The following is a 95,878-nucleotide window of genomic DNA, read 5'->3' as shown; positions in this document are numbered from 1 at the left end:
AAGCGAGTCCGAAGAGGGCGGTTGAGTAGCGTGTTCAAGACCCGAAGCGGAGTGATCTAGCCATGGGCAGGGTGAAGCGGAGGTAAGACTTCGTGGAGGCCCGAACCCACCAGGGTTGAAAACCTGGGGGATGACCTGTGGTTAGGGGTGAAAGGCCAATCAAACTCCGTGATAGCTGGTTCTCCCCGAAATGCATTTAGGTGCAGCGTCGTGTGTTTCTTGCCGGAGGTAGAGCACTGGATAGGCGATGGGCCCTACCGGGTTACTGACCTTAGCCAAACTCCGAATGCCGGTAAGTGAGAGCGCGGCAGTGAGACTGTGGGGGATAAGCTCCATGGTCGAGAGGGAAACAGCCCAGAGCATCGACTAAGGCCCCTAAGCGTGTGCTAAGTGGGAAAGGATGTGGAGTCGCAGAGACAACCAGGAGGTTGGCTTAGAAGCAGCCATCCTTGAAAGAGTGCGTAATAGCTCACTGGTCAAGTGATTCCGCGCCGACAATGTAGCGGGGCTCAAGCACACCGCCGAAGTCGTGTCACTCCAGTATGTACCTCTAACGAGGGCTGGGGTGGGTAGGGGAGCGTCGTGTGCCGGGTGAAGCAGCCGTGGAAGCGAGTTGTGGACGGTATGCGAGTGAGAATGCAGGCATGAGTAGCGATACGTACGTGAGAAACGTGCGCGCCGATTGACTAAGGGTTCCTGGGTCAAGCTGATCTGCCCAGGGTAAGTCGGGACCTAAGGCGAGGCCGACAGGCGTAGTCGATGGATAACCGGTTGATATTCCGGTACCCGCTGTGAAGCGACCCACATCGAATCCAGTGATGCTAAGCCCGTGAAGCCGCCGGTGGATTCTTCGGATGAAGTCGGAGTGGTGGAGCCGGTGGCCCGAGCTGGTAGTAGGTGAGTGATGGGGTGACGCAGGAAGGTAGTCCATCCCGGGCGGTGGTTGTCCCGGGGTAAGGGTGTAGGACGTCAGGTAGGTAAATCCGCCTGGCTTGTGTCTGAGACCTGATGCCGAGCCGATTGTGGTGAAGTGGATGATCCTATGCTGTCGAGAAAAGCCTCTAGCGATGTTTCATGGCGGCCCGTACCCTAAACCGACTCAGGTGGTCTGGTAGAGAATACCGAGGCGTTCGGGTGAACTATGGTTAAGGAACTCGGCAAAATGCCCCCGTAACTTCGGGAGAAGGGGGGCCACGTCTGGTGATGGGACTTGCTCCTTGAGCTGGGGGTGGCCGCAGAGACCAGCGAGAAGCGACTGTTTACTAAAAACACAGGTCCGTGCGAAGCCGTAAGGCGATGTATACGGACTGACGCCTGCCCGGTGCTGGAACGTTAAGGGGACCGGTTAGTCATTCTTCGGGATGGCGAAGCTGAGAACTTAAGCGCCAGTAAACGGCGGTGGTAACTATAACCATCCTAAGGTAGCGAAATTCCTTGTCGGGTAAGTTCCGACCTGCACGAATGGCGTAACGACTTCTTGACTGTCTCAACCATAGGCCCGGTGAAATTGCACTACGAGTAAAGATGCTCGTTTCGCGCAGCAGGACGGAAAGACCCCGGGACCTTTACTATAGCTTGATATTGGTGTTCGGTTCGGCTTGTGTAGGATAGGTGGGAGACTGTGATGCTCAAGCGCCAGCTTGGGTGGAGTCGTTGTTGAAATACCACTCTGGTCGTGCTGGATGTCTAACCTGGGTCCGTGATCCGGATCAGGGACAGTGTCTGGTGGGTAGTTTAACTGGGGCGGTTGCCTCCTAAAGAGTAACGGAGGCGCCCAAAGGTTCCCTCAGCCTGGTTGGTCATCAGGTGGTGAGTGTAAGTGCACAAGGGAGCTTGACTGTGAGACTGACGGGTCGAGCAGGGACGAAAGTCGGGACTAGTGATCCGGCGGTGGCTTGTGGAAGCGCCGTCGCTCAACGGATAAAAGGTACCCCGGGGATAACAGGCTGATCTTCCCCAAGAGTCCATATCGACGGGATGGTTTGGCACCTCGATGTCGGCTCGTCGCATCCTGGGGCTGGAGTCGGTCCCAAGGGTTGGGCTGTTCGCCCATTAAAGCGGTACGCGAGCTGGGTTTAGAACGTCGTGAGACAGTTCGGTCCCTATCCGCTGCGCGCGTAGGAGTCTTGAGAAGGGCTGTCCCTAGTACGAGAGGACCGGGACGGACGGACCTCTGGTGTGCCAGTTGTTCTGCCAAGGGCATGGCTGGTTGGCTACGTTCGGGAGGGATAACCGCTGAAAGCATCTAAGCGGGAAGCCTGCTTCGAGATGAGGACTCCCACCCCCGTTGAGGGGTTAAGGCTCCCGGTAGACGACCGGGTTGATAGGCCGGATCTGGAAGCCCAGTAATGGGTGGAGGTGACCGGTACTAATAGGCCGAGGGCTTGTCCATAGAGGCTCGCGTCCACTGTGTGGGTTCTGAGACCACAACCAGGTCGAGAACCCGTAATTCCTTGCCCGCCTTTGGTGGCGTGTGGGGGGTTGCGGTTGTTCTCCCGGTGTTTGTGTGTTTCATAGTGTTTCGGTGGTCATAGCGTGAGGGAAACGCCCGGTTACTTTCCGAACCCGGAAGCTAAGCCTTATTGCGCCGATGGTACTGCGAGGGGGACCTCGTGGGAGAGTAGGACGCCGCCGAACAATCATTGAGAGCCGTGGGTCCCGATGTCAGATCGGGGTCCACGGCTTTTTCGCGTTCCGTCACCCGGAGTTCACGTCCACGCACCACCATGACGGGCATGGGGAACGAACTGAGAGACGCCGGCGTCGCCGCCGGGGACGAGGTGATCCTCCCGGGGTTCGGCGGGGACGAGGCTGCCGAGCAGGTACGCCGCCTGGGCGCGGTACCCGTCGTCGTCGACATCGATCCGCACACCTACTGCATCGATCCGGCGAGCGTCGCAGGCGCGTTGACCTCACGCACCTGCGCTGTCGCGGCCGTCGACCTGTTCGGCCACCCGGCGCCCACGGACCGGCTGGAGTCGGTCGTCGCCGGCCACCGTGCCCGGCTCGTCCCCGTCGGCCGCGACGCGGCCGAGTGCGCCGGGCCCACACCGCTCGAACTCGCCGCACGCCGCCGGAACGCGTCCCATCTGAACGCACGCCTCCGCGGCGTCGTCACCCCCGTCACGGCTCGTGGCGCCCAGCACGCCTACTCTGCGTACGTCGTGCGCGTACAGGGGAACGGACGGCCGGACCGCGACGCCTACCTGCACGCCCTGCGGGCCAAGGGGGTGGAGTGCCACGTACCGGTGAAGGCGCCGGTGCACCGGACGCCGGGATTCTCTCCGGGCGTACGTCTGCCCGTTGCCGAGGAGGCAGCCCATACGTGTCTCGCCCTGCCCCTGCACGCGTCCCTGACGAAGCGTGAGCTCCACCGCATCGTCGCGGCCTGCAACGCGCTGGGCGGATTGCTGCTGGAGCCCGCCTGCTGACTCCGGCCGACCTGCGCGGGCCTCCTCCCGGTGCGGAGCACTCCGCGCCGTCAGGTATGATCGACGACGTCGACGCGCCCCAATAGCTCAGTCGGCAGAGCGTCTCCATGGTAAGGAGAAGGTCAACGGTTCGATTCCGTTTTGGGGCTCCACGACGAAGGGCCTTCACCGCGCGCGGTGAAGGCCCTTCGTCGTACCGGGAGCACCGGCGGTGCTCCCGCCCGTCAGCCGGGAGCGCGCATGGTCAGGATCGCCATGTCGTCCGAGAGCGGCACGCTGGCGAAGTGCTCGACGGTGCGCATGATGCGCGCCGCCACTGCGCCGGCCGTGAGCCCCGTGCACGTGGAGAGCGCGGCGGCGAGGCCGTCGTCACCGAGCATGCGGGTGCCCTCCCGACGCTCCGTCACCCCGTCGGTGACGCACAGCATCACGTCTCCCGGCTCCAGCACGACGTGCTGCTCGTACAGTTCCAGGTCTTCCATGACGCCGAGCAGCGGCTGCGGTTCGGCCGCCGGTTCGACCGTGCCGTCCGGCCGCAGGCGGAGCGGCAGCGGATGACCCGCGCACACCACCTCGAGCCGGGCGCCGCCGTCGGGCTGCGGCCACAACTCGCCGTACAACAGGGTGAGGAAGCGGCTGCGGGCGCCCTCGTCGAGGATCGCGGCGTTGAGACGTTCCAGCACGGCGGGGCCGGCGAAGCCCTCGCGGGCGAGGAGACGCAGCGCGTGCCGCGCGAGGCCGGTGACGGCGGCGGCCTCCGGGCCGGTGCCGCAGACGTCGCCGATGGCGAAGCCGTATCCGCCGTCGCGGATCTCGAACAGGTCGTAGAAGTCGCCGCCGACTTCGTTGCCCTCGCCCGCGGCGCGGTAGATGACCTCGACCTCCATGCCGGGGACATCGGGGAGCCCCGGGGGAAGCAGGCTGCGCTGCAGGGACTGGCTGATCGCGGTCCGCTCCGAGTAGAGGCGCGCGTTGTCCAGCGCGAGTGCGGCGCGGCGGGACAGATCCTCCGCCAGCTCAATGATCTCCTGGCGGAACCGCTCGTCGGTCGGCTTGCCGAGGACGAGCATGCCGATGACCCGGTTGCGGGCGACCAGTGGCATCACCACGGTCTCGCCGCCCACGGCAGCGGCGGTGGCGAGTCCGGACCCCGGGGCGGGGTTGTCGTCCTCGCCGAGCGTCGCGCTGCGCAGCGAGGTGCGCAGCGCGGAGCCGTGCGCGGTGTCGGTCGGGGCGGTCCACAGCCGGGCGCCGGGCGCGGGCACCGGGTCCGGGGGATCGACCTTGCCGAGGAGGGCCTTGAGGCTGTCGATGCGCTCCTCGTCCTCGTGCAGCACGTAGGCGAGTGCGGGTTCCGAGCCCGGTTCGGCCACCGTGTAGACGGCGCACCAGGACGCCAGGGTGGGCACGGTCATCTGTGCCATCAGGGCGAGCGTCTGGTTGCGGTCCAGCGTGCCGGCCAGCAGGTCGGACGCCTCCACGAGGAAAGACAGCGAACCCCGGCGCAGCCGTTCCAGTTCCGTCAGCCGGGCGCGTTCCACGGCGAGGGCGATGCGGTCGGCGGCGAACTGGAGACGCAGTGCCTCCTCGTTGGTGTACCGGCCTGGCGATTCGGTGGCGACCCCCAGTGAGCCGGTGAGACGGCCCTCGACCTTGAGCGGGACGATGACCACCGACCGCATGCCGGTGCCCTCCAGCAGCGGCACGGCGCCGGGGACGACCGCCAGGTCCTCATGCACGGAGGGCATCCGGGCCGAGCCGTAGCGGCCGCTGCCTGCCTCGACGGGGACGCGGGCGAACCGCTGCCGCGCGGAGGTCAGGCCGGTCGAGGCGCGCACCTCGAGTTCGGTCTCGTCGTCGGTGGCCAGCAGGAGGTAGGCGGCGTCGCCGTCGAGCATGTCGCGTGCGCGCTCCACGGTGCGCTGGAGCAGGCCGTCCAGATCGTCCGGGGCGGGTGAGCCGATGAACACCTCGAACGGGTCCGCGGTCTGGCCTTCCCGCCCGTTCTGGGGGTCGCCGTCCCCGCCGTGTCCGCGCGGCGGCGACTGGAGCACGGCCCGTTCGTGGTCCCGCACGAGCAGACACACGGTTGACGGTTCGCCGTCGCTGTCGCGCACGCGCAGGTGCGACGCGTAGACGGCGACCGTCCGGCCGTCGGTGTCCCGCATGCCGTACGACCCCTCCCAGCGGGAGAGCTGGAGGGCCTCGGCGATGCCGGTGCCCGTGCCGGGGGTGTGCGGCCAGGCGGCCAGGTCGGTGAGCGGTTTGCCCACGACCTGTTCGGCGGTGTAGCCGAAGAGTTCCGTCGCGTCCTCGTTCCAGGAGCCGACGGCTCCGCCGCGGTCGACCTGGATGACCGCGACGTGCACGCGGTGTGCGGCGACCGGCAGGGCGGCGTCGGGGAGGGCGGGGCCGGCGGCGCGGGTGCCGACGGGACGCTCCGGCAGGTCCAGGCGGAACCAGACGCGCTTGTCGGCCGCCGCGTAGTCGACGCCCCAGCGGGAGGCGAGCGCGGCGCACAGCAGCAGGCCGCGCCCGCCCTCGCGGTCGGGGTTGCCGTGCGGCTGGCCGGCGTCGTGCAGCGGCAGCTCCCGCTCGGGGTAGTGGTCGACGACCTCGACGCGCACGGTGTCCTCCTCGCGGAGGCAGATCACCTCGGCGGAGGTGCCGGCGTGGATGACGGCGTTGGTGACCAGTTCGCTGGTGAGGACGACCGCGTCGTCCACGATCTCTCCGAGGCCCCAGCCCTGGAGGGTGTCCCGTACGAAGCCGCGGGCCACCGCGACGGATCGGCCGACGGGCTCGAAGGTGGCCGCGGCTCGTGCGGTGATCACTGCTCTCCCTGAAGGTTTCTGTTCGCTGCCCGTGTCCGCGGGTGTGCGCTGCGCACCGATCGCCGCCGTCCGCCCCTGCTCGGCGCTCTGCTCTGGCATTCCCCGAGGCCCCTCCGTTGCCTTCCACTCACTCCACCGCCCCGGCCCGGTGTTGCGGGGCGTTGGACAGCCGGATGCCAGGTTACTTACGTTCGCAGGGTGCGCGGGTGCCGGTCGGGGGTGTTTCCCCCCTACTCGGCGCCCGGGCCCGGTGGTGTGCCATGCTGCCGAACTGTTATCGCCTCGTTCCGGCAGGGTGAAACACTGGGAAGGTTCGGAGCACCAGCCCGTTTCGGCGGTCGACCCTCGGGAGGGACACGGTGGAGTCTGGCGCAGCGGCGCGTGGCACCGGCACGCGCGCGAAAGGCGGACGCACCCGGAAGAGCGGGACGCTCGAGGTGGACGCCGCGGCTGTCAACAGACTGTTGACCGCGTTGACCGCCATGCGGGACGGGAACTTCCGCAAGCGTCTCACCGTGACCGGGGACGGTCCGATGGCGGAGATCGCCGCCGTCTTCAACGAAGTGGCGGACCGCAACCTGCACCTCACCAGCGAGCTGGCACGTGTCCGCCGGGTGGTGGGCCGCGAGGGCAAGCTCACCGAGCGGCTGGAGAGCGGCGCCTTCGAGGGCGCCTGGGGCTCGGCCGTCGACGCGTCGAACGCCCTGGTCGACGATCTGGTGCGTCCGGTGTCCGAGGTGGGCCGGGTGCTGACGGCGGTGGCGGAGGGCGACCTGGAGCAGCGGATGGACCTGCGGGTCCAGGGCTCCGACGGGCCGGCGCAGCCGCTGCGCGGCGAGTTTCTCAGGGTCGGCAAGACGGTGAACGGGCTGGTCGATCAGCTCTCGGCGTTCACCGACGAGGTCACCCGGGTGGCCAGCGAGGTGGGCACCGAGGGCAAGCTGGGCGGCCAGGCGAAGGTACGCGGCATGTCGGGGTCCTGGAAGGACCTCACGGACTCCGTCAACACGATGGCGTCCCGGCTCACCGCGCAGGTGCGGGACATCGCGCTGGTGACGACGGCGGTGGCGAAGGGCGACCTCTCGCGGAAGGTCACGGTGCACGTGGCCGGCGAGATGCTCGAGCTGAAGAACACCGTCAACACGATGGTGGACCAGCTGTCCTCGTTCCAGTCCGAGGTGACCCGGGTGGCCCGCGAAGTGGGCACCGAAGGTGAGCTGGGCGGCCAGGCGCGCGTCCAGGGCGTCGCGGGCGTGTGGAAGGACCTCACCGACTCGGTGAACCTGATGGCGGGCAACCTGACCTCCCAGGTCCGCGAGATCGCGCAGGTGACGACGGCGGTGGCGAACGGCGACCTGTCGCAGAAGATCACCGTGAACGCCCGGGGCGAGGTCGCGCAGCTCGCCGAGACGATCAACGCCATGACCGAGACGCTGCGGACGTTCGCGGACGAGGTCACGCGCGCGGCGAGCGAGGTCGGCACGGAGGGCGTGCTCGGCGGTCAGGCGCAGGTGCCGGGCGCGGCGGGGATCTGGAAGGACCTCACCGACTCGGTGAACAGCGCCTTCCGCAACCTGACCGCCCAGGTGCGGGACATCGCGCAGGTGACGACGGCGGTGGCGAACGGCGACCTGTCGCAGAAGGTCACCGTGGACGTCTCCGGTGAGATGCAGGAGCTGAAGAACACCGTCAACACGATGGTCGACCAGCTTCGCTCGTTCGGTGACGAGGTGACTCGTGTCGCCCGGGAGATCGGCGTCGAGGGCGAGCTGGGCGGTCAGGCGCGTGTGCCGGGCGCCGCGGGCACCTGGAAGGACCTCACCGACTCGGTGAACACCGCCTTCCGCAACCTCACCGGTCAGGTGCGGAACATCGCGCAGGTGACGACGGCGGTGGCGAACGGCGACCTGTCGCAGAAGGTCACCGTGGACGTCTCCGGCGAGATGCTTCAGCTGAAGAACACCGTCAACACGATGGTGGACCAGCTGTCCTCGTTCGCGGAGCAGGTGACCCGGATGGCCCGCGACGTGGGCACAGAGGGCCGGCTGGGTGGCCAGGCCCGGGTGGACGGAGTCTCCGGCACCTGGAAGGACCTGACGGACTCGGTCAACTTCATGGCGGGAAACCTGACCTCGCAGGTGCGCCAGATCGCGCAGGTGACCACAGCGGTCGCGCGGGGTGACCTGTCGCAGAAGATCGAGGTCGACGCCCGCGGTGAGATCCTGGAGCTGAAGAACACCATCAACACGATGGTCGACCAGCTGTCCGCGTTCGCCGACCAGGTGACGCGGGTGGCGCGTGAGGTGGGCACCGAGGGCCGGCTCGGCGGCCAGGCGCAGGTGCCGGGCGTCGCCGGGGTGTGGCGCGACCTGACGGACTCCGTGAACGGCATGGCGTCCAACCTCACCGGTCAGGTGCGGAACATCTCGCAGGTCGCCACGGCCGTGGCGCGGGGTGACCTGTCGCAGAAGATCGACGTCGACGCCCGCGGTGAGATCCTGGAGCTGAAGACGACCATCAACACGATGGTCGACCAGCTCTCCTCCTTCGCGGAGCAGGTGACGCGGGTGGCGCGTGAGGTGGGCACCGAGGGCATCCTCGGCGGCCAGGCGGAGGTCAAGGGCGTCTCCGGTACCTGGAAGGACCTCACCCAGTCGGTGAACTTCATGGCGAACAACCTGACCTCCCAGGTCCGGAACATCGCCGAGGTCACCACTGCCGTCGCGCAGGGCGACCTGTCGAAGAAGATCACCGTCGACGCCAAGGGCGAGATCCTCGCCCTGGTGACGACCGTGAACACGATGGTGGACCAGCTGTCGTCGTTCGCGGAGCAGGTGACGCGGGTGGCACGTGAGGTGGGCACCGAGGGCATCCTCGGCGGCCAGGCCCGCGTGCGGGACGTCTCCGGTATCTGGAAGGACCTCACCGACAACGTCAACCTGATGGCGAACAACCTGACCGGCCAGGTGCGGAACATCTCGCAGGTCGCCACGGCGGTCGCCAACGGCGACCTGACCAAGAAGGTCACCGTCGAGGCCAGTGGCGAGGTCGCGCAGCTCGCCGACACCGTGAACACGATGGTGACGACGCTGTCGTCGTTCGCCGACCAGGTGACGCGGGTGGCCCGCGAGGTGGGCACGGACGGTGTCCTGGGCGGCCAGGCCCGGGTGGCCGGTGTGGCCGGCACCTGGAAGGACCTCACCGAGTCGGTGAACTCGATGGCGTCCAACCTGACCGGTCAGGTGCGCAACATCGCCATGGTCACCACCGCCATCGCCAAGGGCGACCTCACCAAGAAGATCGACATCGAGGCGAACGGCGAGATTCTGGAGCTGAAGACGACCATCAACACGATGGTCGACCAGCTGTCGCTCTTCGCGGAGCAGGTGACGCGGGTGGCCCGCGAGGTGGGTACCGAGGGGCAGCTCGGCGGCCAGGCGCGCGTGCGGGACGTGGCCGGCACCTGGCAGGACCTCACCGAGTCGGTGAACGAGATGGCGGGGAACCTGACCCGCCAGGTGCGCGCGATCGCCGAGGTCGCCACTGCGGTGACCCGCGGCGACCACAACGTGCGTATCGACGTGGATGCCGCCGGGGAGATCCTGGAGCTGCAGGGCTACATCAACACCATGATCACCAACCTGCGCGAGACCACCCTGGCCAACACCGACCAGGACTGGCTCAAGGGCAACCTGGCCCGGATCTCCGCGCTGATGCAGGGCCGTCGCGACCTGAAGGACGTCGCCGGTCTGATCATGTCCGAGCTGACCCCGGTGGTCTCCGCGCAGCACGGCGCGTTCTTCGTCGCGGTGCCCGGCAGCGACCCGGAGGACGCCCGGATCGGCGCCGACCGCATCGGTGCCGGCGACATCGGCGCCTCGGAAGGCGGCCAGGCCTCCTACGAGCTGCGGATGCTGGGCAGCTACGGCTATTCCATGGGTGGCATGCCCACCACCTTCGGGCCGGGCGAGTCGCTCATCGGCACCGCCGCCGAGGAGAAGCGCACCATCCTGGTGGAGAACGCGCCGCCCGGCTACCTGAAGATCTCCTCCGGGCTCGGCGAGGCGCCGCCCGCGCACGTGATCGTGCTGCCGGTCATCTTCGAGGGCCTGGTGCTCGGCGTCGTGGAGCTGGCCGCGTTCCAACCGTTCACTCAGATCCAGAAGGACTTCCTCAGCCAGATCGCCGAGGTCATCGCGACCAGCGTCAACACCATCAGCGTCAACACCAAGACCGAGGTGCTGCTGCGCCAGTCGCAGGAGCTGACGGAGCAGCTCAAGGAGCGCTCGGGCGAGCTGGAGAGCCGGCAGAAGGCGCTGGAGGAGTCCAACAGCCAGCTCGAGGAGAAGGCGGCGCAGCTCGCGCAGACCAACAGCGACATCGAGATCAAGAACCGGGAGATCGAGGAGGCCCGGCAGGTCCTCGAGGAGCGTGCCGAACAGCTGTCGGTCTCCATGCGCTACAAGTCCGAGTTCCTGGCGAACATGTCGCACGAGTTGCGCACTCCGCTGAACTCGCTGCTGATCCTCGCCAAGCTGCTCGCCGACAACGCGGAGGGCAACCTCTCCCCTAAGCAGGTCGAGTTCGCCGAGACCATCCACGGGGCCGGCTCCGACCTTCTGCAGCTCATCAACGACATCCTGGACCTGTCGAAGGTCGAGGCGGGCAAGATGGACGTCAGCCCGACGCGCATCGCGCTCGTCCAGCTCGTCGACTACGTCGAGGCCACCTTCCGGCCGCTGACCGCGGAGAAGGGGCTCGACTTCTCCGTCCGGGTGTCCCCCGAACTACCCGCGACGCTGCACACCGACGAGCAGCGGCTGCTCCAGGTGCTGCGTAACCTGCTGTCGAACGCGGTGAAGTTCACCGACGCGGGTGCCGTGGAGCTGGTGATCCGCTCCGCGCGGGATGACGTGCCGAATGCCATCCGGGAACAGATGCTGGAGCACGGCGCGCTGCGCGACGCGGACGCCGAGCTGATCGCGTTCTCCGTGACGGACACCGGCATTGGTATCGCGGCCGGCAAGATGCGCGTCATCTTCGAGGCGTTCAAGCAGGCGGACGGCACCACCAGCCGCAAGTACGGCGGCACCGGCCTGGGCCTGTCGATCAGCCGGGAGATCGCCCGCCTCCTCGGCGGCGAGATCTACGCCGCCAGTGAGCCCGGCCGCGGCTCCACGTTCACCCTGTACCTGCCGCTGCACCCGCTGGAGCTGCCCCCGCAGGGGTACGCGCAGATCGACGCGGCCCTCGCGCTCACCGCGGCGCCGGAGCCGGTGTCCGTGGAACCTGCCGGGACCTCACCGACGCAGCGCACCGCCGAGGGGGCCGAGGGTTCCAACGCCGCTGAGGACCCCGCCCGACGCGAGGCCGCCGAAGCACCGGTCGAGGGACCGGGATCCACGGAGGGCGCGCCGGCCCGGTCGGCGGAGGACGCGGCCGCCGTCGAGGCGGAGCGGGCCGCGGCATCCCTGGTCCGGCGACGGCGTGAGGCGGCGGCCGCGAAGGCCTCGCCGCGGGCGCTGCCGGCCGGAGAGGAGCCCGAGGCGGCAGAGGCGGCGGGTGGCCCCGGCTCGGACGAGCAGGGCACCGCGCCTGCGGAGGACGGCGCCGGGACCGCGGACGGCTGGCGGCACAACGGCCAGGACCTGGTCGCCGCCGGACCGAAAGCGGACTTCCACGGCGAGAAGGTGCTCATCGTGGACGACGACATCCGCAACGTCTTTGCCCTCACCAGCGTCCTGGAGCAGAACGGTCTCCAGGTGCTGTACGCGGAGAACGGCCGCGAGGGCATCGAGGTACTCGAACAGCACGACGACGTCACCGTGGTGCTGATGGACATCATGATGCCGGAGATGGACGGTTACGCGACGACGGCGGCGATCCGGCGGATGCCGCAGTTCGCCGGGCTGCCCATCATCGCGCTCACCGCGAAGGCGATGAAGGGCGACCGGGAGAAGAGCATCGAGTCCGGAGCGTCGGACTACGTCACCAAGCCCGTGGACACCGACCACCTCCTTCAGGTCATGGCGCAGTGGATGAACGCGCGTTGATGTGACACGGTGCGGGGTGGCGGGCCCGGTGCGGGACCCGTCCCGCACCGGGCGGCGTCGCTCTCGTTCCGGGCGGGGCCGTTGTGAAGTGGTCGGCCATGTGTGGGAACGTGTAAAGCTGGGGAACCTTCCGGTCCCCCCGCGCGTTCTTGCTGACGTGCACAGTGACATCACGGTGACAGGGTGTGGTGGCCGCCCGGCTGCGGCTACCATGACCGGCACAAGGACGGGCGGCAGAACGGAGCCGCTCCGTGGGGCGGAGACCGGTGGGCTGCCGGGACGAGGAGGACGGGCCATGGTGCAGAAGGCCAAGATCCTCCTGGTCGATGACCGGCCGGAGAATCTGCTGGCGCTGGAGGCCATCCTCTCGGCGCTCGATCAGACGCTCGTGCGGGCATCGTCAGGGGAGGAAGCGCTCAAGGCGCTGTTGACGGACGACTTCGCGGTCATCCTGCTGGACGTGCAGATGCCCGGCATGGACGGCTTCGAGACCGCCGCGCACATCAAGCGCCGGGAGCGCACCCGGGACATCCCCATCATCTTCCTCACCGCCATCAACCACGGCCCCCACCACACCTTCCGCGGCTACGCGGCAGGTGCGGTGGACTACATCTCCAAGCCCTTCGATCCGTGGGTGCTGCGCGCCAAGGTCTCCGTGTTCGTCGAGCTGTACATGAAGAACGTGCAGCTCCGCGAGCAGGCCTCGCTGCTACGCCTCCAGCTCGACAACGGCGGCGGCCGCGCGTCGGCCAACGGCGCCGGCGCGGCGGAGGAGGGCGGCCGGACCGGTCTGCTGACCGAACTCTCCGCCCGGCTGGCGTCCGTGGAGGAGCAGGCCGAGGCCCTGTCCAAGCAGCTCGACGACTCGGCGGACGCCGCCGCCGTCGCGACCGCCGCCCACCTGGAACGCAAACTCACCGGCCTGCGCAGGGCACTTGACGCTCTGGAACCGGGCTCCGGGGGTTCCAGCACCCAGCTCCCCTCGCAGAACTGACCGCCCCGCCGCCGTGCGGACCCGCGGGGCTCCCGTACGGCTGAGGCGTCGTCACGGAGCCCGAGTGCCCGCCCGGTCGGCGTCCCGCCGCCCTCCCGGGCGTCCGTGCCCCGGACCGGCAACTTCTGTAACCTCACCACCATGGCCTCACGTACGCCCGGCAAGGCTGCCGCCGGAAAGGCGCCCGCGAAGAAGCCCGCGGCCAAGAAGGCCCCGGCAGCGGGGAAGAAGGCCGCACCCCGGAAGGCTCCGGCGAAGAAGGCGTCCGCCGGACGCCCCGCGGCGAAGCCCGCTCCGTCACCCACCAGCGGCGTCTACCGCCTCGTGCGCGCCTGCTGGCTGGGCGTCGCCCACACCGTCGGCGCGCTGCTGCGCGGTATAGGGAGAGGCGCTCGAGGCCTGGACCCGGCGCACCGCAAGGACGGCCTGGCGCTGCTGCTGCTCGGTGTGTCACTGGTGGTCGCCGCAGGCACGTGGTCGAACCTGCAGGGGCCCGTCGGTGAACTGGTGGAGATGCTGGTGACCGGCGCCTTCGGCCGCCTGGACCTGCTGGTGCCGCTGCTGGTCGGCGGCATGGCCGTACGGCTGATCCGGCACCCGGAGAAGCCGGAGGCCAACGGGCGGATCGTCATCGGCCTCTCGGCGCTGGTCGCCGGCGTCCTCGGTCTGGTGCACGCCGCGTGCGGTGCGCCGGCCCGGGACGACGGCTCCGAGGCGCTCCGCGACGCCGGCGGTCTCATCGGCTGGGGTTCCTTCACTCCGCTCGGGTTCACCGTGGGCGAGGTGCTGGCAGTGCCGCTGCTGGTGTTGCTCACGGTGTTCGGTCTGCTGGTGGTCACGGCCACTCCGGTCAACGCGATCCCGCAGCGGCTGCGTGCGCTGGGCGTCCGGCTGGGGGTCGTCACTCCGCGACCGGAGGACGGCGAGCGGGACGCGGCGGAAGAGGGCCACGGTTCCGTGTCCGGCCGCCGCGCAGGCCCGGCGCAGGGTCTGCGCAAGGACCTGCCGCCCGAACTGGCGGAGCAGGAGGCGCTGGAGAGGCGCCGCCGCCGCAGGCGTCCTGCGGCGGCGCGGGACGCCGACGGTGCCGGACGGGATACGCTGTCCGGCGCGGACGAGGACGCTGGCTCGTCGGCCGCGTGGGACGTCGCCGCCGCTGCCGCCGCCTCACTGGACGGGGCCGTGCTGCACGGCGTGCAGCCCTCGCCGCTGGTCGCCGACCTCAGCCACGAGGTGTCCGACCGGCGACGCAGACAGCAGGAGTCCCTCGCCGACGACGCGGGCTCCGGCGACGGACGCTCCGAGGCGCGGGGCGCCGTCGTTCCCGGCGCGCGGGGCACTCGGCGCGAGGACTCCGGACGGACCTCCGTGCCGGACCTCACCAAGGACCCCGAGCCGCCGCGTACGGAGGAGGGGCAGACCACCCGCGCCGAGCAGCTCCAGCTCTCGGGCGACATCAGCTACGCGCTGCCCTCCCTCGATCTGTTCGAACGCGGCGGCCCCGGTCGCACCCGCAGCGCCGCGAACGACCACGTGGTGGACTCCCTGACCACCGTCTTCACCGAGTTCAAGGTCGACGCCTCGGTCACCGGCTTCACCCGCGGACCGACCGTCACCCGCTACGAGATCGAGCTGGGCCCGGCGGTCAAGGTCGAGAAGATCACCGCCCTGACCAAGAACATCGCCTACGCCGTCGCCAGCCCGGACGTGCGGATCATCTCGCCCATCCCCGGCAAGTCGGCGGTCGGCATCGAGATCCCGAACAGCGACCGGGAGATGGTCAACCTCGGCGACGTGCTGCGCTCGGCGCAGGCGAGCGGCGAGGAGGCGCCGCTGCTCGTCGCGCTCGGTAAGGACGTCGAGGGCGGCTACGTGACCCACGACCTGGCGACCATGCCGCACGTGCTGGTGGCCGGCGCCACCGGCTCCGGCAAGTCGTCCTGCATCAACTGCCTGATCTCCTCGGTGCTGGCCCGCGCCACTCCGGAGGAGGTCCGGATGGTGCTGATCGACCCCAAGCGGGTCGAGCTGACTGCCTACGAGGGCATCCCGCACCTGATCACGCCGATCATCACGAACCCCAAGAAGGCCGCCGAGGCGCTGCAGTGGGTCGTGCGGGAGATGGACCTGCGCTACGACGACCTCGCCGCCTTCGGCTACCGCCACATCGACGACTTCAACGCGGCCGTGCGCAGCGGGAAGGCCCGGACGCCGGAGGGCAGCGAACGGGAGCTGGCGCCGTACCCCTACCTGATGGTCATCGTGGACGAGCTTGCCGACCTGATGATGGTGGCGCCGCGCGACGTGGAGGACGCGATCGTGCGGATCACCCAGCTGGCGCGTGCGGCCGGCATCCACCTGGTACTGGCCACCCAGCGGCCGTCGGTCGATGTGGTCACCGGGCTCATCAAGGCGAACGTGCCCTCGCGGCTCGCCTTCTCCACCTCCTCGCTGGCCGACAGTCGGGTCATCCTGGACCAGGCGGGTGCGGAGAAGCTGATCGGCAAGGGCGACGGGCTGTTCCTGCCGATGGGGGCGAGCAAGCCGACGCGTATGCAGGGCGCCTTCGTCACCGAGGACGAGGTCAGCGGCCTGGTCGACCACTGCAAGGCGCAGATGACCCCGGTCTTCCGCGACGACGTGCTTGTCGGGCAGTCGAAGAAGAAGGAGATCGATGAGGAGATCGGCGACGACATGGATCTGCTCTGCCAGGCGGCGGAGCTGGTCGTCTCGACCCAGTTCGGGTCGACGTCGATGCTCCAGCGGAAGCTGCGCGTCGGCTTCGCCAAAGCGGGCCGGCTGATGGATCTGATGGAGTCACGTGGCGTGGTGGGGCCCAGTGAGGGGTCCAAAGCTCGGGATGTTCTGGTAAAACCGGATGAACTGGACGGAGTGCTGGCCCTCATCCGCGGGGAGACTGACTCGTAAGGGTGATTCGGGCAACCGTTTCCCGCGTTGATACGTCAAAGCGGAAAGAGGGACGGCTGCATGTTCCACCATCAGGTGGTATGCCAATCCTGATGGCGGACACCGTCCGCCCGCCCGCTTGCCCGACCCGAATGCAGCACCCCTAGACTGAACCTCCAGCAGGTGGCTACACGCTCGAAAGGCTCCCCCGTGTCCATCGGCAACGCTCCCGAAGCCCCCGAAGAGGACCGGCCCTCGGTCGGTCGAGCCCTCCAGAAGGCCCGTATCGACGCCCGGCTGACCGTGGAAGAGGTCAGTACGTCGACCCGCGTGCGGGTGCCCATCGTCCACGCGATCGAGGATGACGACTTCTCCCGCTGCGGCGGTGACGTCTACGCCCGTGGCCACGTCCGCACGCTCGCCCGTGCCGTCGGGCTGGACGCGGACGCCCTGGTCGCACAGTACGACGCCGAGCACGGCGGGCGTCCCGAACCCACTCCTGCCGCGACGCTGTTCGAGGCCGAACGCATCCGACCCGAGCCCCGCCGTCCCAACTGGACCGCGGCCATGGTCGCCGCCATCGTGGCCGTCGTCGGCTTCGTCGGCTTCACGCTGTTCACCGGGGAGGAGGGCGGCAACGGGAGCCAGGTCGCCCAGGAGGAACCGGCCGAGAAGCCCGACGGCGACAAGCCCGACGCCAAGCCCGATCAGAAGAAGCCGTCCAAGCCCGAGCCCGAGCCGTCCGAGAGCGCCATCGCCGGCGTCCCGGCCGACAAGGTGACGGTGCGGATGGAGGCCGACGACGGCAACAGCTGGATCTCCGCCACCGACCACACCGGCAAGCTGATCTTCGAGGGTGTCCTCAACGAGGGCGGCACCAAGACCTTCATTGACGACGAGCAGCTCGACCTGGTCTTCGGCAACGCCGGAGCCGTCAAGCTGTGGGTCAACGGCAAGGAGGTCGACCGGCTCGGCGAGGTCGGCACGGTGGAGCGCGTCACCTACACCCGCGGCGACCCCGAGCAGGGCTGACGCACCGCGGCGGTCCGTGCCCGGCGGCGACCGGGTGCGCGCCGCCGCGAGGGCGCGGCCGGAGCCGCGCGCCGGACGACGTAGGCTGAGGCCATGCCCGAACGCCGTACCGTCGCCCTTGTCACGCTCGGCTGCGCCCGTAACGAGGTGGACTCCGAGGAGCTCGCCGGCCGCCTGGCAGCGGACGGCTGGGACCTCGTCGAGGAAGCCGAGGACGCAGATGTCGCCGTCGTCAACACCTGTGGTTTCGTCGAGGCCGCCAAGAAGGACAGCGTCGACGCGCTGCTGGAGGCCAACGACCTGAAGGATCACGGCCGTACGCAGGCGGTCGTCGCCGTCGGCTGCATGGCGGAACGGTACGGCAGAGAACTCGCGGACGCCCTCCCGGAGGCGGACGGCGTCCTCGGCTTCGACGACTACACCGACATCTCCGACCGGCTGCGCACCATCCTCGCCGGCGGCGTCCACGCCGCCCATGTGCCGCGCGACCGCCGCAAGCTGCTGCCCGTCAGCCCCGCCGCACGTCAGCAGGCTGGTGCCGGGGTCGCGCTGCCCGGGCACGGCGACGCGGCCGCGCCCGCCGGCGAGGCGGTCGACGGCGCCGACGCCGCGGCCGCCGCACCCTCCGACCTCCCCGACGGCCTCGCGCCGGCATCCGGCCCGCGGGCCCCGCTGCGCCGCCGCCTGGGCAAGAGCCCGGTGGCCTCGGTGAAGCTCGCGTCCGGCTGCGACCGGCGCTGCTCGTTCTGCGCCATCCCCTCCTTCCGTGGCTCGTTCATCTCCCGTCGCCCCTCCGACGTGCTCGCCGAGACCCGCTGGCTCGCGGAGCAGGGCGTCCGCGAGGTCATGCTCGTCTCCGAGAACAACACCTCCTACGGCAAGGACCTGGGCGACATCCGGCTGCTCGAGACGCTGCTGCCCGAGCTGGCCGCCGTCGACGGGATCGAACGCGTCCGGGTGAGCTACCTCCAGCCCGCCGAGATGCGTCCCGACCTCATCGACGTGCTCACCGGCACCGAGAAGGTCGCCCCCTACTTCGACCTGTCCTTCCAGCACTCCGCCCCCGGCGTGCTGCGCGCCATGCGCCGCTTCGGCGACACCGACTCCTTCCTCGCGCTGCTGGATTCCATCCGGGCCAAGGCCCCGAACGCGGGTGCCCGCTCCAACTTCATCGTTGGCTTCCCGGGCGAGACCGAGGCCGACGTCCACGAACTGGAACGCTTCCTGTCCGCCGCCCGGCTCGACGCCGTGGGAGTCTTCGGTTACTCCGACGAGGACGGCACCGAAGCCGCCGGATACGAGGAGAAGCACGACCCCGATGTGGTCGCCGCACGCCTGGAACGGCTCTCCCGCCTTGCCGAGGAACTGACCGCGCAGCGCGCCGAGGAACGGCTGGGCGAGACCGTCCGGGTGCTGGTGGAGGACCTCGGCGACGGCCCGGAGGGCGAGGGCCCGGTCGGTCGCGCCGCCCACCAGGCCCCCGAGACCGACGGGCAGGTGCTGCTCACCGGCGCGTCGTGCCACGGCCTGGCCGTTGGACGTATGGTCGAGGCGAAGGTGGTGGCGACCGAGGGAGTGGACCTGGTCGCCGAGCCCCTGGCAAGCGAGAGCGAGGAGGCGACCGGATGACCGGAGTGCCCGCCTCCGCAGCCGGCGGTGGTCCCGTGGCGAAACCCAGGCCGACGACGCCGGTGCCCAAGGCCGGTCTATGGAACATCGCCAACATCCTGACCATGCTGCGTCTGGTGCTGGTGCCCGCCTTCGTGCTGCTGATGCTCGCGGACGGCGGGCACGATCCCGCGTGGCGCTCGTTCGCCTGGGCGGCCTTCACCGTCGCCATGATCACCGACCTGTTCGACGGCGAGCTGGCCCGCCGCCACAACCTCATCACCGACTTCGGCAAGCTCGCCGACCCGATCGCCGACAAGGCGATCATGGGTGCGGCGCTGATCTGCCTCTCGGCGCTCGGCGACCTCCCGTGGTGGGTGACCGTGGTCATTCTGGCCCGGGAGCTCGGCATCACCCTGATGCGCTTCTTGGTCATCCGGCACGGGATCATCCCGGCCAGCCGCGGCGGCAAGATGAAGACGCTCGCCCAGGGCGTCGCCGTCGGCATGTACGTCCTGGAGCTGACCGGGCCGCTGGCCTCGCTGCGCTGGTGGGTGATGGGCCTGGCGGTGGTGCTGACCGTCGGCACCGGTCTCGACTACGTGCGGCAGGCCCTCGTCCTGCGCCGGGCCGGCATCGAGGCGGAGAAGGCGGGACAGGGCGACCACGGCGGCGCCGCACCGGTGGCGGAGCCCCCTGGCACGGGGCGGGAACAGAACCGATGACCGCACCGGCGGGGGCCGGGGCCGCGCCCGAGGTCGCCGCCCGGCTGCTGGAGGAGCTGGTCCGCAAAGGTGAGACCGTGGCCGTCGCCGAGTCCCTGACCGGCGGCCTGGTCGCGGGCCGCCTCACGGCCGTCCCGGGGGCCTCCCGTGCCTTCCGCGGCGCGGTCACCGCGTACGCGACGGACGTCAAGCGCGACGTGCTGGGTGTGGACGGCGGCCTGCTCGACGAGCGGGGAGCGGTCGACGCGGAGGTGGCACGCCGCATGGCGGAGGGCGTACGGCGAGTGATGTGCGCGGACTGGGGCGTGGCTACGACCGGTGTGGCGGGACCGGACCCGCAGGACGGCAAGCCGGTCGGACTGGTCTATGTGGCGGTGGCCGGTCCCGGCCACCACTGCGCACCGGGGCCGCCCGGGGCCGAGGGACGCGTCCGCGCTCGGGAGTGCCGGCTCGACGGGGACCGGGCGGACGTCCGGGAGGGCGCCGTCCTCGCCGCGCTGGAGCTGCTGCTCGAGGAGACGGGCGGCCCCTGACCGGTGGATCCGGACCGTCGGGAAAGCGGGCCGGCACATATCCACTGGCCGGATTCGGCGTGCCGACGGCCCCGCAGGGTACGGAACATCCGGGAGCTGCGGGATGTTTGCAGCCCTGAGTGAACACGACATCGCTCCCCGCACGGCCACAGGCCGAGGGGGTACGGTGGAGGCTGAAGGGTGTGGGCCGCCCGGCCGTGCAGACGGCAGCCGGACGGCCCGCGACATGGGGAACGCAGAAGACGGCACGCGTTGTAGAGGGAGGAGCACCGATGATTCTGCTCCGTCGCCTGTTGGGTGACGTGCTGCGTCGGCAGCGCCAACGCCAGGGCCGTACCCTGCGCGAGGTCTCGTCGTCCGCCCGGGTGTCGCTCGGTTACCTCTCCGAGGTGGAGCGAGGCCAGAAGGAAGCGTCCTCCGAGCTGTTGTCGTCCATCTGCGACGCGCTCGAGCTGCGGATGTCCGAGGTCATGCGCGCGGTCAGCGACGAACTGGCGCTCGCCGAGCTTGCCGAGTCCGCCGCCAGCGACACAGTACCGGCGCCGATGCGTCCGATGCTGGGCCCGGTCGAGCGGATGCCGTCCGTCACCTCGGTGACGGGTGTGCCGGAGGAGCGCGTCACGATCAAGGCGCCCACGGAGGCCGTGGACGTCGTCGCCGCCTGACCACACCGGCCGGCGCCCGCCACACCGGCCCCGGTGCCGGGATGTGCGGGACCGTACGCCGTGAGGCGCGCACTAGCCCCAGCGGGCTCGGTGCGCGCCTCACGGCTTTCCGGGGCGGGCCGTGGGCGCCGGGCCGGAGCGTCCGGGACCCGGTCGGGAACGCCGCCGCTGTGGTCGCGCGGGCGCCGGCCGTAGGGGACCATCGGTGACGCGGCCGACGATCGCCGGGTGGCCGTGAGCCGTGCGGAAGGCGGACGTGCATGGGCATACGGGCGTCGCACCTGCTCCGCGGCCTGTGGTGGCTGGCCTGCGGAACCGGCGCACTCGTGTGGGGGTATGCGGTGTGGCGGCTGGCCGTACGCCCGGAGGACTGCGGGCCGCTGGAGGCGTCCGTGGCTGCGGGGGGCTGGGGCTTGAGCGTGGTGCCGGTGCACGTCACCGAACGTCGCCCGGCGCGGCGGTTCGCCCGTGGCCCGTCGCCGGCCGGGAGCCGTCCCTCCGCTCAGGCGGAAGGATCGGGCTGGCAGCGGGGGCACCAGTAGGCGAGGCGCTTCTCGCCGGACGGGCCGAACTCCGCCGACCGCACGGGGGCGCCGCAGCGGCGGCACGGTTCTCCCGCCCGGCCGTACACGTAGAGCAGTCGGCCCCGCGACCGGTTCCCCGTGGTGCTGCGGGCGCCGTGGGCCTTGTTGGCGTCCAGAAGCCGCCGGGCGACCTCCACCAGACGGTGCGGGTCCGGGGCGAGGCGAACCGGCGTCCACGGCGCCGTGCGAGCCAGGAAGCACAGCTCCGAGCGGTACACGTTGCCGATGCCGGCGAGGTTGCGCTGGTCGAGAAGCGCCTCGCCGAGCGGGCGGTCCGGGTCGGCCGACAGGCGGCGTGCCGCCTCGTCCGGGTCCCAGTCCGGCCCCAGCAGGTCGGGACCCAGATGGCCGACCGCCTGCGGCTCGTCGGCCGTGCGGAGCAGTTCGAGCAGGGGAAGGGCGTAGCCCACTGCCGAGACACCCTCGGTGCCCAGCACCGCGCGGATTTGGTGGCCGGGGCCCCCGGTCCAGCGGGCACCGGAGCGGTAGAGACGCCAGGAACCCTCCATACCGAGGTGGGAGTGCAGGGTCAGGCCGCCGTCCAGCCTGGTCAGGAGGTGCTTGCCGCGCGGCACGACCCCCAGGATGCGCCGCCCGGTGAGGTCCACGGTGGCCAGCCGTGGCACCCGCAGGTCGCTGCGCACGACCAAGGCGCCGGCCAGCGCTGTGTGCAGCGACCGCGCCGTGCGCCAGACGGTGTCTCCCTCGGGCATGCGCCCATGCTCCCAGCGTTCGCCCCGGACGGGCGGGTCACGCGGCGCGGATGCGCAGGCCGCGCGGCGTCGCGTGGAAGCCCGCGTCCTCCAGCACGCCGCTCAGCGGAGACGACAGCGCGGCGCCACCGTTCACCCGTTCGACGGTGAGCGTGCCCACGGCACCGCGTCGCGCCGCGTCCCCGAGCGCGGAGGCCGCCGTACGCAGCCGCTCGGCCGCCTCCGGCGGTGCGTCCGGCCCCGCCGGCCAGGCGAGCAGGGTCCGCCCGCCGCGCTCCATGTACAGCTGGAGTTCCCCGTCGACGAGGACCACCAGCGATCCCGCCTTGCGGCCGGGTTTGTGGGTGGCTCCGTCGGGAGGCTCCGGCCACGGCAGCGCCGCGCCGTACGCGTTCGCCGGGTCGGCCGCCGCGAGCACCACGGCCCGCGCGTCGTCACCACGCCGGTGCGTCGAGGGCGCCTCGCCCCAGGGCGCCGCCGTGCCGTGCGGCTCCGCCCCGCGCTCCCGCGCCTGGTGGACGGCACGCAGCCGGTCCACCGCGCCGTCCACCGCGAACTGCGCAGCGCCGAGCCCTTCCACCACGTAGCCGCGGCGCGCCTGGCCGTTGTCCTCGAACGCGGACAGTACCCGGTACGCGGCGGCGAAGCCGCCCTCCACGCCCTCGGCCTGCACGGCGCCGCGGGTCACCACGCCGTGGCGGTCCAGCAAGGTGTGCGCCAGGGCGTGCGCGCGGTGTGTCGCATCGGTCTCCGCGGGCGGGAGCAACGCCCAGCGCCCGGCCACGGTGGGCGGCCCGCCCCGGGGCGTCCCGGCCGCCCGTGCGGCGGCCCGCACGCCGCCGCCCAGACCGCCGTATCGTCCGCGCGGAACCGCCCGCTTGGCGCGGTGCGCGGTCGCGCCCGCCGTACGGCCGGAGCCGAGGTGCGCGCGCAGCGGGGCCAGGGTGTCGTTGGTGAGCAACCCGGACCAGGACAGATCCCAGACGGCGGTGACCAGCTCCGTCTCGCCGCACTCCGGCAGCACGGCCCGTACCTGGTCGGCGATCTGACGGAAGAACAGGCCGAAGCCGCCCTCCAAGGTGTCCAGCACGGCCTGGTGGACCGGTGAGGTCTCCAGCGGCAGCGGTGGCCGGCGCAGCAGGGGAGCGGTGTCCGCGAGGTGCAGACAGACCCAGCCGTCCTTGCCGGGCAGCGCGCCCGCACCCGCCCACAGCACCTCCCCGGACGTGGTGAGCTGGTCCAGGAGGACCGGGGAGTAGTCCCGCACCCGGCTCGGCAGTACCAGCTTCTCCAGCGCGGAGGCCGGGACCGGTGCTCCCTGGAGCTGTTCGACGGCGCGGACCACTCCGTCGAGCCCGCGCAGGTCTCCGCCGCCGACGTGCTGCCAGCGCGGGAGGAACGCGGCCAGCGCCGGAGGCGGAACAGGCTCCAGCTCCTCCCGCAGGGCGGCCAGCGACCGCCGCCGCAGCCGTCGCAGCACGGCCGGATCGCACCACTCCTGGCCGATGCCGGAGGGGTGGAACTCGCCCTGCACCAGCCGCCCGGCGGCGGCGAGCCGGTGCAGGGCGCCGTCGGCCACGGCCGTGCCGAGGCCGAAGCGTGCGGCGGCCTCGGTGGAGGTGAACGGGCCGTGCGTGCGGGCGTACCGGGACAGCAGGTCGCTCAGTGGGTCGGGCACCGGTTCGGTGAACGCCTCGGGCACGCCCACCGGAAGGGCGGCGCCCAGTGCGTCCCGCAGCCGGCCGGCGTCCTCGACCGCCGCCCAGTGCTCCTGGCCCGCCATACGCACCCGGATGGCGCGGCGCGCGCGTCCGAGCTCCGCGGCCCCGCCGGGGTCGGCTCCGCGCTCCGTCAGCTCGTCGTCGGTGAGCGGGCCGAGGACACGCAGCGCGTCTGCGACGGCCTCGGCGTCCTTGAGCCGGCGCTCCGGGGTGCGCCACTGCAGCTCCTCCTCGAGCCCAACCAGCACCTCGGGGTCGAGCAGCTCGCGCAGCTCGGCCCGGCCCAGCAACTCGGACAACAGGCGGGAGTCCAGGGACAGCGCGGCGGCCCGCCGTTCGGCGAGCGGGGAGTCCCCCTCGTACAGGAACTGGGCGACGTAGCCGAAGAGCAGCGACCGGGCGAACGGCGACGGCTCGGGCGTGGTGACCTCGACGACCCGGACCCGCCGTGCCTCGATGTCGCCCATCAGCGTGCCGAGACCGGGCACGTCGAAGACGTCCTGGAGACATTCGCGGACGGCCTCCAGCACGATTGGGAAGGATCCGAACTCGCTCGCGACCTGGAGGAGTTGCGAGGCGCGCTGGCGCTGTTGCCACAGCGGGGTGCGCTTGCCCGGATTCCGGCGGGGGAGCAGCAGCGCGCGGGCGGCGCACTCGCGGAACCGCGCCGCGAACAGCGCCGACCCGCCGACCTGGTCGGTGACGAGCTGGTCCACCTCGCCCTTGTCGAAGAGCACGTCCTGCGCGCCGAGCGGGGGCTTCTCCGGGTCGTCCCCGAACCCCGCATCCGCCGCGTCCGCGCCCGCGGCGTCCGCGCCCGGCCCGAACATGTCCAGGCCCATCAGGCCCGCGTCCGGCAGACGCAGCACGATGCCGTCGTCGGCGTGCATCACCTGCGCGTCCATGCCGTACCGCTCGGTGAGACGCGCCCCCAGCGCCAGCGCCCACGGCGCGTGCACCCGCGCCCCGAAGGGGGAGTGCACCACGACCCGCCAGTCGCCCAGCTCGTCGCGGAACCGTTCGACCACGACGGTGCGGTCGTCGGGGACGTGGCCGCAGGCGGTGCGCTGCTCGTCCAGGTAGGCCAGCACGTTCCCGGCGGCGAATGCGTCGAGGCCGGCGCTCGTGAGCCGGGTGCGGGCGTCCTCGGCGGACAGGCCGCCGATCTCGCGGAGGAACGCGCCCAGAGCGCGGCCGAGTTCCAGCGGACGGCCCAGCTGGTCGCCCTTCCAGAAGGGCAGCCGGCCGGCCTGACCGGGCGCGGGGGTGACCAGCACCCGGTCGCGGGTGATGTCCTCGATCCGCCACGTCGTGGTGCCGAGGGTGAACACGTCGCCGACGCGGGACTCGTACACCATCTCCTCGTCCAGCTCCCCGACCCGGCCACCGCCCTTCTTCGGGTCGGCGCCTGCCAGGAATACGCCGAACAGGCCGCGGTCCGGGATGGTGCCTCCGGAGGTGACGGCGAGCCGCTGCGCGCCGGGCCGCCCGGTGATCGTGCGGGCGACCCGGTCCCACACCAGGCGGGGCCGCAGCTCGGCGAAGGCGTCGGAGGGGTACCGGCCGGCGAGCATGTCGAGCACCCCGGTGTACGCCGACTCCGGAAGTGAGGAGAACGGCGCGGCACGGCGGACCACGGCGAGCAGGGCGTCCACGTCCCAGGAGTCGACGGCCGTCATGGCGACGACCTGCTGGGCCAGCACGTCGAGGGGGTTGGCGGGGACGCGCAGCGCCTCGATGGCGCCCTCACGCATCCGCTCGGTCACCACGGCCGCCTGCACCAGATCCCCCCGGTACTTGGGGAAGACCACCCCGGCGGAGACGGCTCCCACCTGGTGGCCGGCGCGTCCGACCCGCTGGAGGCCGGAGGCCACCGACGGCGGCGACTCCACCTGGATCACCAGGTCCACGGCGCCCATGTCGATGCCCAGCTCCAGGCTGGAGGTGGCCACCACGGCGGGCAGCCGCCCCGCCTTGAGGTCCTCCTCGACCTGGGCGCGCTGCTCCTTGGACACCGAGCCGTGGTGGGCGCGGGCCAGCAGCGGTGGCGCGCCGCGGCCCGCTCCGGCCTGCGCCATGACCTCGGCGGGGGAGTGCTCCTCGGGGAGCGGTTCACCTGTCGCGCGCTCGTACGCGATCTCGTTGAGCCGGTTGCACAGCCGTTCGGCGAGGCGGCGTGAGTTGGCGAAGACGATGGTGGAGCGGTGCGCCTGGACCAGATCGGCGATGCGTTCCTCGACGGACGGCCAGATCGACGGCTTCTCCCCGCCGCCCGGCCCGCCCGATCCGGCCGGCCCGTCCTGCACCGGGGAGCCGCCCAGCTCGCCCATGTCCTCCACCGGCACCACGACCGACAGGTCGAAGCGCTTCTCTGACGGCGGCTGCACGATCGTCGCCCGCCGCCGCGGGGAGAGGAAGCGGGCCACCTCGTCCACCGGCCGCACCGTGGCGGAGAGCCCGATCCGGCGGGCCGGCCGGTCCAGCAGCTCGTCGAGGCGCTCCAGGGACAGTGCCAGATGCGCGCCCCGCTTGGTGCCGGCCACCGCGTGCACCTCGTCCACGATCACCGTCTCCACACCGGACAGCGCCTCGCGGGCGGCGGAGGTGAGCATGAGGAACAGCGACTCGGGCGTGGTGATGAGGATGTCCGGCGGCCGGCGCGCCAGGGCGCGACGGTCCGCGGCCGGGGTGTCGCCGGAGCGGATGGCGACCTGCACCTCGGGCTCCGGCAGGCCCAGCCGGGCCGACTCGTGGCGGATCCCGGTGAGCGGGCTGCGCAGGTTCCGCTCGACGTCGACCGCGAGCGCCTTCAGCGGCGAGACGTACAGCACGCGGCAGCGTTTGAGGCGGTCCGCGGGCGGCGGGACGGAGGCCAGCCGGTCGAGGGCGGCCAGGAACGCGGCGAGCGTCTTGCCGGAGCCGGTGGGGGCGACCACCAGCGCGTCGGACTCCTCGGCCAGCGCCCGCCACGCGCCCTCCTGCGCGGCGGTGGGAGCGCGGAACGCTCCGGCGAACCACGCGCGGGTCGCCGGGGAGAACGCGTCGAGGACGGACGCCGACTTTCCCTGAGCCATGTCACCCATCGTGCACCCCGGGTACGACAACGGCGTCCGGCCCGGGCCGGGGTGCGGGATACTCGCGGTATGCGGTTGACGGACTTCTGGCAGCGGATGGCGGACCACTTCGGGGCGGCGTACGCCGACTCCTTCGCGCGGGACCACGTGATGTCCGAGCTGGGCGGGCGCACCGTCCACGAGGCGCTCGAGGCGGGCTGGAACACCAAGGACGTGTGGCGGGTGGTCTGCCGGACGATGGAGGTACCGGCGGAGAAGAGGTGACCCGTTCGGGGTCATTTCTCTCCCGGGCGGCCCGCTCCGCGCTCCCGCCGACCGCCGAAAGACCTTTCTGACCTGCGAATTCTCCGTCGTCCACAGGGAGATGGCAGCACTTGACACAAAAATCGAACAACCATTCTCATGGAGTGGTCGGGCCGCTGCGGTACGCGGTCGGGACGGGATTGTCAGTGGCAGGCGCTAGCGTCTGATGACGTGAAGCGATCGACTCAAGCGAGTAACCGGGTGGCACCCATGGCTGGTACGGACCGCGAGAAGGCGCTGGACGCCGCACTCGCGCAGATTGAACGGCAATTCGGCAAGGGCGCCGTGATGCGCCTCGGCGAGCGGCCGAACGAGCCCGTCGAGGTGATCCCCACCGGGTCGACCGCTCTCGACGTCGCCCTCGGTGTCGGCGGGCTGCCGCGCGGCCGCGTGGTCGAGGTGTACGGTCCGGAGTCCTCCGGCAAGACCACGCTCACGCTGCACGCGGTGGCCAACGCGCAGCGCGCCGGCGGCACCGTCGCGTTCGTCGACGCGGAGCACGCCCTCGATCCGGAGTACGCCAAGAAGCTCGGCGTGGACGTCGACTCCCTCATCCTCTCGCAGCCGGACAACGGCGAGCAGGCGCTCGAGATCACCGACATGCTCATCCGCTCCGGCGCCCTCGACCTGATCGTGGTCGACTCGGTCGCCGCCCTGGTGCCCCGCGCCGAGATCGAGGGCGAGATGGGCGACTCGCACGTCGGTCTCCAGGCCCGTCTGATGAGCCAGGCGCTGCGGAAGATCACCGGTGCGCTCAACCAGTCGAAGACCACGGCGATCTTCATCAACCAGCTCCGCGAGAAGGTCGGCGTCATGTTCGGATCGCCTGAGACGACCACCGGTGGCCGGGCGCTGAAGTTCTACTCCTCGGTCCGGCTCGACATCCGCCGCATCGAGACCCTCAAGGACGGCACGGACGCGGTCGGCAACCGCACCCGCGTCAAGGTCGTCAAGAACAAGGTCGCCCCGCCCTTCAAGCAGGCCGAGTTCGACATCCTCTACGGCGTGGGCATCAGCCGTGAGGGCGGCCTGATCGACATGGGCGTGGAGCACGGCTTCATCCGCAAGTCCGGTGCCTGGTACACCTACGAGGGCGACCAGCTCGGTCAGGGCAAGGAGAATGCCCGCACGTTCCTCCGTGACAACCCCGACCTCGCCAACGAGATCGAGAAGAAGATCAAGGAGAAGCTGGGTATCGGCGTGAAGCCCCAGGACCCTGTAGGCGAGCCGCCCGCCGATGCAGCGGTCACGGCTGCGGCTCCCGCTCCGGCTGCCGAGGGCAAGACGGTTCCGGCTCCGGTGTCGAAGACCAAGTCGGCCAAGGCCGCGACGGCCAAGAGCTAGTCCGTGACACGGCGCAGCCACTGGCCGGTGTCCGAAGACAGCGACGGCTCCGCCCCGTCGAGGGCCGGGGCGGAGCCGTCGCGCCGTGCTGGGGAACCGAAGGACCCGGTGGAACGGGCACGGGCGATCTGCCTGCGCCTGCTCACCGGCACCCCCCGGACCCGTCAGCAGCTCGCCGACGCCCTCCGCCGGCGGGAGATTCCGGACGAGGCGGCGCAGCAGGTGCTGGACCGCTTCGAAGAGGTCGGGCTGATCGACGACGCGGCGTTCGCCGACGCCTGGGTGGACTCCCGCCACCACAGCCGCGGCCTCGCCCGCCGCGCCCTCGCCCGCGAGCTGCGCACCAAGGGCGTGGACGCGGCCACCGTCGACGAGGCCGTCGGCCGCCTCGATTCCGATCAGGAGGCGGAGACGGCCCGCGCCCTGGTCGACCGGAAACTGCGTACCACCCGCGGCCTGCCCCGGGAGAAGCGCATCCGCCGCCTGGCCGGGATGCTCGCCCGCAGGGGGTACGCGGAAGGTCTCGCCCTCCGCGTGGTGCGGCAGGCACTGGAAGAGGAGGGCGAGGCCCCGGAGCTGCTGGAGGAGCACCTCCCCGAAGCCTGAACCGCGGGAGCGTCGGCGCTGCGGCCCCCGCGGACTGGCGGTGGTGCCCCTGCTCTCCGTTCGTGCGCGGCCGGGCGTCCGGGCCCTTCAGCCTCCGGGCCGGTTGCGGGGCACGGTGACGATCACCCGGAGTCCGCGCGGCCGGTTCGGCGTGTACGTGATCTCCGCCCCGCCCGCCGCCAGCAGGGCGCGCGTGATGGACAGTCCGAGACCGGAACCCGCGACGTTCTGGTGCCGGTTGCTGCGCCAGAAGCGGTCGCCGATCCGCTCGAACTCCTCCTCCGACAACCCCGGCCCTTCGTCCGCCACCTCCAGCCGCACGTCCGGGCCCGCCGACGAGGCGCGTACCGTCACCGCGCCGCCGTCCGGCGAGAACTTGACCGCGTTGTCCACCACCGCGTCCAGCGCGCTCGACAGGGTCACCGGGTCGGCCCACCCCGTCAGCGCGGCAGCACCGGTGACCCGGAGCGTCACCCCGCGCCGCGCCGCCGCCGGTTCCCACGCCGCTACTCGCTCCGCCGCCAGTTCCGCCACGTCCGTCAGCCGCAGGTCGGCGGGCGAGTGCTCGGCCGACGCCAGGTCCAGCAGCCCGTCCAGCACCTCCGCCAACCGCTTCCCCTCCGCGCGTACCGACGCGAACTCCTCGTTGCCCTCCGGGAGTTCCAGCCCGAGGAGTTCGATGCGGAGCAGCAGCGCGGCCAGCGGATTGCGCAGCTGGTGGGAGGCGTCCGCCACGAAGGCGCGCTGCTGCTCCAGCACGTCCTCCACGTGGTCGGCCATCTCGTTGAACGACCGCGTCAGCCGTTGCAGCTCCGGCGGCCCCCAGGAGGCCGCCACCCTGGACTTGAACCGGCCGGTGGCGATCTCGTGCGTCGCCCGGTCCAGGATGCCCACCGGCCGCAGCACCCAGCGGGTCAGCACCAGTGCGGCCGCCACCGCCAGTAGCATCGCCGCGGCCTCGCCGATCACGATCGGCATCCAGCTCTCCACGATGCGGGACCGCAGCGGACCGGTGGGGGAGTCGATGTAGACGACCGCGGCCACATCACCGTCGCGGATCACCGGGGAGGCCACCGCGACACGGCCGTCCTGCCACGGCCACACCTGTGCCGGGTCATGACTGCGGCGTCCCGCGAGGGCCTCCTGGAACGCCTGCCGCCCCGGCCCCGAGACCGGAACCCGCGACGCCTCGGGGGCGGTGGCCATCGCCTCGCCGTCCCGGTAGAAGACGCCCGCCCTGATGCCGTACAGCTCGTGATACCGGTCCAGTTCGCTGCGCAGCGTGTCCAGCCGCTCGCCGGGTTCGCTCTGCGCGGTGACGAACTGCGCCAGCGACGCGAACCTCGCCGTGTCGTCGATCCGGTCGACCACCAGCCGCTGCTGCTCCGCTGCCGCCATGCTCGCGGCCAGCGGAAAACCGAGCGCGAGCAGCACGCCGGCGAAGAGCAGGATGAGGAGGGGGAGCAGACGGGTGCGCATCAGGTGGGTCCGTTGAGGTCCTTGGTCGGGTGGCTTTCAGGCGGTCCAGTCGCCGGGCATGGCGAGCCGGTAGCCGACCCCGCGCACCGTCTCGATCAGGCTGGGCTGCTTGAGCTTGGAGCGGAGCGACGCCACGTGGACCTCCAGCGTCCGGCCCGTGCCCTCCCAGTTGGTCCGCCACACCTCGCTGATGATCTGTTCGCGCCGGAAGACGACCCCCGGCCGCTGCGCCAGCAGTGCCAGCAGGTCGAACTCCTTGCGGGTCAGCGGGACCGGTTCGCCGTCCACCGACACCTGCCGGGTGGGCAGCTCCACCGCAACGTCCCCCAGCCGCAGCACGTCGTCCGCCGGGGCCGGCTCGGCGGCGGGCTCCTCCGCGGTGCTGCGCCGGGCGACCGCGTGTATGCGGGCCAGCAGCTCCCCGGTGTCGTACGGCTTCACCACGTAGTCGTCCGCGCCCAGGTTCAGCCCGTGGATCCGGGACCGCACGTCGGACCGCGCGGTCACCATGATCACCGGCGTGGAGGTGAGCGCGCGGATGCGGCCGCACACCTCGAAGCCGTCCAGCCCGGGCAGGCCCAGGTCCAGCAGGACAACCGAGAACGGCGCCTCGTCCGGGTCCGGCACCAGCTCGCGCAGCGCATCCTCTCCGTCACGGGCGTGCACCACGCTGAAACCGTGGCGTCGCAGCACGGCGGAGAGCGCCGCGGCGACATGGTCGTCGTCCTCGACGAGCAGCAGCCTCATCGACGTCCTCCGTGGTGGTCGCGGCGGGTGCGGCGTTTCCGGTCCGGCACTGCATCCATTCGGATTCGTGCAGGTGAGTCAAGGGGCGTTCGCGTTGCCGTCGATGTCCGTTATCCAGTCGGTACGCCACCGGAATGTCCTCTGTCACCTGTTACACGTAGAGTGCTGGGAAGTGGCCTTATCGTTATGCTCAATTTCCCCTCAGATGTAATGACGCTGGTGGTGGCGGGTCACTAAGGTCCTCGCAACCGACGAGGACGGAGCTACACGCCGATGAGCAAACTATCGGTGACCAAGGACGGAGACGCCGGACGCCCGGAGTCGGCGCCGAGCGGCCTGGTCGTCATGGACAACGTCAACAAGCACTTCGGTGCGCTGCACGTGCTCCAGGACATCGACCTGACCATCGAACGCGGCGAGGTCGTCGTCGTCATCGGCCCCTCGGGATCCGGCAAGTCCACGCTGTGCCGCACGATCAACCGCCTGGAGACCATCGACTCGGGCTACATCGCCATCGACGGCAAGCCGCTGCCGCAGGAGGGCAAGGAGCTGGCCAAGCTGCGCGCGGACGTGGGCATGGTGTTCCAGTCCTTCAACCTCTTCGCGCACAAGACGGTGCTGGAGAACGTGACGCTGGGCCAGCTGAAGGTCCGCAAGACGGACAAGAAGGCCGCCGACGAGCAGGCGCGCCGCCTGCTGGACCGTGTGGGCGTCGCCAACCAGGCCGACAAGTACCCGGCGCAGCTGTCCGGCGGTCAGCAGCAGCGCGTGGCCATCGCCCGCGCCCTGGCCATGGACCCCAAGGTGATGCTCTTCGACGAGCCCACCTCCGCACTCGACCCCGAGATGATCAACGAGGTCCTCGAGGTCATGCAGCAGCTCGCCCGTGAAGGGATGACCATGGTCGTCGTCACCCACGAGATGGGCTTCGCGCGCTCCGCGGCGAACCGCGTGGTCTTCATGGCCGACGGCAAGATCGTCGAGGAGGCTACTCCCGACCAGTTCTTCAGCAATCCGCGCAGCGAACGCGCCAAGGACTTCCTGTCGAAGATCCTGCACCACTGAGCGGCGGCGCTCACCGCACGATCACCTGCAACGACGCAACCCCAAGGATGTTCACCATGACCCTCCGCAAGACCAGCATCGCGGCTGCCGCCGCAGTCGTCCTCGCCCTCACTGCGACCGCCTGCGGCGGCGGTAGCGGTGATTCCGAGGACGGCGTCACCATCGGTATCAAGTTCGACCAGCCGGGCCTCGGTCTGAAGACCCCGGACGGTGACTACGCCGGCTTCGACGTTGACGTCGCGACCTACGTGGCCAAGGAGCTCGGCTACAAGGAGAGCGACATCACCTGGAAGGAGGCTCCAAGCGCCGACCGGGAGAACCTCATCGTGAACGGTGACGTCGACATGATCGCCGCCACGTACTCCATCACCCCGGAGCGCAAGGAGCGCGTCTCCTTCGCCGGCCCGTACATGGTCGCTCACCAGGACCTGCTGGTGCGCAAGGACTACAACGACATCAAGTCCAAGAGTGACCTGAACGACGCGGAGCTCAACCTCTGCTCCGTCACCGGCTCCACCTCCGCGTCGAATGTGAAGAAGGACTTCGCGCCCAAGGCCGACCTTCAGGAGTACGGGACCTACTCCGAGTGCCTGACGGGTCTGCTCAACAAGAAGGTCGATGCGCTGACCACCGACGACAGCATCCTCGCTGGTTTCGCCGCCCAGGAGTCGCATCAGGGCAAGTTCAAGCTCCTGGGCCTCAACCTGAGCGACGAGCCCTACGGCATCGGCGTCAAGAAGGGCGACACCGAGATGCAGAAGAAGGTGAACGACGCGATCCAGAAGATGTTCGACGACGGCTCCTGGAAGAAGTTCGCCGAGAAGCACTTCGGCCCTGCCGACTACGAGTACGGCTCCGCGCCCCAGATCACCGAAGGCAGCTGACGTAAGCACGCGGCAAGGTGGCGCGCCGCCCTGACAGGGGCGGCGCGCCACGTCCGCAACGGCGAGAGCGCGGGAGAACGTGTTCGACTTTCTCAATGATTACGACGTGTTGGGGGCGTTCTGGGTCACGGTCCAGCTGACCCTCTGGTCGGCGATAGGTTCCCTCGTCTGGGGGACCATGCTGGCCGCGATGCGAGTGAGCCCGGTGCCGGTGATGCGCGGTTTCGGCACGGTGTACATCAACACCGTGCGGAACACTCCCCTCACCCTGATCATCGTGGCGACCTCGCTGGCGCTGTACCAGACACTGGGTATCGAGCTGGGCGGCGGCACCTCGAAGGAGATCAGCTTCAAGTTGGCGATTCTCGGTCTGGTCGCCTACCACGCGTGCTTCGTCTGTGAGTCGTTGCGCTCGGGCATCAACACCGTGCCGGTCGGACAGGCCGAGGCCGCGCGCGCGCTGGGCCTGAAGTTCACCCAGGTCCTGAACCTCATCGTGCTGCCTCAAGCGTTCCGTTCGGTGGTGGCTCCCCTGGCGAACGTGCTGATCGCACTGACGAAGAACACGACGGTGGCGGCCGCGATCGGGGTGGCCGAGGCGGCGCTTCTGATGAAGGAAATGATCGAGTTCGAGAGCGACGTGATCTTCCTGGTCTTCGCCGTCTTCGCCTTCGGGTTCGTGGTTCTCACTCTCCCGACGGGTCTGTTCCTCGGCTGGGTCGGCAAGCGTGTGGCGGTGAAGCGATGAGCAACCTGTCCGTTCTGTACGACGCCCCGGGCCCCAGGGCGAAGGCGCGGAACATTCTCTACACCGTCCTCTTCCTGGCGGTCTTCGCGCTCGTCGCCTGGTGGGTGCTGGACACCCTCGCCTCCAAGGACCAGCTCACCGAGGAGAAGTGGGGGCCGTTCGCCACCGACTCCCGGGTGTGGACCACCTACGTCCTTCCCGGGCTTGGCAACACGTTGAAAGCGGCGGCCCTCTCCATCGTGCTGGCCCTCCCGATCGGTGCCCTTCTCGGCATCGCCCGGCTGTCCGACCATCGGTGGATCCGCACGCCCGCAGGCTTCCTGGTGGAACTGTTCCGTGCCATCCCGGTGCTGCTGATGATGGTGTTCGCCAACCAGGCGTACGCCCTGTACACGGACATCGACTCCGAAGTGCGGCCGCTGTACGCGGTCGTCACCGGCCTGGTGCTGTACAACGCGTCCGTGATCGCCGAGATCGTCCGTGCCGGCATCCTGTCGCTGCCCAACGGTCAGACGGACGCCGCCAAGGCGATCGGCATGCGCAAGTGGCAGCTGATGGTCTTCGTGCTGCTGCCACAGGCCGTTACCGCGATGCTGCCCGCCCTGGTCAGCCAGCTCGTCGTGATCGTGAAGGACACCGCTCTCGGTGGTGCGATCCTCGGGTTCGCCGACCTGATGAACCAGGCGAGCACGATCTCCGCCAACTACGGAGCCAACACGATCGCGACGTTCACAGTGGTCGGGATCATCTACGTCGTCCTCAACCTGATACTCACCCAGTTCGCCGGCTGGCTTGAGGCCCGTATCCGCCGCGGCAAGCGCACCACCGGTGCTGTCGTGCACGGCGGGGCCACGGAGGACATGGAATACGAGGAGCCCGGCACGAAGGCCTGACTCCCCGGCTACCCGGCCGACGGCAACACCGCTGCCCGTTCCCCCGCTTGACGGGGGGACGGGCAGTGGGTTGCATACCTGAGGTGATCGTGCACCGGGCTCCGTCAGCGTCAACTCCGCTCGTCTTCGTGGACCGTGAGGGCCGCACGCTGTGGAACCGGTGATCGTCGCCGGCGCGGGCCCGGTCGGGCTGGCGCTGGCCCTGGCGCTCGCGCGCCGTTCCGTTCCGTCCGTCGTGCTCGACTCCGGGGACGGCGAGGTCGTGCGGCGGGCCGCTCGCACCTGTGTGCTGCGCCCGCAGACGGCGGCGCTTCTGCCGGGCGTGGAGACCGCGCGCTGGCGCGTCTGGCGGACCGAACGACGCCGCCAGTGCGTCGCACGGGTGGAACTGGACGACGAGACGTCCCCGCTGCACGTCGAGCAGTACCGGCTGGAGCACGCCCTCCGTGAGGCCCTCGCGGACGAGAAGCTGGTGCGGATCGCCACCGGAAGCCGGCTCGACACCCTCGAACAGGACGCCGAGGGCGTCACCGCCCACACCCGCGGCCCCGGCGGCACGTGGTGGCGGGGCAGCTATCTGGTCGGCTGTGACGGCGCCCGCTCCACGGTACGCAAGCTGCTCGGCGTCGGGTTCGCCGGCCGGACGTCCGTCGAGCGGTACGCCGTCGCCGCCGTCCGCACCCGGCTGCCCCGACCGGACGAGGCGCTGCTGCATCGGGACCCCGGCGGCCGAGGCGGGGAGCTGACCGCCCGGCCGCTGCCGCACGCCGCCTGGCGCCTGGACTGGCTGCTGCCGCCCCGGGGCGAGCTGGTCACACCGGAGGAGATGCTCGACCGGGTGCACGCCACGCTGGCGCTGCTGCATCAGGGGTCGGCCGACGACGCGCCCCCGGCGTACGAACTCCTCGACACCGGGGTGTACGCGACCCACCAGCGCCTCGCGCGCAGGTGGCGGGTACAACGGGCCTTCCTCGCCGGGGACGCCGCCCACCTGGCCGGTGCGCTGGGCGTGCAGAACGTCGACGAGGGGCTGCGGGACGCGGCCAACCTGGCGTGGAAGCTGGCGCTCGCCTGGCACCACGGCGCGCGCGGCACCGACGCCGACGAGGCACTCCTCGACAGCTACTCCGCCGAACGCCGCGCCGCCGTGGGCGCCCGGCTGCGCGCGGTCGACCAGGCGCTGCCGTTCGTTCGGCGTGGCGGGGGCGGGCTGCGCACGCTGCTGCCCGGGGGCGGCGCGGGCGGCCCGCTGGGGCTGCTGACGGACGGTCATCTCGGCCGCGGACCGCTCGGCTGCGCCCCCGTGTACGACCGTTCGCCGCTCGCCGTGGACGGCAAGCACGCCGTGCGTACGGACACCGCGCCCGGTGAACCGGTCCGGGACGTGCCGGTGGTCCTGCTGGACGGCACCCGCGCCCGGCTGCGGGAGAGGCTGGGCGGCCGCGGCGGCGACCTGGTGGTGGCGCTCGTCGCGCCGGGGACGGGGGTGTGGGCCAGCCGGCACTGGCTGCGGGCCGGGCTGATGCCCGAACTGGCGGCGGCGGTGGAGGCGTTGCCGCTGGCGGCAGAGCTGGTGGTCACGGAGGAGTACCCGGGGGCGACGGCGCACACCGTGCTCGCGGTCCGTCCGGACGGCCACCTGGCCGGTGCGTTTCACGGGGCGCGGCCGGAGGCGCTGCGCGCTTGCGCGCGCGCCCTCACCGGGGCGGGTGCCTGACCGCCTGCCGCCGGGCGGACTCTCAAAGAAGCCCGCCCGGCGGCCGAGTGGGGTCAGGCTCGGCGGCCGCCGACGCGCCGTCGACCCGCAGCTGTCCACACAGCCGTCAACCCGCTGCCGTCAGCCGTAGCGTGACGATCTGGAACGGCCGCAGCGTCAGCTCCACCGTGCCGTCGCCGACGAGAGGACCCACGTCCGCGAGCGGCGGGTCCAGAGGCCGCTCCAGCAGGTCGGTCTCGGCCACCGACCGTACCGGGAAGCCCGCCGTCAGCGCCGTCCGCGCCCGCCCGCCGTGCGCCTCGTACAGTCGTACGATCACGTCGCCGCTGCGGTCCTCCGCCAGCTTCACCGCCTCCACCACGACCTGCTCCCCGTCTACGGCGACCAGGGGCCGCACGGAAGCGCCGGAGCCGCGCACCACACGCTCCGGCAGGTTGATCCAGTGGCCCTCGCGCACCGCGGCGGGCTCGTCCGCGCCGACCGCGAGGGCATACCGCAGACGGTGGCCGCCCTGGTCGGTCTCCGGGTCCGGGTAGCGGGGCGCGCGCAGCAGCGACAGCCGTACGGTCGTGGTCTGGCCGCCGTCCGCACGGATGTCCCGGGTGACGTCGTGTCCGTAGGTCGAGTCGTTCACCAGCGCCACGCCCCACACGGGTTCGGCGACGTGGATCCAGCGGTGCGCGCAGATCTCGAACTTGGCCGCCTCCCACGAGGTGTTGGTGTGGGTCGGCCGGTAGACGTGCCCGAACTGGGTCTCCGCGGCGGACCGCTCGGCCTTGAGGTCCAGTGGGAACGCGGCCTTGAGGAAGGTCTCCGACTCGTGCCAGTCCACCTCCGTGTCGATGTCCAGCCGCCGTTCGCCGGACCGCAGGGTGAGCAGCTGCACCACCGACGAGCCGTTGCCGAAGCTGCGCGCCACCCGCACCGTCGCCTCGCCCGGGTCGTTCGCGGACAGCGACACCTCGTCGGCCTCGGTGAGGTCGGTGACGTTGTTGCGGTAGTAGGAGTCGACGTCCCAGGCGTCCCAAGCGGTGGGGAAATCCGGGTGGAGCTGGAGCAGGTTCGCCGCCCCGCCCGGCGGGACGGCGTCGCGCAGCGCGGCCAGGTAGTCGGCGGCGGAGACGACCAGGCCCCGGTCGTCGATCTCGACACGCAGCAGCCCGTTGTCCAGCACCCAGCCGCCGCCGTCCCGCTCCTGGACGGTCACCGGTTCGCCGGCGCGGACCGGCAGGGCCGCCCCGCCGCCCGGGACGCCGTTGCGGGCGTGCGGGGCGCCGTTGAAGACGACGTCCTCGGTGCCCTCCCCGGCCAGGGCCCGCTGCGCGGTGTCGATCAGCGCCTCCAGTTCGGCCCTGACGCGCGCGTAGGTCTCCCGTGCCTCCCGGTGCACCCAGGCGATGGACGAACCGGGCAGGATGTCGTGGAACTGGTGCAGCAGCACCGTCTTCCAGATCCGCTCCAGTTCGTCGTACGGGTAGCCGAAGCCGGGGACGCGCAGCGTCGCGGTGGCCGACCACAGCTCGGCCTCGCGCAGCAGCGACTCGCTGTGCCGGTTGCCCTGCTTGGTCTTCGCCTGCGAGGTGTACGTGCCGCGGTGCAGCTCCAGATACAGCTCGCCCGCCCACACCGGGGCGTCCGGGTACTCCTTGTGGGCCTTTTCGAAGAACGCCGACGGCCGCTCGACGGTCACCCGTGGCGAGCCCTCCAGGTCCGCCAGCCGGGCCGCGCGGGCCAGCATCTCGCGGGTCGCGCCTCCCCCGCCGTCGCCCCAGCCGAAAGGGGCGAGCGAACGCGTGCCGCCGCCCTTGTCGCGGTAGTTGCGGGCCGCGTGCGCCATCTCCCGGCCGCTCAGGTCGGAGTTGTAGGTGTCGACCGGAGGGAAGTGGGTGAACACCCGGGTGCCGTCGATGCCCTCCCACCAGAAGGTGTGGTGCGGGAAGGGGTTCGTGCGGCTCCAGGAGATCTTCTGGGTCAGGAACCAGCGGCAGCCGGCCAGGTGCACGATCTGCGGCATCGCCGCCGTGTAGCCGAAGGAGTCCGGCAGCCACACCTCCTTCGTCTCCACCCCGAACTCCTCGAGGAAGAACCGCTTCCCGTAGAGGAACTGGCGCGCCATGGCCTCGCCGCCGACCATGTTGGTGTCCGACTCCACCCACATCCCGCCGACCGGCACGAACTGCCCGTCCGCCACCTTCTTCCGCACCCGGGCGTACACCTCGGGCCGGTGCTCCTTGAGCCAGGCGTACTGCTGGGCCTGCGACATCGCGAAGACGTACTCGGGATGATCCTCCATCAGCGCCACCGTGTTGGACGCAGTGCGCGCGACCTTCCGCACGGTCTCCCGCAGCGGCCACAGCCAGGCCGAGTCGATGTGCGCGTGCCCCACCGCGCTGATCCGGTGCGCGGACGGCCGGGCCGGTGTCGCCAGCACGTCGGCGAGCCGTTCCCGGCCCCGTGCGGCGGTGCCGGAGACGTCCGCGAGGTCCACGGCGTCCAGCGCCTCGCCGAGGGCCCGCAGCAGCTCCCAGCGCCGGGCGTCCTCCAGCGGCAGTTCACGCATCAGCGCATCCGCCACCTCCAGGTCGTGGACCAACTCCCACACCTCGGGGCGGAACACCGCGAGGTCCATCCGCCCGAGCCGGTACAGCGGGCCGCTGCCCGCGGTGAGCCGGTCGCCCTGGTACGTCGGCGTCTGCGGCGTGTTGAGGACCGGGTTGGACGCCGCCTCGACGTACAGCTCGACCTCCTCGCCACCCGCGGCCGGCGCGGCGACGGGCGCCCAGGCGTTCCGCGGACTGAGGCCCTTCACCACCTCGCCGTCCGCGCGGTGCACCAGGCCCTCGCACTGGAAGCCCGGCATGTCCCGGTCGAAACCGAGGTCGAGCAGCGCCTCGACCCGCTGTCCGGACCACTCCGCGGGCACCCGCCCGGTCAGCCGGAACCAGGTGGTGCCCCAGGCCGGCCCCCATTTCTCACCCACGGCCGCCGGCCCGTACGTCGCCGCCAGCCCCTCGGACACCGGCACCGGTTCACCCGGCGCCTCCCAGCGCTCCACCGTCAGCGGCACCGGCGAGCCGTGCACGGCGGGCCTGAGCCGTTCGTCCAGTACGCGACGCAGGCGGGCTTCGACGGTGCTGCGTTCGTCGTGCATGTCGGCGGCTCCTTCGCTCGGGCGGGACGGACGCGCGGGCCGGCGAGCACCGGCCCCCCAGCGGGGTCGTTCGGCGGGCGGCCCCACGCCATCCGTACCCGTCACCGCCCGGTGCCGGAACCCCCGTGCGCGTCCCGCGGCGCCGCTGTCACGGTTTGACGGCCCGGTAGTAGCGCTGTGCCCCGGTGTGCAGGCGGAGCGGGTCGGTGTAGATCGCGGTCCGCAGGTCGACCTTCTGGGCCGCGTGCACCCGCTGCCCGATGGTGTCCCGGCTGCGGATCAGCGAACGGGTCAGGGCCTCGGTCACCGCCGGGTCCGCATCCGCGGTGGTGACCAGCAGGTTGCTCACCGCGATGGTGTCCACCGGCTCGCCCTGCTGCACGCTCGGATAGGCGTCGCCCGGCATCACCGCCGCCCGGTAGTGCCGGGTCTCGGGCTCCATCCGGTGCAGGCGCGGCATGAGCGCGCCGAGCGGCACCAGGCGGATGTGGTCCATGACGGCGAGGTCCTCGATGGCGCCCGTGGGCAGACCGCCGGACCAGAAGAACGCGTCCAGCTTCCCGCTCTCCAGCATGCCGGGCATGACGTCGATGCCCGCCGGGACCGCGTCGATGTCCTGCTCCCGGTCCAGGCCGGCCGCCTCCAGGAGCCGCCCGGCGACCAGGCTGACCCCGGAACGCTCCTCGCCCATCCCGACCCGCAGTCCCCGCAGATCGCGTGCCTCCCGGACCGGCGACTCGGCCGGGACCACGAGCTGCATGTAGTCGTCGTAGAGCCGCGCGACCGCCCGCAGCCCGTCCCCGCCCTCGCCGCCCTGCTTCAGATGGGCGGCCACGGCGTCGGACTGGGCGATGGTGAAGTCGGCCTCCCCGGAGACCAGCATGTCGATGTTCTGCACCGACCCCTGGCTCGGCACCAGCTCCATGCTCAGTCCGGGCACGTCCCGCGCCAGGCGCTGCTTCAGCAGCGAGCCGTATTGCTGGTACACCCCGGTGGGCACGCCGGTGGCGAACGTGAGCGTGCCGCGCGGCTGGGCGGGGCCCGCGGGCACCAGCCACCACGCGAGCAGCCCGAGCACCACGAGGAGGGCGGCGCCGCCGAGCGCGCGGCCTCCCGGGACGCCGGGGCGGGGGGCGAGGAAGCGGGATGCGGTCATGACCGCCGCATCCTGCCATCGGTGGGCCGCCGCGGGGGAGTGCGGGACGGGAGGAGGTGCGTCACAGCGGACGGCGTACCCTGGTCGACTGAGATGAGTGCGAAGACTTATGAGCTGCGGACGTTCGGCTGCCAGATGAACGTTCACGACAGCGAGCGGATGGCGGGCCTGCTGGAAGACGCCGGTTATCAGCGTGCCCCCGAGGACGCCGACGGCGCCGACGTCGTGGTGTTCAACACCTGTGCGGTGCGCGAGAACGCCGACAACCGGTTGTACGGCAACCTCGGGCAGCTGGCGCCCAGGAAGGCCGCCCGCCCCGGGATGCAGATCGCCGTCGGCGGCTGCCTGGCGCAGAAGGACCGGGACACCATCGTCCGGCGCGCCCCGTGGGTGGACGTGGTCTTCGGCACGCACAACGTCGGCAAGCTGCCGGTGCTGCTGGAGCGCGCCCGCGTCGAGCAGGAGGCGCAGGTCGAGATCGCCGAGTCGCTGGAGGCGTTCCCCTCCACGTTGCCGACCCGTCGCGAGAGCCCGTACGCCGCCTGGGTCTCGGTCTCCGTCGGCTGCAACAACACCTGCACCTTCTGCATCGTGCCGCAGCTGCGCGGCAAGGAGAAGGACCGTCGGCCCGGCGACATCCTGGCCGAGGTGGAGGCGCTGGTGGCCGAGGGCGTCAGCGAGATCACCCTGCTCGGCCAGAACGTCAACGCCTACGGCAGCGACATCGGTGACCGCGAGGCGTTCGGCAAGCTGCTGCGCGCCTGCGGACGGATCGACGGGCTGGAGCGCGTCCGCTTCACCTCCCCGCACCCGCGCGACTTCACCGACGACGTGATCGCGGCGATGGCCGAGACGCCGAACGTGATGCCCCAGCTGCACATGCCGCTGCAGTCCGGCTCGTCCCGGGTGCTGAAGGCCATGCGCCGCAGCTACCGGCAGGACCGCTTCCTCGGCATCATCGAGAAGGTCCGCGCGTCGATCCCGGAGGCGGCGATCTCCACCGACATCATCGTGGGCTTCCCCGGTGAGACCGAGGAGGACTTCGAGGAGACGCTGCACGTCGTGCGCGAGTCCCGCTTCGCGCAGGCGTTCACCTTCCAGTACAGCAAGCGCCCCGGCACGCCGGCCGCCGAGATGGACGACCAGATCCCCAAGGCCGTCGTCCAGCGGCGCTACGAGCGGCTGGTCGCGCTCCAGGAGGAGATCTCCTGGGCGGAGAACAAGAAGCAGGTCGGGCGCACCCTGGAGGTCATGGTCGCCGAGGGGGAGGGCCGGAAGGACGACGCCACCCGGCGGCTGTCCGGCCGTGCCCGGGACAACCGGCTGGTGCACTTCGCCCGCCCCGAGGAGCCGGTACGCCCCGGCGACGTGGTCGAGACCGAGGTCACCTACGCCGCCCCGCACCACCTGCTCGCCGAGGGCCCGGCGCGGGCCGTGCGCCGCACCCGCGCGGGCGACGCCTGGGAGCGGCGCAACGCCGAGCCGGCTTCCGCGGGCGGCGGCGTCATGCTCGGCCTGCCCACCGTCGGCGCCCCCGCGCCGCAGCCGGCGTCCGCGGGCGGCGGCTGCAGCGTCTGCTGAGCTTCGCGCCGCGCCCCCCTGCTGCCGGGCGGTCCGCGCGTCCCCTGCCTCGTACGGGGCGCCGGGCCGTGCCGGTGGCAGCGACCGCCGCGCCGTGCATCCCACGAGCCGCACGGCGCGCGGGCCGTAAGCTGCCGTCATGCTTGTCGCCGCCGCCGTGTGCCCGTGTCCGCCGCTGCTGGTGCCCGAGGTCGCGGGGGGCGCCGCCCCCGAGATGGACGACGCGCGCGCCGCCTGTTTCGACGCGCTCGCGGTGCTGGCCGCCGCCCGACCCGACCGGCTGGTCGTCGTCGGGCCTGCGGAACCCTCCGCGCGGGGCCCGTACCCGCAGGGGGCGCGCGGCTCGTTCCGCGGCTTCGGGGTCGACCTGGACGTGACGCTGGGCCCCGCCTCCGAAGCGGCTCCGCAGGCGCACGAGCTGCCGCCCTCGCTGGCGGTCGGCGGCTGGCTGCTCGAGCGCACCGCGTGGGCCGGCGCGCCGGTGGAGGGTCTGGGCGTGGGCGAGCCGCTCGCCGGGGCGCGGTGTGCGGAGACCGGGCGGCAGATCGCCGGATCGGCGCCCCGTGTGGCCCTTCTCGTCATGGGCGACGGCACCACGTGCCGCACGCTGAAGGCGCCGGGCTACTTCGACCCGCGCGCCGCCGACTTCGACGCGTCCGTGGCGAGGGCGCTGGGAGCCGCCGACGTGTCCGCGCTCCTCGCGCTCGACGAGGAGCAGGCGTACGAACTGGGCGCGTCCGGTCGCGCCGGATGGCAGGTCCTGGCCGGGGCGGCGGAGGACGCCGGGCTCACCGGGCGGCTCCTGTACGACGCCGCCCCGTACGGCGTGGGTTACCTGGTCGTCGGCTGGTCCTGAGGCCGGGGGTGGCGGCTGGGCGCGGCCGGCACACGTACGGGAGCGGGGGCGGCCCGCCGGCCGCCCCCGCTCCGCTGCCCCTCGCCCCCGTTGCGCGACGGCTCAGGCCGCGCTGCCACCGCCGCGGCCTCCGGCCTCGTCGCCGCCCTGGCCCCCTTCCTGCGTCCAGCGGTCCATCGCCTCCTGGCCCTTCTGCGAGCCGGTGTCGATCTTGTCGCTGTGCTTGCCGCCGGTGCGCTCGTCCAGAGTGTTCCCGGCCTTCTCCATGCCCTGGTCGGCCTTGTCGCCGTGCTGGCCGAGCATGCCCTTGACCTTGTCCATGAAGCTCATGGCGGTCACCTTTCCTGTGGACTGCTGAGAGTGTGGGGCGCTCACGATGAAGCGGGGCGAATCGCCCATATCCACCCTGGGTCATATCCGGGCATGTGACAACTCGCCCGCCGTGAGCGAGCCGCCGCGCGTTTGCGAGACTGGCGCTGTGACAGCCCCCTCCCGCACCCCCGAAACACCGCCGTCGCTCCAGGTCGTGGCCGTCGTCGGCGCCACCGCCGCCGGCAAGTCCGATCTCGCCGTCGAGCTGGCCCGCACGCTGGGGGGCGAGATCGTCAACGCCGACTCCATGCAGCTCTACCGCGGCATGGACATCGGCACGGCCAAGCTGACCGGGTCGGAGCGGCGGGACGTTCCGCACCACCTCCTGGACGTCTGGGACGTCACCGAGGCGGCCAGCGTGGCCGAGTACCAGCGGCTGGCCCGGGCGGAGATCGAGCGGCTGCTCGCCGCAGGCCGCGTGCCGGTGCTGGTCGGCGGCTCGGGTCTGTACGTGCGCGGCGCCATCGACGTGCTGGAGTTCCCCGGCACCGACCCGGACGTCCGGGCCCGCCTGGAGGCCGAACTCGCCGAGGGCGGTTCCGGTCCGCTGCACGCCCGTCTCGCGGCCGCGGACCCGCAGGCGGCGCGCGCCATCCTGCCCAGCAACGGCAGGCGCGTGGTGCGGGCGCTGGAGGTCATCGAGATCACCGGCCGCCCCTTCACCGCGAACCTCCCCGGCCACGAGTCCGTCTACGACACGCTGCAGATCGGCGTCGAGGTGCCGCGTCCCGAGCTGGACGGGCGGATCGCCCGCAGGGTCGACCGGATGTGGGAGGCCGGCCTGGTCGACGAGGTCCGCGCGCTGGAACGGGAAGGGCTGCGGGAGGGCCGCACGGCGTCCCGCGCTCTCGGCTACCAGCAGGTGCTGGCGGCCCTCGCGGGCGACTGCACGGAGGACGAGGCCCGCGCGGAGACCGTACGGGCCACCAAGCGCTTCGCCCGCCGCCAGGACTCCTGGTTTCGGCGGGACCCGCGGGTGCACTGGCTCAGCGGTGCGGACGACGCGCGGGACGGCCTGACGGGTGCGGCACTGGCCTTGCTCGAACGACCGGTCACAGCCTGATCACGTGATGGCATCGGGACGTCCTGAGCGTGCTGGACGGCCCTTCCGGCGTGCCATCATCGACCATCGTTCGAGTTGTTCAGCAGGAGTGGAGGGCACGTGGCGATGGCAGCCGGCCCTCGTGACGACGAAGAGTCCGCAGCGGAGTACGGGGCCTACCTGGACTACTCCCCGACCCCCGCGGTCCGGGACGAGATCGGCGACGAGGACCTTCCCGACCAGGACCCGCCGGTCGAGCCGCACGAACTGCGGCCCCCGCGCCGGCTACGGCTCTGGCAGCTCGCGCCCATCGTGATACTGGGCGCCCTCGGCTCGCTCATGTTCGCCTTCCCGCTGGCCTTCGAGCCCGGCGGACGTTCCGGCGCGGTGGTGGCCATGCTCGGCCTGCTGATCTGCTGCTGCGCCGCCGGATGGGGCGTGATCGCGGCGCGGCGCGTCGGGCACGTCTGGCCGGGCCTGCCCGCGCCGGGGTCCGGTGAGAGAGCGAACTGGCGGGTGGTGCTCGCCTACACCGCCGTGGTCGGCACCCTCGCCGCGCTCGCCCTGTGGCGGGTCGCCCGCCTCTCCGGCTGAGCCCGCGCCGCAGCTCGGGCCCCGGCCGGTCAGCACTCCCGGCCGTCGGCGCCCCGGGCCGCGCCGCGCCCGCGGGCCGCGCCTGCCGATACGATCGATGCCGTGAGCACCGTGCAGCCCGTGCCGTTCCTCAAGGGGCATGGCACCGAGAACGACTTCGTGATCGTCCCCGACCCGGACGGCGCCCTCGCTCTGGACGCCGCCGCCGTACGGCGCCTGTGCGACCGCCGGGCCGGAGTGGGCGGTGACGGCCTGCTCCGCGTCGTGCGCTCCGCCGCGCACCCCGAGGCCCGGGAGACGGCGGGTGACGCCGAGTGGTTCATGGACTACCGCAACGCTGACGGCAGCATCGCCGAGATGTGCGGCAACGGCGTCCGCGTCTTCGCCCGCTACCTGAACCGTGCCGGCCTGGTGCCGCCCGGCGATCTCGTCGTGGCCACCCGCGCCGGGCTGCGGCGGGTCCACCTCGCCAAGGACGCACCCACCGGGGCGTTCGGGGCCCTCGCCACCGGACCCGTCACCGTCGGCATGGGCCGTGCCGCGCTCCCCGAGGGCGACGTCACGGTGACCGTCGGCGACCGCAGCTGGCCCGCCCGGCACGTCGGCATGGGCAACCCGCACGCCGTCGTCTTCGTCGACGACCTCGACCACGCCGGGCGCCTGCTCGAACCCCCGCTGGTCACCCCGGCGACGGCCTACCCCGACGGCGTCAACGTCGAGTTCGCCGTCGACCGCGGGCCGCGCCACGTCGCTCTCCGCGTCCACGAACGCGGCTCCGGCGAAACCCGTTCCTGCGGTACGGGCGCCTGCGCGGTGATGGTCGCCGCCGCACGCCGCGACGGTGCCGACCCGGCCGCCGACGGAGCACCCGTCACCTACACCGTCGACGTTCCCGGCGGACGTCTGGTCATCACCGAACGCCCCGACGGGGAGATCGAGATGACGGGCCCGGCGGTGATCGTGGCCGAGGGTGTCCTCGATCCGGCCTGGCTCACCGGCTGAAGCTCCGTCACTCCGGGCTGGAGTCCCGTCCCACTGCCTGAATCCCTGTCACCCCTCACCGCTGCACTACCGGGTGTCGCTCCGTCAGCCGTGTCCCCCGTTCACTTCCGCACAAACGTCGCTCGACCGGGTGATCCCTCTCACTGCCGCCGGGAGGCGGTGAGCAGCACGTGATGGGCTCGGTAGAGTCGGACCCCGGGACGAAACCGGGGTTCACGAGCGGGAGGTGCCCATGGACGCGGTGCGAAACCTACGGAAGCTCAGCCGTGCCGCGCTCCTGAGGTCTGCCACCCGCGGCACGCTGCCGGACGCGATCGAGCACGTCGCGCAGGTGCACCGCGCCCACCATCCCCGCGCCGACCTGGACGCACTCCGCCGCGCCTACGTCCTCGCCGAGTCCTCGCACCGCGGTCAGACCCGCAAGAGCGGCGACCCGTACATCACGCACCCGCTTGCCGTGACGCTGATCCTCGCTCAACTCGGCGCCGAGACCACGACGCTTACGGCTTCCCTGCTGCACGACACCGTCGAGGACACCGAGGTGACGCTGGACCAGGTGCGGGACGGCTTCGGCGACGAGGTCGCCCACCTGGTCGACGGCGTCACCAAACTGGAGAAGGTCGACTACGGCGCCGCCGCCGAGCCCGAGACGTTCCGCAAGATGCTCGTCGCCACCGGCAGCGACGTCCGCGTGATGTCCATCAAGCTCGCCGACCGGCTGCACAACATGCGCACCCTCGGCGTGATGCGGCCGGAGAAGCAGGCCCGGATCGCCCGCGTCACCGGCGACGTGCTCATCCCGCTGGCCGAACGGCTCGGCGTGCAGGCGCTGAAGCGGGAGCTCGAGGACCTGGTCTTCGCCGTGCTCCACCCCGAGGACCACCGCCGCGCACAGCACCTGGTGCGGGAGCACACCGCACGGCCCGACCCGCTGACCGCCGTCGCCGCCTCGGTCCGCGAGGTGCTGCGGGCGGCCTCCGTCGAGGCGCAGGTGCTGATCCGGCCGCGGCACCTGCTCTCCGTGCACCGGCTGCACCACAAGCGGGGCACGCTCGGGCCGAGCGACTTCGGGCGGCTGCTGCTGCTGGTCGAGGGGGACGCCGACTGCTACGCGGCACTCGGCGAACTGCACACCTGCTTCGTCCCGGTGATGTCGGAGTTCAAGGACTTCATCGCCGCGCCCAAGTTCAACCTCTACCAGTCGCTGCACACGGCGTTCGCCGACGCCGACGGCAGGGTCGCCGAGGTGCTGGTGCGCACGCACCGCATGCACCGCGTCGCCGAAGCGGGCGTCATCGCCCTCGGCGACCCGCACCGCGCCGCGGCCGCCGCCGACACAACGGCCGACGCCGTGGCGGCGGAGTGCGTCGACGCGGAACGTGCCGACCCCACCCGTCCCGGCTGGCTGTCCCGCCTGCTGGCCTGGCAGAGCCAGGCCGCCGACCCGGACACCTTCTGGACCGAGTTGCGGGACGAGCTTGCCGAGGACCGTGAGATCACCGTCTACCCGGCCGGGGACGCCGCGGGCGGCACCCCCGCACTGCCCCTGCCCGCCGGCGCGAGCTGCGTGGACGCCGCCTACGTCCTGCACGGCGAGGCCGCCCACCGCTGCATCGGCGCACGGGTCAACGGTCGTCTCGCCGCGCTGAGCACGGCCCTCCGGGACGGCGACACCGTGCAGCTCTTCCTCGCGCCCCCGCACACACCCGGCGCGCACGCCCCGGCTCGCGAGTGGCTCACCCACGCCCGCACGCCCGCCGCACGCATCGCCATCCGCCAGTGGCTCGCCGGGCATCCCGTGGAGCCGCCCGCCCCGCCGCGGTCCGTCTCCCCGGGCACACCCGAGGCCCCCGGCCGCCCCGACCGTCCCCGCCGCCGGGGCGGGCCCGCCGCCGAAGGCCCCAGCGTCGTCACCGGCCACCCGGAGACCCCGGTACGCCTCGCACGCTGCTGCACGCCCGTCCCGCCCGACGCCGTCACCGGCTTCCCTGTCCGGGGCGGAGCCGTCACCGTGCACCGCGACAGCTGCCAGACGGTGGTGCGGATGGCCGCTGCCGGGCGCCGCCCCGTCGCCGTCCGCTGGGACAAGCGCACCGCCGGCTGCCGCGTCACTCTTCTGGCGGAGGCCTTCGGCCGTCCCCAACTGCTCGCCGATCTCACCGAGACCATCGCCGCCCAGGGCGCCGCGGTGATCTCCGCCGCCGTCGAGCCGCCGTGCGAGCAGCGTGTACGTCACACCTACACGCTCCAGCTCCCCGACGCCGCGGGGCTGCCCGCGCTGATGCGTGCCATGCGGCGGGTGGCGGGCGTCTACGACGTGTCCCGGGCGGTCCACCGGCTCCCAGCGGGCTGACCGCACGCCGAGCTGCCGCAGCGCTGCTGCTCCGCCGCTCCGCCGCCCGGTCGTCCGGCATGCGACCGGGCCGCGGTAATCCTGGTGACGCGGGGACGGCGGCGTGTCACTATCGACAGCGACGGCCGGTCACCCGGTTTCCGGGGAATCATCCCGGCATCGCGGGCGTTCCTCCGAACAGAACGGCGGAGCGGACACACCGTCCGCCGGCCCACTCGCCTCGACGTAAGGATCCAATGACCCCCTCTTCCTCCCTTCCTGAACCCGGCCAGCGCCTCGCCGAGTCGAACCGCCGCGCCGACGCCCTGATGGAGGAGGACGTCGCCTGGGGTGACGGCGTGGACGCCGCACGTGACGGGGAGCAGTACGACCGCTCCGACCGTGCAGCACTGCGCCGGGTCGCCGGCCTCTCCACCGAGCTGGAGGACGTCACCGAGGTCGAGTACCGGCAGCTCCGCCTGGAGCGCGTGGTGCTCGTCGGCGTGTGGACCTCCGGCACCGCGCAGGACGCGGACAACTCCCTCGCGGAGCTGGCAGCCCTCGCCGAGACCGCCGGTGCCGAGGTCCTCGACGGCGTCGTCCAGCGGCGCGACAAGCCCGACCCGGCCACGTACATCGGCTCCGGCAAGGCCGAGGAGCTGCGCGACATCGTGATCGCCTCCGGCGCCGACACCGTCGTGTGCGACGGTGAACTCAGCCCCGGCCAGCTCATTCACCTCGAGGACGTCGTCAAGGTCAAGGTGGTCGACCGGACCGCGGTGATCCTGGACATCTTCGCCCAGCACGCCAAGTCCCGGGAGGGCAAGGCGCAGGTGGCGCTGGCCCAGATGCAGTACATGCTGCCGAGGCTGCGCGGCTGGGGCCAGTCGCTGTCCCGGCAGATGGGTGGTGGCGGTTCCGGCTCGGCCGGCGGCGGCATGGCCACCCGTGGTCCCGGTGAGACCAAGATCGAGACCGACCGGCGGCGCATCCGCGAGAAGATGGCGAAGGCGCGCCGGGAGATCGCGGAGATGAAGACCAGCCGCGACATCCAGCGGCAGGACCGCCGACGGCACAAGGTGCCCTCGGTCGCGATCGCCGGATACACCAACGCCGGCAAGTCCTCCCTGCTCAACCGCCTCACCGGCGCGGGCGTGCTGGTGGAGAACGCGCTGTTCGCGACCCTCGACCCGACGGTACGGCGGGCCGAGACGCCCAGCGGGCGGCTGTACACCCTGGCGGACACCGTCGGGTTCGTGCGCCACCTGCCGCACCACCTGGTCGAGGCGTTCCGCTCCACCATGGAGGAGGTCGCCGACTCGGACCTCGTCCTGCACGTGGTGGACGGCTCGCACCCCGCTCCGGAGGAGCAGCTCGCCTCGGTCCGCGAGGTGATCCGCGACGTCGGCGCCACCGAGGTGCCCGAGATCGTCGTGGTCAACAAGGCGGACGCGGCGGACCCGCTCGTCCTCCAGCGCCTGCTTCGCCAGGAGAGGCGCGCCCTGGTGGTGTCCGCGCGCACCGGACAGGGCGTCGACCGGCTGCTGGCCCTGATCGACGAGGAGTTGCCGCGCCCGTCGGTCGAGCTGGAGGTACTGGTGCCGTACACGCACGGCGCTCTCGTCGCCCGCGCCTACGCCGAGGGCGAGGTGCTCTCCGAAGCGCACACCGAGGAGGGCACGCTGCTCAAGGTGCGGGTGCACGAGGAACTGGCCGCCGAACTCCGCGTGTTCGAGCCGGCCGGCCAGGCCTGACGCACCCGCCCGGGTGCCGCACCCACGCTGAAGGCCCGGTTCCGGGAGGCTGGTTTCGCCTCCTGGAACCGGGCCCACACGCTGCGTGAGCCGCAGCGCTTCCCGTCAGCTCAGCGAACTGACCGCGTCGAACACCCCTTCGGCCTCGTCGCCCAGGCGGGGGCCCGCCAGCCAGTCGTGGGTGAGCGGCCCGATCGAGGTCACCGACAGCAGGCGCCCGCCGTCCGCGCTCAGCCAGCCGCCGCCCGACGAACCGCCGGTCATGGTGCAGCCGATCCGGTACATCGTGGGCTGTGACGGGTCCAGGGTGAGCCGGCCCGGCCCGTCCGTGCAGCGGAACATGCGCTCGCCGCTGAACGGCGGGGCGGCCGGGTAGCCGTTCGCCGTCAGGCTCTCGATGCTCTGCACGCCGGGTGTGCCGAAGTCGATCTCCACGGCGCCGCCGACGGTCTCCTCCAGGCTCTTGCCGCCGTTGGCGCTTTTGTTCTCCGGCTGCACCTTCAGCATGGCGAAGTCCTGGGGCGCGCCGGCGCCGCCGGTGCTGGCGCCGCTCTCGATCCAGTGCGTGGTGGTGCGGGCGTGCTTGGCCCACCAGATGCCGTGCGGGGAGACCTGGTCCGGGGCCCCCTTGCCCAGCTCGGCGGGTGCCAGGCCGCCGTTGTTGTAGTGCGGCACGAAGACCACGTTGCGGAACCAGCCGCCCTTCTCACCGGCGTGCACACAGTGGCCCGCGGTCGCCACCAGGTTGGACTTGCCGGGGTTCGCCGGGTCCTTCACCACGGTGCCCGAGCAGACCATCGGGCCCTGCGGGGTCTCCATCAGCACCTTGCCGACAGGCGGAGCGTTCTCCGTGTACGGCAGCGGCACCTCCTCGGCCTCGACCGCGGCGGGCTCCGGGTCGGTGACGCCCTCGTCGATCTCGGAGTCGTCGACGTCCCGTTCGCTCTCCTCGGCGTCCTTCATCCGGTCCGGGTCCCAGTAGTCCTCGATGATCGGATTGATGAACTCCCGCGCCTCGCGCAGCCAGTCCTCCCGGTCCCAGTTCTTCCAGGCCCCGTTGCGCCACTTGTCCAGGTCCTGCAACGCGGCCGGCAGGTCCTCGGGCAGCTTGTCCGGCAGCCCCAGTTCCTCGCGCAGGTCCTGGCCGGGCTGCTCCGCGGTCGCGCTGGGCTTCGGATCGACCGGAGCCTCCTCCGGGCCGCAGGCGGTCGCAGTCAGCGCCAGTGCGGCGGCAGCCGCCGCACCCGCGAGCACGCGCCGCTGGCGGCGTGCCGGACTACCCGTGGATGACATGCCTGAACTCCCCCTGAAAATCGCTTCGCTGTCGCGTGACGCGCCGTCACTGACGGGTCACGGCCCTCGCCGGAGCGGGGCGGCCCCCACTATGCCCGGCCAACGGGGGGACGGTGGACGCAGGGTCCCCGGTTCCGCACGAGGCGCGGCCGTTCCGCCGGCCGGTGGGCGATCTCGTCCCCGGCCGTGATCCGACGCCCTCTCGGTCGTTGAAAGTCAGGGGACCAGTGGCTCGCGCGCGGGCCGAAGCGACAGCACGGGAGACACCAGTGAACGCGAGCTCCGGACCTGAGCCGACGACGGCCGAGGGCGGCCCTGCCGGCGGTGTGCGGATCGCCGGGCTCGACCGGCCCGAAGTACCGCGTCAGCCGCATCGGTTCGCCGACGACGTGCGCGATGGGGACGTCCGTGCGACGTCCGACCCGCTGGAACAGCCCGACCCGGCCGCCGTCGCCGACGCCGCCGGGGCGGAGAGCCTGCTGCGGTGCTGGGTCCGGGAGAACGACCTTCCGGAACCCGCCGACCGTACGCTCCGGATCGCCCTGGAGGCCACCGGAACCGCCCTGCGCGTGCCCGTGCTGCACTGGTCGGCGACCGGGTGGCACCGCTTCGGGCCCGCCCGTCTGGAGAGCGTGCCGGCGGACGCCGAACCGGTCGACGCCGTACTCCTGGCCGCGCTCCTCGGCCGCGAGGGCGCGCACCGCGCCGGCGGCCGCACGGTCGTTCCCACCGGGGAGAGCGCGGCGCTGGTCGCCCGGGTCGCGGACTCGGTGCGGCGCAGCACGGAGTTCCTCGCCGGCCGCCGTGCCGAGCCGGGACCGGCCGCGGACGGCGACCTCTTCCTCGAGGCCGAACAGTCCCTCGTCCTGGGCCACCCCGTACACCCCACGCCGAAGAGCCGCGAAGGCCTGTCCGACTCCGAGGCGCAGGCCTATTCCCCCGAGCTGCGGGGCTCCTTCCCGCTGCACTGGATGGCCGTCGACGCCTCCGTGCTCGCTTCCGACTCGGCCTGGTACCAGGAAGGGCCGGGCGACCCGGACCGCGTCGGCGCCGCACCCGTGCCCGCCTCCCGGCTCGTCGAACTCCTCGCCGGTGAGGACGTGGCGGCCGCGCTGCCGGAGGGGTGCGCGCTGCTGCCACTGCACCCCTGGCAGGCCCGGGAGCTGCGGTACCGGCCCGAGGCGGCCCGCCTGCTGGATGCCGGGCTTCTGCGCGACCTCGGCGCCGCCGGCGAGCCCTGGTTCCCCACCTCCTCCGTCCGCACGGTCCACCGGCCCGGAGCGGACGCCATGCTCAAGCTCTCGCTGGGCCTGCGCATCACCAACTCCCGGCGGGAGAATCTCCGCAAGGAGGCGTTGCGCGGGGTGGAGATCCACCGCCTGCTGCGCACCGGGCTGGCCGCCCGCTGGCGCAAGGCCCACCCGGACTTCGACATCGTCCGCGACCCGGCCTGGCTCGGTGTCGACGACCCTGCCGGGCGTCCCGTGCCCGGTCTGGACACCGTCATCCGGCACAATCCGTTCGGCCCGCACGACGACGCCGTGTGCATCGCCGCACTCACCTCCCCGCGGCCCTGGCCCGGCCTGCCGGGCGACCGGCTGCGTTCGCGGCTCGCCGACGTCGTCGAGGGCCTCGCCGCGCGGACCGACCGGCCGGTGGCGGCGGTCGCCGCCGAGTGGTTCCTGCGCTATCTGGAACGGGTGGTGCGGCCCGTGCTGTGGCTCGATGCCCATGCCGGCATCGCCCTGGAGGCCCACCAGCAGAACACCCTGGTGCTGCTGGACAAGGACGGCTGGCCGTGCGGCGGCCGCTACCGCGACAACCAGGGCTACTACTTCCGCGCCTCCCGGCGCGAGGAGATCCAGCGGCGGCTTCCGGGCGCCGGGGTGGCGAGCGACTCCTTCGTGGCCGACGACGTCACCGACGAGCGCTTCGCGTACTACCTCGGCATCAACAACGTACTCGGCCTCATCGGCGCCTTCGGCTCCCAGGGCCTGGCGGGAGAACCGCTGCTGCTCGCCGCGTTCCGGCAGTTCCTCCAGGGCGAGACCTCCGCCTCCGGAGGCGGCCCGGTGTCCCCCCTGCCCGCACTGCTGCTCGGCACGCCCACCCTGGGCTGCAAGGCCAACCTCCTCACCCGCCTGCACGGTATGGACGAACTGGTCGGGCCGGTGGACACGCAGTCCGTCTACGTCACCGTCGCCAACCCGCTCGCCCTCTGAGCGCCGGCCGGCCCCGCACCCCCGAGGAACCCATGGAACTTCCGGCTCCGCATCCGCCGCGGGCAGCGGACTCCGGCTGCGACCAGGTCGCGGACCCGGAGGCCGACACCGTGGACGTCGACCTGTCCGGAGGGCTGGCCGCGCTGGTCGCCGAGCGCGATGCAGGTGCCGGGGCGCCACCCGCGGGGGTGCCGGGCTCCGGAAGCCACTACCCGGCCCCGGCCGGCACCCGGGCGGAGCCCTTCGGCGCGCGCGGCCGGCTCGGTGGGCCAGACCTGCTCGACGACCTCCCGCGCTGGGCGGCCGCGCACACCGCCGCGGGCACCTTCCAGCTGGTCCCGGTCCGGCTCGAGCGCGACCTGCCGCTGATCGCCGCATGGATGAACGATCCGGCAGTGGCTGCGTTCTGGGACCTCGCCGGGCCCGTCGGGGCGACCGCCTCGCACCTGCGGGCCCAACTCGACGGCGACGGCCGCAGCATCCCCTGCCTGGGCGTCCTCGACGGCGTTCCGATGAGCTATTGGGAGGTCTACCGCGCTGACCTGGACCCCCTCGCGCGCCACTATCCCGCCCGTCCCCACGACACCGGCGTCCACCTCCTCGTCGGCGGCGTCACCGACCGCGGCCGCGGCCTGGGAACCACCCTCCTGCGGGCCGTCGGAGACCTGGTCCTGGCGCACCGGCCGTGCTGCCGGCGGGTCCTCGCCGAACCCGACCTCCGCAACGTGCCCTCCGTGGCCGCCTTCCTCGGCGCGGGCTTCCGCTTCTCCGCCGAGGTCGACCTGCCCGACAAGCGCGCCGCGCTGATGATCCGCGACCGCTGACCGTCACCCTGCGAACACTTCCCGAGAAGGAGACACTCCGGTGCCCCAGCACCCCTCCGCCCTGCGACTGCCCCACGGCCTCGATCGGGACACGTGGGAGCGAGCCGCACGGCGGCTGCTGACGAAGATGCTCGCCGAATTCGCCTACGAGCGGATCATCCGCCCGCACGCCGAGGAGGACGGCACCCACAGCGTCGCCGTCGACCCCGACCTCACGCTGCGCTTCCGCGCCCGCAGAGGCGCCTACGGGCACTGGATCATCGACCCCGACAGCGTCACCCCGGCCCTCGACCCGGTCGACTTCGTCGCCCGCGCCCACGACGGCCTCCTCGGCCTGTCCGGCGACACCACCGGCCACCTCATCCGCGAACTCACCGCCACCCTGACCGCCGACGCCCGCCTCGACGCCACCGCGCTCCCCGCAGCAGACCTCGCCGACCTGGGCTACGCCGAACTCGAGGGGCACCAGACGGGCCACCCCTGGCTGGTCGCCAACAAGGGACGCGTCGGCTTCTCAACCTCGGACGCGGCCGACTGGGCACCGGAAGCCCGCACGCCGCGCCGCCTCCCGTGGATCGCGGTGCACCGCTCGCTCGCCGTCTACCGCGGCGTACGGGCGCTGGCCGACCCCGCCCGCCTCTACGCGAACGAACTCGGCGCCGCCACCCGGGGCCGGTTCGACGCCATCCTCCGTGCCAGGGGCCTCGTGCCCGGCGAGCACCTGCTGCTCCCCGTCCACCCCTGGCAGTGGGAGGAGACCGTCGCGCCCCTCTTCGCCGCCGAGATCGCCCGCGGCACGCTCGTCCCTTTGGAGACCGACGACGACGTACGGCTGCCGCAGCAGTCCGTCCGCACCTTCCTCAACGCCGCCCGCCCCGAGCGGCACACCGTCAAGCTGCCGTTGTCCGTCCTCAACACCCTCGTCTGGCGCGGACTGCCCACCGAACGGACTCTGGCGGCCCCCGCCGTCACCGCCTGGGTGCACGGGCTGCGGGACGGCGACCCGTTCCTGCGCGACGAGTGCCGGGTGATCCTGCTCGGCGAGGTCGCGTCGGTGACGGTCCCGCATCCCGTGTACGACACGCTGCCCCAGGTGCCGTACCAGTACCGCGAGCTGCTCGGCTGCATCTGGCGCGAGCCGCTGCCGCCCCGCCTCGACGCCGGTGAGCGCGCCCGCACGCTCGCCGCGCTGCTCCACACCGACCCGGCCGGCCGGGCCCTGACCGCCGAACTCGTCGCGCGCTCCGGCCTGGAGCCCACCGCGTGGCTGCGGAATCTCTTCGCCGCGCTGCTCCCGCCGCTGCTGCACTTCCTCTACCGCTACGGCACGGTCTTCTCCCCGCACGGCGAGAACGCCATCGTGGTCTTCGACGGGGACGACGTGCCGGTGCGGCTCGCGGTCAAGGACTTCGTCGACGACGTCAATGTCAGCGCTCTGCGCCTGCCCGAGCACGCGTCGATGCCGGAGGACGTCCGCGAGGTGCTGCTCACCGAGGAGCCGTCCTTCCTCCCGCAGTTCATCCACGCGGGTCTGTTCGTCGGCGTCTTCCGCTACCTGGCCCCGCTGTGCGAGGACCAGCTCGGCGTCCCCGAACACGTCTTCTGGGCACTCGTCCGGGACGAGGTGCGGCGCTACCACCGCCGCTTCCCCGAGCTGAAGGAACGCTTCGAGACGTTCGACATGCTCGCCCCGCGCATCGAGCGGCTCTGCCTCAACCGCAACCGGCTGCACGCGGACGGTTACCGGGACCGCAGCGAGCGGCCGCACGCCGCCGTGCACGGCACCGTGCCCAACCCGCTGCACGGCCCGTGACCCGGGGCCCCGCACCGTTCGTGACCGGCCAGCGGCGTGGCCGGATCGCCACGGACCGGAGCCCCGATGTCAGCGGCGCCGCGTAGGCTGTCAGCCCTATGAGCAAGCCTGACCTCTCCGATCTCCTGCACGCCGCCGTCGAAGCCGTCGGGGGCACGGAGCGCCCCGGTCAGGTCGCTATGGCACACGCCGTCGCGGACGCCGTCGAAGACGGCAGCCACCTGCTGGTCCAGGCCGGGACGGGCACCGGGAAGTCCCTCGGCTACCTGGTGCCCGTGCTCGCCCAGGGCGACCGCGCGGTGATCGCCACGGCCACCCTGGCGCTGCAGCGGCAGCTCGTCGAGCGCGACCTGCCGCGCACCGTGGACGCCCTGCACCCCGAGCTGCGCAGGCGCCCCGAGTTCGCGATGCTCAAGGGCCGGTCCAACTACCTCTGCCTGCACCGCCTGCACGAGGGCGTCCCGCAGGACGAGGAGGAGGGACTCTTCGATCCTTTCGAGGCCGCCGCACCGACCAGCAAGCTGGGCAAGGACCTGCTCCGGCTGCGCGACTGGTCGGACGACACCGAGACCGGCGACCGCGACGACCTCACCCCGGGCGTCTCCGACCGCGCCTGGGCGCAGGTGTCGGTGTCCGCCCGCGAGTGCCTCGGCGCGAGCCGCTGCGCCTACGGCGCCGAGTGCTTCGCGGAGGCGGCGCGGGAACGGGCCAAGCTCGCGGAGGTCGTCGTCACCAACCACGCGCTGCTTGCCATCGACGCCATCGAGGGCGCACCCGTCCTGCCGAACCACGACGTGCTGGTGGTCGACGAGGCGCACGAGCTGGTCTCCCGCGTCACCGGGGTGGCCACGGGCGAGCTGACGCCTGGCGGTGTGAACCGCGCGGTGCGCCGCGTCGCCAAGCTCGTCGACGAGAAGGCCGCCGACCGGCTGCAGACCGCTTCCGAGGGCTTCGAGCGGCTGATGGAGCTCGCGCTGCCGGGCCGGCTGGAGGAGATCCCCGAGGATCTGGGCTACGTGCTGGCGGCCCTCCGGGACGCCGCACGGTTGTGCATCACCGCGCTCGGCGACACCCGCGACCGCTCGGTCCAGGACGAGGACGCCGTCCGCAAGCAGGCGATGGCTTCCATCGAGAGCGTCCACGACGTCGCCGAACGCCTCACGCACGGCTCGGAGTACGACGTGGTCTGGTGCGAACGCCACGACCGCTGGGGCGCCTCCTTGAAGGTGGCGCCGCTGTCCGTGTCCGGGCTGCTGCGGGAGAAGCTCTTCGAGGACCGCTCCGTGGTGCTCACCTCGGCCACGCTGAAGCTCGGCGGCGACTTCGACGGCGTCGGGGCCTCGCTCGGCCTGGCCCCCGAGGGGCGGCAGGCGCGGCAGGCGCAGGAGGCCCAGGAGAGCGAGGAGGAGTCGGTCGAGGACGCCGAACTCCCGCGCTGGCGCGGGCTGGATGTCGGCTCGCCGTTCGACTACCGCAAGCAGGGCATCCTGTACGTCGCCAAGCACCTGTCCCCGCCCGGCAGGGAGGGGTCCCGGAGCGACATGCTCGACGAGCTGTCCGAACTGGTGGAGGCCGCGGGCGGCCGTACACTCGGGTTGTTCTCCTCGATGCGAGGCGCACAGGCGGCGGCCGAGGCGCTGCGCGGCCGGCTGGAGATGCCGATCCTGCTCCAGGGTGAGGAGACCCTCGGCGAACTCATCCGCACCTTCGCCGAGGACCCGGAGACCTGCCTGTTCGGGACGTTGTCGCTCTGGCAGGGCGTGGATGTACCCGGCGTCAACTGCCAGCTGGTGGTGATGGACCGCATCCCCTTCCCGCGCCCGGACGACCCGCTGACGAGCGCCCGCCAGAAGGCGGTCGAGGAAGGCGGGGGCAACGGCTTCATGGCCGTCGCGGCGACGCACGCGGCGCTGCTGATGGCCCAGGGCGCCGGGCGGCTGGTCCGCGCGGCGGGGGACCGCGGCGTGGTGGCGGTGCTGGACCCCCGGCTGGAGCGGGCCCGCTACGGGTCGTTCCTGCGGGCGTCGATGCCGGACTTCTGGTACACCACCGACCGCAATCAGGCGCGCCGGTCGCTGGCCGCCATCGACGCGGCGGCCCGGGCCGACGGCTGAGGGCGGGCGGCGCAGCGGTGCGTGTGTCGGCGGGGCGACGTGGACACCCCTTGCCCCGCCCCCGCGCCGGAGCGGACCCGTCGTGCGGGCGCAGCAGAGCCCCGGAACCGGCGCAGGTGTTCCGGGGCTCGTTCAGGGAGCGTGAGGCTGCGGGCCGTCAGACGCGGCGCAGGACTGCGACGACCTTTCCGAGGATGGTCGCCTCGTCGCCGGGGATCGGTTGGTAGGAGGCGTTGTGCGGGAGCAGCCACACGTGTCCGTCCTCCCGCTTGAAGCGCTTGACGGTCGCTTCGCCGTCCAGCATCGCGGCGACGATGTCGCCGTTCTCCGCCACCGGCTGGCGGCGCACGGTGACCCAGTCGCCGTCGCAGATCGCCGCGTCGACCATCGAGTCGCCGACGACCTTGAGCACGAACAGCTCTCCGTCGCCGACGAGTTGACGCGGCAGCGGGAAGACGTCCTCGACGGACTCCTCGGCGAGGATCGGACCGCCGGCGGCGATGCGGCCGACCAGCGGCACGTACGAGGCGGACGGTTTGCCCGTGGTGTCCGCGGTCTGGGTGCTGGGAGTGTCGGAGCCGCGGACCTCGTAGGCCCGGGGGCGGTGCGGGTCGCGGCGCAGGAAGCCCTTCCGCTCCAGCGCCATGAGCTGGTGCGCCACCGAGGAGGTGCTGGAGAGGCCGACCGCCTGCCCGATCTCACGCATCGACGGTGGGTAGCCGCGCCGCTGCACGGAGTCGCGGATCACTTCGATCACCCGGCGCTGCCGGTCGGTGAGACCGGAGCTGTCGGCCCGGACGCCGGGTGGCCTGCCCGGCAACGAGCGTGTGGCCGGGGGGGCCGGCCGATCGGCGCCCGTGCCGTCGCGGTCGGCCGCCGCGTCCTTGTCGGCGCCGAGTGCGGCGCGGTCTTCGGCGGTGATGGTCGCGGTGTCTGCGGTGGTCATGACGGCCCCTCTCGTGCGGTTCTCCCTGTGGCTCAACGGTAGTTGGTTTCGAAAGGTTGCGCCAAACACACGTTCGAGTGAAATATCGGCATTCACCTTTCGTGATCATGCGCCTGCGTGTATTGCGAGGTGCGTCGCCCGCTCTCGGGTGGGTTCTCCGGTGGTGCGCCGCGACACGTCGGGGCCGCTTCGCCGTGCCCGCCCCGCCGCGAGCTTCCCTCCCGCCGCAGCGTACGCTCGACGCCGTCGCGCGCCGCGACACGCGTACTGCCGGGTAGTGCAGCGGGCACCAGATCTAGTGGTTAGATTGGCGTCGGCCACCACAAGTTGTGGTCCCGCCGCCTCCCTTGGGGTGAGCGTGGCCTATGCTGGTGGCACGTCCCGAGGAGTCCCATGCGGTCTCCTCAGGGTGTTCCAGGCATGCACGGCGAGGGTTCACGGGAGGGGTCGGGAACGATGCACTGTCCCTTCTGCAAGCACCCGGACAGCCGCGTGGTCGACAGCCGCACCACCGACGACGGCACCGCGATCCGGCGCCGCCGGCAGTGTCCCGACTGCTCGCGCCGGTTCACCACGGTGGAGAACGCGTCACTGATGGTGATCAAGCGCAGCGGTGTCACCGAACCGTTCAGCCGGGACAAGGTGATCGCCGGAGTCCGCAAGGCCTGCCAGGGGCGTCCCGTCACCGAGGACGCGCTCGCCCAGCTCGGCCAGCGGGTCGAGGAAGCGGTCAGAGCAACCGGAAGCGCGGAGCTGTCCACGCACGACGTGGGCCTCGCCATACTGGGTCCGCTCCAGGACCTGGACCTTGTCGCCTATCTGCGATTCGCGTCCGTCTACCGGGCTTTCGAGTCGCTCGAGGACTTCGAGGCCGCTGTCGCGGAACTCCGCGAGACCCGGCCTCCCGCCGAGGAAGCCGGACCCGTCGAGGGTCACGGGGGCCTCGACGTGCCCGCGCCCACTGCCGCCGCCGACTGAGCGGCACGGCGTCAGACCTGGCCGGCGGCCCGCGGGGCCGACCGGTCGATGATCAGAAATTCGCGTTCCGGGAAGAACCGGGGCACACGGGGCGTTATGCCCGTACAGGGAGGCGGAATGACAGAGACGACGAGCGGCCCGGCACGCGGCTCCCGCGCCAAGGGCGGCAAGGCGAACAAGGGTCTGCGCATCGAGCGCATCCACACCACCCCCGGCGTGCACCCGTACGACGAGGTGAACTGGGAGCGCCGTGACGTCGTCATGACCAACTGGCGCGACGGCTCGGTCAACTTCGAGCAGCGCGGCGTCGAGTTCCCCGACTTCTGGTCGGTGAACGCGGTCAACATCGTCACCAGCAAGTACTTCCGCGGCGCGGTCGGCACCCCGGAGCGGGAGCACAGCCTCAAGCAGCTCATCGACCGCGTGGTGAAGACCTACCGCGCGGCCGGTGAGGAGAATGGCTACTTCGCCTCCTCGGAGGACGCCGACGTCTTCGAGCACGAGCTGGCCTACGCAGTGCTCCACCAGGTCTTCGCATTCAACTCCCCGGTCTGGTTCAACGTCGGCACCAAGCAGCCGCAGCAGGTCAGCGCCTGCTTCATCCTCTCCGTCGACGACTCCATGGAGTCGATTCTCGACTGGTACAAGGAAGAGGGGATGATCTTCAAGGGCGGTTCCGGCGCCGGCCTGAACCTCTCCCGCATCCGTTCCTCGAAGGAGCTGCTCTCCTCCGGCGGTAACGCCTCCGGTCCCGTCTCCTTCATGCGCGGTGCGGACGCCTCCGCCGGCACCATCAAGTCCGGCGGCGCCACCCGCCGGGCAGCAAAGATGGTCGTCCTGGACGTCGACCACCCCGACGTCGAGGCCTTCATCGAGACCAAGGTGAAGGAGGAGGAGAAGATCCGCGCGCTGCGCGACGCGGGCTTCGACATGGACCTGGGCGGCGACGACATCACTTCCGTCCAGTACCAGAACGCCAACAACTCGGTGCGCGTCACCGACGAGTTCATGAAGGCCGTGGAAGCCGGCTCGGACTTCCCCCTGCGGGCCCGCATGACCGGCGAGGTCGTCGAGAAGGTCGACGCCAAGTCGCTGTTCCGCAAGATGGCCGAAGCCGCACACGTCTGCGCCGACCCGGGCATCCAGTACGACGACATCATCAACCACTGGCACACGTCGCCGGAGTCGGGCCGCATCACCGCCTCCAACCCGTGCAGCGAGTACATGCACCTGGACAACTCCTCGTGCAACCTGGCCTCGCTCAACCTGATGAAGTTCCTGCGGGACGACGACAACGGCAACCAGTCGTTCGAGGCGGAGCGGTTCGCCAAGGTGGTCGAGCTGATCATCACCGCGATGGACATCTCCATCTGCTTCGCCGACTTCCCGACCGAGAAAATCGGAGAGACCACCCGGGCCTTCCGCCAGCTGGGCATCGGCTACGCCAACCTCGGCGCCCTGCTGATGGCCACCGGCCACGCGTACGACAGCGACGGCGGCCGTGCGCTCGCCGGCGCCATCACCTCGCTGATGACCGGCACCTCCTACCGTCGCAGCGCCGAACTCGCCGGTGCCGTCGGCCCGTACGACGGCTACGCCCGCAACGCCGACGCCCACCGGCGCGTGATGAAGCAGCACGCCGACGCCAACGACGCGGCGACCCGCATGGACGACCTGGACAGCCCGGTGTGGGCCGCCGCCACCGAGGCATGGCAGGACGTCGTCCGTCTGGGCAAGAAGAACGGCTACCGCAACGCGCAGGCCTCCGTGCTCGCTCCGACGGGCACCATCGGCCTGATGATGGACTGCGACACCACCGGTGTGGAACCGGACCTCGCGCTGGTCAAGTTCAAGAAGCTGGTCGGCGGCGGCTCGATGCAGATCGTCAACAACACGGTGCCCAAGGCGCTCAAGCGCCTCGGTTACCAGCCGGAGCAGATCGAGGCGATCGTCGAGCACATCGCCGAGCACGGCAACGTCGTCGACGCCCCCGGCCTCAAGCCCGCGCACTACGCGGTCTTCGACTGCGCCATGGGCGCGCGCTCCATCTCCCCGATGGGCCACGTGCGGATGATGGCGGCGGCCCAGCCGTTCCTCTCGGGCGCAATCTCCAAGACGGTCAACATGCCGGCCTCCAGCACGGTCGAGGACGTCGAGGAGATCTACCTCCAGGGCTGGAAGCTCGGGACCAAGGCGCTCGCCGTCTACGTTGAGAACAGCAAGGTCGGCCAGCCGCTCTCCGCCAGGCAGAAGGAGGAGGAGAAGAAGGAAGAGCCGGCCACGGTGGTCGAGTACCGCCCGGTCCGCAACCGCCTGCCCAAGGGGCGCCCCGGCATCACCACCTCCTTCACGGTCGGCGGCGCCGAGGGCTACATGACCGCCAACTCCTACCCGGACGACGGTCTCGGCGAGGTCTTCCTGAAGATGTCCAAGCAGGGCTCGACCCTCGCGGGCATGATGGACGCCTTCTCCATCGCCGTCTCCGTCGGCCTCCAGTACGGCGTCCCGCTGGAGACCTACGTCTCGAAGTTCACCAACATGCGCTTCGAGCCGGCCGGTATGACGGACGACCAGGACGTGCGGATGGCGCAGTCGATCGTCGACTACATCTTCCGGCGCCTCGCCCTGGACTTCCTGCCCTTCGAGACCCGCTCCGCACTCGGCATCCACTCCGCCGAGGAGCGCCAGCGCCACCTGGAGACCGGCTCCTACGAGCCCGGCGAGGAGGAGCTGGACACGGAGGGCCTGGCCCAGTCCGCGCCCACGGCCGACGAGCCCGCTGCGCAGAACCCGGCCCGGCAGGCGCACAACTCCACTGAACTGGTGGAGATGCAGCTCGGCCTGAACGCCGACGCTCCGCTGTGCTTCTCCTGCGGCACCAAGATGCGCCGAGCGGGCAGCTGCTACCTCTGCGAGGGCTGCGGCTCCACCAGCGGCTGCAGCTGACCAGCCCGAACGGCGGGGGTGGACCGGCGCGAACGCGCCGGTCCACCCCCGCCATTCGTCTGCTCCCTCCCCCGTGCACCGGGCCGCTCGTGCGCGGCGGCGTTCGCGCGGGCGTTCCCTGCCGGTGTACGCGGGTCGATGCCTTAGGCGCTCACCCACTTGGCCGTACGATGGCGCAGTGCTGGTCAAGTGGATGCGCTGCACCGTCGTGGACCGTCGCGGGTTCGAGCGGGGGCAGCGGAAATGGGCGGGGCTGCTCGGGGAACCCGGCTTTCGCGGGCAGGGCGGCGGCTGGAGCCGTGCCCGCAGCGGCGTCGCGCACCTCTTCGGCTTCTGGGAGAGCCGGGCCTTCTACGACTCCTTCATGGCCCGCTCCCACGACCGGCTGCACGCCTCCCAGATCGGCACCTACAAGGACATGCGCGTCCGGCTCTTCGAGTACCGCTTCGACGTGAAGACCGGCTTCTCGCCGGTCTTCACCGATGCCGACCTGCTCCGCGTCGCCCACTGCCGCGTACGGGACGACCGTGTCGAGCACTTCACCCTGATGCAGGAGAAGGTGTGGAACCCGGCGATGGCGGGATCGCCCGGCATGCTCCGCGGACTCTTCGGACAGGCGGATCCCCAGAACGAGTTCCTCGTCCTGTCGATGTGGGACACCGCCGCCGAGCACGGCAAGTACCGCACGGAACGGGTCGAACGGCTCGCCCTGCGGGCGCAGATCGGCGCCGACGTGACCGCGATCGCCGGGGACGTGATCGACCTCGAGCCCTCGTGGACGGTGTGAGGACCCGGGTGATCGGGCGGGCGCGTCCCGTTCGGCACCTGGGGCGGCAACACCAGCACTAGAGTCGGCGCACCATGACCACCGACGACACCGAGATGGCCTGCTCGGTGCTGCACGTCCTGGCCGAGCACGGCGAGATCGACCAGGACGCGCTGGCCGCCGCCTTCGCGACGCACCACGACTTCGACCGGGGCTACGGACCTGCGGTGAACCGCATGCTGCGGCCGATCAGGCAGGAGGATGCCGACTGGCGGCGGCTGTCCTCGGAGCTCTTCGACGGTCAGGGCTCCTGGGGAAACGGCGCGGCCATGCGGGTCGCGCCGCTGGGAGCATGGTTCGCCAACGCTCCCGAACGCGCCGCCGAACAGGCAGAGCTGTCCGCCGTCGTCACCCACCGGCACCCCGAGGCGGTGGTCGGAGCGATCGCCGTCGCGGTGGCGGCCGCGCGTCATCTCGGGGCGTTCGAGGAGGCGTTGTGGAACACCCTGCGGGCAGGCGGTGATGTCGACACCGCGGGGGCGATCGTGGGGGGCGTCGTGGTCGTGAGCGCGGGCGGCGCACCACCGCAGCCCTGGACCCGGCGTACCGAGGTGCTGCTGAGCTGGATGCCCGCCCTCGTCCGAGGGTTGTAGGGCCGGACGTCACGGGGCCGTCACAGGGACGCCCGTCCGCCCGGGCCCACGTCACCGCCTGGTCACAGAGGCAGCCCGCGACGTGCAACCTCCCGGCGTGGAACTAGCGTTGCCCCCTTGAGGGCCGCACCGTGGCTTCGGGCGGCCGGGGGAGGAGACGCATGGTCGAGCAGCCGGGTGAGGAATCCGCGGAAGGACGCGGGCGAAGAGCCGAGCCGGACACGGTGGCCGAGCGGGGCGTTCCGCAGGAGCGCGCGGAGGAGCGCCAGGGCGAAGGGGCCGGCCGGGCCGGCGGGAAGGCCGCGGCCGGGCCCACCGTGCCGGACCAGCCGCGTCATGCAGCGGGCCCGTCGGCCGACCGCCCGCCGGGCAGCGGCGAGCCCGGTCCGGGGCCGGACCTGCGGAAACCTCCGCAGCAGGGTGAAGCCGCTCCGGGACCCCGCGGTGGCCGCGGCGTTCCGGGCGGGATGGCGCCCCACCCGCAGCCGCCGCACTACGCGTACCAGCCGCCCAGGCCGGCACCGCCGCCTGCCTGGGTCGTGGCTTCGCGTCCCGACGACCCGCCCGCGCCCCTGCGCGCGGCCACCGGCTGGGCCGCGATCGGCGCCGGAGTCGCCGCCTCACTGCTGCTCGGCGAGGGCCTCGGCGTCAACCTACTGCTCGCCGCGCTCCCGGCCGCGCTCGCCGCCCACTTCGCGGCCCGGACCGCCGGCCGCAGGCCCCGGCCGTGGACGCTGCTGTGGGCCGCCGGATGCCTGGCCCTGCTGGGCGTGCCGGCGCTGCGTGACGCTGCCTGGCCCAGCACGCTCGCCGTGCTCGCCGCCCTCGCGGTGGGCTCCTTCGCCCTCCAGGGCGGACGCAGTTGGGCGGCGGCGCTGATCAGTCCCTTCTGGCTGCCCGCCGCCGTGCCCGGCGGTGTGGCGTGGGCGTGGAAGGGCACCCGGGAGCGGGCCCGGAACACCCGGCACCGCTGGGGGCCGGTGGTCCGCACCGGCCTGATCGCCGTCGGACTCCTGGTGGTGTTCGGCGCGCTCTTCGCCGGGGCCGACGCCGCCTTCGCCGACCTGCTCAACAGCCTGGTCCCGGACGCCTCCGTCGCGGACGGCCCATTGCGCTCGTTGATTCTGCTGCTCGGCATCGTCACCGCGCTCGCTGCCGCCCGTACGGCCGCCGCACCCCGCCGCTGGGACCGGATCGACGTCAAGCCGGGGAAGGGTCGCGGCCGGGTGGAGTGGGCGCTACCGCTCATCGTGCTCGACGTCCTGTTCGCCGTCTTCAACACGGTGCAGCTCACCGTGCTCTTCGGCGGCTACGACCGCGTGCTCCGGGAAACCGGCCTGACCTACGCCGAGTACGCGCGGCAGGGATTCTGGCAACTGCTCTGCGCCACCCTCCTGACCCTGGTGGTGATCGCCCTCGCGCTGCGGTGGGCGCCGCGCGGCCGTCGGCGGGACGCCACCCTGGTGCGGGCGGTACTCGGGACGCTGTGCGCGCTCACCCTGGTCGTGGTGCTCTCCGCGCTGCGCCGGATGGATCTGTACGTCGACGCCTACGGGCTGACTCGGCTGCGCCTCTCGGTTGCCGGCGTCGAACTCTGGCTCGGCCTCGTCATCGTGATGATCATGATTGCCGGAGGGCTCGGCGTCCTGGGCCGACGCGGCGCCACCTGGGTGCCGCGTGCGGTGACCGCCTCCGCCGCGCTCGGCGTACTGGTCTTCGGGCTGATCTCCCCGGACCGCCTGGTGGCCGAACAGAACCTCGCCCGCCACGAGCGTACGGGCAAGATCGACCTGCTCTACCTGCGCAACCTCTCCGCCGACGCCGTACCGACCCTGGACCGCCTTCCCGAACCGCTCCGCTCCTGCGCCCTCAGCGAGATCGCGCGCGGGATCGAGGCGGACGAGGGCGAGCCCTGGTACGCGACGAGTCTCGGCGAGGCACGCGCCCGCGAGGTCCTGGCGAAGCGGCCCGTCGCCGAGAACCGCGACGCCTGCGCCTCAGCGGGCGTCTACGACGACGGCTACCGGAGCTACTGAACGCGTACCGGCCCGGCGTGCACGGACCCAGCCTGTGCACGCCGGGCCGGGTTGTTCCGTTTCATCGCGGGGCGCGACAATGAGGAGGGCGGTACCGGGAGCACCGGAACACCGTCGACCGAACGACGCCCGCAGCGGAGGCCCTTCCGTGCACCGTCCGGAGCCGGTCCAACCCGTGGTGGAGCAGGCGGCTACGCTTGCTCCCGCCATGCCGTACGAACCGCCCACCCACCGCGTCGAGCGCTCTCTGCGCGCCACCACCGGAGCGAAGGTGGTCGCTGGGGTCGACGAGGTCGGTCGCGGCGCGTGGGCCGGACCCGTCACCGTGTGCGCCGCCGTCACTGGTCTGCGGCGACCTCCCGAGGGGCTCACCGACTCCAAACTGCTCACCCCGCGGCGGCGGGAGCACCTGGCCCACGAACTCGGCGGCTGGGTCACCGCGCACAGTCTGGGTCACTCCTCGCCGGAGGAGATCGACGCGTGGGGGATGACCGCAGCCCTCCGTATGGCCGCCGTCCGCGCCCTCGAAGGGCTGCCGCTGCGTCCGGACGCGGTGATCCTCGACGGCAAGCACGACTACCTGGGGCGGCCTTGGCGGGTCCGCACGGTCATCAAGGGCGACCAGACCTGTGTCGCCGTGGCGGCGGCCTCCGTTCTGGCGAAGGTCCGCCGGGACGCGATGATGGCCGAACTCGGAGAATCCCACGCAGACTTCGCCTTCGCCGACAACGCCGGCTACCCCTCCCCGGTGCACCGTGCGGCGCTGGAGGAGTTCGGCCCGACCCCGTACCACCGGTTGTCCTGGGCCTACATGGACGGGCTTCGGCGCTGGCAGCACCTGAAGAAGATCCGCACCGACCCGGTCGAGCAGATCGGCCTCTTCTGACCGTCCCCGGTCGCGCGTCCGTGTCGCGGTCGCCCCCGCCGACGCGTGCGGCCGTGGAGTTTGATAGACAACACTCCATGCCTCTCTCCCCTGAGGAGCCACAGATTCACGAGCGTGTCCCCGACCGCGAAGGCGGCGTAGGAACTACCCGGACTCCGCAGGCTTCCCGACCCCCTGTTCCCCTTCCCGGACCCCGGACCACCCCGCGTCCCGCGCCGCCGCGCGCGGACCGGACCATCCGGCCCGCGCCCGGCCCCGGCCGGCCCGGCAACGCCCGCGGTGCAGGTACGTCCCCGGTGCAGCCGCCGGTGCCGCCATCCACTCCGCCGAAGCCCGCCGTGCCCGCCGCCCGCCAGGCCGCCGACATCCAGCTCGTCGAAGCGACCGACGCCACCGCGGTCGACGCCGCCGACGAGGCCGTCGACCGCCTCCTCGACTGCGGCCAGGAGCCGGGCGCCGTCCTCATCCTCACCACGGGCGGCCAGCACCCGTGGGCCGAGCACGAGGCGTCCTTCGGCGAGGACGCGTACTGGCGTCAACAGGCCGAGGGCGACGACGTGTTCTGCGCGCATGTCTCCGAACTCGCCCGGGTCGCTCCCCGGGCCGTCGTCGTGCTCGCTGTCAACGGCGGTACGGACGCCGACGTCGCCCGATCGCTGCCCGCGGCGCTGGACAAGGCCGGTGAACGCCTGGTGGTGTGCGGCGACCCGCAGCGGCTCGGCACCCTGCTCTGAACCCTGCCTGCGGACCCCGAACCGTCCCCCGGACGGGTGGGCGGCCCGCCCAGGGTGACGCCGAGCCCCGCGCCCGTTTCCGTCGCTGTCAGCGGCGCGCGGTCCGACCGCCGGGGACGAAGCCGTTCGACGCACCCTGGGCGGTCAGCCCTCCGGCCACGTGCGGGGGGCGAGTCGCCTCGAACAGGTTCGCGGGGCGCTCACCGGCCGGGCCGGAGGGGGCGTCCCCTGCGGCAGTTCCGCAGGGGCGCCCTCCGAGGGCTCCGGGGAGCGCGGGCGTCGCCCTTTCCTCCCCTCGCCCAGCACCTGCCATCCGGCAGGCGTGAGCACGATGTAGGCCCCGCAGCGAAGGCCGTGCAGGGTGCAGGCGTCGCGCAGCCCCCACATCCAGGCGCCGTCCACCTCGCTCCAGTCCGATCCGCCGCCGCGGCAGAACAGCAGCGCGGCCGTGCGCACCGGAGCGCGACGGCGCAGGTCGTGCGGCACGATCCGGCGCAGCTGCCCGAGCAGCGCGTTGCGGAACTCCCAGCCGTCCGGTCGATCGGTCGACCGGACGAGGGACGCGCTGGCCACCAGTCGTTCATCGGGCCCGAACACGGCGATCACCGCTGTTCCCGGCACCGGCAGGTGGCGTTCGTGCAGACCGCCGACCACCTCCCGGGGGCTGCGCAGCAGGGGCACGCCCAACGCGGCCCATTCCGAGGACTCCAGACTGCGGCTCAGGCGGGACACGGCGTCGGTCGGAGGCGGCGTCGCGAAACCGAGACTCACATTTCCCCCTCCGACGGCGCACGCAACCCGCCCGGCACTGCTGCGGATCCGTGTCGATTCTCGCCGCCCGGACAGGTCGCGGCAATGCCCGGAGCTCTGTCGCACCACCCGGCCTTCGCCTGCCGAGCGGGATGCCCGCGCTGGTCAGCCCTGTACCGCGAGCACCAGGGGCAGCACCCCCTTCGCTCCCGCACCGCGCAGCATCCGCGCTGCCACCGCCAGCGTCCAGCCCGTCTCGGTGTAGTCGTCGACGAGCAGGACCGGACCGTCAGCCGCCGCGACCGCGGACGCCACTTCCGCGGGGAGGTGCAGCGCTCCGTCCAGCGCCCGGAGCCGCTGCGCACTGTTGCTCCGTGGCACCCGGCCGTGTTCGGCGAAGCCCTCCGTGTACTCCACGGCTCCCAGCAACGGCATCCGGCCGATCTCCGCGATGCGCCGGCCCAGCGACGCCACCAGAGCCGGCCTCCCCCGCGAGGCCATGGTCACCACTCCGGCCGGACGAGCGGGCGCCCCTTCGTTCCCGGAAGCCCAGCCGTCCTGGCCGCGCGCCCAGTCGGCCAGCACCGTCACGACCGCTTCCAGCACGTCCTTCGGGACCGGGCCGTCTCCGCCACCTGGAGCGAGCATCGGCCGCAGCCGGTTGCCCCACCCGATGTCGGAGAGGCGGCCCAGCGCCCGTCCGGGAGCGGCCTGTTCACCTGCGGGGATGCGTCCCTTGAGGTCCATGCCGACGGCCGACAGGCCGGTGGGCCACATCCGGCGCGGTTCGACCCGGACGCCGGGGCGCCCCAGCGCCGCTCGCGCGGCGTCCATCGCCTCCGGGGACACCTTCTCCGAGAACCGGGGCTCGCCGCGGCAGTTGTCACAGCGACCGCACGGCGCCGCCTCCTCGTCGTCCAGCTCGCGCCGCAGGAATTCCATCCGGCAGTCGCCGGTGGTGGCGTAGGCACGCATGGCCGTCTGCTCGGCCTCGCGCTGCCGCGCGATCCACGCGTACCGCTCGGCGTCGTACGTCCAGGGGGCGCCCGTCCACTCCCAGCCGCCCTTGACCCTGCGCACCGCGCCGTCGACGTCGAGCACCTTGAGCATGGTCTCCAGACGTGACCGGCGCAGTTCCACCTGCGGCTCGAGGGCCGGAAGGGACAGCGGACGCCCTGCTTCCGCCAGCACCTCCAGGGTCCTGCGCACCTGTTCCTCGGGAGGGAAGGCGAGGGAGGCGAAGTACCGCCAGATCGCCTCGTCCTCCCGTCCGGGCAGCAGCAGCACCTCGGCGTGCCGGACTCCGCGGCCCGCCCGCCCCACCTGCTGGTAGTAGGCGATCGGGGAAGCGGGGGAGCCGAGGTGCACCACGAAGCCGAGGTCCGGCTTGTCGAAGCCCATCCCCAGAGCCGAGGTGGCGACCAGCGCTTTCACCCTGTTCTCCAGGAGGTCTGTTTCGGCAGCCTCCCGGTCGGCGTTCTCGGTGCGTCCGGTGTAGGAGGCGACCGTGTGACCGCTCTGCCGCAGGTGGGCGCTGACCTCCTCGGCGGCCGCGACGGTCAGCGTGTAGACGATGCCCGACCCCGGCAGCTCGTCCAGCTGCTCGGCGAGCCACGCCAGCCGGTGCGCCGCGTCGGGCAGGTGCAGCACCGACAGGCTCAGACTCTCCCGGTCCAGCGGACCGCGCAGCACCAGCGCCGCTCCGCCCTCCGGATCCTGCTCGGTGCCGCCGGTGCCGAGCTGGTCGGCGACGTCCGCCGTCACCCGGGCGTTGGCCGTCGCGGTCGTCGCCAGAACGGGGACGCCGGGCGGGAGGTCCGCCAGCAGGCTGCGCAGCCGGCGGTAGTCCGGGCGGAAGTCGTGGCCCCAGTCGGAGATGCAGTGCGCCTCGTCCACCACCAGCAGGCCCGTGGTCGCGGCCAGCCGGGGCAGCACCTCGTCGCGGAAACCGGGGTTGTTCAGCCGCTCCGGGCTCACCAGCAGCACGTCGACCTCGCCGTCGGCCACCTCCTGCTGGACGGCATCCCACTCCTCGGTGTTCGCGGAGTTGATGGTGCGGGCCCGGATCCCCGCCCGCTCGGCGGCGGCGACCTGGTTGCGCATGAGTGCGAGCAGGGGCGACACGATCACCGTGGCGCCCTCGCCCCGGTGCCGGAGCAGCGCCGTGGCGACGAAGTACACCGCCGACTTGCCCCATCCGGTGCGCTGCACGACCAGGGCGCGGCGGCGGTGCGCCACCAGCGCCTCGATGGCCCGCCACTGGTCGTCTCGCAAGCGGGCGGTGCCGCTCTCGTCTCCCACGAGGCGGGCCAGGACGTCGTCCGCAGCGGTACGCAGATCCATGTCGGTCATGCGCTCCATGCAAGCCCATCGCACCGACAGAAGCGAACGCGCCCTGGGGAAAACTCAGCGTCGGTCCGGTGATCACATCAGCAGACCGTCCCTGTGGACGAAGCCGCGCGGAGATCGGCGCAGGCAGGGCACAGTCGCGTCATGACACAGCACAGCGGGGGATCCGCACCCGACAGCCCGCCCACCGACCCGGTCACGCAGGTCTCGCTGCGCGGGCCCGCCGAACTCGCCGACGCCCTGCCCTATCTCCTCGGTTTCCATCCCGACGACTCGGTGGTGCTCGTCGCCGTGCACGGGGAGGAGAGCCGTTTCGGCGGGCGTATCCGGCTCGGCATCCCGGCAGAAGCGGGGGAGTGGGAGGAGGCCGCCCGTCACCTCGCCCGCTGCCTGTCGGACGGCTCGCAGGTGCGCGGCGCACGGCCGGAGGGGGCCGTGCTGTACCTCTGCCGGGACCCGGCGGAGGGGGAGACGGCGCGGGCGGTCGCCGAGCGACTTCGCCCGTTGGCGCAGGCGCTGCGCCGGGCGTGCGGCGAACGGGAGATGCCCGTCTACGAGGCGCTCTGTCTCTCCGGCGGCCGCTATTTCTCCTACTGCTGCCCCGATCCGGCGTGCTGCCCGCCGGAAGGGACTTCGCTGGAGAGGCCGGGGACCTCGCCCATGGCCGCCGCGGCCGTGTATGCCGGAATCCGGGTGCGCGGTTCGCTGAAGGACATGGAGGCGCGGCTCGCACCGCTCGGACCGGTCCTCGCCGAGGCACAGGAACGCGCGCTGGACACGGCGGCGGCCGAACTCGTGCCCCGCATGTTCGCTGCCGAGGGTGCCACGGCCGTCCGGGCGCGGACGGTCGTGCTGGCGCGGCGGCTGATCGCCCGCTTCCGTGCCGCCGTGCCCGGGCCTGACACGGTGGCCATGGCGCAGGACGCCGCCGACGACGCGCTCCTCACGCCGGAGGAGGCCGCCACCCTCATCCTGGGGCTCCAGGACCGGGGCACGCGGGACCAGGCCGCGGAGTGGATGGAGGGCAGGGACGCCCAGCCCGCCCTGCGACTGTGGCGTGCGCTGGCCCGGCGCTGCACCGGCCCGTACGCTGAGCACGCTCCGGCGCCGCTCACCTTGGCGGGCTGGGTCGCCTGGTCGACGGGGGACCAGCCGGCCGCCCGCGTGGCGTTCGTGCGGGCGCTGGAGACCGATCCCGACTACGTCTTCGCCCAGTTGCTGCACCGTGCCTGCAACGAGGGCCTCGATCCCGAGCCGTTGCGGCACTGCATGCGTGAGGAGCGGGCCGCGCGGCGACGCCGGAGCCATCGCAGGCGGAAGGGAGGACCGGCGAGGCGCGGGGGCCACAGAGCCCGTGCCGACCGGAAGGTCCGTGCCGGGAGCAGGGCCCGCGCGGAGCGGAGTGCCGGTCACCGATGAGGTCGGCAAGCGCCCTTTTTATCGTCAGGCAGACGACTATGATCATGCCATGCCCTATGACCCGTCGGCCTTCCCGCCGTTCGCCGTCACCGTCGACCTGGTTGTGCTCACCGTCCGCAGGCACGCGCTCTGCGCACTGGCGGTACGGCGTGGCGAGCCGCCCTTCCAGGGGCGGTGGGCGTTGCCGGGCGGGTTCGTCCGGGCGGACGAGGACCTGGCCGGCGCGGCAGCCCGCGAGCTCAATGAGGAGACGGGGCTGCGGGCCCAGGACCCCGGCGACCACACGGCCGAGGCCCATCTGGAGCAGCTCGCCACCTACGGCGACCCCGACCGCGACCCGCGTATGCGGGTGGTCAGCGTGGCGCACCTGGTCCTCGCCCCCGATCTTCCGTCGCCGACACCGGGCGGCGACGCCGACAGCGTCCGCTGGGCTCCCGTCGAGAGCCTTCTCCAGCCTTCCGGCACGGGGGAGGGCCCGCCCGAACCGCTGGCGTTCGACCACGGGCGCATTCTCGCTGACGGCGTGGAGCGGGCCAGGTCCAAGATCGAGTACAGCTCTCTCGCCACCGCCTTCTGCCCGCCGGAGTTCACCGTGGGCGAGCTGCGCCGCGTGTACGAGGCGGTCTGGGGCGTGGTGCTCGACCCGAGGAACTTCCACCGCAAGGTCACCGGCACACCGGGGTTCCTGGTGCCCACCGGCGGCACGACCTCGAGGCAGGGGGGCCGCCCTGCCCAGCTCTTCCGGGCCGGCGGCGCCACACTCCTCAACCCGCCGATGCTGCGACCGGACGTCTGAGCCACACCGGTCGCGTCATTCCCGACAAAACGGGCATTGCATCGCTATCTTGCAGGGGTGCGTCCCCCAAGTGCCCTGCGGGAGCAGCGATGATTCAGGCGATCGGACTGACCAGCGTTCCCCGCCGCGGCCGGCGCCCGGCGGTCGACGACGTGACCTTCGAGGCGCCTGCCGGCCGGGTGACGGCTCTTCTGGGCCCGTGTGGCGCGGGCAAGTCCACGGCACTGCGGCTCCTTCTCCAGCTCGAGCCGGGCCGCGGCGTGGCGCTGTTCGACGGGCGGCCCCTCCACCGGCTGGAGCATCCGGGGCAGGAGGTGGGTGTCCTGCTGGGAGACGTGCCGGGCCACCCGGGGCGCACGGCCCGCAACCACCTGCGGATGCTCGCCGCTGCGGCGGGCGTCCCCGCGGAGCGGGCCGACGAGATGCTCGAGATCGTCGGGCTCGGTGTCCTCGCCGAGGAGCGGGTCGGCGCCTTCTCCCTGGGCATGGACCGTCGCCTGGGCATGGCCGCCGCGATGCTGGGCGACCCGCACACCCTGGTACTCGACGAGCCGGCGCAAGGGCTGTCCCCTCGCGAAGCCGGCTGGCTCCACGGGCTGCTGCGCGGATACGCGGCCCAGGGCGGCGCCGTGCTCGTCACCCTCCGCGACCCCAGGGAGGCGGTCCGCGTCGCCGACCGGGTCGTCAGCCTCGCGGAGGGACGGTTGCTCGCCGACCAGGAGGCGGAGGACTTCGCCCGTACGCGGCTCCGCCCCAGGGTCGCCGTGTCCACGCCGCACGCGGGACGCCTCGCCGATCTGCTCGTCCAGCAGGCCCGGAGTGCCCCGCGTACCGGCGCCGACGGGCGCGAACGGGACGAGATGGAGGTGGTGGCCGAGTCCGGCACCCGCCTCTGCGTCTACAACAGCGACTGCGCGTCGGTCGGCGAGACCGCCTATCGCCACGGCATCCTCGTGCACCGCCTCGCCGAGGAGAGCGGCGACGACGGCGCCTCCGTGGTGACTGCACGCGCCGAACGGGCCGCGCCCGGATCGCCCACGGCCCCGGCCGCCGCGGAACGTGCGGCCCTCGCTCCACCGCGGCAGCGCACGGTCGTGCCCCGGCGGAGCGAGGGCCCCCGACTGCACAGCATCGCCCCGCCCGGCCCGGCTTCACCGCTGCGCTACGAGGTCCGCCGCATGCTGAGCGTCCGCACCCCCTGGTGTGTGCTCGGCTGCGTGCTGGCCGTCGCACTGACCGCCGGCCTCGGCCTCGCGCTGGCCGGTCCCGACCCCGACAGCGACGAAGCGCTGCTGCGCCTCCTCGCCGGCTGGCCCGCGACCTTCCTGTTCCCGCTGCCGCCCGCCGCGGCCGGCGCGGGGCTGCTCGGAGCGCTCGCCTACGGTCAGGAGTGCCGCTACCCCTCGCTGGTCCCCGCCGGAGCGTCCGTGCCGCGCCGGCTCGGACTGCTGCTCGCCAAGGTCGCCGTGACCGCGGCCGGTTCGCTCGTGCTGTGCCTCGCCGTCCTCGCCGTGAACGGCGCGGCGTTGCTGCTTCTGTTCGGCGGCGAGGTGCTCGTCCCGTCCGACGGGCTGCGTGGCCTGCTCGCTGCCGTCGCCTGGTCCGTGGTGCTCGCCGTCGGCTGCGGCTGGGCGGGCCTGCTGGCGGCCGGAGCTGCCCGGTCCACCGCCGTCGGGCTGGCCGCCGTGCTGGCCGTGCCCCTGCTGATGGTGCCGATGGCGAAGCGCATGTTCCCCGGCGGCGACGGCCCGGTGCTCGACGGCCTGGCCGGGCGGCTGGAGGGCGCGCTGCTGTCTCCGTGGCCCTCCGGAGTCGACGGCTGGGTTCCGGTCGCGGTCAGGCTGGTCTCCCAACCGGTCGGCCAGGCCCTCGCGATGTCGTTGACCGTGCTGCTCGCCGCCTACCTGCTGCTCGGCCTGCGCGGCCGTCCGTCGTGACCCCGCGCGAAGGCCTCGGGGGGACCGCGCTTCCCGGTCAGGCGATCGAACGCGACACTGGTAAGCCTCTTTCTTTCCGATAAGGCGTCAATTGTGCGGAAGCCAGCGATCACCCTTTCGTGTGCTTTTCACCAAAGCCCTCAAGGCGGCCTGTGACCAGGCCGACAAAGGGTTCGTGACTACCCTTGCGCACACCTCGATGACCCCCGCCCGCTCCGCCGGCTCCGGCCTCACCGGCCCGGGAGAGCTGGACCGCTACGCCTACGCCGAATCCTCCGGAGCGGCGCGCACCACCAACGCCCCCGCCTGGGAGGGGGCCGAGGCCGACATGGGCCGCCTGGGCCGCCGGTCGTCCGGCAACCGCGGCCGCGGACTGCACGGCCAGCTCGTGCAGCAGCTCGGCCAGATGATCGTCTCCGGGGACCTGGGCGCCGACCGTCCGCTGGTCCCGGAGGAGATCGGCCAGCGGTTCGAGGTCTCCCGCACCGTCGTCCGCGAGTCGCTCCGGGTCCTGGAGGCGAAGGGCCTCGTCAGCGCCCGTCCGAACGTCGGCACCCGGGTCCGTCCGGTCAGCGACTGGAACCTGCTCGACCCGGACATCATCGAATGGCGGGCGTTCGGGCCGCAGCGGGAGGACCAGCGCCGCGAACTGTGCGAACTCCGCGCCTCGATCGAGCCGCTGGCCGCCCGCCTCGCCGCCGCCCGCAACCGCGACGAGGTGCAGCAGCGCGTCGCCGACATGGTCGGCATCATGGGACAGGCCCTGACCCAGGGCGACTCGCTCACCTTCTCCCGCGCCGACGCCGAGTTCCACGGCCTGCTCCTGCAGTCTGCGGGGAACCGCATGCTGGAGCACCTGGCCGGCATCGTGTCCTCCGCGCTCCAGGTCTCCGGCGGCCCCTCAACCGGCTGCGTTCGCCCGAGTGAGGCCGCCGTGGCCCAGCACCGGCAGATCGCCGACGCGCTGGCGGCAGGGGACGAGGGCGCGGCCGAGTCCGGGATGCGCGGCCTCTTCTGCGGTCAGGCGGACGCCGCGGTCGCCCAGCAGGCCCCGGGCGCCGACCACGTCGTGCCCGCGCCCCGCGAGCACTGAGCCGGCGAGCGGTTCGTTCCACTGTGCGGCAGCGCCGCCGGGCTCCCCGGCGGCGCTGCCGCACGTGAGGGCGGTGCCGGGAGCCGGACCGGTGCGCGCGCCCGGAGACGGCGTTACCCACCCGGCCCGGTTCGCCCGGTTCCCGTCGCTTGGGCCGGGTGCACGGTGTGACTCGGGCCACGCACGGCGTGCGTAACGCTTCCCGCCGTCGCGCGATGACTCAAGAGGTGGCAGCCGAAGAGGGAGCCGATCCGCGCCTCAGCGCTCTCCCTTCCCGGCTCTGCCCGCGCCGTCGGTGCATCCCGCCGGCGGTCCGCCGTTTCCATCGTTCCGAGAGGTTGTTCGTGTCGGCCAGCACATCCCGTACGCTCCCCGCGGAGATCGCCGAGTCCGAGTCCGTGTTGGCGCTCATCGAGCGGGGAAAGGCCGAGGGGCAGATCGCCGGCGATGACGTCCGTCGGGCCTTCGAGGCTGACCAGATCCCGCCGACCCAGTGGAAGAACGTCCTGCGAAGCCTCAACCAGATTCTGGACGAGGAGGGTGTGACGCTCATGGTGAGTGCCGCCGAGGCGCCCAAGCGCACCCGTAAGAGTGTGGCGGCGAAGGCCCCGGCCAAGAAGACCGCCACCACGTCGGTCCGCGCCAAGACCGCCGCTCCGAAGAAGGCCACGAAGGCTGCAGCGAAGAAGACCGCTGCCGAGGCCCCCGTCCCGCCGGAGGCCGCCGCCGCGGACGACGCCGTCGAGGCGCCTCCTGTGAAGAAGGCGGCGGCGAAGAAGACCGCCGCCAAGAAGACGGCCGCCAAGAAGGCTCCTGCCAAGAAGGCGGCCGCCAAGAAGGGCGCGGCGAAGAAGTCGGTCGTCGACGAACTGCTCGAGGCGCCGGACGCCGAGGCGGAGGAGCCCGGTGTGAAGCCCGCCAAGAGCGCTCCGCAGGACGGGCCCGCCGTCGAGACCAAGAACGAGAACGAGGGCTTCGTCCTCTCCGACGAGGACGAGGACGACGCGCCCGCGCAGCAGGTCGCCGCTGCCGGGGCGACCGCCGACCCGGTCAAGGACTACCTGAAGCAGATCGGCAAGGTGCCGCTGCTCAACGCCGAGCAGGAGGTCGAGCTCGCCAAGCGCATCGAGGCGGGTCTCTTCGGCGAGGACAAGCTGGCGTCCGAGGAGAAGATCGCCCCGAAGCTCAAGCGCGAGCTGGAGATCATCGCCGAGGACGGCCGCCGGGCGAAGAACCACCTGCTGGAGGCCAACCTCCGTCTCGTCGTCTCGCTCGCCAAGCGCTACACGGGTCGTGGCATGCTCTTCCTGGACCTGATCCAGGAGGGCAACCTCGGTCTGATCCGCGCCGTCGAGAAGTTCGACTACACCAAGGGCTACAAGTTCTCGACCTACGCGACGTGGTGGATCCGGCAGGCCATCACCCGCGCCATGGCCGACCAGGCCCGCACCATCCGCATCCCGGTGCACATGGTCGAGGTCATCAACAAGCTGGCCCGCGTGCAGCGCCAGATGCTCCAGGACCTGGGCCGCGAGCCCACCCCGGAGGAGCTGGCCAAGGAACTCGACATGACCCCGGAGAAGGTCGTCGAGGTCCAGAAGTACGGGCGCGAGCCGATCTCGCTCCACACCCCGCTCGGCGAGGACGGCGACAGTGAATTCGGTGACCTCATCGAGGACTCCGAGGCCGTCGTCCCTGCGGACGCGGTCAGCTTCACCCTTCTGCAGGAACAGCTTCACTCCGTCCTGGACACCCTCAGCGAGCGCGAGGCCGGTGTCGTCTCGATGCGCTTCGGCCTCACCGACGGCCAGCCCAAGACGCTGGACGAGATCGGCAAGGTCTACGGCGTCACCCGCGAGCGCATCCGCCAGATCGAGTCCAAGACGATGTCCAAGCTGCGGCACCCCTCCCGTTCGCAGGTCCTGCGGGACTACCTGGACTGATCCGCGCAGCGAAAGCGCCTCCGACGTGCACTGATGCGGGTTCGGAGGCGCTTTCGCGGCGGTCGCCGCCCTCCTCGCTCTCGCGGCGGGCTCATCACCTCGCCGGGCGTGGCGTTGGCGCGCTTCGCGCCCGGTGACGGTTCACGGGCGCCAGGCCGGCCCTGCCCCGGGCTGGTACCGAGCTGTTCGGTGAACCGCTGGGCGAGGGTCCGGCTGGGCTGTCCGGCGCGTTCGGTGAGGAGGCCGAGAGTCAGCCGGGCATCGGGGTGGGAGGTGACCCACTCCAGCAGTGGCGCCAACGACGCGTCGGCCCGAACCGGTTCGGGCCGTGCGGCGCACTGGAGATGGCTGCCCTCTCTACACCCGCGATGCTGTTCCTGCGCTGCGGCGGAACGCGACGCCCAAGTTGCTTGTCTGGGGCGAGGATGACCGCTCTCAGAGGGTGGAGTACGCCGAGCGGTTCGCCTCGGAAACCCTGCACAGCACACTCGTGCGTGTCCCGGATGCCGGGCACATCCCCACCGAGAACGCGCCCGACCGGATCGCGCGCGCACCCACCGGCTTCTCTGAGAGCACCGCAGGGCAGGGTCCTTTCGGACGATCTCCACGTCGCGGCCGGGATCTGAGCGGGTGAAGCGACCAGAAGGCCGGCGAAGCTCTGATCGGCCCAGACCCTTCAGACCCCCGAATGGCCGAGGCGGGTTCGCGGCAGGGGGCGGCGAGCGCCGTCACGGTCCCGGGCGTTCGCCGCAACCACGTGGACCGGCGGGAACGGGCCGAGGGCGTCGGTGACGAGGGGCCGCCGGCGGCCGCCACGGTGAGGCCGGAGCAGCGCAGAACGCCCGGCCTGACGGACGGCCGCACGGCGGGCCTTCGGCGACCGGCGGGCCGGTGTTCCCCCGATCGGGGGCTCCGGTCCGTCTCCGTTGCTCCGGATGCGGAGGGTGTTCCGGGAGTCGACCCTGGGTGGTCACGACGCCACCGACCTGGGGAGGCCGCGTGCGAGACCGCCTGCTCCGCCCGCTCATATGTCCGCTCCTGCTGCTGGCCTGCACCGTGCCCGCCGTTCCCGCGCAGCTCCGTGAGGCCGAGAAGCCGCGGGACGGCGCGTCCGCCGCCCCTGCGGTCATCGACGGCACGCTCGCCGGGGAGACGGCGGATGCGAAGAATCCCGCGGCGGTCCGGGACGGGGACGTCGTGGGCGGCCGGGACGTGAGCGTGGCCGAGCACTCCTGGACGGTCGCTCTGGCCAGCCGGGAGCGCTTCGGGGACACCCGCTCCGGCCAGTTCTGCGGAGGCGCGCTGGTGGGCCCGCGTACGGTGCTGACCGCTGCGCACTGCCTGAGCACCGAGGTGCTGGGCGTGGACCGGCGGCAGGTCACGGACCTGCGGGTGATATCGGGACGTGACGACCTCACGGGCGGGGTGGGACGGGAGACGCCGGTGTCGGACGTCTGGGTGAATCCCGGGCACGACCTGCGCACCAACGCCGGCGACGTGGCGATGCTGACCCTGGCCGAACCGCTCTCGGGCGCGCGCCCGATCGAGCCGGCCGCGGTGGGGGACGAGGCCTACCGCCCGGGCACCGAGGCCACCGTGTACGGCTGGGGCGACGTGCGCGGGGACGGCAGCTTCGCGGAGACGCTGCACGCGGCCCGGGTGCGCCTCCTGCCCGACGGCGCCTGCGCCGAGGCCTATCCCGGCAGCGTGTCGGGCACCTACGAGGCCGGCTCCATGCTGTGTGCGGGACTGCCCGCCGGTGGTCCGGACGCCTGCCAGGGCGACAGTGGAGGGCCCCTGGTGGCCGACGGCCGGCTGGTGGGGCTGGTCTCGTGGGGCACCGGCTGCGGTGAGCGGGGCCTGCCCGGCGTCTACACCCGGATCTCCGCGATGCTCCCCCTGATCCCCGCACCCGCCCCGGAGAATCCCTCGTGACCGACGGCCGGCGCAGAACCCTCTGCGGAGGCTGCGGAACCTCCTGCGAGGGCCCGCACACGACCGACGGGCGGCTTCCCGGTGCTACCGGGTAGCCGCCCGTCGTGTCCGGCCCTGTGGCCGGTCCGAGCTCGTCCGACGCTGTGGTACGCCGGGGTCCGGCGTGTCCCGCGTCTGAGGCGGGACGTCAGCGCTCGTCTTCGCCTGCGGTGGCCGGAGTCGCGGTGAGCTTCTCCGTCTCGTCCTGTATCTCCGCGGCGATCTTCTTCAGTTCCGGCTCGAACTTGCGGCCGTGGTGCGCGCAGAACAGCAGCTCTCCGCCACTGAGGAGCACGACGCGCAGGTAGGCCTGCGCGTTGCAGCGGTCGCAGCGGTCGGCTGCCGTCAGCGGGGTCGCGGGGGTCAGAACAGTAGTCACGTCGCCTCTTCTCTAGCTCGACGAGCTGTCGTACCAGGGTCAACATCCAACCAGCCCGAAAACGTTCCCGCTCCGGACTTTCCCAGGAGGATTTCTCCCTCCGTGACGGCCGGAATGCTGCCGGTTGGCGGCGAATGAGCCGTGGTGCGTCGGTTGCCGGTGGTGCTCGGTTCGTGATGAAGGGTGTCGAAGGTGTGGGGTCGGTGTCGGTCGTGGTCACGATCCGGTTCAACGGTTCGTGTCAGAGGACGTGCCCGGAGCCTAAACGGTTCATGCCTGGATGTGAACGTGATGTACGCGTCACCCGTCCGAGTTATCGAACGTGCATGCGACGCTGCGCTAGCATGGGCGCCCTGCACAACGGCTCAACTGGGCCTCGGTACCCTCTCATCCGGCACCACCGCCACACGAGCAGAATTCAGCGAGGAGCGAACCGCGTGACCGCCGAGACCTCAGTGTCGTCTTCCACCGCCCTGCTGTCCGGAGCGGACCGGGACGGCGGGTCCAACTACACCGCGCGGCACCTGCTCGTCCTGGAGGGGCTCGAGGCGGTCCGCAAGCGCCCTGGCATGTACATCGGGTCGACCGACAGCCGCGGCCTGATGCACTGCCTCTGGGAGATCATCGACAACTCCGTCGACGAGGCGCTCGGCGGCCACTGCGACCACATCGACATCCTGCTCCACGACGACGGCTCGGTGGAGGTCCGGGACAACGGCCGCGGCATCCCGGTCGACGTCGAGCCGAAGACGGGGCTCTCCGGCGTCGAGGTCGTCATGACCAAGCTGCACGCCGGCGGCAAGTTCGGCGGCGGCTCGTACGCCGCCTCCGGCGGTCTGCACGGCGTCGGCGCCTCCGTGGTGAACGCGCTGTCCTCCCGGCTCGACGTCGAGGTGGACCGCAGCAGCCGCACCCACGCGATCAGCTTCCGCCGCGGCGTTCCCGGCATCTTCACCGAGTCCGGCCCGGACGCGCCGTTCGACCCCGCCACGGGGCTGCTGAAGAACAAGAAGATCCCCAAGACCCGTACGGGCACCCGCGTGCGGTACTGGGCCGACCGGCAGATCTTCCTCAAGGACGCCCGGCTCTCACTGGAGACGCTGTACGCGCGCGCCCGCCAGACCGCCTTCCTGGTGCCGGGCCTCACGCTCGTGGTGCGCGACGAGCGCGGCCTGGACGGTGCGGAGGCCACCGAGGAGGTCTTCCGCTACGACGGCGGCATCAGCGAGTTCTGCGAGTATCTCGCGCAGGACCGCGCGGTGTGCGACGTGCTGCGGCTGCAGGGCCAGGGCACGTTCAAGGAGACGGTCCCCGTCCTCGACGACCGGGGCCACATGATCCCCACCGAGGTGCAGCGGGAACTCGCCGTCGACATCGCCCTGCGCTGGGGCACCGGTTACGACACCACCGTCAAGTCCTTCGTCAACATCATCGCCACCCCCAAGGGCGGCACCCACGTCACCGGCTTCGAGCGCTCGATCACCCGCACGGTCAACGAGGCGCTGCGGTCGGCCAAGCTGCTGCGCGTGGCGGAGGACGACGTCGTCAAGGACGACGCCATGGAGGGCCTCACCGCCGTGGTGACCGTCCGGCTCGCGGAGCCGCAGTTCGAGGGGCAGACCAAGGAGGTGCTGGGCACTTCGGCCGCCTCCCGGATCGTCGCGCAGGTGGTGGCGAAGGAGCTCAAGGCATTCCTGACGTCGCACAAGCGGGACGCCAAGCAGCAGGCCCGGTCGGTGCTGGAGAAGGTCGTCGCGGCGGCCCGCACCCGGATCGCCGCCCGGCAGCACAAGGAGGCGCAGCGCCGGAAGACGGCGCTGGAGTCGTCCGCGCTGCCGGCCAAGCTGGCCGACTGCCGCAGCGACGACGTCGACCGCTCCGAACTGTTCATCGTTGAGGGAGACTCGGCACTGGGCACCGCCAAGCTCGCGCGGAACTCCGAGTTCCAGGCCCTGCTGCCCATCCGCGGCAAGATCCTCAACGTGCAGAAGTCGTCCGTCTCCGACATGCTCAAGAACGCCGAGTGCGGGGCGATCATCCAGGTCATAGGAGCTGGTTCCGGCCGGACCTTCGACATCGACCAGGCCCGCTACGGCAAGGTGATCTTCCTCGCCGACGCGGACGTCGACGGCGCGCACATCCGCTGCCTGCTGCTGACCCTCTTCCAGCGGTACATGCGGCCGATGGTGGAGGACGGACGGGTCTTCTCGGCCGTGCCGCCGCTGCACCGCATCGAGCTGATCAACCCCAGGAAGGGGCAGGACAAGTACCTCTACACCTACTCCGACAACGAGCTGAGGCAGACCCTGCTCGACCTCGAGCGCCGGAACGTCCGCTACAAGGACAGCATCCAGCGGTACAAGGGCCTCGGAGAGATGGACGCCGACCAGCTCGCCGAGACCACCATGGACCCGCGGCACCGCACGCTGCGGCGCATCAACATCAGCGACCTGGAGGCGGCGGAGGAGGCGTTCAGCCTGCTGATGGGCAACGAGGTCGCGCCGCGCCGCGAGTTCATCACCACGTCGGCGGCCACGCTGGACCGCTCCCGCATCGACATCTGAGCGGCGAGCCGCCCGGGCGTGTTCGCGTCCGCCCGAAGCCCCGGCCTCAGGCGGCACCGTCAGTGCCGCCCGCCGCCGCGCCCGCCCGGTCCGCGACGGCCGGGTCGGGCGCCAGCGCGTCCGGCAGCTCCACGGTGAACTCCGCGCCGCCGCCGGGCGCCTCGCCCACCCGCACGATGCCGCCGTGCCGTTCCGCCAGTCGCTTCACCAGCGCCAGGCCGAGCCCTCGCCTACCATGTGCCGGCGGCGGCTTCGTCGACCAGCCCTCGGCGAACACCTGCTCCCGCCGCTCGGGTGGAATCCCGGGCCCGCTGTCGGTGACCCGTAGCCGGACGCCCGTGCCGCCGGCCGGGAGCAGCTCCACGCCGACCTCCGCCCGTGCGGTGCCGGCCGCCGCGTCCAGCGCGTTGTCCACCAGGTTCCCCACCACGGTGACCATCTCCCGCGCGTCGACCAAGCGGTCCGGGAGCAGCGTCCCGGACCGGACACGCAGCGCCACGTCGCGTTCGGCCGCCACGGTGGCCTTCCCCACCAGCAGCGCGGCCAGCTGCGGGTCGCGCACCTGACCGGTGATCTGCTCCGCCGTGGCCCGGTGCACGCCGACCACCTCGGACAGGTAGGCGGCGGCCTCGTCGTACAGCTCCAGTTCCAGCAGGCCGAGCAGGACGTGCAGCCGGTTGGCGTGCTCGTGGTCCTGCGCACGCAGGGCGTCCACCAGCACCCGCGAGCTGTCCAGCTCGCGGCCCAGCTGCTCCAGCTCCGTCCGGTCGCGCAGGGTGACCACCGCGCCGCCGTCGTCGGTCGGCATCCGGTTCGCCACCAGCACCCGGCCGCCCCGTACCGTGAGCAGGTCCCGCCCGGTGACGCGCCCGGTGAGCACGTCCGCCGTACGCCCGGAGCCGAGTGCCTCCTCCAGCGCCCGTCCCGCATCCCGCGGGGCGAGGTCGAGGAGCCGCTGGGCCTCGTCGTTGACCAGCCGGATGCGGCCCGCCCCGTCGAGCGCCACCACGCCCTCACGGATGCCGTGCAGCATGGCCTCGCGCTCGGCGAGCAGGGCGGAGATGTCGGAGAACGCCAGGTCGTGGGTCTGCCGCTGCAGACGGCGGGAGACCAGCAGCGCCGCGAGCACGCCGACGCCCAGGGCGCCCCCCGCGTAGGCGAGGAGCTCGGGAACGGCGCCGAGCAGCCGTTCGCGGACGCTGTCGTAGGCGATGCCGACCGACACCGCGCCGACGATCCGGCCCTCGTCGTCCCGCACCGGCACCTTGCCCCGCGCCGACCGTCCCAGCGTTCCCACGTCGATGTGCCGCACCTCGTGCCCGGCGAGTGCGCGGGCCGGGTCGGTGGAGACGTACCGTCCGATCCGCCGCACCTCCGGATGGGACCAGCGGATGCCGCGGGTGTCCATGATCACCACGTAGCTGGCGCCGGTGGTGCGTCGCACCCGCTCGGCGCGTTCCTGTACCGGCCCGTCCGCGGACGGGCCGCCGGGGGAGCGCAGCTGCTCGGGCAGGCCCGGTTGCACGGCGGTGGACCGGGCGATGGCCAGGGCGCGCTGGGTGGCGCGGTCGTCGAACTCGGCACTCAGCGGGGCCAGGAAGAGACCGGTGACCAGGGCCGTCACCCCCGTGATGATCGCGAGCTGCATCACGAGGACCTGGGAGAAGACCCGCCGCGGCATGCCGACCCGCAGCGCGCGCGGCGACAGCCCGAACGGGAATCGCCGCCGTACCGCTCCGATGCGCCGCCGCGAGGCCGTCCCGAACGGGCCCGGTGGCGCGCCGGTCGTGGCCTGCCAGGGAGGCCCGTCCGTTCCGGTCTCCTCGTCCGGCGTGGCCGTCACCGAGTCGGGCGCTCCACTCCCTCGCCCGCGGCGCACGCTGCGCCCGCCGGCGCCGCCGCCACGGGCACGAGCGCCTCGACGGCCTCGACCCGCATCTGCGGCGGCAGCCCCAGCACGGCGCCGCAACTGGGCGCCGCCTGCGGGGCGTCGTCGGCCACCGCGGCGATGTGCACCCGCCAGCGGCGCCCGTCCCGGTGCACCACGGTGACCGCCCACCGCTGCCCGCCCGAGCCCTCCGGCGCCTCCTGCACGTCCACCACGTCCAGCGCGTCCGCCTGCTGCTCGCCGGTGGCCTCCCGGACGGCCAGATCGGCCGCCTGGCCGGGCCGGTCCCAGACCGAACGTCCTCGGCAGCCCTCGGTCACCACACGCCCCTCGCGCACCGCCTCCAGCACCGACTTGACGGTGTGCGCGGCGGCGCGCCCGTAGGCGTAGCCGTACGGCAGCACCAGCAGGGTGGGGGAGAAGCGGTGGCCGCCGATGTGCGTGATCTCCCAGACGTCGGCGTGCGCGGACGCGGCGAGTTCCGCCGCCAGCGGGCGGCCGAGCAGGGCGCAGCAGCGGTCCCGCTTGCCGTTGGTGCACACCAGCGCCAGCGGGTCGCCCCGGTGGTCGTGCCAGCCGGGGCCCGCGCCGGCGCGGATCCCGGCGCCGAGAGCGGCGAAGTCCATGTCCGGCAGGGACGTGACGGGGTCCACCCCGGCGGCCGTCTCGCGGGTGAGCACCCAGGAGACGCCGGGTGCGGTGTGAGCGAGGTGGATGCGCCGGTCGTGGGGCTCGCCGCGGTCGGCGTGCGGTCCCGGTCGGCGGATGAGCGCGACACGCACGCCGTGCGGCGCGGCCGCCCGGTCCAGGGCGGCGCCCAGCGCGGGATCGAGGTGGCTCTCCGTCAGGGCCTTGGAGCCCCAGGGGCCGGGCTGTTCGATCAGCAGCCAGGTGCGTGCGGTGGCGGCCGTGGCCGCCAGGGGCTCGCTCAGCACCCGGGACGCTGTGGCGCACGTTCTCACAGAGGCGAGCCTAACCGAACCTGTTCCAGGTCACCCCCCGGACGCGTCCCCACGGCCGGGCTGCGACCGACCGCAGTGGCTCGACTACGATCGGGCCCCGCCCGCCCCGATCCCGACACGCTGGAGGTCCCCGTGGTCACCCGCCGGATTCCGGTCGTCGTTCTCGCCGGCTTTCTCGGTTCCGGCAAGACCACGCTCCTCAACCACCTGCTGCGGCGCAGCGGCGGTACCCGCATCGGCGCGGTCGTCAACGACTTCGGCAGCATCGAGATCGATGCGATGACGGTCGCCGGGCAGGTCGACTCCATGGTGTCGCTCGGCGACGGCTGCCTGTGCTGTGCCGTCGACACCGAGGACCTGGACGGTGTGCTGGACGTTCTCGCGCGGCCGTCCGCGCGGATGGACGTCGTCGTGGTCGAGGCGAGCGGGCTCGCCGAGCCCGAGACGGTGATCCGGATGATCCTCGCCAGCCGCAATCCGCACATCGTGTACGGCGGGTTGGTGGAGGTTGTCGACGCCGCCGAGTATCCCGCGACACGGGAACGCCATCCGGAACTGGACCGCCATCTGCGGGCCGCCGACCTGGTGGTGCTCAACAAGACCGACCGTGCCGATCCCGGGACGCTGGAGACCCTGGAGGCGAGCCTGCGGGAACTCAGCCCCGGTGGCCCGGTGGTGCGCGCGGCGTACGGGCGGGTCGACCCGGGCCTGCTCTTCGACCGACCGGAGCGGCGGCGGTCGGCCGCCGAACAGCTCTCCTTCGACGCGCTGCTGCGCGCCGGCGACGAGTTTGCGGGGGACCACGCCGGCCACCTCCACGCGGCCTACCAGAGCGTGGAGTTCAGCACCCGGGAGCCTGTGGACCCCCGTCGGCTGCTGGAGTTCCTGGACCGGCGGCCTCAGGGCGTCTACCGGATCAAGGGCTTCGTCGACTTCGGCGACGCCGACCCGCAGCGGCGCTACGCGGTGCACGCGGTGGGCGGCTTCCTGCGGTTCGCGCCCGTGGAGCGCGCCGGGCTCGGGCCCGGGGGCACCGAACTGGTGCTGATCGGCACCGGCGTGGACGGCCCCGCGCTCCGTGAGGGGCTCGACGCGTGCAGGGCGGACCCCGCCGCCCCGGCCGATCCGCGCGCGATGTGGGGCGTCCTGCGGTACGTCGACGACCCCGCCGCGAAGGACGCGACGGGGGCGTCGGAGACGGGTGAGGAGCCCGGTGACGCGTGGGACGACCTGGACGAGGCGGAACTCGTCCTCCCCGAGCCCTCCTCGGCCGCCCGCCCGATGGACTAAGCCGGTCCGGCCAGCGCCGCGACGGGCTTGGCCAGTGGCACACCGGAGCCGTCCCGGCGCGGGTCCGGCTCCGGCAGCTCGGCCGGAGCGCCGGTGCGGGTCGCCGCGCGGACGGGCGCCGGCCCCGCCCAGGCCATGGTCAGGCAGTCCTCGCCCTTCAGGAACCGCTGGCAGCGCACGCCGCCGGTCGCCCGGCCCTTGCGCGGGAACTGGTCGAACGGGGTGAGCTTGGCGGTGGCCACCGAGTCGTCGAGGGTGCCGTGCGAACCGGCGACGGTGAACACCATGGCGTCGGCCGACGGATCGACCGCGGAGAACGAGAGGACCTTCGCGTCCGGGGCGAGCTTGATGCCCGCCATACCGCCGGCCGCCCGGCCCTGCGGCCGCACCTGCCCCGCCGGGTACCTGAGCAGCTGGGCTTCGCTGGAGACGAACACCAGATCCTCCTCGCCCGTGCGGAGTTCGGCGCCGCCGACGACGCGGTCGCCCTCCTTGAGCGAGATGACCTCCAGCTCCTCCTTGTGCGCCGGATAGTCCGGCACGACACGCTTGACGACGCCCTGCGCGGTGCCGAGCGCCAGCCCGGGCGAGGACTCGTCCAGCGTCGTCAGGCAGATCAGCGACTCGTCCGCCGCCAGCGTCAGGAACTCCGACACCTGAGCGCCTCCGGACAGATTCGGCGGCCCACCGGTCTCCGGGAGCTGGGGCAGGTCCACCACCGCCAGCCGCAGCAGCCGCCCGGCCGAGGTCACCGCGCCGATCTCGCCGCGGGTGGTGGCGGGAACCGCCGAGACGATCACGTCGTGCTTGACGCGCTTGACCTCCGCGCCCGCGCCGGTGTCCGCGGTGCCGTTCTCGGCACGGGCCAGCAGGCCGGTGGAGGACAGCAGCACGCGGCACGGGTCGTCGGCGACCTGGAGGGGGACGGCGGTGACCGGCGACTCGGCGGAGTCCAGCAGCTCGGTGCGGCGCTTGGTGCTGTACTTCTTGGCGACGGCGGCCAGTTCGGAGGAGACCAGCTTGCGCAGCTCGGCGTCCGAATCCAGGATGCGCGTCAGCTCCTCGATCTCCTCCCGCAGCCGGTCGCGCTCGCTCTCCAGCTCGATGCGGTCGAAGCGGGTCAGGCGCCGCAGCGGGGTGTCGAGGATGTACTGCGTCTGAACCTCGGAGAGTCCGAAGCGCTCCATCAGCGTCTGCTTGGCCTCGGCGGCGTTCTCGCTGCCCCGGATGAGCCGGATGACCTCGTCGATGTCGAGCAGCGCGACGAGCAGGCCCTCGACCAGGTGCAGCCGGTCGCGTCGCTTGCCGCGCCGGAACTCGCTGCGCCGCCGCACCACCTCGAAGCGGTGGTCGACGTACACCTCGAGCAGCTCCTTGAGCCCGAGGGTCAGGGGCTGCCCGTCGACGAGGGCGACGTTGTTGATGCCGAAGGTCTCCTCCATCGGCGTCAGCTTGTACAGGTGCGTGAGCACGGCCTCCGGGTTGAAGCCGTTCTTGACTTCGATGACCAGTCGCAGCCCGTGCTCGCGGTCGGTGAGGTCCTTGACGTCCGCGATGCCCTGGAGCTTCTTCGCGTTGACCAGGTCCTTGATCTTGGAGACGACCTTCTCCGGACCCACGGCGAACGGCAGTTCGGTGACGACCAGGCCCTTGCGCCGTGCGGTGACCTGCTCCACGGCGACGGTGGCGCGCATCTTGAAGGTGCCGCGCCCCTTCTCGTACGCGTCCCGGATCCCGTCCAGTCCGACGATCTTCCCGCCGGTGGGCAGGTCGGGGCCGGGCACGAAGCGCATCAGCGTCTCGAGGTCGGCGCCCGGGTGCTTGATCAGGTGCCGGGCCGCGGCGACGACCTCGCCCAGGTTGTGCGGCGCCATGTTGGTCGCCATGCCGACCGCGATCCCGGAGGCGCCGTTGACCAGCAGGTTCGGGTAGGCCGACGGCAGCGCGACGGGCTCCTGCTCGCTGCCGTCGTAGTTCGGCGCGAAGTCGACGGTGTCCTCGTCGATCGATTCGACCATCAGTCCCGCGGCCGGAGCCGACCGGCATTCGGTGTAGCGCATCGCGGCCGGCGGGTCGTCGTTGCCCAGCGAACCGAAGTTGCCGTGCCCGTCGACCAGCGGCACGCGCATCGAGAACGACTGCGCCATGCGCACCAGCGCGTCGTAGATCGCGGAGTCGCCGTGCGGGTGCAGCTTGCCCATCACCTCGCCCACCACGCGGGCGCACTTGACGTAGCTGCGCTCGGGGCGCAGGCCCATCTCGTGCATCTGGTACAGGATGCGGCGGTGCACGGGCTTCAGGCCGTCGCGGGCGTCCGGCAGGGCGCGCGAGTAGATGACCGAGTAGGCGTACTCCAGGAAGGAGCCCTGCATCTCGTCGACGACGTCGATGTCGAGGATGCGCTCCTCGAAGTCGTCCGGCGGCGGGGTCTTCGTACTGCGGCGGGCCATCGCGGCGAGCGCTCCTTCGTCCGGGTGGTCTGACGAGCTGGGTCAGGGAGAGCTGAGACTGACGCGGACCATTGTGGCCCGCGGGTCCGACAACCGGTCGCGCGGGGAAGGTCCTGGGCACGTACCGTACGGGAACTTCGCGGACAGTCGGAGCGCTTGCATACAGTGACGGAAAGAATCACCTCTCGCGATCGAAGGGACTGAGCGGCCCATGGGTCACACGGCCACGCCCCCGCCTTCCACCGGCGGGCTCACCGCGACCGAGCACCGGCTGGCCAACGGCCTGCGCGTGGTGCTCTCCGAGGACCATCTGACGCCGGTCGCCGCCGTCTGCATCTGGTACGACGTGGGCTCCCGGCACGAGGTGAAGGGCCGTACGGGCCTGGCCCACCTCTTCGAGCACCTGATGTTCCAGGGCTCGAATCAGGTGCCGGGCAACGGCCACTTCGAGCTGGTCCAGGGCGCCGGCGGCTCCCTCAACGGCACCACCAGCTTCGAGCGCACCAACTATTTCGAGACCATGCCGGCGCACGAGTTGGAGCTCGCCCTCTGGCTCGAGGCAGACCGGATGGGCTCGCTGCTGGCCGCCCTGGACGAGGAGTCCATGGAGAACCAGCGCGACGTGGTCAAGAACGAGCGCCGTCAGCGGTACGACAACGTGCCCTACGGCACCGCCTTCGAGCGGCTGACCGCCATGGCCTTCCCCGACGGTCACCCCTACCACCACACCCCGATCGGCTCCATGGCCGACCTGGACGCCGCCTCCCTGGAGGACGCGCGCCAGTTCTTCCGCACCTACTACGCGCCGAACAACGCGGTGCTGTCCGTGGTCGGCGACATCGACCCGGAGGCCACGCTCGGCTGGATCGAGAAGTATTTCGGCTCCATCCCGGGCCACGACGGCAAGCATCCGCCGCGGGACGGCGCCCTGCCCGAGATCATGGGGGAGCAGCAGCGGCAGGTGCTCCGCGAGGAGGTGCCGGCTCGCGCCCTGATGTCCGTCTACCGGCTGCCGGAGGACGGCCTGCGCGAGTGCGACGCCGCGGACCTCGCGCTCACCGCCCTCGGCGGCGGCGAGTCCTCCCGGCTGCACAACCGCTTGGTCCGCCGGGACCAGAGCGCGGTCAGCGCCGGCTTCGGCCTGCTGCGCCTCGCCGGTGCCCCCTCGCTGGGCTGGCTGGACGTGAAGGCGTCCGCGGGCACCGAGGTCGCCGACATCGAGGCGGCCGTCGACGAGGAACTCGCCCGGTTCGCGGCCGAGGGCCCGACCGAGGAGGAGATGGAGCGCGCCCAGGCGCAGCTGGAGCGCGAGTGGCTGGACCGGCTCGCCACGGTCGGTGACCGCGCCGACGAACTCTGCCGTTACGCGGTGCTGTTCGGCGACCCGCAGCTCGCGCTGACCGCCGTGCAGCGGGTGCTGGAGGTCACGGCCGAGGAGGTGCGCCAGGTCGCCGCCGCCCGGCTCCGGCCGGACAACCGCGCCGTCCTGGTGTACGAGCCGACCACACCCGAGACCGCGTCCGAGGACGGGGACCAGACCGCAGCCGAGGAGACCGGCCAGTGAGCGACGCCGCCAACACCCCAGGCATGACGATGGACTTCCACCCGCGCCCCCGCGGCGGCGAACCCAAGCCGTGGGCCTTCCCGGCGCCCGACCGCAGCACCCTGCCCAACGGCCTGACCCTGCTGCGCTGCCACCGGCCCGGCCAGAAAGTCGTCGCCGTCGAGGTCAACCTGCTCGCCCCGCTGGACGCCGAGCCGGAGGGTCTGGACGGCGTGTCCAACATCATGGGTCGCGCGCTCGCCGAGGGCACCGACAAGCTGGACGCCGAGGCCTTCAACGCCGAGCTGGAGCGCTGCGGCGCCACCCTGGACACGCACGCCGACCACCCCGGCGTACGGGTTTCCCTGGAGGTCCCGGCCTCCCGCCTCGACAAGGGGCTGAGCCTGCTGGCCGACGCGCTGCGCGCCCCCGCCTTCCGCGACGACGAGGTCTCCCGGCTGGTCCGCAACCGCCTGGACGAGATCCCGCACGAGCTGGCCAACCCGGCCCGCCGCGCCGCGAAGGAACTGGCCAGGCAGCTCTTCCCGGCCGCCTCCCGGCACTCCCGCCCCCGTCTCGGCACGGAGGAGACGGTGCAGCGCATCGACGCCGCGGCCGTCCGCGCCTTCTACGAGGCGCACGTGCGTCCCGCCACGGCCACTGCCGTCGTGGTCGGCGACTTCACCGGCGTCGACCTGGACCAGGCCGTCGCCGACACCCTCGGCGCCTGGACGGGCTCGACGGCCGAGCCCCGGCCGGTCCCGGCCGTCACCGCCGACGACACCGGCCGCGTCGTCATCGTCGACCGGCCCGGCGCGGTGCAGACCCAGCTGCTCATCGGCCGCATCGGCCCCGACCGGCACGACCGCGTCTGGGCCGCGCAGGTCCTCGGCACGTACTGCCTGGGCGGCACTCTGACGTCCCGTCTGGACCGCGTGCTGCGTGAGGAGAAGGGCTACACCTACGGCGTCCGCGCCTTCGGCCAGGTGCTGCGCTCCGCGCCGGACGGCTCGGGGGCGGCGATGCTCGCCATCAGCGGTTCCGTCGCCACCGACGTGACCGGCCCCGCCCTCGCGGACCTGTGGCAGGTGCTGCGCACCCTCGCCGCCGACGGCCTCGACGACGAGGAGCGGGACGTCGCCGTGCAGAACCTCGTCGGCGTGGCCCCGCTGCGGTACGAGACGGCCGCTGCCGTCGCCGCCACCCTCGCCGACCAGGTGGAACAGCACCTACCGGACGACTACCAGGCGCAGTTGTACCTCCGTCTCGCCGAGACGGGCACGGTCGAGGCCACCGCCGCCGTCGTCAACGCCTTCCCCGAGGACCGGCTGGTCTGCGTCCTCGTCGGCGACGCCGGACAGATCGCGGACCCGGTGCGCGCACTCGGCATCGGAGAGGTGACCGTCGTCCCCGGCACCTGAGGGCGCGTCCCGCGCGCACGCGGGAACCGCGCCTGAACACCGCCTCCGGCGTGCACTCCTGAGCGCGGCCTGCGGCGAGGTGAGCACCTCGCCGCAGGCCGCGCTCTGTCCGCTTCGGCGCCGAGATGCCCGGTCTGTGCTGTGGCATGCGCGACAATCAGCCGATTCGGTTTGGCTGTTGGCAGATGTCCTGATTAGCGTCCCTCCGGCTCACGTCAGCAGGCGCCGCCGCCGCGGCCCGCGTGCAGCCCGAGAGGAGCCCGCCGCAGCATGGCGACCACCACTGGCCCCGGGAGGCAGCGCACCCCGGGCAAGCACCGCCGGCCGGGCCGCGCCTGCCGTGCGGGCGCCCGCATCGCCGGCGTGGCGGGACTCGCCACCGCGAGCGTCGTCGGCTCCCTCGCCGCCCCGGCCGCCGCCGCACCTGCGGCACCCGCCGTTGCCTCCGAGGAAGCCTCCGGGGGCCCGGACACCGGTCTGACGCAGGCCGCCGCCGTGTCGGACGCCCTCGCCGGCCGCGTCGCGGACCAGGCACGCACCCAGCGCAGCGCCGCGGAGGAGGCGGCCGAAGAGGCAGCGCGGAAGGCTGCCGCCCGGGCCGAGCGCGAGCGCGAGGAGGCGGAACGCCGCCGCGCGGCCCGTGCCGCGGAACGCGCCGCCCTGCGGCGTTACGTCGCCCCGGTCGCCGGCTCCCACGTCTCCACCGCCTACGGCGCGGGCGGCGCCACGTGGTCCTCCGGAAGCCACACCGGCGTGGACTTCCACGCCGCGTCCGGCACCACGGTCCGCTCCGTCGCCGCCGGCGAGGTCGTGGAGGCGGGCTGGTCCGGCTCCTACGGCTACAACGTGGTCGTCCGCCACGCCGACGGCGCGTACACCCAGTACGGCCACCTGTCGTCCGTCACGGTCGCGGCCGGTGCCCAGGTCGGTGCGGGCGATCGGGTGGGACTTTCCGGCTCCACCGGCAACAGCAGCGGTCCGCACCTGCACTTCGAGGTGCGCACCGGCCCCGACTACGGCTCCGACATCGCCCCGCTGCCCTACCTCCGCGAGCACGGCGTCGCCGTCTGAACACCCTCCGGGGACGGGACCGCTCGCGGGGCGGCACCGGGCCGGGGGCGCCGTACCTACGCCGGCAGCTCGTCGAGGCCCTCGGCGACCATCCGGGCCAGCCGGTCCAGGGCGGACCGGTCCGCCTCCCCGTCGCCCTCGGAGGCCAGCACGATCTCGTCGCCCCGCTCGGCGCCCAGCGCCATGACGCCCAGCATCGAGGCGGCGTCCACGGCGGGCGCGCCGTCTCCGTCGGTGTCATCCCCGGTCCCGTCGCCGGTCGGCCTCCGTACGGTCATCCGGACTCCGGTGGCCATCGCCGCCCGCGAGAACATCGCGGCCGGTCTGGCGTGCAGGCCCTCCTGCCAGCCGACGGTGACACGGCGCTCGGCCATCCCGCTCTCCTCCTCCCCACGACTCGGAACCCGGTGCTGGCCTACGACACTACGCCGCACCCGGCCGTACGCTGTCACTCATGCAGACTCCGGCGGACCGGGCGTATCCCGCGCACTGGGAGGCCGATGTCGTGCTCCGCGACGGCGGCACGGCCCGGATCCGGCCCATCACGCCCGACGACGCGGACCGGCTGGTCGCCTTCTACGAGCAGGTATCCGACGAGTCCAAGTACTACCGCTTCTTCGCTCCGTATCCGCGTCTTTCCGACCGCGACGTCCGGCGATTCACGCATCACGACTACGTCGACCGGGTCGGGCTCGCCGCCACCGTCCGCGGCGAGATCATCGCTACCGTCCGGTACGACCGGATCGACGGCGACGGCCGCCCCGCCCACACCGCTCCCACCGGCACCGGGGACGGCGTGCCGCAGGAGGCCGTCCGGGCGGGCCAGGCCGAGGTCGCCTTCCTCGTCCAGGACGCCCACCAGGGACGCGGCCTCGCCTCGGCCATGCTGGAGCACGTGGGCGCGGTGGCCCGCGAACGCGGCATCCGCCGCTTCATCGCCGAGGTGCTGCCCGCCAACACCAAGATGATCAAGGTGTTCACAGACGCCGGCTACTCCCAGCGCCGCAGCTTCGAGGACGGCTCCGTCCACCTCACGCTCGACCTGGAGCCCACCGAAGCCTCCCTCGCCGTGATGCACGCCCGCGAGCAGCGCGCCGAGGGCCGTTCCGTGCAGCGCCTGCTCGCCCCTGCCTCGGTCGCCGTCGTCGGCGTCAGCCGCACCCCCGGCGGCGCCGGACGCACGGTGCTGGAGAGTCTGCGCGCCGCCGGATTCACCGGGCGCACGTACGCGGTGAACCACGCGCTCGACCCGTCACCCGACCCCGACCGCGTCCCCGACCTCGGCGGCGCCGCCGCGTTCCGCTCGGTCCGCGACGTGCCGGAGCGCGTCGACCTCGC

Annotated in this window: 66 protein-coding genes, 1 tRNA gene and 2 rRNA genes (2 of these 69 only partly in view); 52 read left to right on the top strand and 17 right to left on the bottom strand. The window is 72.1% G+C overall.

The features are described from left to right. The 4 genes from E4198_RS05045 to E4198_RS05030 all read left to right on the top strand — a co-directional run. Positions 1-2,392 (top strand): 23S ribosomal RNA (locus E4198_RS05045) (it extends 735 nt beyond the left edge of the window). A gap of 128 nt (positions 2,393-2,520) precedes the next feature. Beyond that, positions 2,521-2,637, top strand: a 5S ribosomal RNA gene (gene rrf, locus E4198_RS05040). 98 nt (positions 2,638-2,735) lie between these two features. After that, entirely contained in the window at positions 2,736-3,431 is a 696-nt protein-coding gene (locus E4198_RS05035) for a DegT/DnrJ/EryC1/StrS family aminotransferase (RefSeq protein ID WP_136182105.1), read from the top strand. A gap of 76 nt (positions 3,432-3,507) precedes the next feature. Beyond that, positions 3,508-3,583 (top strand) — tRNA-Thr (locus tag E4198_RS05030). A 72-nt stretch (positions 3,584-3,655) separates the two neighbouring features. Here E4198_RS05030 and E4198_RS05025 read toward each other — a convergent pair. Then, complete coding sequence (locus E4198_RS05025; protein ID WP_247597561.1) at positions 3,656-6,265, bottom strand: SpoIIE family protein phosphatase; 2,610 nt, start codon at positions 6,263-6,265, stop codon at positions 3,656-3,658. Positions 6,266-6,624: 359 nt separating this feature from the next. Here E4198_RS05025 and E4198_RS05020 point away from each other — a divergent pair, with 359 nt between their 5' ends. The 9 genes from E4198_RS05020 (at position 6,625) to E4198_RS04980 (ending at position 21,324) form a co-directional block, all read left to right on the top strand. Continuing rightward, complete coding sequence (locus E4198_RS05020) at positions 6,625-12,318, top strand: HAMP domain-containing protein (protein WP_136182103.1); 5,694 nt, start codon at positions 6,625-6,627, stop codon at positions 12,316-12,318. 295 nt (positions 12,319-12,613) lie between these two features. Beyond that, a complete protein-coding gene (locus tag E4198_RS05015; protein ID WP_136182102.1) occupies positions 12,614-13,312 on the top strand; it encodes a response regulator in 699 nt (232 codons plus the stop codon). A gap of 141 nt (positions 13,313-13,453) precedes the next feature. After that, a complete protein-coding gene (locus tag E4198_RS05010) occupies positions 13,454-16,240 on the top strand; it encodes a DNA translocase FtsK (RefSeq protein ID WP_136182101.1) in 2,787 nt (928 codons plus the stop codon). Between the two features lie 189 nt (positions 16,241-16,429). After that, the gene (locus tag E4198_RS05005) at positions 16,430-17,251 is read left to right on the top strand and encodes a helix-turn-helix domain-containing protein (protein WP_136182100.1); all 822 of its coding nucleotides are present in this window, start codon (positions 16,430-16,432) and stop codon (positions 17,249-17,251) included. Positions 17,252-17,344: 93 nt separating this feature from the next. After that, positions 17,345-18,880 (top strand): 30S ribosomal protein S12 methylthiotransferase RimO, encoded by a 1,536-nt coding sequence (gene rimO / locus E4198_RS05000; RefSeq protein ID WP_136182099.1) that lies wholly within the window; start codon positions 17,345-17,347, stop codon positions 18,878-18,880. Beyond that, positions 18,877-19,584 carry a CDP-diacylglycerol--glycerol-3-phosphate 3-phosphatidyltransferase gene (pgsA, locus tag E4198_RS04995; RefSeq protein ID WP_136182098.1) on the top strand — a complete coding sequence of 236 codons (708 nt, stop codon included), beginning with the start codon at positions 18,877-18,879 and terminating at the stop codon, positions 19,582-19,584. The genes rimO and pgsA overlap by 4 nt, the downstream gene beginning before the upstream one ends. Continuing rightward, the gene (locus E4198_RS04990; protein WP_136182097.1) at positions 19,581-20,117 is read left to right on the top strand and encodes a CinA family protein; all 537 of its coding nucleotides are present in this window, start codon (positions 19,581-19,583) and stop codon (positions 20,115-20,117) included. Before pgsA ends, E4198_RS04990 begins: the two co-directional genes overlap by 4 nt. Positions 20,118-20,389: 272 nt before the next feature. Then, the gene (locus E4198_RS04985) at positions 20,390-20,782 is read left to right on the top strand and encodes a helix-turn-helix transcriptional regulator (protein WP_027763109.1); all 393 of its coding nucleotides are present in this window, start codon (positions 20,390-20,392) and stop codon (positions 20,780-20,782) included. A 260-nt stretch (positions 20,783-21,042) separates the two neighbouring features. Next, on the top strand, positions 21,043-21,324 hold the full coding sequence (locus E4198_RS04980) for a hypothetical protein (protein WP_136182096.1): 282 nt from the start codon (positions 21,043-21,045) through the stop codon (positions 21,322-21,324). On the opposite strand, the gene E4198_RS04975 is transcribed toward E4198_RS04980, so the two are convergent. After that, entirely contained in the window at positions 21,285-22,079 is a 795-nt protein-coding gene (locus E4198_RS04975; RefSeq protein WP_136182095.1) for a DNA-formamidopyrimidine glycosylase family protein, read from the bottom strand. The two genes, E4198_RS04980 and E4198_RS04975, sit on opposite strands and share 40 nt — an antisense overlap. 37 nt (positions 22,080-22,116) lie before the next feature. After that, the gene (locus tag E4198_RS04970; RefSeq protein WP_210732781.1) at positions 22,117-26,874 is read right to left on the bottom strand and encodes an ATP-dependent helicase; all 4,758 of its coding nucleotides are present in this window, start codon (positions 26,872-26,874) and stop codon (positions 22,117-22,119) included. Between the two features lie 69 nt (positions 26,875-26,943). Here E4198_RS04970 and E4198_RS04965 point away from each other — a divergent pair, with 69 nt between their 5' ends. The 3 genes from E4198_RS04965 to recX all read left to right on the top strand — a co-directional run bounded on the left by E4198_RS04965 (position 26,944) and on the right by recX (position 29,127). Next, complete coding sequence (locus E4198_RS04965) at positions 26,944-27,138, top strand: DUF3046 domain-containing protein (RefSeq protein WP_027763113.1); 195 nt, start codon at positions 26,944-26,946, stop codon at positions 27,136-27,138. Between the two features lie 249 nt (positions 27,139-27,387). Beyond that, the gene (gene recA / locus E4198_RS04960) at positions 27,388-28,521 is read left to right on the top strand and encodes a recombinase RecA (protein ID WP_136182093.1); all 1,134 of its coding nucleotides are present in this window, start codon (positions 27,388-27,390) and stop codon (positions 28,519-28,521) included. A gap of 27 nt (positions 28,522-28,548) precedes the next feature. Then, the gene (recX, locus tag E4198_RS04955; RefSeq protein WP_247597560.1) at positions 28,549-29,127 is read left to right on the top strand and encodes a recombination regulator RecX; all 579 of its coding nucleotides are present in this window, start codon (positions 28,549-28,551) and stop codon (positions 29,125-29,127) included. Positions 29,128-29,214: 87 nt separating this feature from the next. Here recX and E4198_RS04950 read toward each other — a convergent pair whose 3' ends face one another. Next, the gene (locus tag E4198_RS04950) at positions 29,215-30,606 is read right to left on the bottom strand and encodes a HAMP domain-containing sensor histidine kinase (protein ID WP_136182091.1); all 1,392 of its coding nucleotides are present in this window, start codon (positions 30,604-30,606) and stop codon (positions 29,215-29,217) included. A 36-nt stretch (positions 30,607-30,642) separates the two neighbouring features. Then, on the bottom strand, positions 30,643-31,353 hold the full coding sequence (locus E4198_RS04945) for a response regulator transcription factor (RefSeq protein ID WP_136182090.1): 711 nt from the start codon (positions 31,351-31,353) through the stop codon (positions 30,643-30,645). A gap of 273 nt (positions 31,354-31,626) precedes the next feature. Between E4198_RS04945 and E4198_RS04940 the strand changes: the two genes are divergently transcribed. From E4198_RS04940 to E4198_RS04920, 5 genes are all read left to right on the top strand, one after another. Then, entirely contained in the window at positions 31,627-32,418 is a 792-nt protein-coding gene (locus E4198_RS04940; protein WP_136182089.1) for an amino acid ABC transporter ATP-binding protein, read from the top strand. A 56-nt stretch (positions 32,419-32,474) separates the two neighbouring features. After that, positions 32,475-33,302 carry a glutamate ABC transporter substrate-binding protein gene (locus tag E4198_RS04935; RefSeq protein WP_210732780.1) on the top strand — a complete coding sequence of 276 codons (828 nt, stop codon included), beginning with the start codon at positions 32,475-32,477 and terminating at the stop codon, positions 33,300-33,302. 79 nt (positions 33,303-33,381) lie between these two features. Continuing rightward, on the top strand, positions 33,382-34,050 hold the full coding sequence (locus E4198_RS04930) for an amino acid ABC transporter permease (RefSeq protein ID WP_027763120.1): 669 nt from the start codon (positions 33,382-33,384) through the stop codon (positions 34,048-34,050). Beyond that, positions 34,047-34,943, top strand: coding sequence for an amino acid ABC transporter permease (locus E4198_RS04925; RefSeq protein ID WP_136182087.1), 897 nt, complete (start codon positions 34,047-34,049; stop codon positions 34,941-34,943). The genes E4198_RS04930 and E4198_RS04925 overlap by 4 nt, the downstream gene beginning before the upstream one ends. Positions 34,944-35,094: 151 nt before the next feature. Next, entirely contained in the window at positions 35,095-36,660 is a 1,566-nt protein-coding gene (locus tag E4198_RS04920; protein ID WP_136182086.1) for an FAD-dependent monooxygenase, read from the top strand. A 106-nt stretch (positions 36,661-36,766) separates the two neighbouring features. On the opposite strand, the gene E4198_RS04915 is transcribed toward E4198_RS04920, so the two are convergent. Beyond that, positions 36,767-39,811, bottom strand: coding sequence for a glycoside hydrolase family 38 C-terminal domain-containing protein (locus E4198_RS04915; protein ID WP_136182085.1), 3,045 nt, complete (start codon positions 39,809-39,811; stop codon positions 36,767-36,769). Between the two features lie 148 nt (positions 39,812-39,959). Next, complete coding sequence (locus tag E4198_RS04910; protein WP_136182084.1) at positions 39,960-40,967, bottom strand: TAXI family TRAP transporter solute-binding subunit; 1,008 nt, start codon at positions 40,965-40,967, stop codon at positions 39,960-39,962. 93 nt (positions 40,968-41,060) lie between these two features. Here E4198_RS04910 and miaB point away from each other — a divergent pair, with 93 nt between their 5' ends. Further along, positions 41,061-42,548 (top strand): tRNA (N6-isopentenyl adenosine(37)-C2)-methylthiotransferase MiaB, encoded by a 1,488-nt coding sequence (gene miaB, locus E4198_RS04905; RefSeq protein ID WP_136182083.1) that lies wholly within the window; start codon positions 41,061-41,063, stop codon positions 42,546-42,548. 139 nt (positions 42,549-42,687) lie between these two features. After that, positions 42,688-43,404 carry a class III extradiol dioxygenase subunit B-like domain-containing protein gene (locus E4198_RS04900; RefSeq protein WP_136182082.1) on the top strand — a complete coding sequence of 239 codons (717 nt, stop codon included), beginning with the start codon at positions 42,688-42,690 and terminating at the stop codon, positions 43,402-43,404. Between the two features lie 102 nt (positions 43,405-43,506). Here E4198_RS04900 and E4198_RS04895 read toward each other — a convergent pair whose 3' ends face one another. Beyond that, positions 43,507-43,734 (bottom strand): antitoxin, encoded by a 228-nt coding sequence (locus E4198_RS04895; protein WP_136182081.1) that lies wholly within the window; start codon positions 43,732-43,734, stop codon positions 43,507-43,509. A 148-nt stretch (positions 43,735-43,882) separates the two neighbouring features. On the opposite strand from E4198_RS04895, the gene miaA reads away from it, so the two are divergent. The 5 genes from miaA (at position 43,883) to hflX (ending at position 50,500) form a co-directional block, all read left to right on the top strand. Then, the gene (gene miaA, locus E4198_RS04890; RefSeq protein WP_247597559.1) at positions 43,883-44,839 is read left to right on the top strand and encodes a tRNA (adenosine(37)-N6)-dimethylallyltransferase MiaA; all 957 of its coding nucleotides are present in this window, start codon (positions 43,883-43,885) and stop codon (positions 44,837-44,839) included. Positions 44,840-44,944: 105 nt separating this feature from the next. Next, positions 44,945-45,412, top strand: a complete 468-nt coding sequence (locus E4198_RS04885; protein WP_136185189.1) for a hypothetical protein — start codon at positions 44,945-44,947, stop codon at positions 45,410-45,412. Positions 45,413-45,514: 102 nt separating this feature from the next. Next, positions 45,515-46,414 carry a diaminopimelate epimerase gene (gene dapF, locus E4198_RS04880; RefSeq protein ID WP_136182079.1) on the top strand — a complete coding sequence of 300 codons (900 nt, stop codon included), beginning with the start codon at positions 45,515-45,517 and terminating at the stop codon, positions 46,412-46,414. Between the two features lie 232 nt (positions 46,415-46,646). Then, a complete protein-coding gene (locus E4198_RS04875) occupies positions 46,647-48,767 on the top strand; it encodes an HD domain-containing protein (protein ID WP_136182078.1) in 2,121 nt (706 codons plus the stop codon). Positions 48,768-49,003: 236 nt separating this feature from the next. After that, positions 49,004-50,500: a GTPase HflX gene (hflX, locus tag E4198_RS04870; RefSeq protein ID WP_136182077.1), complete on the top strand. Its 1,497-nt coding sequence runs from the start codon at positions 49,004-49,006 to the stop codon at positions 50,498-50,500. 105 nt (positions 50,501-50,605) lie between these two features. Here the strand turns inward: hflX and E4198_RS04865 are convergent, their stop codons facing one another. Further along, on the bottom strand, positions 50,606-51,793 hold the full coding sequence (locus tag E4198_RS04865; protein WP_136182076.1) for a hypothetical protein: 1,188 nt from the start codon (positions 51,791-51,793) through the stop codon (positions 50,606-50,608). A gap of 269 nt (positions 51,794-52,062) precedes the next feature. Here E4198_RS04865 and E4198_RS04860 point away from each other — a divergent pair, with 269 nt between their 5' ends. The 4 genes from E4198_RS04860 (at position 52,063) to E4198_RS04845 (ending at position 58,766) form a co-directional block, all read left to right on the top strand. Further along, a complete protein-coding gene (locus tag E4198_RS04860; protein WP_136182075.1) occupies positions 52,063-54,015 on the top strand; it encodes an IucA/IucC family protein in 1,953 nt (650 codons plus the stop codon). Positions 54,016-54,047: 32 nt separating this feature from the next. Continuing rightward, positions 54,048-54,839, top strand: a complete 792-nt coding sequence (locus E4198_RS04855; RefSeq protein WP_136182074.1) for a GNAT family N-acetyltransferase — start codon at positions 54,048-54,050, stop codon at positions 54,837-54,839. 40 nt (positions 54,840-54,879) lie between these two features. Further along, positions 54,880-56,652 (top strand): IucA/IucC family siderophore biosynthesis protein, encoded by a 1,773-nt coding sequence (locus E4198_RS04850; RefSeq protein ID WP_247597558.1) that lies wholly within the window; start codon positions 54,880-54,882, stop codon positions 56,650-56,652. Between the two features lie 98 nt (positions 56,653-56,750). After that, positions 56,751-58,766 (top strand): ATP-dependent DNA helicase, encoded by a 2,016-nt coding sequence (locus E4198_RS04845; protein ID WP_136182073.1) that lies wholly within the window; start codon positions 56,751-56,753, stop codon positions 58,764-58,766. 157 nt (positions 58,767-58,923) lie between these two features. Here the strand turns inward: E4198_RS04845 and lexA are convergent, their stop codons facing one another. Then, positions 58,924-59,712, bottom strand: coding sequence for a transcriptional repressor LexA (gene lexA / locus E4198_RS04840; protein WP_136182072.1), 789 nt, complete (start codon positions 59,710-59,712; stop codon positions 58,924-58,926). A 456-nt stretch (positions 59,713-60,168) separates the two neighbouring features. Here lexA and nrdR point away from each other — a divergent pair, with 456 nt between their 5' ends. From nrdR to E4198_RS25775, 7 genes are all read left to right on the top strand, one after another. Beyond that, positions 60,169-60,690, top strand: a complete 522-nt coding sequence (gene nrdR, locus E4198_RS04835; protein WP_136182071.1) for a transcriptional regulator NrdR — start codon at positions 60,169-60,171, stop codon at positions 60,688-60,690. Between the two features lie 117 nt (positions 60,691-60,807). Beyond that, positions 60,808-63,636: a vitamin B12-dependent ribonucleotide reductase gene (locus E4198_RS04830; RefSeq protein WP_136182070.1), complete on the top strand. Its 2,829-nt coding sequence runs from the start codon at positions 60,808-60,810 to the stop codon at positions 63,634-63,636. A 178-nt stretch (positions 63,637-63,814) separates the two neighbouring features. Next, complete coding sequence (locus E4198_RS04825; RefSeq protein ID WP_136182069.1) at positions 63,815-64,423, top strand: YdbC family protein; 609 nt, start codon at positions 63,815-63,817, stop codon at positions 64,421-64,423. Between the two features lie 74 nt (positions 64,424-64,497). Continuing rightward, complete coding sequence (locus E4198_RS04820; RefSeq protein ID WP_136182068.1) at positions 64,498-65,055, top strand: ADP-ribosylglycohydrolase family protein; 558 nt, start codon at positions 64,498-64,500, stop codon at positions 65,053-65,055. Between the two features lie 161 nt (positions 65,056-65,216). Then, positions 65,217-67,091, top strand: a complete 1,875-nt coding sequence (locus E4198_RS04815; RefSeq protein WP_136182067.1) for a DUF4173 domain-containing protein — start codon at positions 65,217-65,219, stop codon at positions 67,089-67,091. Between the two features lie 208 nt (positions 67,092-67,299). Continuing rightward, positions 67,300-67,977 (top strand): ribonuclease HII, encoded by a 678-nt coding sequence (locus E4198_RS04810; protein WP_136182066.1) that lies wholly within the window; start codon positions 67,300-67,302, stop codon positions 67,975-67,977. A 308-nt stretch (positions 67,978-68,285) separates the two neighbouring features. Continuing rightward, on the top strand, positions 68,286-68,711 hold the full coding sequence (locus tag E4198_RS25775) for a hypothetical protein (protein ID WP_348771284.1): 426 nt from the start codon (positions 68,286-68,288) through the stop codon (positions 68,709-68,711). A gap of 144 nt (positions 68,712-68,855) precedes the next feature. Here E4198_RS25775 and E4198_RS04800 read toward each other — a convergent pair whose 3' ends face one another. Together E4198_RS04800 and E4198_RS04795 are read right to left on the bottom strand one after the other, a co-directional pair. Beyond that, positions 68,856-69,482: a hypothetical protein gene (locus tag E4198_RS04800; RefSeq protein ID WP_136182064.1), complete on the bottom strand. Its 627-nt coding sequence runs from the start codon at positions 69,480-69,482 to the stop codon at positions 68,856-68,858. Positions 69,483-69,626: 144 nt separating this feature from the next. Beyond that, a complete protein-coding gene (locus tag E4198_RS04795) occupies positions 69,627-71,822 on the bottom strand; it encodes a RecQ family ATP-dependent DNA helicase (RefSeq protein ID WP_136182063.1) in 2,196 nt (731 codons plus the stop codon). 132 nt (positions 71,823-71,954) lie between these two features. Here E4198_RS04795 and E4198_RS04790 point away from each other — a divergent pair, with 132 nt between their 5' ends. The 7 genes from E4198_RS04790 (at position 71,955) to E4198_RS04755 (ending at position 80,933) form a co-directional block, all read left to right on the top strand. Then, positions 71,955-73,229, top strand: coding sequence for a DUF4192 domain-containing protein (locus E4198_RS04790; RefSeq protein WP_136182062.1), 1,275 nt, complete (start codon positions 71,955-71,957; stop codon positions 73,227-73,229). A 49-nt stretch (positions 73,230-73,278) separates the two neighbouring features. After that, complete coding sequence (locus tag E4198_RS04785) at positions 73,279-74,025, top strand: NUDIX domain-containing protein (RefSeq protein WP_136182061.1); 747 nt, start codon at positions 73,279-73,281, stop codon at positions 74,023-74,025. 89 nt (positions 74,026-74,114) lie between these two features. Further along, positions 74,115-75,962: an ATP-binding cassette domain-containing protein gene (locus E4198_RS04780; protein WP_136182060.1), complete on the top strand. Its 1,848-nt coding sequence runs from the start codon at positions 74,115-74,117 to the stop codon at positions 75,960-75,962. A 121-nt stretch (positions 75,963-76,083) separates the two neighbouring features. Beyond that, positions 76,084-77,055 (top strand): FCD domain-containing protein, encoded by a 972-nt coding sequence (locus tag E4198_RS04775; protein ID WP_136182059.1) that lies wholly within the window; start codon positions 76,084-76,086, stop codon positions 77,053-77,055. A gap of 344 nt (positions 77,056-77,399) precedes the next feature. Beyond that, a complete protein-coding gene (locus tag E4198_RS25300; RefSeq protein WP_281727961.1) occupies positions 77,400-78,998 on the top strand; it encodes an RNA polymerase sigma factor in 1,599 nt (532 codons plus the stop codon). 289 nt (positions 78,999-79,287) lie between these two features. Continuing rightward, positions 79,288-79,632: an alpha/beta hydrolase gene (locus tag E4198_RS04760; protein ID WP_136182057.1), complete on the top strand. Its 345-nt coding sequence runs from the start codon at positions 79,288-79,290 to the stop codon at positions 79,630-79,632. Between the two features lie 494 nt (positions 79,633-80,126). Continuing rightward, positions 80,127-80,933 (top strand): serine protease, encoded by an 807-nt coding sequence (locus E4198_RS04755; protein ID WP_247597857.1) that lies wholly within the window; start codon positions 80,127-80,129, stop codon positions 80,931-80,933. A 187-nt stretch (positions 80,934-81,120) separates the two neighbouring features. Here the strand turns inward: E4198_RS04755 and E4198_RS04750 are convergent, their stop codons facing one another. Next, a complete protein-coding gene (locus E4198_RS04750) occupies positions 81,121-81,351 on the bottom strand; it encodes a hypothetical protein (RefSeq protein ID WP_136182056.1) in 231 nt (76 codons plus the stop codon). A gap of 437 nt (positions 81,352-81,788) precedes the next feature. Here E4198_RS04750 and E4198_RS04745 point away from each other — a divergent pair, with 437 nt between their 5' ends. Then, entirely contained in the window at positions 81,789-83,915 is a 2,127-nt protein-coding gene (locus E4198_RS04745) for a DNA topoisomerase IV subunit B (protein WP_136182055.1), read from the top strand. 46 nt (positions 83,916-83,961) lie between these two features. On the opposite strand, the gene E4198_RS04740 is transcribed toward E4198_RS04745, so the two are convergent. Next, the gene (locus E4198_RS04740; RefSeq protein WP_136185186.1) at positions 83,962-85,596 is read right to left on the bottom strand and encodes a sensor histidine kinase; all 1,635 of its coding nucleotides are present in this window, start codon (positions 85,594-85,596) and stop codon (positions 83,962-83,964) included. Between the two features lie 158 nt (positions 85,597-85,754). Next, positions 85,755-86,765: a sucrase ferredoxin gene (locus E4198_RS04735; RefSeq protein ID WP_136182054.1), complete on the bottom strand. Its 1,011-nt coding sequence runs from the start codon at positions 86,763-86,765 to the stop codon at positions 85,755-85,757. A 132-nt stretch (positions 86,766-86,897) separates the two neighbouring features. Here E4198_RS04735 and E4198_RS04730 point away from each other — a divergent pair, with 132 nt between their 5' ends. Then, positions 86,898-88,055: a GTP-binding protein gene (locus E4198_RS04730; RefSeq protein ID WP_136182053.1), complete on the top strand. Its 1,158-nt coding sequence runs from the start codon at positions 86,898-86,900 to the stop codon at positions 88,053-88,055. Here the strand turns inward: E4198_RS04730 and E4198_RS04725 are convergent. Further along, positions 88,052-90,505 (bottom strand): DNA topoisomerase IV subunit A, encoded by a 2,454-nt coding sequence (locus E4198_RS04725; RefSeq protein ID WP_136182052.1) that lies wholly within the window; start codon positions 90,503-90,505, stop codon positions 88,052-88,054. The two genes, E4198_RS04730 and E4198_RS04725, sit on opposite strands and share 4 nt — an antisense overlap. Positions 90,506-90,716: 211 nt before the next feature. Here E4198_RS04725 and E4198_RS04720 point away from each other — a divergent pair, with 211 nt between their 5' ends. The 3 genes from E4198_RS04720 (at position 90,717) to E4198_RS04710 (ending at position 94,540) form a co-directional block, all read left to right on the top strand. Beyond that, positions 90,717-92,069: a pitrilysin family protein gene (locus E4198_RS04720; RefSeq protein ID WP_136182051.1), complete on the top strand. Its 1,353-nt coding sequence runs from the start codon at positions 90,717-90,719 to the stop codon at positions 92,067-92,069. Positions 92,070-92,098: 29 nt separating this feature from the next. Beyond that, positions 92,099-93,469 carry a pitrilysin family protein gene (locus tag E4198_RS04715; protein ID WP_199779582.1) on the top strand — a complete coding sequence of 457 codons (1,371 nt, stop codon included), beginning with the start codon at positions 92,099-92,101 and terminating at the stop codon, positions 93,467-93,469. 270 nt (positions 93,470-93,739) lie between these two features. Then, complete coding sequence (locus E4198_RS04710) at positions 93,740-94,540, top strand: M23 family metallopeptidase (protein ID WP_136182050.1); 801 nt, start codon at positions 93,740-93,742, stop codon at positions 94,538-94,540. A gap of 56 nt (positions 94,541-94,596) precedes the next feature. On the opposite strand, the gene E4198_RS04705 is transcribed toward E4198_RS04710, so the two are convergent. Next, on the bottom strand, positions 94,597-94,914 hold the full coding sequence (locus E4198_RS04705; RefSeq protein WP_136182049.1) for an HPr family phosphocarrier protein: 318 nt from the start codon (positions 94,912-94,914) through the stop codon (positions 94,597-94,599). Between the two features lie 80 nt (positions 94,915-94,994). Between E4198_RS04705 and E4198_RS04700 the strand changes: the two genes are divergently transcribed. Next, positions 94,995-95,878 carry the 5' portion of a bifunctional GNAT family N-acetyltransferase/acetate--CoA ligase family protein gene (locus E4198_RS04700; RefSeq protein WP_136182048.1) on the top strand. 1,942 nt of this gene lie beyond the right edge of the window, so the window shows 884 of its 2,826 coding nt (coding positions 1-884); it begins with the start codon at positions 94,995-94,997; its stop codon lies off the right edge, out of view.

It is taken from the genome of Streptomyces sp. RKND-216 (genome assembly GCF_004795255.1).
Classification (GTDB): Bacteria; Actinomycetota; Actinomycetes; order Streptomycetales; family Streptomycetaceae; genus Streptomyces; species Streptomyces hazeniae.
The sequence above is the reverse complement of the archived record's forward strand: the minus strand, read 5'-3'. Positions and strand labels throughout refer to the sequence as shown.

Coding starts and splice junctions, on each gene's coding strand:
- E4198_RS04810 (WP_136182066.1), top strand. CDS start 67,300: ATGCCGTACGAACCGCCCACCCACCGCGTCGAGCGCTCTCTGCGCGCC.
- E4198_RS04945 (WP_136182090.1), bottom strand. CDS start 31,353: ATGAGGCTGCTGCTCGTCGAGGACGACGACCATGTCGCCGCGGCGCTC.
- E4198_RS04705 (WP_136182049.1), bottom strand. CDS start 94,914: ATGGCCGAGCGCCGTGTCACCGTCGGCTGGCAGGAGGGCCTGCACGCC.
- E4198_RS04950 (WP_136182091.1), bottom strand. CDS start 30,606: ATGCGCACCCGTCTGCTCCCCCTCCTCATCCTGCTCTTCGCCGGCGTG.
- lexA (WP_136182072.1), bottom strand. CDS start 59,712: ATGACCACCGCAGACACCGCGACCATCACCGCCGAAGACCGCGCCGCA.
- rimO (WP_136182099.1), top strand. CDS start 17,345: ATGCCCGAACGCCGTACCGTCGCCCTTGTCACGCTCGGCTGCGCCCGT.
- E4198_RS04935 (WP_210732780.1), top strand. CDS start 32,475: ATGACCCTCCGCAAGACCAGCATCGCGGCTGCCGCCGCAGTCGTCCTC.
- E4198_RS04900 (WP_136182082.1), top strand. CDS start 42,688: ATGCTTGTCGCCGCCGCCGTGTGCCCGTGTCCGCCGCTGCTGGTGCCC.
- E4198_RS05010 (WP_136182101.1), top strand. CDS start 13,454: ATGGCCTCACGTACGCCCGGCAAGGCTGCCGCCGGAAAGGCGCCCGCG.
- E4198_RS04895 (WP_136182081.1), bottom strand. CDS start 43,734: ATGAGCTTCATGGACAAGGTCAAGGGCATGCTCGGCCAGCACGGCGAC.
- E4198_RS04915 (WP_136182085.1), bottom strand. CDS start 39,811: ATGCACGACGAACGCAGCACCGTCGAAGCCCGCCTGCGTCGCGTACTG.
- hflX (WP_136182077.1), top strand. CDS start 49,004: ATGACCCCCTCTTCCTCCCTTCCTGAACCCGGCCAGCGCCTCGCCGAG.
- E4198_RS04970 (WP_210732781.1), bottom strand. CDS start 26,874: ATGGCTCAGGGAAAGTCGGCGTCCGTCCTCGACGCGTTCTCCCCGGCG.
- E4198_RS04715 (WP_199779582.1), top strand. CDS start 92,099: ATGGACTTCCACCCGCGCCCCCGCGGCGGCGAACCCAAGCCGTGGGCC.
- E4198_RS04845 (WP_136182073.1), top strand. CDS start 56,751: ATGAGCAAGCCTGACCTCTCCGATCTCCTGCACGCCGCCGTCGAAGCC.
- pgsA (WP_136182098.1), top strand. CDS start 18,877: ATGACCGGAGTGCCCGCCTCCGCAGCCGGCGGTGGTCCCGTGGCGAAA.
- E4198_RS05035 (WP_136182105.1), top strand. CDS start 2,736: ATGGGGAACGAACTGAGAGACGCCGGCGTCGCCGCCGGGGACGAGGTG.
- E4198_RS04885 (WP_136185189.1), top strand. CDS start 44,945: ATGGCAGCCGGCCCTCGTGACGACGAAGAGTCCGCAGCGGAGTACGGG.
- recA (WP_136182093.1), top strand. CDS start 27,388: ATGGCTGGTACGGACCGCGAGAAGGCGCTGGACGCCGCACTCGCGCAG.
- miaB (WP_136182083.1), top strand. CDS start 41,061: ATGAGTGCGAAGACTTATGAGCTGCGGACGTTCGGCTGCCAGATGAAC.
- E4198_RS04855 (WP_136182074.1), top strand. CDS start 54,048: ATGGAACTTCCGGCTCCGCATCCGCCGCGGGCAGCGGACTCCGGCTGC.
- E4198_RS04925 (WP_136182087.1), top strand. CDS start 34,047: ATGAGCAACCTGTCCGTTCTGTACGACGCCCCGGGCCCCAGGGCGAAG.
- E4198_RS04725 (WP_136182052.1), bottom strand. CDS start 90,505: ATGGCCCGCCGCAGTACGAAGACCCCGCCGCCGGACGACTTCGAGGAG.
- E4198_RS04785 (WP_136182061.1), top strand. CDS start 73,279: ATGCCCTATGACCCGTCGGCCTTCCCGCCGTTCGCCGTCACCGTCGAC.
- E4198_RS04985 (WP_027763109.1), top strand. CDS start 20,390: ATGATTCTGCTCCGTCGCCTGTTGGGTGACGTGCTGCGTCGGCAGCGC.
- E4198_RS04720 (WP_136182051.1), top strand. CDS start 90,717: ATGGGTCACACGGCCACGCCCCCGCCTTCCACCGGCGGGCTCACCGCG.
- nrdR (WP_136182071.1), top strand. CDS start 60,169: ATGCACTGTCCCTTCTGCAAGCACCCGGACAGCCGCGTGGTCGACAGC.
- E4198_RS04910 (WP_136182084.1), bottom strand. CDS start 40,967: ATGACCGCATCCCGCTTCCTCGCCCCCCGCCCCGGCGTCCCGGGAGGC.
- E4198_RS04780 (WP_136182060.1), top strand. CDS start 74,115: ATGATTCAGGCGATCGGACTGACCAGCGTTCCCCGCCGCGGCCGGCGC.
- E4198_RS04990 (WP_136182097.1), top strand. CDS start 19,581: ATGACCGCACCGGCGGGGGCCGGGGCCGCGCCCGAGGTCGCCGCCCGG.
- E4198_RS04740 (WP_136185186.1), bottom strand. CDS start 85,596: ATGCCGCGGCGGGTCTTCTCCCAGGTCCTCGTGATGCAGCTCGCGATC.
- E4198_RS04790 (WP_136182062.1), top strand. CDS start 71,955: ATGACACAGCACAGCGGGGGATCCGCACCCGACAGCCCGCCCACCGAC.
- E4198_RS04815 (WP_136182067.1), top strand. CDS start 65,217: ATGGTCGAGCAGCCGGGTGAGGAATCCGCGGAAGGACGCGGGCGAAGA.
- E4198_RS05015 (WP_136182102.1), top strand. CDS start 12,614: ATGGTGCAGAAGGCCAAGATCCTCCTGGTCGATGACCGGCCGGAGAAT.
- E4198_RS04820 (WP_136182068.1), top strand. CDS start 64,498: ATGACCACCGACGACACCGAGATGGCCTGCTCGGTGCTGCACGTCCTG.
- E4198_RS04875 (WP_136182078.1), top strand. CDS start 46,647: ATGGACGCGGTGCGAAACCTACGGAAGCTCAGCCGTGCCGCGCTCCTG.
- E4198_RS04710 (WP_136182050.1), top strand. CDS start 93,740: ATGGCGACCACCACTGGCCCCGGGAGGCAGCGCACCCCGGGCAAGCAC.
- E4198_RS04795 (WP_136182063.1), bottom strand. CDS start 71,822: ATGGAGCGCATGACCGACATGGATCTGCGTACCGCTGCGGACGACGTC.
- E4198_RS04965 (WP_027763113.1), top strand. CDS start 26,944: ATGCGGTTGACGGACTTCTGGCAGCGGATGGCGGACCACTTCGGGGCG.
- E4198_RS04865 (WP_136182076.1), bottom strand. CDS start 51,793: ATGTCATCCACGGGTAGTCCGGCACGCCGCCAGCGGCGCGTGCTCGCG.
- E4198_RS04940 (WP_136182089.1), top strand. CDS start 31,627: ATGAGCAAACTATCGGTGACCAAGGACGGAGACGCCGGACGCCCGGAG.
- E4198_RS04830 (WP_136182070.1), top strand. CDS start 60,808: ATGACAGAGACGACGAGCGGCCCGGCACGCGGCTCCCGCGCCAAGGGC.
- E4198_RS04975 (WP_136182095.1), bottom strand. CDS start 22,079: ATGCCCGAGGGAGACACCGTCTGGCGCACGGCGCGGTCGCTGCACACA.
- E4198_RS04980 (WP_136182096.1), top strand. CDS start 21,043: ATGGGCATACGGGCGTCGCACCTGCTCCGCGGCCTGTGGTGGCTGGCC.